Below are 114,083 nucleotides of genomic sequence, written 5' to 3' on the forward strand. Positions count from 1 at the left end.
AGTCGGTGCTGCCGAGCGAGATCCAGGGGGAAGCCGGTTCACTGGTGATTGAGCACGTTTCCGAATGCCAGAACGTCAGCTTTGTGGCGCGCGGCGCGAAACCGCAGGATCTCAGCCAGCCGCAGCATATCAACACCATGCTGTACGAAGCAGAAACCTTTGCCCGCCTGATTGAAAGCAACGAGATTAACCATCCCGGTCTGAACTACTCGTTAAGCATGGCGCGGCTGCTGACGGAAATCCGCCGCCAGACCGGCGTGGTATTCCCGGCCGACGGGCAGGAACCGACGTTAAACTGCTGATCATCCCTCTCGTCTGATGCTGCGGGCATTTTGTGCCGCAGCACGGCTTTACGCCGATCGACAGCGGCTAATTCCGAATTTCCCCTTCCCCTGACAGAACATTTCCTTATACTTCCCTGCGCAAACACACAGAAGCCGCCGCATTCAGTGCCGTGCGGCAGAACTATAGATAACGACAGTGATTTAAAACTATGAGTAAAGAAAACAGGGGTCGCGGGGTCATCCAGCGCCTGATGCAGGGAAGCCTGGTAACACAAATCATGATCGGACTGCTGGCGGGTATCGCCCTGGCCTGGTTCTCTAAAAGCAATGCGCTGGCCGTGGGCCTGCTGGGCGAGCTGTTCGTTAGCGCCCTGAAAGCCGTGGCGCCCGTTCTGGTGCTGGTGCTGGTGATCGCCTCCATCGCCAGCCATCAGCAGGGCCAGAAAACCAATATTCGCCCGATCGTTATGCTGTATCTGCTCAGCACCTTCTGCGCGGCGGTGGTTGCCGTCGTTGCCAGCCACCTGCTGCCGCAGAGCCTGACGCTGCGCGCGGCCAGTACCGAAATCACCCCGCCTTCCGGCATCCTGGAAGTGCTCGACGGCCTGCTGATGAGCATGGTGGCCAACCCGATTGAAGCGCTGATGAAAGCCAACTATATCGGCATTCTGGTGTGGGGTATCGGCCTGGGCCTGGCGTTCCGCCACAGCAGCGCCACCACCCGTACCTTCCTCAGCGATGCGTCGGATGCCGTGACCCGCCTGGTACGCGTGGTGATCCGCTTTGCGCCGATCGGCATCTTTGGCCTGGTCGGTTCAATTCTGGCCTCAACCGGCTTTGAAGCGCTGTGGGACTACGCCCACCTGCTGGGCCTGCTGCTCGGCTGTATGCTGCTGATGGCGCTGGTATTTAACCCGATTCTGGTGTGGTGGCAGATCCGCCGCAACCCGTATCCGCTGGTGTTTACCTGCCTGCGCGAAAGCGGCGTGACCGCCTTCTTTACCCGCAGCTCGGCGGCGAATATTCCGGTGAATATGGCGCTGGCGAAAAAGCTGAATCTGGATGAAGACACCTACTCCGTCTCGATTCCAATCGGGGCGAACATCAGTATGGCGGGAGCCTCCATCACCATTACCGTGCTGACGCTGGCGGCGGTGAATACCTTGGGGATTCAAGTGGATGTCGGCACGGCCATTCTGCTGAGCCTGGTGGCGTCGATCTGTGCCTGTGGCGCATCCGGCGTGGCCGGTGGTTCGCTGCTGCTGATCCCGGTGGCCTGTAACATGTTCGGTATTCCGAATGAGGTGGCCATGCAGGTGGTGGCGGTGGGCTTTATTATTGGCGTACTGCAGGATTCGGCGGAAACCGCACTGAACTCGTCGGCGGATATTCTGTTTACCGCCGCGGCCTGTATGGCGGAAGACCGCCGTGCGGGCGTGGTGAAGTCGCAAACGCAAGAGTAATCCCGACCGGCCTGGTTTCCCTCTCTGTGGGAAACCAGGCCGTAACGCCCGCAACAGGCGGCGTACAAGTTTAATCGGCTATCAATGCTGAACTCACCGCAGACCGTCAATACCTCCTGTCAAAGTCCGCAGCATCCCTCCTTCAGCCTTACAGCGTCACACCACTTTTAAAGATCGCCAACTCGCGGAACTCATTCACTTCGTTGCGCGCCGGTCGCCCGTTCGCAATCTCAACGATGGTATCCACAAAGCTCGCCAGCAGGTCCGGCATCTCGGTGCCGTGAATCAGCTGACCGGCATCGAAGTCGATCCAGTGCGGCTTCTTCTTCGCCAGCTCGCTGTTGGTCGCCAGCTTCACCGTCGGCACAAATCCACCGTACGGCGTGCCGCGACCGGTGCTGAACAGCACCATATGGCAGCCCGCACCGGCCAGCGCGCTGGTGGCGACCGCATCGTTGCCCGGCGCGCTGAGCAGGTTCAGGCCCGGCTCTTTCAGGCGCTCGCCGTATTTCAGCACGTCCACCACCTGGCTCTGCCCGGCTTTCTGCGTACAGCCCAGCGACTTCTCTTCCAGGGTGGTGATACCGCCCGCTTTGTTGCCCGGTGACGGGTTTTCATAGATCGGCTGGTTGTGGGCGATAAAGTACTTCTTGAAGTCGTTCACCATGCTGACGGTTTTCTCGAAGGTCGACTCGTCGCGGCAGCGGCTCATCAGAATACGCTCCGCACCGAACATTTCCGGCACTTCGGTCAGCACGGTGGTTCCGCCGTTGGCGATCATCTGGTCCGAGAAGCGGCCCAGCAGCGGGTTGGCGGTAATACCGGAAAGCCCGTCCGAGCCGCCGCACTCCAGGCCGAACTTCAGTTCGCTGAGTTTGCCCGGCTGGCGTCGATCGTGGCGCATCATTTCGTACAGCGCGTGCAGCTGTTCCAGCCCCGCTTCCACTTCATCATCCTGCTGCTGGCAAATCATGTAGCGCACGCGGCTGTCGTCATACGCGCCCAGCGTCTCGCGGAACTCATCCACCTGGTTGTTTTCACAGCCGAGGCCGATCACCAGCACCGCCCCGGCATTCGGGTGGCGCACCATGTTCTGCAGCATGGTACGGGTGTTCTCATGGTCCTGCCCCAGCTGCGAGCAGCCGAAGGTATGGCTGAACAGATGCACGCCGTCGATGCCTTCCGCCTGATTAGTCTCTTTCAGGAAGCGCTGCAGGATCTGTCGGGCAATACCGTTAACGCAGCCGACCGTCGGCAGGATCCACAGTTCGTTACGGATGCCGACGTCGCCATTATCACGGCGGAAGATCTGCACCTCACGATCCGCTGCCTGCGGCGGCACGGTGGCGAAGTCAGGCAGGTATTCATACTCATCCAGGTCGCTCAGGTTGGTGCGTGCGTTCTGTGAGTGAATAATTTCGCCTGGGGCAACCGGGTGGGTAGCATGGCCGATCGGCAGGCCATATTTCATCACCAGGTCGCCGGTTTCCAGCGGCTGGAGGGCAAATTTATGCCCGCGCCCGACCGGCTGGGCCAGCACCACGGAATGCTGGCCGATAGTGACCTGCTCGCCCTCTTCCAGGTCGCGCAGCGCGACGGCAACATTATCCAGATCGTGAATTTTCAGACTTTGCATCGCGAATACCTTACTTAATCTGCGCCAGCGTGGCGCGCATACCAACGGTAATAATCTGTTCCAGCTGAGCGATCACGCTCGCCGTCAGGCCCGGAAGACGGTTCAGATCCTGCCCCCAGTGGGCATCATCGGCCAGCACCTCGCTGACCAGCTGGCCGAGGGGGATATCGTGTGCCTCCGCCAGCGGCCACAGCGAAGCAAAGCGCTCCAGCCAGCGGGCGTCGTCCTGCAGCGGGTAGCGGGTGCCGCTGCGCTCACCGCGGTAGTACGCCAGCAGTGCCGCAAAGGCAAAGCTCAGTCGCGGTGAGGGCGCACCCTGCTGTTCAATCTGCGTCAGCAGCGCGGGCAGCAGTCGGGTGCGGAACTTGGTCATGCCGTTCAGCGCAATCGCGCTGAGCTGATGGCGGATAAACGGGTTGCGGAAGCGGTTGAGTACCGCATCGGCGAAGGCGTTCAGCTCGTCCGGGGACTGCGCCAGCGTCGGGATAATCTCCTGACGCAGGGTGGCATCGATAAAGGCGGCCACATCGGCGTCATCCATCGCTTCACCGACGGTATCCAGCCCGGCGAGGAACGCCACCGGCACCATCGCGGTGTGCGCGCCGTTGAGGATCGCCACCTTGCGGGCCTTATACGGCGCAATGTCGTCAACCATACGAATGTTCAGGGAAAGCTGGTCAAGGCGCAGCGCCCGGGCCACCCATTCCGGTCCTTCAATTATCAGCTGGTAGTAAACCTCACCGGCCACCAGATAGTCGTCGCGATAGCCCAGCTCCGCGTGCAGGTCGCCGGCATCGTCGGGGTAGCCGGTCACAATGCGGTCCACCAGCGTCGAGCAGAAGGTATTGTTCTGCTCAATCCACTGAGCAAACGCCGCCGGCAGCTGCCAGTCGCGGGCCAGGCGCAGAACCAGTTCACGCAGCGCGGCACCGTTATCGTCGATCAGTTCGCAGGGCAGGATCACCCAGCCTTTATCCGCCGCGCCGTCAAAGTGCTGCCAGCGCTCCAGCAGCAGTCGGGTCAGCTTGGCCGGGAAGCTGGCAGGCGGTGCGCTCTCCAGGGTGTCGGCAGCATCCAGGCTGATGCCCGCTTCGGTGGTATTGGAGAAGACAAACTTCATCTCCGGATTACGCGCCAGCGCCAGGAATTCTTCGTAGTCATCGACCGGATGAATTTCGCGGTTAACCGAGCGGATCAGCCGCGCTTCGCTGACCACCTTCCCCTCGTCGTTAATGCCGCGGATCAGCGTGGTATACAGCCCCTGCTGGCTGTTCAGGCTGCGTTTTGCCGCACTGTTGCGCGGCCTGACCACCACCACACCGGCATCGAGATCGGTGTGCTCGTTCAGCAGGTCTAACTGCCAGTCGATAAAGGCGCGAAGAAAATTGCCCTCACCGAACTGGATCACGCGTTCGGCATCCTGGCGGCCGGGAAAATTATCACGGTTCAGCGTCTGCATCTGGTATCCCCTGGAAAGTTCTGTGTTTCAATACCAACAAAGTTATCATACCAATTATGCCAGGCGCTGAATAAATAGTGCGAAATAGATCACAAAAAACACTATTAACTGCGGGTGATTAGCGACACGGATTGGTCGATGAAAATACAATTCATTGTAAAACAACATATAAATACACGATCGGCTTGCAAACCGTTATTAGCGGCGCGGTCTTAACCTCAGACGCAAAGGTATAACATCTTTATCCCTCCTCCGGTGGAGTAACGGGAAGACTGCCTTGCAAGACCCTGCCGAGCGTCTGTTTTTTTAGCGCGGGGAAAGTGGTATAACAGGTTTCAGAAAAATTATTGCGTATCGGAGCGTGGACCATGCAACAGATCGACTCACGTCGTCTCTATCAGCAGCTGGCAGCAGAGTTGAAACAGCGCCTTGAACAGGGCCAGTATCAGATTGGCGACAAGCTGCCCGCCGAGCGGTTTATTGCGGAAGAGATGAGCGTCAGCCGGACCGTGGTGCGCGAGGCGATTATTATGCTGGAAGTGGAAGGGTACGTTGAAGTACGGAAAGGCTCCGGCATACACGTGGTGTCACAGCAGCAGAAGAAAAGCGTGACGCCCCCCAGCCAGCTGGAGTTTGCCAGCTTTGGCCCCTTCGAGCTGCTGCAGGCCCGCCAGCTGATTGAAAGCAACGTCGCCGAGTTTGCCGCCACCCAGGTTACCCGCCAGGATATCGTGCAGCTGATGTCCATTCAGGAACAGGCGCGCCGGGAAGACCGCTTCCGCGACTCCGAGTGGGACATGAAGTTTCACGTGCAGATTGCCCTTTCCACGCAGAACAGCGCGCTGGCGGCAATTGTTGAAAAAATGTGGTTGCACCGCCTGTATAACCCGTACTGGCTGAAACTGCATGAACATATCGACGAGCGCTCGATTGAAAGCTGGTGTGAAGATCACGATAACATCCTGAAAGCGTTGATTCGTAAGGACCCAGCGGGCAGCAAGCTGGCCATGTGGCAGCATCTTGAGAACACCCGGCAGATGCTGTTTAACGCCACAACGGATGACTTTGAATTTAACGTCGACCGGTACATGTTTGCTGAAAATCCGGTTATCGCCCTGGATAGCCTCGCCAACGACGAAAAGTAGACTTTTCTCAGCCGTTTGAGTCAGCTTTCGTTCACTTATGTCAGCCAGTGTAAAACTCCTTCACGCCGGACCTCTCCAACGGTAAAACATCCCTGGTCCGGCGTTTCTTCCTGTCCAGACCTGCTTAACTTTGTTACAGTTATCTTCTTTTTTTACCCTTTGTAAAAAGCTTTAAGCTTTCGATGCTTTTTCTGGCCACGCTGTTCAGCCGCCCGCAGCATCTGCATCACTAAAACGATGAATTCAGCATGTAGAATTGCGCTAAATCGGGCCAACTATGATGTTCAGGACTAATGATGGATATTTTTAAAGATTTAATCCACGCCTTATGGCAGCAAGATTACGTCACGCTGGCCGACCCGACGCTGGTCTGGGCGCTTTATTTCATCCTGTTTATGATTCTGTTTCTGGAAAACGGCCTGCTGCCGGCAGCGTTTCTGCCCGGTGACAGCCTGCTGATTCTGGTCGGCGTGCTGATAGCGAAAGGCACGATGAATTTTCCGCTCACGCTGTTTATCCTCACAACCGCCGCCAGCCTGGGCTGCTGGGTCAGCTATATCCAGGGTAAGTGGCTCGGCAATACGCCGCTGGTGCAGAAATGGCTCTCGCATCTCCCCGCGCAGTATCACCAGCGGGCCCATCAGCTGTTTCACCGGCACGGGCTTTCGGCGCTGTTGATTGGGCGGTTTATCGCGTTTGTTCGCACGCTGTTACCCACCATCGCCGGGCTTTCCGGCCTGAGCAATGCCCGCTTCCAGTTCTTCAACTGGATGAGCGGCCTGCTGTGGGTGCTGATCCTGACCGTGCTGGGCTTCGCGCTGGGTAAAACCCCGCTGTTTCGCAAATACGAAGACCAGCTGATGTTCTGCCTGATGCTGCTGCCGCTGGTGCTGCTGGTCTTTGGCCTCTGTGGTTCTCTGTACGTGCTGTGGCGCAAAAAGACGTCGCAGGGAGGCCAGTAATCATGCTCTCCCTGTTCAAACTACCGGCCACGATCCTGCGCGTTGTCCCCTGGCTGGGGCTTGTGGCCGCCTCGCTGCTGACGCTGACGCTGGTCGTTACGCTGCTGCCCGCGCTCTTTCGCAGCGAAGCCGCCCTGCAGATCCGTACCCTGCGCCAGGGCAACAGCCTGCCCGACGGTTTTTACGTCTATCAGTCCCTCAGCGCTCAGGGAATTCGCATTAAAAGTATTACCCCGGACCATGATTCACTGGTAATTAGATTCGACTCGCAGGAACAGAGCGACGCGGCGGAAAAAGTGCTGCGCGAGCTGCTGCCCTATGGTTTCGATATCGCCCGCCAGGAGGGCCACGGCGCGGCAAACTGGGTGAATCGTATTACCCTGCGAACGTAACGCCCCCTATCGCCGGCAGGGAGGCAAGGGAAATGCGCGTTCTGTTTTGAGCTTTTCTCGTTTTCTGTCTATGCTTAAAAATCCCTACACCACCCTGTGTTCAGGAAATCGGCAGCCCTGGCCGGCTGTCATTGCAAAGGAAGGTCACCATCCTATGAAATACCGCTTAACACTCGCTCTTGGCCTGCTGACTGCGGCCTCACTGGCTCAGGCAGGGCCGCTTTGCCAGCAAAAAGAGCAGGCTATTCAGAAAGAAATCGATTTCGCCCGCCAGCACAATAATCAACGTCAGATTAATGGCCTGGAACGGGCGCTGACCGAGACGCGCGCTAACTGTTCGGATGAGAGCGTTCGTAAAGCCCATCAGGAAAAGATTCAGCAGCATCAGAAAAAAGTGACCGAGCGGGAACAGGAGCTGCAGAAGGAACGCGACGAGGGTGGCGACCGCAAGAAAATTGCCAAGCGGGAAAAGAAACTGGCTGACGCTCAACGTGAGCTGAAGGAAGTGCAGGCAGCCCCCTACTAAGACGGGCAGTCTGCCATGACATTTAATACAAGTAAGGAGTTTTCCATGTCTAAAGATACCACGTCAGAACATCTGCGCGCTGAGCTGAAAACCCTGGCCGATACGCTGGAAGAAGTCCTGAGTACCTCCAGTGAAAAATCCAAAACCGAACTGGATAAACTGCACAGTAAAGCGCAGAGCGCACTGAAGAATACCCGTGCCCGTCTGGGTGATTCCGGTGAGCGCATTGCACAGACCACCCGCGAGGCGGCGGACCGCGCTGACGTTTACGTCCGTGATAATCCGTGGACCAGCGTAGGGATCGGCGCAGCGGTCGGTGTTGTACTGGGCGTTCTGCTGACTCGTCGTTAATATGGCAGATAACCAGCAAAACCATGGCCCCGGTAAAGGGGTCATTAACATCGGACAACGGATCATCACCACGCTGGTCGGCATTGTCGAAACCCGCGTGCGGCTGGCGGTGGTTGAGCTGGAAGCGGAAAAAGCCAACCTGATTCAGATGATGATCATGGTTGGGCTGACTCTGCTGTTTACCGCATTTGGCCTGATGAGTCTGATGGTCCTGGTCATCTGGGCCGTCGATGCGCAGTACCGGCTGATGGCGATGGCTATCACCACCGGCGTGCTGTTTGCGCTGGCGCTGATTTTTGGCCTGTGGACGCTGGCAAAATCGCGACGTTCCACGCTGCTTAGCGCCACCCGTAAGGAGCTGGCCAGCGATCGTCAGCTGCTGGAGGATGAGTAATGAGCCGCCGCGATCGCGAGAAGCGCACCGCCGATCTGCTGCGGCTGATTCAGCAGCAGCGTCTGGATCTCAGCGCAGGACGTAAAGACTGGCTGGAAGCCACCGACCGCTACGACCGGGGCTGGCTGAGCCTGGTCAATGCCAAACGCTACCTGGCGATTGGCAGCGGCGTGTTTGCCATCTGGTCGGTACGCAATCCCCGCTTCCTCACCCGCTGGGCGAAGCGCGGCATCGGCGCCTGGAGCACGTGGCGCATGGTACGTAACGCCCTGCCAAAACGTTAAATGCTGGCCGCATCGCCCTGTGCGGCCATCCTTTCCAATTTTCTTGAACAACTTCGACAGATTATCTCGCTTACAATCGTTTATCGCCCCGTCTATTATCTCCAGCAACGAACGGCACTGAGCGCTTAGACAGCGTCATGCCTCAGTAAAACAGGGTCCGCCTGATAGCACGGCCCAGAAAATTCTTGTTGGGGATTATTATGAAAAAATTAGAAGATACCGGTTTCTTAGTGGCTCGCATCCTGATGCCAATTCTGTTTATCGTGGCTGGCTGGGGAAAAATCACCGGCTATGCAGGTACGCAGCAGTATATGGAAGCGATGGGCGTGCCGGGCTTCTTCCTGCCGCTGACGATTCTACTGGAGTTCGGCGGCGGTCTGGCGATTCTGTTCGGTTTCCTGACCCGCTTCACCGCGCTGTTCACCGCAGCCTTTACCCTGCTGACGGCGTTTATCTTCCACACTAACTTTGCGGAAGGCCCGAACTCCATTATGTTCATGAAAAACCTGTCAATCTCCGGTGGCTACCTGCTGCTGGGCCTGGTGGGACCTGGCGCGTACAGCATCGACCGTCTGCTGGGTAAAAAGTGGTAAGTCCACTACACTTACAGTGAAGAATCCGGGGCGAGGAGCATATCCTCGCCCTTTCATTTTTAGGGAGGAACGATGGGACAGCTAATTGACGGCGTATGGCACGATAACTGGTATGACACTAAATCTACCGGCGGTCGTTTTAAACGTTCAGAAGCGGTATTCCGTAACTGGGTCACGGCCAACGGCAGCGCCGGTCCACACGGTAAAGGTGGCTTCCGCGCCGAAGCCGACCGCTACCATTTGTATGTGTCCCTCGCCTGCCCGTGGGCACACCGCACGCTGATTATGCGCCAGCTGAAAGGGCTGGAATCGATGATTTCGGTTTCCGTTGTTCATCCGCTGATGCTGGAGAACGGCTGGACCTTTGACGAAGATTTCCCCGATGTGACCGGCGACAGCCTGTATCAGAACGAATATCTGTATCAGCTGTACCTGCATGCGGATCCCACCTACACCGGCCGCGTAACGGTGCCGGTGCTGTGGGATAAACATCAGCACACCATCGTCAGCAACGAATCCGCCGATATTATCCGCATGTTCAACAGCGCGTTTGATGGCGTTGGCGCGCGGGCCGGGGACTATTACCCTGTAGAACTGCGCGATGAAATCGATGAGCTGAACGGCTGGATCTACGATACGGTGAATAACGGCGTGTACAAGTCGGGCTTTGCCACCAGCCAGCCGGCCTATGATGAAGCGGTAACGGCGCTGTTCAGCTCGCTGGACCGCCTGGAGCAGATTCTGGGGCAGCGTCGCTACCTGACAGGGGATCGTCTGACCGAAGCCGATTTACGCCTGTGGACGACGCTGGTACGCTTCGATCCGGTTTACGTCACCCACTTCAAGTGCGACAAACACCGCATCGGCGACTACCTCAACCTGAACGGCTTCCTGCGTGAGATTTATCAGCTGCCGGGCATCGCGGATACGGTGAATCTGCCCCATATTCGCCACCACTACTACCGCAGCCATAAAACCATCAACCCGAGCGGTGTGATTTCGGTAGGCCCGGCATTCAACTGGGACGAGCCGCACGGCCGCGATGAACGCTTCGCCTGATCTCCCCGTTACCCGGATTTCCAGGATAAAGACCGCCGCCTCATTATGAGGCGGTTTTTCTTCGTTCCTGAAAAGTCATTGCGAATGATTATTAAACCTCCTGTCATATAACTTACGGATATTAAATAAAAAAATAGCAAAACCCATCATTCAAGACGCCTCATCCCCCCCGGGTTAATGGAGTAATATAGTGACCGTTCCGTCCTTTAAAGAGGGGAACCCAGGATGATTTCACCCAAGGGAGAGGAAGTATGTTCAGGAGAACAATAGCGGGACTGGCAATACTGGTTGTTTTATCCACGCTGGCGACGATCGCCTGGGTTTATCACTATGACGATCGGCGCGTCAGCCGCGTAAAGGGCGGAGAAATCGAAAAAATTCTCATCGCTCGCGGCTGTGATTATTGTCATACCCCCGGTGCCAGGCTTCCTTTTTATGCCAGCCTTCCCATAGCGAAGCAGTTAACGGAAAGAGATATTCTTACCGGTATGCGCTTTTTCGATCTTCGCCCCGTTCTGCAGGCCATACGGCAGGACAAACCGGTCCCGGAAGCCGATCTCGCGAAGATAGAAGCGGTGGTAGCCAGCGGTGAAATGCCCCCCGCACTTTATAAAATGATGCACTGGTCAGGTCACATCAGTGATGACGACCGTCTGAAGCTGGAAAGCTGGATCGTCGGGCAGCGCACCCAGTTTTATACCCCCCCCGGCACCCCGGCAAGCCTGCGGGGCAGCGCCCTGCTCCCCCTGCCCGACGAACTTCCCGTCGATCCCCGCAAAGCAGCACTCGGCAAACGCCTTTTTCACGATCTCCGCCTGTCTGCGGATAACTCTGAGTCATGTGCAACCTGCCACGATCTGCAAAACGGGGGGATGGATGGCCGGACGACGGCTTGGGGCGTCAGGGGCCAGCGCGGCCCCATCAATGTTCCTACCGTGCTTAATGCGGCCTTTAATCGTACTCAGTTCTGGGACGGTCGGGCGAAGGATCTGGCGGAGCAGGCGGGCGGCCCGGTCCAGAATCCTGTGGAAATGGGCTCTTCCTGGCCACAGGTGATGGCGAAATTGAACGGCGATGATGCGCTGAAGGCCACCTTTAGCGCCCTGTATCCGCAGGGGCTTTCTCCTTATGCGCTTACCGATGCCATCGCCCAGTTTGAAATGCAGCTTATCACCCCACACGGCCCGTTTGACCGTTATCTGAACGGAGACAATGAGGCGTTAACCGCACAGCAAAAACGGGGACTGACTCTGTTTCGACAGAATAAATGCGGCACCTGCCATACGGGGGTCAATCTCGGCGGGCAGTCTTTTGAGCGTATGGGACGATGGGCGGACTATTTTGCCGACCGCGGCGGACTGACCCACGCCGATAATGGCCGCTTCAACGTCACGCACGATGAACAAGACCGCTACCGTTTTAAAACCCCGACGCTGCGAAATGTCAGCCTGACCGGGCCGTGGTTGCACGACGGTAGCGCAACCCGCCTGTCGGATGCGGTGAGGGTGATGCTGAAGTATCAGGTTGGCGTCAGCCTGACAGACGATCAGGTCGATGACCTTGTCGCACTGTTGCAAAGCACATCAGGCCCGCTGGCTCCAACGGCCGCCTCTGAAGGGCAGCCAGAACCGGTTATCCCCGAGAAACGGTGAGCATCGGCACTCTTTATTGATCTGGAACAAATTCCCCCGATTCGCGCTTACGTATCTTTACTGATGTAAACGCGAATGCGGGATTAATCGGAAGCTATCTTCCTGGAGTGAACCATGATCAAGACTGTTTCTTTCTGCCTGGCTGTCATCATGCTGTGCTACGTGGCTTTCGTTGGCCATTACTATTATGAAACATTCTCAACGTTTGACGGCATTGAGCATTCGCAGGACAGCTCGGCTAACCCTGCGCCTTAAGAGATTATCGTGCCTGCGGGCTTATCCCTGACGCTTCGCCAGCAGTTTAGGGATCTCCCGCAGGCACCAGGCCTTCGCCTCTCCCATGCTGTCGCGCCGCCAGGCCATAATAATATCCACTTCCCGCGTATATTCCGGGCTGACCACGCGCAGCCGTCCCTCGGCAATATCCTGTTCAACCATGCTGTAAGGCATAGTGCCAACGCCCAGGCCTGCCAGTAAGGCACGATGCTTATCTTCAATGGTGCTGACCGTCAGGCGCTGCTGTTTATCCAGCAGGGTCACAGTTAATACGGGCCTTTCGCGTGCGGTATCCGCCACCGCGATGCCGCGATATTTTACCCGCGTCGTTTCGGAAAGCGGCTCCGGCTCCTGGTGAATCGGATGGTCCGGGCTGGCAACATAGACGCTCATCAGCGTATAGAGCTTGCGGGTATTGATCTCTGACGAAGCGCGAAAATGCATATCGGGGGCGATAACGATATCCGCACGCCCCTGCTCCAGCCGCTCCCATGCCCCGGCCAGCACTTCGGTCATCAGCGAAACCTGAGTGTTGGCTTTATTGGCCAGCTTCTCCACCAGCGGGAACAGCAGCTCGGTGGACACCAGCGCTTCGGTGGCAATCGTCAGATGGGTTTCCCAGCCGCGCGCCAGCGCTTCGGCATCCGTCGTCAGCTTGTCGGCGGCTTCCAGCAGCACGCGGCCGCGCTCAAGCAACATCCGCCCGACGTTGGTGAATTTGGTGCGGTGGCCGGAGCGGTCAAACAGCACCACGTCCAGCTCCTCTTCCAGTTTCTGCATGGTGTAGCTTAGCGCAGAAGGCACTCTGCCCAGCTCATCCGCTGCGGCGGCAAAACTTCCGCGGCGATCGATGGCATCCATTACACGTAGCGCTTCAAGCGTCAGAGCACGATCTTTAGCCATAGCTTTTCTCTGTCAGGAAATTTGAATATGCCGAGCAGATTAACTGGCTGGCATTCACCAGTCCAGAAACTTACCATAACCGAATAATAAATGGTCGGGCCAGACCCGATTGGCTAAGGAGAATGAGATGATTATTAGTCGTACAGCGCAACAGTGTGGCAAAGCCGATTATGGCTGGCTGCAGGCTCGCTATACCTTCTCCTTTGGCCACTATTTCGATCCTAAATTACTGGGGTACGCTTCCCTTCGCGTACTCAATCAGGAAGTGCTGGCACCAGGGGCTTCCTTTCAACCCAGAACCTATCCGAAAGTGGATGTGCTGAACCTGATATTGCAGGGCGAGGCGGAATATCGTGACAGCGAAGGCAATCACGAAACGGCGCGCGCCGGAGAGGCGCTGCTGCTGGCGACCCAGCCGGGGATCAGCTACAGCGAGCATAACATCAGTAAAGAGAGCAGCCTGACCCGGCTCCAGCTGTGGCTGGATGCCTGCCCGGAACGAGAAAACAACCGCGTGCAGCGGATTGCCGTGCCGGAAGATAAAACCTGTTCACTGCTGGCCTCACCGGACGGCAGCGAAGGCAGCCTGCAGCTCCGCCAGCAGGTGTGGATCCATCAGGTGATATTACGGCCGGGTGAAAGCCACCGGATCCCACTGCACGGGCCGCGCGCCTATCTGCAGTCGATTCACGGTGCGTTTACGGCAGTGACCCATTCACATGAGCGGGAAGCCCTGACCTGCGGCGACGGCGCGTTTCTGCGGGAAGAAGAGAGCGTTCAGCTCACGGCGGAAACCCCGCTGCGCGCGCTGGTGATTGATTTACCGGTCTAAACCACTCTCCGTAAGACACTCCTGTAGCAGCGCGACGGCCAGCCCCCCGCTTTCCTCGCGCTGTGCCATCACAATCGCCCCATCGACCATTAACGTCAGCCTTTGCGCCTCACGCAGGCTCGGAGCGTCGTCAGACAGATAGCTGGCGATAACCTCCGTCATCGCCTGTTTATGCTGGCGTATCACCGGCAGCGACTCGGGAAGGCTATGGGCCATCTCCACCGCCGTGTTGATAAACGCACAGCCGCGAAATTCTTCAGAAGCAAACCACTGCCCCAGCGTGGCGGGCAGTGCCCGGCTCAGCGCACCGTGAATCTGCATCTGCTGCTCCAGTTCCGTACGAAACCAGTTAATCCAGCGCGTATGCCGATAGCCGAGAAAAGCCAGAATCAGATCGTTTTTTGCCGGGAAGTGGCGATAGAACGTCACCTTGGTCACCCCGGCTTCTTTGATGATGCGATCAATCCCGGTTGCCCGTACGCCATGCTGATAAAACAGGTCATGGGCGGTATGAAGAATGCGCTCGCGAGCGCTCAGCGTGTTGTCAGTCATCGTTTCCCTTCCTTTTAAATTATTATCTCAGGAGTAGACAGCTCTGTCTACGTGAGTTATGGTTGTTATCAAGGTAGACAAACCTGTCTACATACCTCTGGAGATCATCATGGAAACACGTCCCCCTCTTCCTCCCTTTACCGAAGAAAGCGCTCGTCAGAAAGTTCGCCTGGCTGAAGATGCCTGGAACAGCTGCGATGCGAAAAGAGTCTCGCTGGTGTATTCCCCGGATACCCACTGGCGTAACCGCGCGGAGTTTGTCGATGGCCGTGCCGACGTGGTGAAATTTTTGCAGCGCAAATGGCAAAAGGAACTGGATTACCGGCTAATTAAAGAGCTGTGGGCATTCAGTGAAAATCGTATTGCCGTACGTTTTGCCTATGAATGGCATGATGATTCCGGTCACTGGTATCGCAGTTACGGGAATGAGAACTGGGAATTTAATGCGCAGGGTTTGATGGTGAATCGCCACGCCTGTATTAACGACTGCCCGATAAAAGAACAGGATCGCCGCTTTTTCTGGGAGGGCGCGCGCAGACCGGACGATCATCCAGAGCTGAGCGAATTTGGATTCTGATCGCCAGGAAGAAAAAACAAAAAGCAAAAAACCCGCCGAAGCGGGTTTTTTTATTGAATGAGTTGAAGCTGACCGTTAAGCCGGGTTCTGTCGTGGACAGTCATTCATCTAGGCCAGCAATCGCTCACTGGCTCAAGCAGCCTACCCGGGTTCAGTACGGGCCGTACCTTATGAACCCCTATTTGGCCTTGCTCCGGGTGGAGTTTACCGTGCCGCGAACTGTTACCAGCCGCGCGGTGCGCTCTTACCGCACCCTTTCACCCTTACCTGATCCCACTTGCGTGGGCCATCGGCGGTTTGCTCTCTGTTGCACTGGTCGTGGGCTTGCGCCCCCCAGGCGTTACCTGGCACCCTGCCCTATGGAGCCCGGACTTTCCTCCCCTCTGTCTGTCTCCCCCGAGGGGGGACGGCAACAAAGCGGCGACTGTCTGGTCAGCTTCGGCGCGCAGTGTATAGCGTTTTCTATGACTTGTCACTCACCCTGCTGCTCAAGGGCGTACTTATACAGGGCATTTTTTTTCACCCCGTGGATTTCTGCTGTCAGCGCCGCGGCTTTTTTCAGCGGCAGCTCGGCCTGCAGCAGCGCCAGCGTGCGCAGCGCTTCCGGCGGCAGTGCATCCTCCTGGGCGTGATAGCCTTCCACGATCAGCACCATCTCGCCCTTGCGGCGGTTCTCATCTTCCAGCACCCACGCCAGCAGTTCGCCAACCGGTGCGCCGTTAATCGACTCCCAGGTCTTGGTGATCTCACGGGCCAGCACCACATAGCGGTCCGGCCCCAGCACCGACACCATATCCTGCAGGCTGTCGATTAAGCGGTGGGTGGATTCGTAAAAAATCAGCGTGCGCGGCTCCTGCTCCAGCTCGCGCAGGGTGTCGCAGCGCCCTTTGCTTTTGGCCGGCAGAAAACCTTCGTAACAGAATCGATCGGACGGCAATCCCGCGGCGCTTAATGCTGTGACGGCGGCACAGGCACCCGGCAGTGGCACCACGCGGATCCCGGCCTCACGGCACAAACGCACCAGGTGATAGCCCGGATCGTTGATCAGCGGCGTGCCGGCATCGGAAACTAAGGCTATGCTTTGTCCCTCACGGAGCTTTGCCAGCAGCGATTCCGCTTTCTGCTGTTCGTTGTGGTCGTGCAATGCGAAGAGCCGCGCATTGATGGCGAAATGTTGTAGCAACAGCCCGGTATGACGTGTATCTTCCGCAGCGATCAGATCGACGCTCGCAAGCACCGTCAGTGCCCGCTGGGTGATATCGCCCAGGTTACCAATCGGTGTTGGAACGATATAGAGCGTGCTGGCAGAAATATCTGCCCGATCGTGTTGTTTCATTGTTTGATCCGAATAGCCGATTTAATATTGAGCATCTTGAAAAAAACATCACTGGATACAGTATGCTTCCTTCGAAAGTAGTTCGTAGCAAAGCCGGGCGCAGCCTGCCGCTTCTGCTGGCCGCCCTGATTTTTGCCGGATGTACCGGCCAGGCACCACAAACGCCACCGGCGAATGTCCAGGGCGCTGCCACCGGCACCTCTGATTATTACCTGCAGCAGATGCAGCAAAGCTCAGATGATAACAAGGTTGGCTGGCAATTACTCGCAATCAGAGCACTGTTGAATGAAGGCAAGCTGCCGCAGGCTAACCAGCAGCTGTCCCAGCTGCCGCAGCAGCTTGATGCTACCCAGAGCCAGGAACAGCTGCTGCTTCAGGCCCAGCTGCACATCATTGAGCAGAATTTTCCCGCAGCGGCAGAGCGGCTGAAGCAGGTCGATGTTGCGTCGCTCTCGAAAGATCAGCAGGCCCGCTACTATCAGCTGCAGATCGCTATCGGCCAGGGCCGTCCAACGCTGGACGTGCTGCGTGCCTATATCGCCCAGGAGCCGCTGCTCGCCAACCCGGCTGAAAAGCAGGCGAATATCGATGCGACGTGGCAGGCGCTGAGCCAGATGACCCAGGACCAGCTCAATAACGTGACCATCAATGCAAACGAGAACGTTCTGCAGGGATGGCTGGATCTGCTGGGCGTGTACAAGGCGAACAGCAACGATCCGGATATGCTCAAGGCCGGTATCAGCGACTGGCAGAACCGCTATCCGTATAACCCGGCGGCAAAAACCCTGCCGACGGCGCTGAGCCAGGTCAAAAACTTCCAGCAAGGTTCGACCGGTAAAATCGCGCTGCTGCTGCCGCTGAGCGGCCAGGCCCAGGTCTTTGCCAGTGCCATTCAGCAGGGCTTTAACGACGCGAAGAACGGTACGCTGATGCAGTCCTCTGCGCCTGCTGCACCGGTTCAGGCTCCGGAGGCCGCAACAACGGCGGACGCAGCGGCTACCGATGCCAATGCGGTCGTCAGCCCGTCAGCCGCACCGACGGACGGTACGGCCCAGCCGGATGCAGCGCAGCCGCAGCCGGTTGCGTCCAGCGGCGTGGAAACGGCGGCCCCGTCGGGCAGCACCCAGGTTCAGGTCTATGACACCAGCACCCAGCCGGTCGATCAGCTGTTGACCCAGGCGCAGAATGACGGCGCAACGCTGGTCGTTGGCCCGCTGCTGAAAAATCAGGTTGAGCAGGTCGTCGCCAGCCCAACCGCGCTTAACGTCCTGGCGCTCAACGAGCCGGAAACGATCCAGAACCGTCCGAATATCTGTTACTTTGCGCTTTCTCCTGAAGACGAAGCGCGCGATGCCGCGCATCATATGTGGGATCAGGGCAAGCGCTCGCCGCTGCTGCTGGTACCGCGCAGTTCCCTGGGCGATCGGGTGAATAAAGCCTTTGCCGCCGAATGGCAGCAGCTGGGTGGCGGTACCGTCCTGCAGCAGCAGTTTGGTTCCACCGCCGAACTCAAGCAGGGGATCAATAGCGGCGCGGGTATTCGCCTGAGCGGCACGCCGGTTAACGTACAGCCGGCTCAGCCTCAGGGCGTAACCATCGCCGGTCTGAACATCCCGGCTCCGGTGAGCGACGCGCCAGCGGCCGACGCCGCGAGTGCCGGCGGCAGCGTGGATTCGGTGTATATCATTGCCACGCAGAGCGAGCTGACGCTGATTAAGCCGATGATCGCCATGCGGGTCAGCAGCCGTGATAACGTCAGCCTGTACGCCAGCTCGCGCAGCAACCAGGCCGGTGCCGGCCCGGACTACCGCCTGGAACTGGACGGCCTGCAGTTTAGCGATGTTCCCCTGCTCTCCGGCACGAACAATGCGCTGATGCAGCAGGCGGCGAAGAAGTTTAACAACGACTACTCACTGGTTCGCCTCTATGCGATGGGCATTGATGCCTGGTCGCTGGCCAACCACTTCAGTGAAATGCGCCAGCTGCCGGGCTTCCAGCTAAAAGGCAATACCGGCAATTTGAGCGCAACACAGGACTGCGTGATTAACAGGAAGTTAGCATGGAGCCAGTATCGTCAGGGGCAAATCGTTCCGGCATCCTGAGTCGACAGCAGCAGGGGGCGCAGCGTGAACGTCAGGCTCGCCGCCTGCTGGAAACAGCCGGTCTGCGCTTTGTCGCCGCAAATGTCCGCTACCGATCGGGGGAACTCGATCTGATTATGCGTGACCGGCAGGTATGGGTTTTTGTTGAGGTGCGCTATCGCCGCTCTGACCGTTTTGGTGGGGCGGTGGCCAGCGTCACCCACAGTAAACGACAAAAACTATTGCGAGCGGCAGCACTTTGGCTGCATAGCCGTGGTCAAAGCTTTGACACCGTCGACTGCCGTTTTGATGTGGTAGCCATTACCGGAGAACAGGTGGAATGGTTGCCCAATGCGTTTAACGCTGAATAACGGCCCTTAACGACAGGTCGAAGACCGCGAAAACTAACCAGGTGAATGACGTGCTGGAAAGAATTAAAGTCTGTTTTACCGAGAGTATTCAAACGCAAATCGCCGCGGCGGAAGCGCTTCCCGATGCGATTTCACGCGCTGCCATGACCATCGTGCAGTCGCTGTTGAATGGTAACAAAATCCTGAGCTGTGGTAACGGAACCTCCAGTGCCAATGCCCAGCATTTTGCTGCCAGTATGATCAACCGTTTTGAGACCGAACGCCCGAGCCTGCCTGCGATTGCCCTCAGCGCCGATAATGTGCTGCTGACGGCAATTGGTAACGATCGTCTGCACGACGAAATTTACGCCAAGCAGGTTCGCGCGCTGGGCCATGCAGGGGATATCCTGCTGGCCATTTCAACCCGCGGCAACAGCCGCGATATTGTAAAAGCAGTAGAAGCCGCGGTAACGCGTGATATGACCATCATCGCGCTTACCGGTTACGATGGCGGAGAGCTCGCCGGTTTACTGGGCCCGCAGGATGTGGAGATCCGTATTCCCTCGCATCGCAGCGCCAGGATTCAGGAGATGCATATGCTGACCGTGAATTGCCTGTGCGATTTGATAGATAACACTTTATTTCCCCACCAGGATGTTTAAAGGAGCTTAAATGAAGGCATTATCTGCAGCGGCAGTGGTACTCACCGCATTAATGTTACAGGGTTGCGTCGCCGCGGTAGTGGGCAGCGCCGCCGTCGCGACCAAAAGCGCCACGGACCCGCGTACCGTTGGCACCCAGGTGGATGATGGCACGCTGGAACTGCGCGTCAGCAATGCACTGTCGAAAGATGAACAGATCAAACAGAGCACCCATATCGTGGCCACGGCTTACCAGGGCAAAGTGCTGCTGACCGGCCAGTCACCGAACGCAGAGCTTGCCACGCGCGCCAAACAGATCGCCGTGGGCGTTGACGGCGCAACCGAGGTCTATAACGAGATCCGCACGGCCAGTAAAGTCAGCTTTGGCACCGCCTCTTCCGACACCTGGATCACCACCAAAGTGCGCTCTCAGCTGCTGGGCAGCGACCAGGTGAAATCGTCTAACGTGAAGGTGACCACCGAGAACGGCGAGGTGTTCCTGCTGGGTCTGGTGACGAACGAAGAAGCCAAGGCGGCGGCGGATATCGCCAGCCGGGTGAGCGGCGTTAAGCACGTCACTACCGCGTTTACCATTCTGAAATAGCGTTCGTTTTAAAGCGTGATTAAAGGCGGGAAGGAACCCGCCTGCAGTTTTCACAGCGCGACTCTGGAACCCACCAGGCTCGTTCATCCCCCCGGAAAGGCAACACTTTCACCGACTATCAGGCCACAACGTTTTGCCCTTCCCGCTTTTCTACAGCCGGCTCAAACAGTCCATCGCCACCGCTTTAAAACTGTCAAAATCCTTGCTGTCCCGCAGCCGGGTCATCGCCCGCTCGCGCATAAAGGTGACGAACAGATCGTAGATCGCCATCGCCTCTTCGTATTCGCTTTTGCTGATGGCCAGCAGGAAAATGACATAGGCGGTTTCATCCCCCCATTTAATCCCCTGCGGAGCCAGCACCGTGTAGACGCAGGTTTTCCTGGCCAGCAGGCCGAGTGAATGCGGCAGCGCAATGCCCTCACCCAGCATGGTGGTGACAATCGCTTCACGCTCCTCAACCGAGGGATAGAATGCCTCGTCGACGATCCCTTCCTGTTCCAGCCGATCGCACAGCTGGCGGAACAGTGCGGTGCGATCGATTTCACCCTCGATAATGCAGAAGTGGCCGGCGTCAAAAAACTTCTCCAGCATATAGGGGCGGGTGCGATCCAGCAGCACCTGCTTGCCCAGCTGTTCCAGCTGGAAATCGGTGGGGAACGGGGACATCACCACCACCGGTTTATCTTTATCGCTCAGCCGCACGGTGGAGATCACGAAGTCCTCTTCCACGCCCGCCAGCTGCTCATATTCACGCAGGGAAATGATGCGGCGCACCTCAATCTGCGGGTATTTACGCATCAGCATCGCCTGGATCATCCGCACCGTCGAGTTGCCGGTATCGCAGACCAGCAGCACCAGCGGGTAGCGCTGATAGCCGACGTTATAGTGGCGCTCCAGCCCAACGCCGATATGCAGCACCAGGAATCCGACTTCGTTTTCGCTGATGGCATAGGGCGTATATTTGCCCCAGCTGGAGACGGCCGCCAGCGTTACGTCATATGCCATCGGGTAATGCTGTTTGATGTTCGCCAGCAGCGGATTCGGGATAGTGATCTGGTAGCGCACCCGGGTAATCATGGTTTTAATGTGCGTCAGCAGATCGGCGCGCAGCTGCGGATCGTTTTGCAGGTTAAATCCGTAGTGGCTGTTGATGTAGTTAAGGATGTAATCCACCAGCGATTCACCATCGTCCGGGCTGATGGCGCTGGGAGCGGCTTCCTCAATGCGCCGGGCGGCAATATGCACCTGAAGCCAGGCCTCTTCCGCCGGGGAAATGCTTTTCCCGGTGATCGGCCGCATCAGGTTGATAATGTGCCGGGCGGCATCGCGCACGTCGTCGGCAACATCTTCGGCAGTAAAGTCAGAAAGCGGATAGCCTTCCGCGATGCGGCGCACCGCCACCGCGCAGTAGAGGCGCAGATAGAGTTCGGCATCGTCGGCCAGACGGATATTGAAGCGGGACAGGCACTCCAGCAGCATCGGCTGCAGGGTGGCCAGCATGCCCCGGTTCAGCGCCTCCAGCTTCAGCAGCGGGCTGTCGGCATCCTCCTGCGCCAGCTGGTAGAGCAGATCGGTCAGGCAGGTACGCATCGCCGCTTCGCTGCCAAACAGCTTCATGCCGTAACGCGGCCGGGTTTCAATCTCCAGGCCGTAGCGGCTAAGCCACTCTCTCACCTCTGCCATATCCCCCTGCAGCGTGGTGCGGCTGACAAACCATTCGTCCGCCAGGTCTTCCAGCTTGAGGGAAAAAGCCGAGGTCAGAAAACGGATTAACAGGTAATGAACCCGTTCCGTTGAGGTCCGCGGGACGCGCAGGCTGGAGGTTGACTGCTGCAGCAGACGGTCGTAGCGCCCGGCATCATCAATCTTCAGCTGATAGCCCTCGCCGCGGCTGAGGACAAAACTGGCACCGTGGTCGGCCAGCAGTTCATTCAGTGCGGTCACATCAGTGCGCACGGTGCGGGTTGAAACGGCCAGTCGGCGCGCCAGTTCATCCTGCGGCAGGATTTCATTTTGCAGAAGGTCAAACAGCTGTGCCAGTCGTTGGTTGGGAAATCTCACGGGGTTCCATTATCATCAGAATGAAGCGTTTTATCGGTTTTTTTATACTCAGCCTACCTTTATTCGCGCCGAAAAAATAGCGTAGCAGCCTCTGCAAATATTCATTTGACAGATATCGCAGTTTATCCAAAAAGTGCGAGATTTTGTTTCGGAAAGAATAGATTTCCCCCGCCGCCGTAAGATCAACAGCGATCGTCTGGCGGCGGGGGATCCGGCTTACGCCATCACTTTGCGGGTGATCGCCATCAGCGTGGCCACATCCGCCGGACGGGTAAGACCGCTTGCTTTATCAATGATCGAGCTGTAGATGTGCGGGATAATTTTCGTCACCCCTGCATCCAGCGCGATACGCAGGATCGTCTCGTAGTTGTTCAGATCGATACCGCCGGTCGGCTCCAGCCAGAAGTCGTTCTCGGCACAGGCTTTGGCCAGCGCACGGAACTCGTTCATATCGACCATTTTATCCATCGGGAAGAATTTGACCGAGCTGCCGCCCATATCTTTCAGCATGGCGATCGCCGTGGCGACCGGCACAATGCCGTCTTCCGCCTTGCAGCTCAGCGGGCCGGTGGAGATTTTCACCATGCCGGGGCGCCCGGTTGGCGACGCCAGGCCGTTGACCACCGTTTCGGTCTGGCCCAGCAGCGCGCGGCTGGTGCCCACGCCGGTAAAGACCTGGTTCACGTGCTGCGGCTGCACCTGTGCGGAGATCGCGCTGACCATCGCCGACTGATTCGGATCGCCGGCGCCCAGTCCGACGGACAGCGCGTTGTCGATCAGCGCCGCGTACTCGCGCATATCTTTCACCGCACTGTCCACGCTGTCGTAGTTTTTTGACAGTACGCCAACCAGCACGTGGCCTTCAGCGGCTTCCCAGATATCACGCGCGTTCTGCTTAGAGCCGGCCAGCACGTTGAGGCAGACCCGATCGCGGTAAAATTTTGGTGTCAGTGACATAGGTATTACTCCCTGGCTAATAAATCCTGAATAGAGGTGAAGATCGTGTGTAGCTGTTCGGCGGATACGCTGCGCACATCCACCTCAACAATGCCTTCGTTGGCCTTATAGCCGCGGAAGTAGATCGCCTGCTCGCCGGTCTTCAGCGCCTGCACCATCTCGCCGGTGCTCATGCCGATGCGCGACTCGTCGAAGTGGATCTCAGCACGGGCGATATCGCGCCCGGCGGCATCCCACACCACGCGCGCCTGAATGCCATCCAGGCCGTTCAGGTTGGTGATAAACGGCGTCATTTTCTCGACCATCTGCGCACCGCTGGCTTTTTCCTGCACCAGATAGTTTTCAATCGCCTGGGTCAGACCAAGAATGCCCTCTTTACCCACCTTCATCGCCCGGCCAATGCCCTGCGACTGGCGCTTAACCCATTCAACCTGCTGCTTTTTACCGATGACCAGCCCGCTGGTTGGGCCTTCAATGGCTTTAGCCCCGCTGTAGATCACCAGATCCGCGCCCAGCGCGGTGTAGGCCAGCAGATCCTCTTCCGCGGCGGCATCCACGATCAGCGGTACGCCGTGCTGGCGCGCGACCGCCACCGCCTGCTCCACGCTGAGGTGGCTTTTCTGCACGCTGTGGTGCGATTTGATGTACAGGATCGCTGCGGTGTTCGGCGTCACCGCCGCCGACAGCTGCTCCGGTGAGCACTCATTGGCATAGCCCGCTTCAACCAGACGACCGCCGCCCAGCGCAACCATGGTTCCGACCGGTGCGCCGAAGTTAACGTTGTGGCCTTTCGGCAGGACGATATCGTGCGGCACGGTCAGCGGCGCGGCGTGCAGATTTTCCAGCAGCCAGTCGTTGTCCTGAACGATCACGCCAGCCACGGACTGCGCAATCCCGGCGGACGCGCAGGACACTACCACCGCCGCTTCGCACTTCAGCAGCCCGGCAATGTACGCGCCGGTTTTATTGACCAGGTCTTTCATTTCAAAGTAGTGGTTCAGGCCGTATTTCACCGTCTCCACGACGTCTGCCGCCGGGGTGGAAACACCCAGAATGGTCATGCGGCCCGAGGCGTTAATCACCTGTTTCAGGCCATATTTCTCATAAACTGAAGTCATTACGTTTTTTCCCTTCATCGGTGAGGAATCCCTGCCCGCCCACCATGGCGGCAAGCGGTACCAGCTGCGTATTACCTGCCAGCGTCTGGCCGTCAGAGTCGGTGAACACACACGGCTGCTGCTGCAGGTCAAAAATAGTCAAATCGGCCTCACAGCCCGCTTCAAGTCGGCCTTTGTCGTGCAGCTTTAGTCCTTCTGCGGCGTGAGCGGTTACGCAGTCGATCACCTGCGGCAGCGTCATGCCCACGTGCAGGAACTTCGACATGACGTGCGCCAGACTGCGTACCGGGCCGTTAATACGGTTACGGCAGTAAATATCGGAACTGATGGTCTGCGGCAGAATGCCCTGGGCAATCGCCACCCGCGCCACTTCAAAGCTGAAGCTGGCGGTGCCGTGCCCGACATCCAGCCGCACGCCGCGCTGGATCGCCCGGCTGACCGACGCCCGCAGCTGGCCTTCCGGCGTCAGGATGCGGTTGGGTTTGCCGTTATAGCAGTGGGTAATGATGTCGCCGGAGGTCAGCAGATCGGCAATTTCATCCAGATTCGGTGGGTTATTGCCGATGTGCACCATCAGCGGTAAATCACCGTTCTCCTTCTGTAACGCTTTTGCCCGCTCCAGCGGCCTGATGCCGTTTTGCTCAACCACGCTGCTGCTGATGCGCGCCTTGAGGCCGACAATAAAGTCCGGGCGGCGCTGCAGTGCGGCTTTCAGCGCCGGACCATCGATTCTGGCCATATCGGCCAGTTCGTTCTGGGTCAGAATGCCGCTGCGGGCGATGTTCAGCAGCGCGTAAACGCGGGTGGTACAGTCGCGCGTCAGCTGCCAGAAATCGTCAACGTCGTCGGCACCGGTGCTGCCCGCATCGATCACCGTGGTCACGCCGGTGTCAACGCCGATGCGGTCGGCCTCATCGTGATAAATCGGTGATTTTGGGTAGCAGTGAACGTGTGAATCAATCCAGCCTGCGCTCAGCCAGAAGCGCCCGGCCAGATCCCACTCCCGCGCTGCCGGGCCGTGGACGTCGCCCACGGCGGCAATTTTCCCCGCCTGCACCGCCACATTGCTCAGCGAACCATCGCAGAGGCGGGCATTGCGGATAATCAGGTCATACATGGTGAACCTCCGGATCGTGGCGACACAGGCCGCCACGTTGAGTGATTACAGGGCGATCGGGAAGATGGCACCCAGTACCATCGCACCGAGAATGGCCCCGCCGGTAATCGGTTTACCCCAAAGGTAAAACAGCAGTGAACCCACCAGCGAACCCAGACCAATCGGAATCGATGCGGTCATGGCCGAGAGGATAATCAACGGACCGAGGAAACGGCCTGAGGTATTACCCGCGCCCATCATCACATCCGCGCCGTAGGTGGAGTCGCTGTTATTAATGGTGAATTTACGTGCCAGAATAATGATGTAGCCCACCGCCAGGCCGAGCACCAGACCGGTAGCCAGCGAAGCGGCAAAGTTAGCCACCGGGAAAACGAATCCCGCGCCCAGCAGAAGCGCAGGAACGCCCAGGCCAATACCGGTCTGGATCGCGCCGCCGATATCAAGGATGCCGACCAGCGAGCCTTCAATGATGCGGGCAAACAGGAAGCTGGCACCGAAGGCCGCAACCGCACCATAGACGCCGGTTTCCATTCCCGAGCGCAGCATCGATACAAAGGCCACTTCGTTAAAGGCACCGAGTCCATAGACGTAATACATGTGTGTACCGGCAAACACCCCGGCAGAAAGCAGGCCGACAAAGATCGGGAATGACCAGTCGTCGTACCAGAAACCGCGTTTTGACTCTTCCATTACCATCGTCCTCTTATTTGCCGCTCAGGGAGTTGTGGATCATTTCCAGCCAGCCCGGTACGCCAAGCTGGAAGGATTCCAGCATCTTCATATCGAAACCACGGAAGAACCCACTCAGCACGAACAGCAGCACAATGGCGACCATCATCACTTTGGTGACGCGGTTCCAGCCCGCCTCTTCCACCCCTTTACCAATCAGGATACCCAGCACCAGGCCCGGAACGGCGTTGCCCATAATCAGCTGCGCGAGGCCGCCGAAAATGGTTGCCCAGAAGCCTGATTTTTTACCGGCATCGATCGCCGCCAGCCAGAAAATCACCGGCATCACGGTATTCACCAGCAGGTTAGCTGCCGGAACCAGCACCTTCACCGCAGTAACCTGCAGCGCGGCGGGAACGGCCGACGCGGTGGAGTTGAGGAAGGCGACGACGATCATGCCGATGATGCCGCAGGCAATCGCCATCTTTTTCGGGTTATGCAGCGTTTCCGCCACGTTGCGGTTCTTTACCATCAGCGCGGCCGCACCCCAGTTCGGGATAATGCGGTGGTCAACGTCCTGGGTGAAGGAACCGGCGGCAACCGATGACGCCCAGGCGTTAAAGAAGAAGCCCAGCCCGAACGAGAAGTGAGAGGCCGGGTCGCCCTCACAGGAGTTCAGTTCGCCAAGCGTACGAAATGCGCCCATTCCCTGAGATGTCGGGGCGTGAAACATGCGGGCGGCACCGGCACCAACGCCGACCCCAACCAGCCCGCCGATAATCAGCGATTTAAATAAAATGATTAAAAACATCAGCTTTTCCTTTAGTTTTATTGCTCAACGTTTTTAGCTTTTCGAGGAGAAATCCACCTGCTCGGTATCAATCACCGAAACATTGACGGTAATCGCCAGATCCACGCTGTACAGCCGCCGCTCGCGTGCCAGAAAGAAGAACAGAAACTTCTCGGTTTTAGCGCTCTGCGTGGCCCGCAGCACCTGAACATCAATCGGTTCGATGCGCAGCAGGATTTTGCTGGTGGATTTCAGTACCGTGTTTTGTACCCGGCTGAGGGCATCAGCAAAGGCTTTGCCCTTGCTGTCGCCTTTGCCGCTGACGTTCACCGTCGTGGTGAATTGCTCTTTCATCAGCCGTGCTTCTTCTGCCAGGCCAGAACCAGACGCTCGCCCAGCTCTTCTTTATCCATAAAGCCGAAGCCCAGCACGTTTGCGCCTTCATTGATGGCGGTGACGCCCTCATCCACGGAACGCATGCCGTATTTCGCTTTATAGCCATATTTGGTCTGCGCGGTAATCGCACCAGCACCGCCGCTGCCGCAGAACGAAATACCGAAGGTGGCATTTTCCGCTTTCATCACGTCGCCCAGCTTCATATCTGCCGCCACGCCCGGAACCACAATGGCTTTACCACCGGCCTTCTCGACCCCTGCCGCAACCTTCTGGCCTTTACCTAAACGATCGCCGATCACTACAATAATTTGAGACATGCTGTGTTCCTTAAATTCAATGAGTTATTACGCGTGCCGTCGGTAGCGCAGTCTGTTTCCCTATCCCAGAATGGCAGGCAAACCCGGCACACTATGCGTTTTCTTTCGCCACTTCAAAATGGACGGAGAGGAGCCAGGCTTCCTCTTTTGGCAGGTTGCCAAACAGATCCACCACCTGCTGTGCCAGCGTCATCGACTCTGGCGAAATATCTTCAAACAGTTCGGCCTCCACCTCCGGCAGCGGTTCGCCGGTCAGCGAGCGCAGCGCCATCGCCTTAACGTGCGAGTTCAGCATCTGCTGCTGAACCGCATTGGGCACGATGGCCCGTTCCGCAAACAGTCCGGCAATCTGCGCCATCACCGTTTCTGCCAGAACCTGAATCTCGTCGCTGCGTTCTGTGGCCGACAACGTTCCATTACTCACATCGATCCCCCTGTGTTACGTTTCGGCTGATACCAGAAACCTTTTTGCTGATGCGAATAAAGTACCGCCGGAAGGCTCGGCTGTGGAGAACGACTTTTTCCGCTTCGAAACGGAAATAAAGCCAACAAGAGCGATCCCGCTCGCAAAAACGTTAAATTGTGCATTTTTGATTTAAGTTTAAATATCAGGACGCAGAATCGGGAACGGGCTGCGTAATCCATGCATCGCAGGAATAAAAGCGGCACTACCGTGAGGGGACTTTAATGATAAAAGAAGAAAATCTTATGGCGGAAAACGGGCCCACTGCGGGGCCCGGTCATTATTAGCGGAATTTCTTATGGCCTTCATCGCGGGTCGCGGCAAATTTCTTCGCCTCTTCCTTTGCTCCGGCTAAATCACCGGCATTCGCCAGCTTGAGGCTGTCGTCTATCTGACCTATCAGCTTATCCAGCTGGGCATGATAGTCTTTAACCTGCGCGCTGTCGGCAGGCTGGCCCTCAAGCTTGTCGGGCGTGTGGGTTTTCGCATCGCTGGCGGCGGTGCGCATATCGGTTAAGGCACGAACCATCTCGGCCTTGTCATCGGTTTTCTGAACCGTTCTTAACGCGCCTTTCAGAACGTCCATATCGCCTTCCAGATCCTGCGCCAGCAGCGGGGATGCAGCGAACAACAGGGCAGAGCTCAACATTGCAATCAATAATTTACGCATATCAGATCCTATTTTTTATAAACGGGTATCGTGCGGTAATAAAAAGGCGACTTTGCAGTCGCCTTCTATATTATGCGTAAATTGTTAAACTATTGTCCTGCAATATTCATTTCTGGTAACAAAACGGATCCGCACTGGATATTGCTGCGGGTTTCAATATCGCTACCGACGCTAACCATATTGCGCCACATATCCTTCAGATTGCCGGCAATCGTAATTTCACTAACCGGATACTGAATCACGCCGTTTTCAACCCAGAAGCCCGACGCACCGCGCGAGTAGTCACCGGTAATGCCGCTTACGCCCTGCCCCATCAGCTCGGTCACCACCAGGCCGGTGCCCAGCTGCTTCAGCATCTGTTCAAAGCTGTGGCCCTGACCGGCGATGCGCCAGTTGTGAATGCCGCCGGCATGGCCGGTGCTTTGCAGCCCCAGCTTGCGGGCGGAGTAGCTGGTCAGCAGCCAGGTTTGCAGCACGCCGTCTTTGATGATGTCACGGGACTGCGTGCGGATACCCTCGCTGTCGAACGGCGTTGAGGCCAGCCCCTTCAGCAGGTGCGGCTGTTCCTGAATGGTTAGCCAGTCCGGCAGGATCTGCTGGCCGAGAGAGTCCAGCAGGAAGGTCGATTTGCGATAGACGCTGCCGCCGCTGATCGCCCCCACCAGGTGACCGAACAGGCCGGTTGCCACTTCCGCAGCGAACAGCACCGGGGCTTTCATGGTGGAGAGCTTGCGCGGAGAAAGGCGCGACAGCGTGCGGCGGGCGCACTCTTCCCCCACCGCCTCGGGTGAGCTCAGATCGGCCATTGCCCGCCCGATGGTGTAGGCGTAATCCCGCTCCATATCACCGTTTTCTTCGGCAATCACACAGCTGGAGAGGGAATGGCGGCTGGAGCAGTAGCCCTGCAGCATGCCGTGGCTGTTGCCAAACACCTTGATACCCACGTGGCTGTTGAAGCTGCCGCCTTCGGTATTGGTAATGCGTTTGTCGGCGCTCAGAGAGGCCTGCTCCGCGCGTGCTGCCAGCTCGATAGCACGATCCGCATCGATCTCGGCGGGATGGAACAGATCCAGGTCCGGGGCATCAAACGCCAGAAGATCGCGATCGGCTACGCCCGCGTAAGGATCCGGCGAGGTGTAGCGGGCGATATCGATCGCCGCCTGGACGGTACGCTTAATCGCTTCGGGGCTGAGGTCAGTCGATGAGGCGCTGCCTTTGCAGTTCTGATGATATACGGTAATGCCCAGCGCGCCGTCGCTGTTAAATTCGACATTTTCCACTTCGCCGTAGCGCGTGCTCACGCTGATGCCGGTAGTTTTGCTTACCGCGACTTCTGCCCCATCAGAACCGGCTTTTGCCAGTTCGAGTGCCGTCGCGACCGCCTGTTCCAGGATTTTTCGCTGTTCTGCAACTTGGGAGAGTAATTTCATCGACCTGCCGTATAATTAACAGTGCGGTTTCCCTGTGGCCTAACTCGTTCATATCCTGAGCATTAAACCACCTGCAAAACCGCGCATGGGTGATAAGGGTTAATTTGAGTCTAACAGACTCAGAGAACAATTTCGCAGTAGCCGAAATTTCCTGATAGCATTAGCCTCTTTTTTTGGAGCCTAACCATGACCAAGCAGCCCGAAGACTGGCTCGATGACGTACCCGATAACGAAGAAGAAGAAGACGAAGAGATTATCTGGGTCAGTAAAAGTGAAATTAAACGCGACGCCGAAGAGCTGAAACGCCTGGGTGCCGAGCTGGTAGAACTGGGGAAAAACTCCCTGGACCGCATCCCGCTGGATGAGGATCTGCGTGCCGCGATCGAGCTGGCGCAGAAGATCAAAAAAGAGGGCCGTCGCCGTCAGTTGCAGCTGATCGGTAAGATGCTGCGCTCCCGGGATGAAGAACCAATCCGCATCGCGCTGGATAAGCTGAAAAACCGCCATAACCAGCAGGTTGCGCTGTTCCACAAGCTGGAAGTGCTGCGCGATCGTCTGGTTGAGCAGGGTGATGATGCCGTACCGGACGTGCTGAATCTGTATCCCGATGCCGACCGTCAGCAGCTGCGCGCGATGATTCGCAACGCGCAGAAAGAGAAAGCGGAGAACAAACCGCCTAAAGCCTATCGTCAAATCTTCCAGTATTTGCGCGAGCTGGCCGAAGCGTAACCGGCATGGACAGGGCTGCAACTCGTGCGCCCTGTCCTGATATGGCCCGCGTAACCGCGCTCCGCTATCCACTCCGCCGCGATATCCAATCCCACTCTGGCTGTGCCTCGCTATTCAACTCAGCGCTGGCGATGTCATGGTCGTGAATCCGGTTCGGGTAAGCGTTTTCAGAAACAACCGCATTACTTTGGCAATGCGGCTGAAACCGTGAACACGTTCGTTACTTCTCCGCTTTCGCCAGACGATCCAGCAGCTTCTGATGAATACCGCCGAAACCGCCGTTGCTCATTACCAGGATGTAGTCCCCCGGCTGGGCTTTTTTGGCGATCATCTCGACCAGCGTATCAACGTCCGCACTCCACTGAGCGGGCTGCACGCAGGCCTCCGCCACTTCCACCACCTGCCACGGAATGTGGTGCGGCTGGAAAAGGAACACTTCGTCGGCGCGGCCGAGCGCCGGAGCCAGATCGTCCTTGCTGATCCCCATTTTCATGGTGTTGGATCGCGGTTCCAGCACGGCGAGAATACGCGCGGTGCCGCCGACTTTACTGCGCAGCGCCGCCAGCGTGGCGAGGATCGCGGTAGGGTGATGGGCAAAGTCGTCATAGACCTTAATGCCGTTGCTTTCACCGCGCAGTTCAAGGCGGCGGCGGGCATTGATGAAGTCATTGAGCGCACGACCGGCATCTTCCGGCTTCACGCCGACGTGGCGCGCGGCGGCAATCGCCATCATGCCGTTATGCATGTTGTGTTCGCCCACCAGCGACCAGTTCACTTCCGCCACGCGTTCACAGTCCAGGTACACTTCCCAGCGGGAGGCATCCGGGGTGAGCTTTTTCACCTGCCAGTGTCCGTTGTCACCGACGATTTCCTGCTCGCTCCAGCAGCCCATTGCCATCACCTGCTTCAGGTTCGCATCGTGCTCCGGCAGGATGATTTTCCCCTGCCCCGGCACAATGCGCACCAGATGATGGAACTGCTTCTGGATAGCGCGCAGATCGTCAAAGATATCCGCGTGGTCGAACTCAAGGTTATTGAGGATCAGCGTGCGCGGGCAGTAGTGAACAAATTTGGAACGCTTGTCAAAAAACGCACAGTCGTACTCGTCCGCTTCAATAACAAAAAATGGGCTTTTTCCTAAATTTGCGGAAACCTCGAAATTGCCCGGCACGCCGCCGATAACAAAGCCCGGTTCATAGCCGCAGGCCTGTAAAATCCACGCTGCCATGCCTGCGGTAGTGGTTTTTCCGTGTGTTCCTGCTACCGCAATGACCCAGCGGTCACGCAGCACAAAATCATGCAGCCACTGTGGCCCGGAAAGGTACGGGATATTACGCTCCAGCACGGCTTCGACACAGGGATTGCCCCGGCTCATTGCGTTGCCGATGATCACCAGATCCGGTGCCGGATCGAGCTGGGATGCATCATAACCCTGAATTAAATCAATGCCCTGCTTTTCGAGCAGCGTGCTCATTGGCGGATAAACGTTAGCATCTGAGCCGGTGACGTCATGCCCCAGCGAACGTGCCAGCATCGCCAGGCCGCCCATGAAGGTGCCACAGATACCGAGGATGTGAATACGCATAAAAGGTCTTTTCCTTAAAAGTTCGTCGCACAGTGTAGCGCCCTCATCGTGCGGAAGAAACGGATTTACCCTATGTTCTTTACCGTTCAATCGGCTAAACTGCGTACGCATACGTTGCAGTTTGTAAAACAGGCTGCTACTCAACCGCAGATTCAGGGATTGTGTTATGAAAACGTTAGGCGAATTTATCGTCGAGAAGCAACACGACTTTCCGCACGCAACGGGTGAACTGACCTCATTGATCTCCGCGATCAAACTGGGCGCAAAAATCATCCACCGCGATATCAACAAAGCAGGCCTGGTTGATATTCTTGGCGCAAGCGGCGCTGAAAATGTGCAGGGCGAGCAACAAATGAAGCTCGACCTGTACGCGAACGAAAAACTGAAAGCCGCGCTGAAGGCCAGGGGTATCGTTGCCGGTATCGCATCAGAAGAAGAAGACGAAATCGTTATCTTTGAGGGTGTGGAAAACGGTAAGTACGTGGTCCTGATGGATCCTCTCGACGGTTCTTCAAATATCGATGTAAACGTTTCCGTTGGAACGATCTTCTCCATTTATCGCCGTATCACCCCTCCGGGTACGCCGGTAACCGAAGAAGACTTCCTGCAGCCGGGTAGCCAGCAGGTCGCAGCAGGCTATGTGGTTTACGGTTCGTCCACCATGCTGGTGTACACCACCGGCTATGGCGTTCACGCCTTTACCTACGATCCGTCACTGGGCGTGTTCTGCCTCAGCGCCGAGAAGATGACCTTCCCGGAGAAGGGTTACACCTACTCCATTAACGAAGGTAACTACATTCGGTTCCCACAGGGCGTGAAGAAGTACCTCAAGTTCTGTCAGGAAGAGGACCTGGAAACTCATCGTCCATACACCTCACGCTACATCGGCTCTCTGGTGGCGGACTTCCACCGCAACCTGCTGAAGGGCGGCATCTACCTCTACCCAAGCACGGCCAGCCACCCGAAAGGTAAACTGCGCCTGCTGTATGAGTGCAACCCGATGGCGTTCCTGGCCGAGCAGGCGGGCGGCAAGGCCAGCGACGGTCAAAACCGTATTCTGGACCTGATCCCCGAAACGCTGCACCAGCGTTCACCGTTCTTCGTCGGCAACGACCATATGGTGGATGATACCGAACGTTTCCTGCGTGAATTCCCGGATAACTAACGGTTAATCAGGGCGGTCAGACGACCGCCCTGTTCTTTCTGTTCAGCCGCTATGCCGGGTGACGTTCAGCACGGATACTCTCGCCCCCATCGCCAGATTAGCTATTCCCGCAAATTGTGCTGCCGCCGGCCTGCTCGGAAGAATCTGCTATCGCTCCGACGTAGTCTTAAACGCTGAAAAAGCGCAGGACTTTAAATTTGACCTGGCTATAATAGCCGGCACTCAACCTAATATGATTTAAGGAACTCAGAATGAGCCTGAACCATGTACCAGCGGGTAAAGACCTGCCAGATGACATCTACGTTGTTATCGAGATCCCGGCTAACGCTTCTCCGATCAAATACGAAGTAGACAAAGAGTCTGGCGCTCTGTTCGTTGACCGCTTTATGGCGACAGCAATGTTCTATCCGTGCAACTACGGTTACATCAACAACACCCTGTCTCTGGATGGCGACCCGGTTGACGTGCTGGTACCTACCCCGTACCCGCTGCAGCCTGGTTCAGTGATCCGCTGCCGTCCGGTTGGCGTACTGAAGATGACCGATGAATCTGGCGAAGATGCCAAGGTTGTTGCGGTACCACACAGCAAGCTGAGCAAAGAGTACGAGCACATCCAGGATGTGAACGACCTGCCAGAGCTGCTGCGCGGCCAGATCACCCACTTCTTCGAGCAGTACAAAGCGCTGGAAAAAGGCAAATGGGTTAAGGTTGACGGCTGGGAAGGCGTTGAAGCCGCTAAAGCTGAAATCGTCTCTTCTTTCGAGCGCGCTGCTAAGAAGTAAGATCGATACCCTATCGATGAAAGCCGAAAGTCACCACGTTCGGCGGCTGTCGGTAAGAGGTCAGAACAATCCGGGGGCGTTCGCGTTCCCGGATTTTTTTTGCTTTCAGCGCCTCGTGTGTCAGTAGTCATCCTGACGGGGCTAAGGCACAGCCTGTACTCTTATTTGCTGGCGGGATAGAACTCAGGGTCAACAATCTGTTCGTCACTCCAGGGGCAGAGCAACGGGAAATGTTTCTCATCAATGCCCGTTTCACGCGCCGCAGAAAGGATCGCATCACCATAAGCATCGGCCATCAGCACGGAAAACTCATTTTTCAAACTGGGATTACGCGCCAGTCGGCGCAGGATTTTTCGGCGTTGTTCCGCAATCGTCAGCTGCCAGCTTCTTCCCTGATGGCTGGGTTGAAACTGCCATTTCAATAAATGCTGAAGTAATACTTCGAGGCGTGATTCCAGTTCACGTCGTTCACTGTTTCCCATGCTCTCAATTTCCTCAAGCAGGTTCCTTGTGTCCAGCTGATGCAGCTTACCCGAACGCAGCAAATCAGCCTGCTCCTGAGTCCAGCCATAAAAATCGCTGTCATAACTCATGGTCATTGTTCCTCCCAACTTTAGCTGTCATTCCAACGCTTAAATAGTAGTCTGTCAGAGAAGGTGTCAGGCGTCAAAAGCTAGCGTACGCACCCGCACCACCAGGGTGAATCCTCCTGCCCGGTGAGCATTAACGAGGTTTCCAGCCGGACCGGGGGGCAGCGGCAGAGTAAAAAAAACACCGCTCACTGAGCGGTGTTTTTGTTTTCAGAAGAGGCCGGTTAGTCTCCGGCATCTCGTTGCAGCCAGTCACCGCTAACGATGCGCTTTCTGCCTGAGACGGAACGCTGATACACGTACAGCCACGCACTGCCGTACGGGGTTTGTAACAGCTCGCGCTTATACTCCCCGCCGGTTTCTCTCAGAGCATCCAGCTCCCCCAGGGTTGAGGCATCTATCCGATAAACTTCACAATAGACCTTACCCTCACCCGGAACAACGCCCGGGTAATGGCCAAGGCTGTAGAGCTCATAGCCGTCGATCTGATGATCGCCCAACCACTGCCCGTTCGTCATCCAGTGACTGTTACCTTGCTTGCGTCGCAGACTGCCGTAGACAATTATTCGCATTGCTAGAACTCAAACTGATAAAGCACATCCAGAGCCTGATCTATGCCAGACACTGCTTCCAAATAGAGTTTGGGCATCAGGCGATAACGCAGGGTTAAGGTCGCCAGTGAATCAAATATGCCAACACCGTATTTTACCTGTAGACCCGGCAGCACATAGCCGCTGACCTGCACCTGCTGGCTGTCGCCAACCCCTGCAGTATCCAGCGCCAGATTGCTGACACCGAAGGTCTCGCCGATTTTACCCACAACTTGACCACTTTGTGCAACCCCCAATCCTACCAGGGCGGAAGTTAATGCATCACTGTCGCTGCCGGAGGTTTGCAGACCCTGCCCGCGAAGCAGGTAGGAAAGCGCTTCCTGCTGCGACATCGCCGGGTCGGAGAAGACCTCCGCCTTCGGCTCATCCGCCAGTCCGGTCACGCGCACGCCTGCCGTCACGTCATCTTCAGTCGCTTCCGGGTTACGGATCGCTTCGATGTTGAGGTAAGGCTGATCCGGCGGGCCGGCAAACTGCAGCTCGCCCTTGCGCACAATCAGATCCTGGCCGTAGGCATGGAAGCGCCCGGACGGAATGTTAATCTGACCGTTCAGCCCCAGGCCGCGTTTATCCTGCACCAGCTTCAGATCGCCGTTCAGCTTCGCCTTAAGACCGAAGGCGCTGAGGCGCACATCGTCCCCGACGTGGATAATCAGATTGCTGTTGATCGGAATTGAGGTGGATTTCGGCGCAATCGGCTGCAGGTTTTTATCCAGCAGCACCTCATCAGAGGAGACGCCCACGGCGCTTTCCGGCACTTCCTGCACCGTAATGCGCGCCCACGGGATATCCACCCGGCCATCAAGATTAAACATTTCCGGCGTGGCTTCGAACACCAGGTCCGGCGAGACGTCCATGCGCACCATCGGCGGCACGGTTACCCGTACCCGATCGCCTTTCGCCGCGACGCGTGCCCGCCAGGCATTCAGCTGGCTCCAGTCGGCATTACCGTTGAGCGCAATCTGGCCCTGCGACGTCTGAATAACGCCTTCCAGCGTTGAGCTCATGCCGTTAAACAGCATGGAAAGGTTGGCGGTGGTGAGATCCACCGGCATAAAGCTGCCTTCCACATCAACATTACGCAGGCCAAGCTGACCAAAGACCTGCGGCTTTTGCAGGTTGCCGCCCAGGCGCAGGTTGCTGTTCAGCACGCCGGAGACTTTTTCACCCTGCATCAGCGCCGGGTTAAGCATCGCCAGCGACAGGTTGGTGATATTGACGTTGCCGGACAGCGTCCTTTTCCCCTGCGGATCGGCGATCTGCACGTTACCGTCCAGCTGGCCGTTGTTGGCAATGCGGATCAGCCAGTCGAGCTGCGCACGGCCATTTTTCAGCCCCGCGTTCAGGTTCAGCGCATCGAAGGCGATCGGCAGCGTATTCCCCTGCACGTCCTGAGCCACTTTGACCCCGTTGCCTTTCAGCGAGATGCGCCCGGTGGGCAGCGCGCCGTCGGCGGTCCAGCTGACGTCCGCATCACCGCTGAACGAACCGTTAAGCTGCGTCTCTTCCGGCATAAACGGTTTAATCATCGCCAGGTCAAAGCGGTTCAGTACCACCCGTGCGCGCCCGGACGGACCGGCCTCCACCGTCTGCGGTACGCACAGCTTGGCGTTCGGGTTCTGCCAGCAGTGCGGCCCGATGCTGATGGTCTGTTTGCTGTTGAGGTAGTCCAGCGCGATGGCGCGGGTTAAGCGCCATTCGCCCACCGGCGTGTCGAAGCGGGTGTTGTTCAGCGTGCCCTGCCAGCGCTGCGTGGCGCGGTCAAAGCTGCCGTTCAGCGCCAGCTGGCCGGAAACCGGTTCGCCCTGCATCGTCAGCTTCAGCTGATGCTGCTTTTCGCTGCCGCTGGCATCCAGGATCAGCTGTGAGATGCTCAACGCATCCTGCTTAACCTGATCGACACGCAGATTCAGCTTGCCCTGAATCTGTTCACCGGAGCTGACATCGCCTTTCAGCAGCACGCGGCCAATACGCAGCTCCTGCCAGCGCAGCCCGGTGGCGGTCAGATCGGCCAGCAGCTGTGGCGTTTTCAGATCGCCACGCGCGCGGATGGTGCCTTTTGCCACGCCGCCGAGGCCCGGCAGGGCGTTATCCAGATGCTGGGCATCGATATCCGCATCCAGATTCAGCTTGTCGCCCAGCGAGCCTTTCAGGTTGACGTTGTTACGCCCCAGAATCAGCTTGATGCCGGGAATATCCCACTGGTTGTAGCTGTTGCCGTACAGCGTACCGTCGGCGCTGATGGCGTTGTTACGCACGTTGCCGCGCAGCTTCAGCTCCGGTACGCGCATCTGCCAACTGCCGCCGTACAGGCTGCCGCGGGTGGTGATTTTCCCGTCCAGCTTCGCCGGCCAGTCCGGATACTGCTTCGCGGTGTTGATGCCGGTCAGGGTCAGCTCGCTGTTCCAGCTGATTGCCTTACTCCAGTCCACCAGCGCTTTCAGGTCGGCGGTGCCCTGCAGCGCGGCCAGCCTGAGTTTTTCGATGGCGAACTGTTCAACGTTGCCTTTGCCGTCCAGGGTCACCGTGGCGGGCGGTACGCCCTGCCCCTGTAGCGCCGCCTTCAGCGACATCACGTAGTCGGTTGCCTTGCCTTTGAAGCTGAAGTTGAAGTTATCCGCCTCATACTGCGTTTCCCCCTCCAGCGGCCAGCGCAGCTGCGGGCTTTGCAGTGTCATATTCAGCGGTAATCCCGCTTCTGCCAGACGCGTGTCGGCATCCAGCTGTGCCCGCACCGGACCGGACAGATTCAGCGCCAGGGTCAGCGTTTCACGCAGATCGCCACCGAGGGTCATTTTGATCTTTTCACCCTTCAGCGGATCGATATTCATCTCGCCGTTAAGGGTGAAGTTCATCGGCCAGTTCCCGCTCAGCGTCGCCTCTCCCTGCGCGTTGAGCTGCCCCTGCACCGCATCCACATCCAGCGTTTGCAGCGCCAGATGATTGTTCTCGGTTTTGGCTTTCACCAGCAGGCGGTTAACGGTGATATCGGTATCGCCGGTCAGGCGCAGCTGTTCACCCAGGATCTGCTGCACATTGACGTCCAGCGGCAGGGTGAACTCGGGAAGATTCGGCAGCAGCGGCTGCTCAAACATCGCTTTCAGCGTCTCGCCCAGCGGCTTTTCTTCCGGCTGTGGATCCTGGATTTTCGGCTGAACCACTTCTTCATTGGCCACTTTCGCCGCTTTCGGCAGGGCAATCAGCAGCCCCTGAATATGAGTCGGCGTCAGCGTCATGCCGCGCCCTTCCCAGTGCATGCCGCTGGTAAAGTCCGCCAGCGACACCGCCGTATCGTCGATTTTGACGTTAACGTTGTGCAACGCCAGACGGCTCAGCGTCAGCGGGTACGGCGTGCTGATTTCACCGGTTGCCGATTCATCTTCAGCCGGCGGCGTGTCCGATGAGGCCAGCTGCTTGCTGTCCACCGCCACATAAACGTCCTTCAGCGAGAGATCGTTCACGCAGAACGCACTCTGCTTCAGGCAGCCTAAACGCAGCGCCAGATGAAACTCTCCGGCGTTAACCGAGACGCCCGGCATCTCGTATTTGACACCCTTCAGGGTCAAATCACGCCAGCCGCCGTTGACCTGCTGGATAGCCAGCCCCGGCACCCAGCGGGCGGCCGAGTTCAGCACCAAGTGCAGGCCGCTGGTGGTTCCCAACAGGAACGCAATGCCGCCCAGCAGCAGCACAATAAAAATAAGGATGCCAATCAGGCCTTTTTTCCACCACTTCATAGTTCAGGCCCCAGTCCAATGTAAAACTGAATATCGCGATCGTCCTGGTCACCGATTGGGCGGGCAATATCAACCTTGATCGGCCCCACCGGTGACTGCCAGCGCACGCCGAAGCCCGCGCCGGTCTTAAAGTTGCTCTGTTTAATATCGTTAACGGCTTCACCCGAATCGATAAACACCGCGCCCCACCATTTGCCCGTCACGTTGTACTGGTACTCCAGCGATCCGGTCGCCAGCTTGGAGGCACCGGTCAGCTTGCCTTCATCATCGCGCGGCGAAATGCCTTTGTACTTGTAGCCGCGAATACTGCGATCGCCACCGGCGAAGAAGCGCAGATCGGGCGGGACTTTTTCAAAGTCGTTGGTTTCAATCCAGCCGAGATTGCCGCGCACGACGAAGCGATGCTTATCTTCCAGGGTGCGGATCCAGACGTTTTGCGCCTGCACCACCGCGAAGTCAACGTCCGACCCCCATGTAGTATCGGATACGTCCAGCGAGTAGCGCTGCGAGTCGCCCCAGGTCGGCATTAAGCCGCCGCGTGAACGGGTGCGGTTAACGCTGACGCCCGGATAGAGCAGCATGGTGGTGTTGGTGACGCTACCCTGAGTAAAGTGGTCGAGGCTCCAGCGCAGGTTAATCGCCCGCTGCCAGCCGCTGGAACTGTCCCAGTAGCGCGAAGCCGCCAGCGTCGTTGAATCGGCTTTGGTATCGTTAAGATCGGTGCGTTTCAGGCCGCCCTGCAGCAGGTAATACTGCTCCAGCGGGCTTTTCAGCAAAGGAACTTTGTAACTGAAATCCAGCTGCTGTTCCGGGGCGGAGATATTCGCACTGGTGGAGAAACTGTGCCCCCGGTCATTCACCCACGGTTTTTTCCAGGTGGCTTTCACCCGCGGGCCGACGTCGGTCGAGTAGCCCACGCCGGTTTCGATGGTGTTTTCCGTGCGCGGAGTAACTACCCCGTGCAGAGGTAATATTTTGTTTTCACGGCTTTTATCAAACTCAGGCGCCACGACGACCGAGTTGAACCAGCCGGTTGCGGACAGGCGGCGGTTCAGCTCGGCCAGGTCACGCGAGGTGTAGTAATCGCCCTGCTTAAACGGCAGCAGGTTTTGCAGGTACTCTTCACGAATTTGCGAACCTTCAAAGGTGACCGGGCCGAAGCGATAGCGCTGGCCGCTGTCGTAGTCGATATCCCAGAAGGCTTCCCGCCGCTCAACCGATACGCCGAGCTGGCTCTTGCGATACTCACCGTCAAAGTAGCCTTTACGCAGCGCAAGGCCGGAGAGAGAGCTTTTAAATTTGTCGTACTTACCGTGATTGAGCACGCTGCCAATCTTTGGTTTTCCGTCACGCACCAGCTGCTGCACGTCGCTGTCGGTGCGCGCGCCGCCGCGCAGAATAATGGTTTCACCAGCGATTTTCACCGGTTCGCCGGGCGTGACCTTCGCCAGCAGCACCGGACGGCCGCCCTTAGCAGGGGCCGGACGCAGCTCGAAGTCGATCTGCGGCTCATAATATCCCAGCGCCTTCAGACCTTCTTTGACCGCGACGCTAACGCGCGAACGGAAGCGCCCGTCGGAGGTCACTTCATCATTAGTAATCGTGGATAAACGTGCCCTGACGTTCTTCTGTAATTCCCCGGATAATCCTGTTACCTGTAAACGCACATTGGCCGCTTCTGCGGCAGGTGCGGCGATCAGCAAACAAGACATGCAATAGACATGAATTCGTGGCACGCGTACTCCCGTTTTTTTGCCAGCCCACCATCCACCGGGCTTAATCTGTAATTATTCAATAGACTTAATGGAGTTTAACGTGCTCTGTGTATCAAACAAGTTTCAACGCTGTATTTACGAAATGATTCCAGTTCAAATGGTTTTTAGCCGTGCCTTTGTTAAAAGGCAGCCCGCAAAGTTGCGCTCGCCACACCGCCGCAATTGTAAGCGCTCGTCGGCACAGCTATAATCGCAGCACAGGTTTTATTCACAACCTGATAACCCTTCTGCCCCGGCGTACTTTGCCGAACTGGCGCAGACATTTTTGGCACGGATAGCCCTGTACGCTCAATACGCAGAATGATGCAGAATCCCGCGCGCTGCCCAGGCCAAAAATGACAAGTGATTAACCCGGCCCTCCTTATCTGCGCAGTGATAAAACTGAATGCCATAAGAGATGAGCCATTGTATGGATAGTGTATGTTAGACAGCTTGCTTGTCATTTTACTGCTGATTGCGATCAGCTCATTCTTCTCTCTTTCAGAAATCTCTCTGGCAGCCGCCCGTAAAATCAAACTGAAAATCATGTCGGATGAAGGCAACATCAACGCCCAGCGCGTGCTGAAAATGCAGGAAACGCCGGGGATGTTCTTTACCGTCGTGCAGATCGGCCTGAATGCCGTGGCGATCCTCGGCGGTATTGTCGGTGATGCGGCGTTCTCTCCGGCCTTCCGTTCCCTGTTTGAACGGATGGTGGAGCCTGAGCTGGCGGAGCGCCTCAGCTTCATCTGTTCCTTCACCCTGGTCACCAGCCTGTTTATTCTGTTTGCTGACCTGTTCCCGAAACGTCTGGGAATGATTGCGCCGGAAAGCGTGGCGCTGAAAATCATCAATCCGATGCGTTTCTGCCTGTTTCTGTTCCGCCCGCTGGTGTGGTTCTTCAACGGCGGGGCCAATATTATCTTCCGCCTGTTTAAGATCCCGCTGGTGCGCAAAGACGACATCACCTCGGACGATATCTACGCGGTGGTGGAAGCCGGCGCGCTGGCCGGCGTGCTGCGTAAGCAGGAGCACGAGCTGATTGAAAACGTGTTTGAGCTGGAATCGCGTACCGTGCCGTCGTCGATGACCTCGCGTGAAAACGTTGTCTGGTTCGATCTGCACGAGGATGAGGCCAGCCTGAAAGGGAAAATCGCTCAGCATCCGCATTCCAAGTTCCTGGTCTGTAATGAAGATATCGACCATATCGTCGGCTATGTTGACTCCAAAGAGCTGCTGCTGCGCGTGCTGGGCAATCAGAGTATGGCCCTGAACAGCGGCCTGCAGATTCGTTCGGCGCTGATTGTGCCGGATACGCTGACGCTCTCTGAAGCGCTGGAAAGCTTTAAGGCCGCCGGTGAAGACTTCGCGGTGATCATGAACGAGTATGCGCTGGTGGTGGGGATTATTACGCTGAATGACGTGATGACCACGCTGATGGGCGACCTGGTCGGTCAGGGCATGGAAGAGCAGATTGTGGCCCGCGACGAGAATTCGTGGCTGGTGGAAGGCGGGACGCCGATTGATGATGTGATGCGCGTGCTGGACATCGATGAGTTCCCACAGTCCGGCAACTACGAGACGATTGGCGGCTTTATGATGTTTATGCTGCGTAAGATCCCCAAGCGTACCGATTTTGTGAAGTTCCACGGCTATAAGTTCGAGGTGGTGGACATAGACAGCTATCGCATCGATCAGCTGCTGGTGACCCGAATTGATGCTCGTCCGGCGGCACCGGTGTTGCCGCGTGCGCCGGAAGCGGGTGCCGAAGAATAACTTTTTGGTGATGGCTGAACGGTGCCAGCGCTGACTGAGGTTACTCAGGGCTTCTGGCTGCTCGTGCCAGCGCTGACTGGTCGGGGACGGCTACGGGCCGGTCCTCGCGCCGCTTCGCGGTGACCTTCACTTCGTTCGTCAGCCGGTCGGACCGGCTCAGACGGTCCATCCCTGGCCCGACCGAGCCTTTCGCCAGCGTCCTGCTGGCGAATCCTGGCCTCTTTTCTACGTTCAGCGCTGCGGATTGCCCGTAGCCGTCCCCGACCAGTCCGCTCTTAACTGTCAGAGATGCCTGTTAGAAGCAACGGTTAGAAAATACCCGCTTCCTCAAGTCTCTCAACATCTTGTTTATACGAAGCGTTACGTACTGAAGCCTGCTCGAAATCCGATTCACTTTGATGTCTCTCAGTTGGCTTCGTTTAAATCGTTAGCCTCGCAGGCCTGGCTTCAGTACGGATGTCGGACATGAAAAAAACAGCATCCTGATGAACAGTTTTATCTCTGATAGCAATGAATTAGTGTGTTGAGTTCCATTATCTCGGAACGTTCAAAACAGAGCCTTGCAAAGCACTCACGACGTTTGAAATTCGACAGAAATTTAGTCTCTACGGCTGAGAAAATCCACAGCGCTGAGGTGCAAGCGGCGGGACCGGAGAGGCCTGCCAGCCCCTGCCAGAAAGCAACGATGATACTGCAAGGGGTTCAGCCCCTGCCAGAAAGCAACGATGATGCTGCAAGGGGTTCAGCCTCTGCGGCTACCGGGTAATCCGCAGCGCTGAGGTGCAGGCTGCGGGACCGGAGAGACCAGCATGGATGCTGGGATCAGGTGCGGCGCGGGCAGGACGCCCGCTCCACGCCGATCCGCAAGGCCCGCAGCCGGAACCGAAGGCACCACGCAAAGCGTGGCGCGAGGACCGCCCGGTAGCCGCAGAGGCTGAACCCCGATCTCCGAAACAACCAGCAACCAGCAACCAGCAACCAGCAACCAGCAACCAGCCAGAATTGCATTTCCAGCCAACAGGCAACAAAAAAGCCGCTCTCAACAAGATAGCGGCTTCTTACCCTCTAACGAACATCACACCCCAGGGTGCCATCTCTTACATCAGTTGAACTCTGACTGGAGGCGCAAAACCTGGCGGTTCACTTCTGACATCACACTAAAATGCTGCTTATCCTTCACGCGTGGGAGCAGGATTTTTCCCTTATCGAACTCAAACGCGCCAACATCCTTAATATACAACCGACCACGAAACAGAGTCTTAACGTACTTGGCGACCTGAAGTGGGTTATAGCGTTGGAATATTTTCATTGTTGATTGTACTCCTGAAAATTTAACGTACGCTCCGTCCGTAACCAAATCAGAGACGAATCCATGAAGCGCAAAGTGATTAGACTATAGAACACTGGTTGCTTTCTATGTCCTTAATTCCCAATTTTTTTACTACGTTTACACATCATTACAGAGCACTATGTCATTTGAACGACAAGTCACAGTATAAACCTTCAATCCACGGGGTTTTGTGCAGTGTGTTGCAAAGATGTTATTTCGATGCGACAGCAGCATCATCCACACTTATTATTACATCTGCGTGAACAACTGGTCCGATCACATAACATTGGAGCCGTCATGATCAAAATTCGACATCTTATTGCGTTGACCTGCCTGCTGCTGCCGCTGGTCGCGGGGGCGCACAACCTGACTCAGAACCAGCGCGTACCGCCGGTCGGCATCGCCGACAAAGGTGAGCTGGTGTACCAACAGGATAAGTTTAGCTATAAAAACTGGAACAGCGCGCAGCTGGTAGGAAAAGTGCGAGTCATCCAGCATATTGCCGGTCGCTCATCGGCAAAAGAGCAGAATGCCGCGCTGATCGAGGCGATTAAAGCGGCGAAACTGCCTCACGATCGCTACCAGACCACCACCATAGTGAATACCGACGACGCGATCCCCGGCACCGGGATGTTCGTGCGCAGCAGCATCGAGAGCAATAAGAAACAGTTCCCGTGGTCGCAGTTTATTATCGACAGCAACGGCAGCGTGCTGAAGGCATGGCAGCTGCAAAGCGGGGGATCGGCCATCGCCGTGCTGGATAAAGAGGGCAAAATCCGCTTTGCTAAGGACGGCGCGCTGACGCAGGATGAAGTTAAGCAGGTGATGACGCTGCTACAGCAGCTTCTCAATTAATGTATTAGCCCGGGAGGAGAGGGAAATGCCCTCCTGCCGGGCTGACAACCGGATGCGTCATACGGCTCTCAATTAAATCGATTAAAAAATCGAGACGCGGAAGCCCGGATTGAGGAAAGATTCGCGCGGCGTGTAGTCCAGCGTTTTCCCCTGCCAGTCGTTGACGTGTGCCCCCGCTGCCAGCGCAACCGCATGGCCTGCGCCGGTGTCCCAGATATTGGTCGGCCCAAAGCGTGGATAAAGCTGCGCCTCGCCCTCTGCCACCAGGCAGAACTTCAGCGACGAGCCGATGGCCGTGGTCTGATGTTCGCCCATCTGTTCAAGATATTCTTTCAGTTCCAGATCGGATTTGGCGTGGGAGCGGCTAATCACCACCAGCGGTGGATGGGCTTCGCGGACCTGAATCTGCTCTTTATGGCCGCCCTGCTCCTTCCACGCTTTACCGTCGGCGGCGGAATACATCACTTTCAGCACCGGGGCATACACCACGCCCAGCACCGGCTTGCCGTCTTCGATCAGGGCGATATTGACGGTAAACTCACCGTTGCGCTTAATAAACTCTTTCGTACCATCCAGCGGATCGACCAGCCAGTAGGTCTTCCAGCCCTGGCGGGTCTGCCAGTCAGCCGGATCTTCTTCTGACAGCACCGGGATCTGCGGGGACAGCGCCTGTAGACCGGCAACAATAATTTTATGCGCGGCAATATCCGCCGCTGTAACCGGAGAATCATCGGATTTGCGGGCGACATCCACCGGCGTCGGCGCATCATACACCTGCATAATGGCATCACCTGCTTCGCGTGCCAGCTGGCAAATTTGTTCTAACACTTTTCACCTCCCGATTGAATTCATGTTGGCCTGCTATTACCGGGCGAACGCTAAAGCACTCTATTGAGAATAGCAGTTCACTCCATCCCCGTTAACATCAGGTTATCCTTTGATTTTTAAAGCATAACGTTTATGGCTGCGCTATGACACTGTTTTGATTATCTTCTGCCAGTACGTGAACTGCGCCTACCGTGTGGGGTTATTCTGACAAAACACGGTTAAATATCTGCCTTTGATCACATTTATTTGCAGCATGACGACAAAATTTCATACTTTTCTGCGATGGTTACACAAATTCAGTCAGAACTCAGAAAGGGAGAAACTATGTTCAAGCCCGGCATTACGCTGGTTGCACTTATGGTGAGCAGCACTTTACAGGCGGCCACGGTCGATTTTCGTATTATGGAAACCACCGATCTGCACAGCAATATGATGGATTTCGATTACTACAAGGATCGGCCCACCGATAAATACGGTCTGGTGCGCACCGCCTCGCTGATTGCCGCAGCCCGCCAGCAGGCAACGAACAGCGTGCTGGTGGATAACGGCGACGTGATCCAGGGCAGTCCGCTGGGCGATTATATGGCGGCGAAAGGGTTGAATGAGGGCGAGGTTCATCCGGTGTATAAAGCGATGAACACCCTGAACTACAGCGTCGGCAACCTGGGCAATCACGAATTCAATTACGGCCTCGACTACCTGAAAAAGGCCATTCACGGCGCGCGTTTCCCCTACGTGAACGCCAATATTATTGACGTTGCCAGCGGCAAGCCGCTGTTTACGCCCTTTCTGATTGAACCGGTCACCGTGCGCGACCGCGAGGGTAAAGAACACATCCTGAAGGTCGGCTATATCGGCTTTGTCCCACCGCAGATCATGGTCTGGGATAAAAAGAACCTCAGCGGCAAGGTCACCGTCGAGGACATTACCGCCACGGCGAAAAAATGGGTGCCGGAGATGCGCGCTCAGGGGGCCGATATCGTGGTAGCCATTCCGCACTCCGGCCTGTCGAGCGAGCCGTATCACGCGCTGGCGGAAAACTCCGTTTACTACCTCAGCCTGGTTCCGGGCATTGATGCCATTATGTTTGGCCACGCGCACGCCGTCTTCCCCAGCGCCGACTTCGCCGCGATTAAGGGCGCTGACATCAACCAGGGGACGCTGAATGGCATTCCGGCAGTGATGCCCGGGATGTGGGGCGATCACCTCGGCGTGGTCGATCTGGTGCTGAATAACGAGAGCGGAAGCTGGAAGGTCAGCAGCGCCAGAGCAGAAGCCCGGCCTGTTTATGACAAGGCGGCGAAACAGTCGCTGGCGGCGGAAGATCCGGCGCTGGTGAAGGTGCTGGCCAACGACCATAGCGCTACGCGCGAGTTTGTCAGCCAGCCGATCGGCAAATCCGCCGACGTGATGGCCAGCTATCTGTCACTGGTGCAGGACGATCCGACCGTACAGATCGTCAATAACGCCCAGCGCGACTATACCAAACGCTTTATTCAGGGCGACCCTGACCTGGCTCACCTGCCGGTGCTGTCCGCCGCTGCGCCGTTTAAGGCCGGTGGCCGTAAAAACGATCCGGCCAGCTATGTCGAAGTGGATAAAGGCCAGCTGACGTTCCGTAACGCCGCCGATCTCTACCTGTACCCGAATACCCTTGTGGTGATGAAAGTCAGCGGTGCTCAGGTGAAAGAGTGGCTGGAGTGCTCCGCCGGGCAGTTTAATCAGATTGATATTCACAGCAGCAGGCCGCAGTCGCTGATTAACTGGGACTTCCGTACCTACAATTTCGATGTGATTGACGGCGTGACTTACCAGATTGATATCACTCAACCCGCACGCTATGACAGCGAGTGCCAGCTGATTGATGCACAAAGCTCGCGCATTCGCGATCTGGCCTATCAGGGGAAACCGATCGATCCTGAAGCCACCTTCCTCGTTGCCACCAATAACTATCGCGCTTACGGCGGGAAGTTTGCGGGCACGGGTGAAAAGCAGGTCGCGTTTGCCTCACCGGATGAGAACCGTTCGGTGCTCGCCGCTTATATCAGCGCGCAGACCAAAGCCGAAGGCGAGGTGAAGCCGCAGGCCGATAATAACTGGCGTCTGGCCCCTATCGTCAGCGATACGCCGCTGGATATTCGTTTTGAAACCGCGCCGGGGGAGAAAGCCGCTGAGTTTATTCGCAGCCACGGGCAGTATCCGCTGAAACAGGTGGCAACGGATGAGACAGGTTTTGCGATTTATCAGCTGAAACTGCAGTAGCGGGGAACAGCAGCAGGCGCGCCCCGCAGGGCGCGCCTGAGGGATTACAGAATTTCCAGCAGTTCGACTTCAAATACCAGCGTGCTGTATGGCGGGATGGATGCGCCAGCACCACGCTCGCCGTAGGCCAGGTTGTGAGGGATAACCAGCTCCCACTTGGAACCAACCGGCATCAGGGTCAGCGCTTCGATCCAGCCTGGGATCACGCCGCTTACCGGGAATTCAGCCGGTTCGCCACGCTGAACGGAGCTGTCAAACACGCTGCCGTCGATCAGTTTACCGGTGTAGTGAACGCGTACGCGGTCCTGACGGGATGGAATAGTGCCTTCACCCTGAGTCAGTACGCTAAACTGCAGACCGGTTTCGGTGCTGCTGACGCCGTCACGCTTCGCATTCTCTTCCAGGAATTTCTGACCTTCTACCGCCAGCGCTTTCTGACGCTCCTGACGCACAACTTCAGCGCGTTCGTGAACTTCACGCAGCGCACGATGAACAACATCAACAGGAACCGCCGGGGCATTCCCTTCCAGCGCATCACGCAGACCCGCCAGTAGCGCCTCTGGTTGCAAACCCTGCAGGCCAGATTCCTGCAGCTGCTGACCAACCTGTAAACCGATACCGTAACTTGCTTGCGCTTCTACACTGTCAAAAGAAGGGGTTGTCATGGATTTTCCTTTCATCATTGATAAAACCGAACGCGAAGCATAACAGCGCAGAGAACGGGCGTAAAATCCCATCTTCCACTGGTGACTTTTGATCGCGAAAGAGAAACAATAATGTCTTCAATTATTCAGAATGCTCAAATGGTTACCGCATCGTGTGTCTTGCCTGTTGCCCGAATAAAAACAGACCACGTTTGTCCTGATTGCGGATTTTTTTCATCCTACCGGTAACCGGTTCAGCTACAGTGTACTCAGAGGTATTAATGGGCCAGATTGCCCGCCGGCGCAGGAAAAGCCAGCCACGTTTCTCTTTCGCATGGAAAAGCTGGATGGCCAGAATCTCACTGATGGCGCGCGGCGTGCGTCGAAAGGAGGAAGCTATGCCAAACGCATCTAAGGTTTCACGCGCCCCCGCGTGGCTCAGCCATATCTGGCATCTGCCGGACGGGATGCGCTGGATGGATCCCCTTCCTGCACCCCATCGCCGCGGTATTATCGCCGCCGTCGTGGTGATCCTGCTGGCCTTCCTGTGGCCAACGCCTTCCCCGCAGCGGGTGCCGGTTACACCGCTGCAAAGCGGTTCTGAAGGCACGGAAGTGCCGCTGCAGGCCACCATCGCCGACGACTTCCCACAGGACAACTCGCAGGGGGATTCTCGCGGGCAGTGGCACAATTACACTATCGCTTCCGGTCAGACGCTGGCCCAGCTTTTTCGTGACAATAATCTGCCGGTGAACGATGTTTTCGCCATGGCGCAGGTTGAGGGCAGCGATAAGCCGCTCAGCACGTTAAACGCCGGGCAGAAAGTGAGAATTCGGCAGAATGCCGCCGGTGTGGTGACGGGGCTGACGCTGGAATCAGCCAGCGGAGAGATCCTGTTTACCCGCCAGGCGGACGGATCCTTTATTCGCGCACGTTAGGACTGAAGCTGTCTGCGCTTAACGTGCATGGATATGCATTAAGTAAAGAAAACAAATATCGGGCAAGTGTTGAAGGTTCCCCACCTTCAACCGCTCCGTATGCAGAAGACCCCGTATTCATTTTTAGTGTTTTTTGCCATATTCCCCATTTCACTTTTATTTTATTCTTTAGCATGCACGCCTTTAAAATGTTCTTATGTGACCAATTAATGTTGTTTTAATGCTATAACTGTCTATATATAGCCATTAATAAACATATTGAGGCCAGCCATGTCTTTCATGCATTTACTCCATTCACCAGCGGATATCGCCCGGAGTATTGGTGAGAACGCGAAAACACTTCGTCTCTCGAAAAACCTCTCCCGCAGGACTCTTGCTGAAAAATCGGGTGTGTCTGAAAGCACCATTAAGAGATTTGAGACGACGGGGATAGTCACACTCGAAGCCCTGATTCTCCTTGCTACCGCTCTCGATGAGCGTGCTGCCATGACCAAACTCTTCAGGCCCGATCATCCGCATTCCATGGATGAACTTAAAAATGCCAAACGCAAGCGGGGAATGCGCTGATGAAAAAAGGGTTTAAGCACACCACAGCACTCACCGTACTTAGCAACAGCACTAAAGTCGGTGAACTCGTTAAGGCAGAAGGTAAAGGGATCTACTTTGCCTATGATCCAGATTGGCTTGCGGCGGGTTACAACCTTTCGCCTTTGACGATGATATGGAACGAGAAACCACAGCTAGTCGCCGATCCCACTCTCTTTGATGGGCTTCATGGCCCGTTCGCTGATTCTCTGCCTGATGGCTGGGGTATGTTGCTGATGGACAGGTTTTTCAGCAGCACTTTCGGTGATGGTACCCACCTCACGGTCACTGCTCTGGATCGTCTGGCCTACATGGGCGACAGGGCCATGGGAGCATTTGAGTATCATCCGAAGTCTGAACAAACAGAGATGCTCGGGCCAGTTGATATCTGTGCACTCTATGAAGGCGCTATCCAGGTCCAGGAAGGCGAGACACAGACCGTGCTCCAAAATCTACGGCTTGCCGGTGGTTCACCAGGCGGTGCTCGTCCTAAAGCGATTGTCGCTCTGTCCGCTGACGGCGGACGGGCAACTTCGGCATTTGGAACACTTCCGGATGGCTACGCACACTGGATCGTCAAGTTCAGAGCGTTGCATGACCCCCCAGAGACAGGTGGCATTGAGTTTGCCTATGCTGAAATGGCAAGGGCTGCCGGAGTGACGATGGCTGAGTCGATGATCTTAAATCTCCAGATGCCAGATCGATAAATCGAGAACTTTTTCGCGACAAAGCGGTTCGACCGGGAAGGTGACCGCAAAATCCATATGATAACCGTGTCTGCTCTTATGTACGCGAACTACCGAGCTTTGTCGTCTATCGACTACCCAAACCTGCTTAAGCTTACCAATGCAATCACCAACAGTTCCGCAGAAGTCGAAAAAATGGCCCGGCTAATGATCTTCAACGCCCTGTGTCATAACCACGACGATCACGCCAAGAATTTTGCCTTCCTCTGCCATGCCCCTGAAAAGCCTGATGGGAAGGAGACCTGGACGTTTGCTCCTGCCTACGATGTGACGTTCGCCAACGCCATGGGTGAGCACACTACTGGCTTCGGCGGCCGCACTCCCGGTAAGCCATCCAGAAAGCGGATTATCGAAATTTGTAAAGACTACAAGTACCTAAAGGCCGAAGAGTATATCGAGCAAACCCTGGCCGCGCTGGCGGACTGGAAAAAAGTCTTTACCCGACTGAAGATTCCACACAAAGCCGGTGAGCCAATCTTTAACGTTCTGGCCAGGTTGCACAAAGACTTTGAGAAATAGCCTGGATTGGGCATGAAGGCTCCCGAATTTCAGGAAGTTTACCGAAAAAAAAACGCCGGCACGAGGCCGGCGTTTTTTAATTGCTAAAAGCGATTAAGCTTCAGCAACTACATTCACGATCAGTTTCGCGAATACTTCGCTGTGAACCTGGAAGTCCACTTCGTGCTCACCGGTGGTGCGCAGAACGCCGTTCGGCAGACGAACTTCGCTCTTAGCCACTTCAACGCCAGCTGCAGTTACAGCGTCAGCGATGTCGCGGGTACCGATGGAACCGAACAGTTTACCTTCGTCGCCTGCTTTAGACGCGATGGTAACGGTGCCCAGTGCGTTGATTTTCTCAGCGCGAGCGTTAGCAGCAGACAGAACGTCAGCCAGTTTGGCTTCCAGTTCTGCACGGCGTGCTTCGAAGAACTCAACGTTTTTCTTGGTAGCAGGAACAGCTTTGCCCTGTGGTACCAGGAAGTTACGAGCGTAGCCCGCTTTAACGTTTACCTGGTCGCCCAGGGTGCCCAGGTTTGCTACTTTATCAAGCAGAATAACTTGCATTACCTTATCCTCTTAAAGTCGTTAATAGACAGTTGCCGTTACTGATGACGATCGGTGTACGGCAGCAGGGACAGGTAACGCGCGCGCTTGATAGCACGAGCCAGCTGACGCTGGTATTTTGCACGAGTACCGGTGATACGGCTTGGTACGATCTTGCCGCTTTCAGTGATGTAGTTTTTCAGCGTTGCGATATCTTTATAATCGATCTCTTGAACGCCTTCCGCGGTGAAACGGCAGAACTTGCGACGACGGAAATAACGTGCCATTTGGCTAGTCTCCAGAATCTATCAATTCAATCTGCTCGGCATGCAGTACGAGTTTGTTCAGGCCATTGCGCCCTTGATGGCTGCAAATAAACCCCTGAACCGTGACCTGCGTGCCGACCGTTATACTTTGAGTAATGGCCTGATGGGCTTTGCCGCTGATAATCACCGGCATACGGCACCAGGCTTGCCGGGTAAAACCGGCTTCCACCTGCTGTGATCGATGCTCAAGCACGAACTGGCAGTGTGGAATTCCTGACGGGCTGACTTTTCGCATCGGCGTCTTGCACACGGTGCCAGACAGCGTCAGACGGTTAGCCGTCATAGAAATTACTCTTCAGAATCCCCAGCATCAGCATCATCTGCGGTTTCGTTAGCGAAGTCTTCGCGGCGATCGCCACGACGTTCGTCTTTCGCTTTAACCATCGGAGATGCTTCAGTTACCGCGTGCTTAACGCGCATAACCATGCTGCGGATAACGGCGTCGTTGAAGCGGAAGTTAGTTTCCAGCTCATCGATCGCTTCCTGCGGAGCTTCAACGTTCAGCAGAACGTAGTGAGCTTTGTGCAGTTTGTTGATCGGGTAAGCCAGCTGACGACGGCCCCAGTCTTCCAGGCGGTGGATCGTACCTTCTGCACCAGTGATGGTGGCAGAGTAGCGCTCGATCATGCCAGGAACCTGTTCGCTCTGGTCAGGGTGAACCATAAATACGATTTCGTAATGACGCATCGAATTTGCTCCTTACGGATTATTCAGCCTCCTGTCGGGGTCAACCGCGGCCCATGGAAGCAAGGAACGTTATAAGCCGTAACCAACGATTAGCAGGCTACAACTTGAGAATGCGGCTGAAAAATTGACGCGTAATCATACTGGCGAGGGGTAGGAAACACAAGGTAAAGATCGATCGCGCAGAGAAAAAAGAGGTGGCCGCCGCCGCGGCGATAAAATCATGTGAAAAGCCGCGGCGGCGGCCAGTGCCAGGGCAGGATCCCGGCTACCCGACGCGGGCATTTTCAGGGGAAATGATCACCCTCCACCGGGGAATGGCGTAAACTCATGCCACCGCCATCAAAGAGAGCTGAAGATGCGTCCGATAATCGTGTTATCCGTTGTCCTGCTGCTGAGCGCCTGCTGCGCGCTGAAAACCACGCCCCAGCCACCGCCGCCGCCAGCGGAGCACGCCCAGGAGATCGTCCGCGCCCAAACCACCCATCTGACCCGGCTCGGTACGGCCAGCGTCACGGTGCGCGGCTCCCCGGACGATGCCGAACGGGCGCTGGCGGAAAAAGCCAACGCCAGCGGGGCCAGCTACTACCTGATCCAGCTGGTGAGCGAAACGGTGGCGCCGGGCATGTGGTACGCCTCGGCTATCTTCTACGGGCCATCAGCCCACGCCGCTGGCGCGCAGTAACAGGCGCTGGCAGACCGCATCGGGGATCGCCGCATCACCCCGTGGGTCGAGATGCTGACGGCACCAGGCATCCGCCAGCGGCGGCTCCAGATGGCGCAGCACCTGCTCTGCGCTCGCCAGCGCAAACAGCCGCTCAACGAGGCTCCGCGCCCGCGCTTCATCCGGCTGGCGCAGCATTAATCTGAGCTGACGCCACTGCTGGTCAACGTGGCGATTAACCCCTTTCACTTCGGCAAACTGCGCCTCCAGTCGGTCGCGGAGCGCAGGATGCTTACGTAACACCCGCAGCACGTCCAGGCACATCACATTGCCGGACCCTTCCCAGATACTGTTAACCGGCATCTCGCGGTACAGTCGGGGCAGCTCGCTGTCCTCGCAGTAGCCAATCCCGCCGAGCACCTCCATGGCTTCCGCGACAAAAGGGATGCCGCGCTGGCAGACGATATACTTCGCGGCCGGGGTCAGCAGGCGGCTGTAACCGCGTTCGGTTTCCTCTTTGGTATCTGACCAGGCGCGCGCAAGGCGCATCAGCAGCGCCGTTTGTCCTTCCAGCATCAGCGCCTGTGAGGCCAGTACCTGCCGCATCAGCGGTTGATCCACCAGTTTTTTTCCCTGCACCTGCCGCTGATGGGCATGATACAGGGCCACCGAAAATGCGCGTCGCATCTGTCCGTGGCTGCCCAGCGCACAGTCGAAGCGGGTGTAACCGCCCATTTTCAGGATTTGCCGCACCCCTTCCCCCTCGTCGCCAATCAGCCAGCCGAGAGCGTCCCGGAACTCCACTTCGCTACTGGCGTTGGAGCGGTTGCCGAGCTTGTCTTTCAGGCGCTCGATCTGCACGCCATTGCGCGTGCCGTCCGGCAGCAATCGCGGCAGGAAAAAGCACGACAGGCCGGCGGAGGTCTGCGCCAGCACCAGATGGGCATCGCTTTGCGGCACCGAGAAAAACCATTTATGCCCGACCAGCCGGTAGCTTTCCCCGGGGCCGCGACGCGCGACGGGTTCAGCACGGGTGGTATTGCTCAGCACGTCGGTTCCGCCCTGCTTTTCGGTCATTCCCATGCCGATCAGCAGCCCGCGCTTATGTTCACCCGGCTGCAGGTGCGCATCGTAGCGATCGGAGAGCAGGCCCGGCAGCCATGCGTGAAACTGCGCGGGCAGATAGCGCTGCAGCAGCGGAATGGCACCGAAGGTCATGGTGACCGGGCACAGCGTTCCGGCCTCGACCTGCGCATGCAGAATAAAGCGGGCGGCGCGCGCTACGAAGGCGTGCTCAGGCGCGTCAGGCTGCCACGGCAGGTTGTGTACCCGGTTAGCGCACAGCCCCTGCATCAGCAGATGCCACGCCGGATGAAAGCGGACATCGTCCAGCCTTTCCCCGGCGGCATCATAGCGCAGCAGCTCCGGCGGATTACGGTTTGCCAGCCTCCCCAGCTCAAGCGATTCCGCGCTGCCCAGCTGCTGACCGACGGAAGCCAGACGTTCAGCGTCCCAGCCAGCGCCATGGCGCAGCACGGCGTCGCGCAGCGGAATATCGGAAAGAAACAGATTGCTGTTATTCAGGGGGGCGGGTTGATTGAAGACAGTATGGGTTTTCCAGTCCATCACGGCATCCTGTTTGAAACGGTCCAGACAACAGGATAAAACGGGTGGAGGAGAATGCTGGGGCGCAGGTCACGCCCCGGACAATTTACTTCACGCTACGCTGGCGTACCGCTTCAAACAGGCAGATACCGGTCGCCACGGAGACGTTCAGTGAGGACACGCTGCCCGCCATCGGAATGCTGATCAGCTCGTCGCAGTGCTCACGCGTCAGGCGGCGCATGCCCTCGCCTTCTGCACCCATCACCAGCGCCATCGGGCCGGTCATTTTGCTCTGGTACAGGTCGTGGTCGGCTTCACCGGCGGTACCGACGATCCATACGTTGGATTCCTGCAGCTGGCGCATGGTGCGTGCCAGGTTGGTTACGCGGATCAGCGGCACGTGCTCGGCGGCACCGCTGGCGACTTTCTTCGCGGTCGCGTTCAGGGCTGCGGAGCGGTCTTTCGGTACGATAACCGCATGCACGCCGGCGGCGTCGGCGCTGCGCAGGCAGGCACCAAGGTTATGCGGATCGGTCACGCCGTCGAGGATCAGGAAGAACGGGCTTTCCAGGCTCTCCAGCAGGTCGGGCAGATCCCCTTCCTGATACTGGCGGCCCGGTTTAATGCGGGCAATAATGCCCTGATGCACCGCACCCTCAGATTTGCTGTCCAGCATCTGCTTGTTCGCCACCTGAATCACCACGCCCTGCGCCTCCAGCGCTTTCACCAGCGTCTGTAAGCGGCGATCGTCGCGCCCTTTCTGGATAAAGACTTCCTGGAAACGCTGCGGGTCGCTGTCCAGCAGCGCCTGCACGGCGTGGATACCAAAAACAATTTCACTCATGGTTCAGTTACTCAAAGGTCATCATTCAGTTGAAAGGGGCAAACGCGTCAGCGCTCGCCCCCCTGCTACAGTGTATTTCCACCGCTCGGTTAGTCGCGGTCGGATTTTTTCCCTGCGCGTTTCGCTTTAGTGGCGGCGGCGATTTTACGGGTTTTATCCGACGGCCTGCGCGGCTTTTTCTCATTTTTTGCCGGCTGAGCGCTTTTCGACTCACCCGCTTTGCGGAAATCGCTGTCCGGCTCGAAGTTTTTGCTGCCCGGGCGCGGTGCGCGACGGCGATTACCGCTGTTTTTAGCCGCGCCGCGTTTTTCACGATCGCGCTCGGTTTTGCCTTCGCCACGCGGTTTACGCTGGCTGGAGATCAGCGCGAAATCGATCTTACGCTCGTCCATATGCACGGCATCGACGCGCACTTCCACCGAGTCGCCCAGGCGGTAGGTGCGGCCGCCGGATTCGCCGATCAGCCGCTGGCCGACGGCATCGAAGCGGTAGTAGTCGTTGTCCAGCGTCGACACGTGCACCAGACCGTCGATAAACAGATCGTCCAGGCGCACGAAGAAGCCAAAGCCGGTCACGCTGGAAATCACACCGCTGAAGGTTTCACCCACCTGATCGTGCATGAAGTCGCACTTCAGCCAGTCGGCAACGTCGCGCGTCGCTTCATCAGCGCGGCGCTCGGTCATCGAACAGTGCTGACCAAACTGCAGCATCTGCTGCAAATCGTAGTGGAAGCCACCGGTTGGCGTGGTATTCCCCTGCAGCGTGTTGTTCTCTTTCGCCAGCAGATACTTAATGGCACGGTGCAGCAGCAGATCCGGGTAACGACGGATCGGCGAGGTAAAGTGCGCATAGGAAGCCAGCGCCAGGCCGAAGTGCCCGCGGTTTTCCGGATCGTAAACCGCCTGCTTCATGGAACGCAGCAGCATAGTTTGCAGCATTTCATGATCGGGACGGCCGGCGATCTGGCTCAGCAGCTCGGCGTAGTCCAGCGGTTGCGGCCTGTTGCCACCCGGCAGCGTCAGACCCAGCTCGTTCAGCACCGAACGGAAGCTCTTGATGCTGTCATCGCTTGGGCGATCGTGATCGCGGAACAGCGCAGGCTCGTTGTTTTTCTCAACGAAGCGCGCCGAGGCGATGTTGGCAAGGATCATGCACTCTTCGATCAGCTTGTGCGCATCGTTGCGGGAAACCTGCTCAATACGATCGATACGGCGTTCGGCGTTGAAGATGAACTTCGCTTCTTCCGTTTCAAACGAGATGCCGCCGCGCTGCTCACGGGATTTTTCCAGCGCCAGATACATGCGGTGCAGCTCTTCGAGGTCTTTGACCAGCGGCTGATACTGCTCGCGCAGTTCCTGATCGCCCTGCAGAATGTTCCACACCTTGTTATAGGTCAGGCGGGCAAACGAGTTCATGACCGCTTCATAGTGCTTGTAGCCGGTCAGTTTACCGGTGGAGGACACGGTCATCTCACACACCATGCAGAGACGATCCACTTCCGGGTTCAGTGAACACAGGCCGTTAGACAGCACTTCCGGCAGCATCGGTACCACCTGCGACGGGAAGTAAACCGAGGTGCCACGGTTGATGGCTTCGGCATCCAGCGGCGTGCCGGGGCGGACGTAGTAGCTGACGTCGGCAATGGCTACCCACAGACGCCAGCCGCCGCCGCGCTTACGCTCACAGAATACGGCATCATCGAAGTCGCGGGCGTCTTCACCGTCGATGGTGACCAGCGGCAGATCGCGCAGATCCACACGGCCTTTTTTCGCCTCTTCCGGGACTTCTTCACTCAGATGCGCGATCTGTTTTTCCAGCTCCGGCGGCCAGACGTGCGGAATGTCGTGGGTGCGCAGCGCCATTTCAACGGCCAGGCTGGTGCCCATATTATCGCCAAGCACCTCGACGATTTTACCAATGGCTTTTGTACGGCGGGTCGGGCGCTGGGTCAGCTCCACCACCACCACAAAGCCCATTTTGGCGCCCATCAGCTCTTCGGCAGGGATCAGAATGTCGAAGCTCAGGCGGCTGTCGTCGGGAACAACGAAGCCGACGCCGGCATCGGTGAAGTAGCGACCGACAATCTGTGCGCTGCGCGGTTCAACCACGCGTACAACGCGCACTTCACGGCGGCCACGGCGATCGGCCCCCATGGCCTGGGCGAGAATGATATCGCCGTGCATGCACATCTTCATCTGCTCGGCAGAGAGGTACAGATCGTCCTTGCTGCCTTCAATGCGCAGGAAGCCGAAGCCATCGCGATGGCCAATAACTTTGCCTTTTAACAGATCGAGGCGTTCCGGCAGCGCGTAGCACTGGCGGCGGGTGAAGACCAGCTGCCCGTCGCGCTCCATCGCGCGCAGGCGGCGGCGCAGCGCTTCGATCTGCTCTTCACCGTTGATGGATAGCTCTACCGCCAGCTCTTCACGGCTGGCAGGCTTTTCGCGTTTGTCCAGGTGAGCGAGAATAAACTCACGGCTGGGAATAGGGTTTTCGTACTTTTCAGCTTCTCTTTCCTGAAAGGGATCTTTTGACATCGAGGTTCCTCCGTTGTCAGCTGCTGAGCGACACAGGGTCGGTCAGCAAAATTTTGTAAAGCGGATGGTTATCTTCCACCAGGTCAGCCAGGGTGTAATTGTCCAGTTCCCGCAGGAAGCTCTGGACTGCATCATGCAGCGCCTTTTTCAGGCGGCAGGCAGAGGTGATATGGCAGAAATCGCTGTGGCAGTTCACCAGCTGAAGCGGTTCCATATCACGGACTACCTGACCAATCACAATCTCATCTGCCGGTCTGCCCAGGCGAATTCCGCCATTTTTACCGCGCATCGCCGCGATATAACCGGCACGGCTAAGTTGATTGATAATTTTGACCATATGATTACGGGACACGCCATACGTGTCGGTCACTTCGGTGATGCTGGTCATCTGGCCCTCTGGCAGAGAGGCAAGATAGATCAGAGCACGTAAACCGTAATCGGTAAAACTGGTTAGCTGCACAGTAACCTCAAGGCAAAACCTCGTGTTGAAGCTGTCATCCGCTTAAGAATGGACTTTGTTAGCAATGATAATAAACCAGCCACCGTAAAGGGGCGATTTTATTTAAGCAGGCGGCATGGGTGAACAGAACTGACGGGAACGGCAGGAATCCAGTGCGGGAAAGGATTTGGCCGGGCAGTGCCCGGCCTGAAGTACAATTATGCGTCAAACGGGTCGCGCAGAATCATAGTTTCACTACGGTCCGGACCGGTTGAAATAATATCAATCGGCACGCCGGTCACTTCTTCAACGCGCTTGATGTAGTCAAGCGCTGCCTGCGGCAGACCATCACGCGTTTTCACGCCGAAGGTCGTTTCGCTCCAGCCTGGCAGGGTTTCGTAGATTGGCTCGATACCTTCCCAGTTTTCTGCTGCCAGCGGAGTGGTGGTCACTTCGCTGCCGTCCGGCATGCGGTAGGCCACACAGATTTTCACTTCTTTCAGGCCATCCAGCACGTCCAGTTTGGTCATGCAGAAGCCAGAAAGGGAGTTGATCTGCACGGCGCGACGCACGGCAACCGCATCCAGCCAGCCGGTACGACGACGACGGCCGGTGGTTGCACCGAACTCGTTGCCTTTCTCGCACAGGAACTCACCGGTTTCGTCGAACAGTTCGGTTGGGAACGGACCAGCACCCACGCGAGTGGAGTAGGCTTTTACGATACCCAGCACGTAGTCGACATAGCGCGGACCAATACCTGAACCCGTTGCTACGCCACCTGCGGTGGTGTTAGACGAGGTTACGTACGGATAGGTACCGTGGTCGATATCCAGCAGCGTACCCTGTGCGCCTTCGAACATGATCAGGTCGCCACGCTTGCGCGCGCCGTCCAGCAGTTCAGACACGTCAACCACCATTCCGGTCAGGATATCGGCAATCGCCAGGGTATCCGCCAGAACTTTATCGTAGTCAACCGCGTCGGCTTTGTAGTAGTTCACCAGCTGGAAGTTATGGTATTCCATCACTTCTTTCAGTTTGGCTGCGAAGGTTTCTTTGTTGAACAGGTCGCCAACGCGCAGGCCGCGACGCGCGACTTTATCTTCGTAAGCCGGGCCAATACCGCGACCGGTGGTACCAATCGCTTTCGCGCCGCGTGCTTTTTCGCGCGCAACGTCCAGAGCAACGTGGTATTCCAGAATCAGCGGGCAGGCTTCAGAAATGAACAGACGTTCGCGTACCGGGAAGCCGCGATCTTCCAGACCTTTCATCTCTTTCATCAGGGCAGCCGGAGACAGCACAACACCGTTACCGATGATGCTGGTGACGTTTTCACGCAGGATGCCAGATGGAATTAAGTGGAGGACGGTTTTTTCACCGTTGATGACTAGCGTATGGCCAGCGTTATGGCCGCCCTGATAGCGCACTACGTATTTAGCACGTTCCGTCAGGAGGTCAACAATCTTACCTTTACCTTCGTCACCCCATTGGGTGCCCAGTACGACGACGTTCTTACCCATTTCTCAAAATCACCGATTGCTTAAAAATGGATTCTACCATCGTCATTTTAGTCTTTCAGCTCTTTTAGCATACGATTGCGCACTTTTTTCTCGACGATCGTTATTACAGGGCGAATATCACAGGCCGCTGCGAATTCAGCCACCGTTCCGCACGCTGACCATGTAGTAGATCACAACACCCGCCACCACCAGCCCACCGCCGACCCGGCGTAATAATGCATCCGGCAGCTGCGCCATGGACAGAATCATCCGTCGCCAGACGCCCGGCCACAGCATCGGACCCAGGCCCTCAAACACTAACACCAGGCCCACCGCCATCCACACAATTGCATTCATCTTCGTCGATCTCGTCACTGTTCTGCCAGCCCAGCCGGACAAATTCCGGCCATAAAAAAAGGCCGGAAATTCCGGCCTTTCGCAGTTATAACAGATTATCAGCGCGTCGTGGTAGACGGATTCTTCATAAAGCGGAAGAAGTCGCTATCCGGGCTGAGCACCATCACATCCTGATTGCTCTTGAAGCTGTTTTCATAGGCACGCAGGCTACGCATAAACGCGTAGAAATCGGGATCCTGACTGAATGCATCAGCAAACAGTTTCGCCGCTTCTGCATCCCCTTCACCGCGGGTGATACGCGCCTGGCGTTCTGCCTGAGCACCGATGAAGGCCACTTCATAGTCAGCCTGTGCGGTGACTTTTGCGGCTTCTTCATCACCCTGCGCACGCTGGCTGCGGGCGACGGATTCACGCTCTGCACGCATACGCGCGAAGATGGCGTCAGACACTTCGGTAGGCAGGTTGATCTGCTTAATGCGCACATCCACCACCTGAATACCCAGCGCAGCCATGCTGTTCGGGTTGATCGACGGTTCTTTGCTCGACGTTTCACGCTCAACGCGCGCCGCGACCGAAGCAATCGCATCATCCGCTGCCGGTGTGGCAACTTCATCATCCTGACCGGCGCTGCCGGTATTCAGCGCATCACGCACGTCGGTCGTCAGACGGCCACGCGAGTCGGTAACGATATCTTTAACGTCCAGGCGACCAATCTCAGAACGCAGACGGTCACTGAACTTACGTTTCAGCAGGACTTCAGCCTGGGAGACATCACCACCGCCGGTAGCGAGGTAGTAGCGGCTGAAATCGCTGATACGCCATTTGATATAGGAATCAACGATCAGATCTTTCTTCTCTTTGGTCACGAAGCGATCGGCCTGGTTATCCATGGTCTGGATACGGGCATCAAGCGGCTTCATTGATTCCAGGAATGGGATCTTAAAGTGCAGGCCTGGCGCATAGACCAGCGGCTTGTTCTCATCATCACGCAGAACTTTACCAAAGCGCATTACAATGCCGCGCTGGCCTTCCTGTACAACAAACAGTGACGCGTACAGCACCACCAGCACAACAATCAATAGTACGATTAATGGCTTACGCATCGATTACTCTCTCCCTTCGCGCTGGGTATCGTTACGCTGGGAGTTCACCCGGCGCTGATCCATGATGTCGTCCGGGCTGAACGACGTACTGCTGCTGGCGCGTTCGCTACCGGTGCTGGCAGGAGGCATACGCATCAAACTGGTGCTGTCTCCGCTGCTTGCCGCCGCGCTGCCTGTCTGGCCACGCATTAGCTGATCCAGTGGCAGAACCATCAGGCTGTTGCCTTTGTCATTCACCAGCACTTTACGGGTATGGCCCAGTACGCGCTCCATGGTTTCGATATACAGACGTTCACGGGTAATCTGCGGAGCGGCTTTATACTCCGGCAGAATACGTGCAAAGCTGTCGACTTCACCCTGCGCTTCCAGCGTGATCCGCGCTTTGTAGGCACGGGCTCTTTCCAGCGTTTCCTGCGCCTTACCGCGCGCTACCGGGATTTCGCCGTTGGCATAGGCTTCCGCCTCACGCACTTTCTGCTCGCGGTTTTCGCGGGCGGCAATCGCATCGTCAAATGCGGCCTTCACTTCTTCCGGCGGACGCGCGGTCTGGAAGTTGACGTCCAGCAGCGTGATCCCCATATCGTAAGGGCGGATGGTTTCTTCCAGCTCACGCTGGGTGTCGCTACGCACCACGGTACGGCCTTCGGTCAGAATGCGGTCCATGGTTGAACGGCCAATCACGCCGCGCAGCGCGCTGTCGGTTGCCTGACGCAGACTGTCATCCGCGCTGGTGACCGAGAACAGGTAACGTTCCGGGTTGGTGATACGGTACTGCACGTTCATTTCAACGCGCACAACGTTTTCATCAGACGTCAGCATGGTGCCGGAGGCGGAAAGCTCACGGACGGCCTCAACGTTGACCGCACGCACCTGATCGATGAAGGTTGGCTTCCAGTTCAGGCCCGGCTCAACCAGATGGCTGAACTTGCCAAAGCGGGTCACTACGCCACGCTCGGCTTCTTTGATGGTATAGAAACCGCTACCCGCCCAGATGATCACCACCGCCGCGGCAGCAATACCGACCAGACGCCCGGAGTTCCCTGAGCGACGCTGATCGTTTCCGTTGCCGCCATCGCCACCTTTTTTGCCACCGCCCAGACCACCAAGCTTATTGCTCAGCTTACGGAAGATATCATCCAAATCAGGAGGACCTTTATCACGTCCTCCCTTATTTCCCCCAGAGTTGCCGCCTTGATTATTGCTGCTTCCCCACGGGTCGCGGTCCTGTCCGTTATTTCCGGGCTGATTCCACGCCATGTTTATGCTCCATTAATTGTGTGTGCGGTGGTACCCCAAGCCGGGATACGCGTGTCAGGCAAAATCAGTCAAACAATGTAATTCACCAGCTCCGGTTCCTGTTTACACAGGCGTCGCCAGTCAACGATCGGCATGCGTATCTCTAAACCTACGCTACCATCATCCTCATTCCACTCTTTTTCTATCGCCTGAAGCTGGTAAAAACGACTGCGCAGCCGCCCCGCTTCCGGCGGCAAACGCAAATCATACTGCGCAATTTCACCGGCCAGGCGCTCGGTCAGCGCCTGAAACAGTAGCGGGATCCCCTCACCGGTTTGTGCGGACAACCAGACGCGGATCGGCAGGTTTTCTTCATCACGATCGATACGCGGAACGAAATCTTCCAGCATATCAATCTTGTTCATCACCAGCAGGCTGGGGATCTCATCGGATTCAATCTCCTCCAGCACCACGTTGACCGCCTCGATGTTTTCTTCAAGACGCACATCGGCGGCATCAATAACGTGCAGCAGCAGGGCCGCCTGACGGGTTTCCTGCAGCGTGGCTTTAAACGCGGCAACCAGGTCATGAGGCAGATGGCGGATAAACCCCACCGTATCGGCCAGTACCACCTCACCCACGTCGGCAACGTTCACCCGGCGCAGTGTCGGGTCGAGCGTGGCAAACAGCTGGTCTGCCGCATAGACATCAGCAGACGTTAAGCGGTTAAACAGGGAAGACTTACCGGCGTTGGTGTAACCCACCAGTGATACGGTCGGCACATCGGCTTTGTTACGCGCCTGCCTGCCCTGTTCGCGCTGCTTCTCAACGCGCTCAAGACGGGAAAGAATGAGCGTAATACGGTTTCTTAATAACCGACGGTCGGTTTCGAGCTGGGTTTCACCCGGGCCACGCAAACCGATACCGCCTTTCTGGCGCTCAAGGTGCGTCCAGCCGCGTACAAGACGGGTCGCAAGATGACGCAGCTGCGCCAGTTCTACCTGCAATTTACCTTCATGGGTTCGGGCACGCTGCGCGAAGATATCCAGAATTAACCCGGTACGGTCAATAACTCGGCATTCGCAGAGCGCCTCAAGATTACGCTCCTGCGCCGGGCTCAGCGAATGGTCAAAAAGCACCACGGAAGCCCCGCTCTCTTTTACCGCTTCGGCAATTTCTACAGCTTTTCCTTCACCGACAAAATATTTGGGATGTGGCGCTTTGCGACTGCCGGTTACGACACGGAGCGCTTCTACGCCAGCGGAAGACACCAGAGTTTCAAACTCCTGCAGATCTTCCATATCTTTGTCTTGCGAAAAATAGATGTGTACCAGTACGGCCTGCTCACCGGCATCATAACGGTCAAACAAACTTAAACCTCTCAGAACCTGGTTGAACCTGCTACCCGATGGCCATACTGCATCAAAATCAGCTTAAACATGGCGCGCCCAGCTCAATATACGGTATTTCTAAACAACATCATCCCGCCCAAAGCGAGATGAGAAAAACAGATTAAAGCGTTGCCAGGACGGGGAACGATTCCCCGCCATGGATGGACAGCGACGCTAGTTATTCGGCGTCATCACTGTCTTGTTGAGGCTGTGAAGATGCCCCCTGGTTGCTTCCACCGTGATGATAGTTACTGCTACCGCCACCCGCATTATTGCTGTGGTGGGAAACCGGACGGGACGGTACAACGGTCGAGATCGCGTGCTTATACACCATCTGGCTAACCGTGTTCTTCAAAAGAATTACAAACTGATCAAACGACTCGATCTGGCCCTGAAGTTTGATGCCATTTACCAAATAAATCGAAACCGGAACACGTTCACGACGCAGTGCGTTCAAGAACGGATCTTGCAATGATTGCCCCTTAGCCATTCTATCTTTTCCTTATATGCTTGTTGTTTGTAACTTATGAACCTTGCGATTCGAAATACGACGTAAAAAATTTGCGCACGATAACGCACCAATTGTACACAATCACCCAGGCTTCGCACTAAGAACGTGTAACACCCTGGCACAGGCTTCGTCGGGCTGCGCACTGTCAAGCCAGTGCACATCTTTCCAACCGCGTAGCCAGGTTATCTGACGTTTAGCTAACTGCCGGGTTGCGCAAATTCCCCGATAAACCATTTCATCGTAATCAATTTCACCGGACAAAAATGACCACATCTGGCGATAACCAACACAACGAATGGAAGGCATATCCGTATGCAAATCACCTCGTGCAAAGAGCGCCCGAGCCTCCGCTTCAAATCCTGACGCCAGCATCTGTTGAAAACGCAACTCTATTCTCTGATGGATCAGTTCACGACTCGCGGGTGCGATAGCAAACTGGTGAACATCATACGGCAGCGCATCTCCAGACGTTTTTGTCAGTTCCGTTAAAGTTTTACCCGAAATAAAAAAAACTTCCAGTGCTCGCGAAAGTCTCTGGGGATCATTCGGATGAATACGACGTCCAGCAACGGGATCAACGTCACATAACTGGCGATGAAGTGCTTCCCAGCCCTTCTCACTCGCCATCTGCTCTATACGCTGGCGCACTTCAGGATCGGCCGCGGGCAACGGGGATAATCCTTCGAGTAACGCCTTGTAATAAAGCATGGTGCCACCAACAAGCAACGGAATATTCCCACGTTGGGTAATTTCCGCCATTTCAGCCAGCGCATCGCGACGAAACTCTGCCGCTGAATAGCTTTCAGCGGGATCGCGGATGTCCAGCAAACGATGAGGCGCCAATGCCAGCTCTTCCGCAGAAGGCTTGGCGGTGCCGATATCCATTCCGCGATAAATAAGTGCGGAATCTACGCTAATCAGCTCTACCGGCAGCGCCTGGCGCAGGGCAATCGCCAGCGCGGTTTTACCGGAGGCCGTTGGCCCCATCAAAAATATTGCCTTAGGCAGGCCAGCCGTGGATTGTTCACTCATACTTCAGGGCGTTCATCGCCGTATTAATATCGATGGTCTGCAATAATCCAGAAGGTGGCGATTTCACTAACTGCGGACAAAGTCGTTCGACCTCTGCCAGCAGGGCAATCGCCTGCGAGTGATTCCAGTGCTGATGTTCAGACACCGACTGACGCGCTAACCACTGCGCAATCTGACTGGCTGAAACATCCTGCTGCCGGGCCAAATAGCCTAACAGTTCTGGAATCAAGTTTTGTAAATTTTGTTGGCGTAATGGTAAAGGCACCGCGCGCAGCATCACATGCTGCCCCTCCGCAAGCAGTTCAATACCCAGCTGATTTATCAACGCCGCCGAGGCGTTCATCGCCTCTCGCTCGGCTTTATCGAGCTTGAGCCGCACCGGGATCAACAACGGCTGCGGTTTGAGCGCGTCATCACCCGGCTCCAGCTGCGCCTGCTTCAACCAGCGCTCTGCGACGGCGAGGGCAATCAGCGACAGGCGTTCTGCACTTTCAACCAGCGCATAATGCTGCTGCACTACCGTCAGCACGCGGCCAAAACTGTGCGCGTGGCCGCTGAGCGGAGGCTCTACTACCGGCTGCACCGGGCTTTTTTCCGGCACTGGCAGAGCGGGCTCGCTGCATCGCGGCGGCGGCGTAGTCATCAGCTGCTGGTAAGCCGCCCCCTCACGTTTTTGATAAACCGGTTCCTGCCGCCGGTGCGGGAACATGGCTGCCGCCAGGCTACCTGGCGTATGTTCTGAGGACGACCCGTTAGAGGCGCGACGGGAATCAACTGGAGAGAATGATGAACCGCCGGATGAACGAGGAACCTCTGTTGCTGTGGGGCCAGGACGAAATTCCCCTGCCGGTCCAGCTCCAGCAGAATCGTCTGCACCCGATGGCGCAGGCGTGGAGAAATGATTTCCGCCTGCCGCCTGGCGGTTCTCAGGCTGCCAGCGCTCCGCGGGAGCGCCCGGTTCCATGTCCGGCAGCGTTTCCATGCCGGTTTCCTGCAGCACGCTGACCACGCCCTGATAAATAAAATCGTGTACCAGCCGCGACTGATGGAAACGTACCTCATGCTTGGCCGGGTGAACGTTGACATCAACCTGATGCGGATCGATTTCAAGATAAAGCACGTAGGCGGGCTGGTGCAGATCGCCCAGTTTATCCTGATAGGCCTGGCGAATCGCGTGATTAATCAGCCGGTCACGCATCATGCGCCCGTTAACATAGCAATATTGCAGCTCACCCAGCACCTTTGAACCGGCGGGATCGGCAACCCAGCCGCGCAGCGCCAGTTCACCATGCTGCCACTCAATAGCCAGCGCGTGGCTGATAAACGCGGTCCCACAAATGGCACCGAGCCGGCGTTCACGTTGGGTATCATCGGTTACGCCGCGGTACTGACGTACCAGCTTGCCGTTATGGCTGAGGCTAATCGCCACATCAAAACGCGCCAGCGCAATCCGCCGCACGACTTCATCAATATGGGTAAACTCGGTCTTTTCGGTACGCATAAATTTGCGGCGGGCGGGCGTGTTATAGAAGAGATCGAGCACTTCCAGCGTTGTGCCAACCGGGTGCGCCGCCGGCTTCACCGTAACAGCCTGATCGCGCCCTTCGGCGTAAGCCTGCCAGGCTTCGCTCTGGTTCTCGGTGCGGGAGGTCAGCATCAGGCGGGAAACCGAGCTGATGCTGGCCAGCGCCTCGCCGCGAAAGCCCAGGCTAATAATCGCTTCAAGATCGTCCAGCGTGGTGATTTTGCTGGTCGCATGGCGGGCAAGGGCCATCGCCAGTTCGTCTTTGACGATGCCGCAGCCGTTATCACGAATGCGAATCAGCTTTGCCCCGCCCTTTTCGATGTCGATCTCAATCCGTGTGGCTCCCGCATCCAGGCTGTTTTCCACCAGCTCTTTCACCACGGAGGCCGGGCGTTCTACCACTTCGCCAGCGGCAATCTGGTTAGCAAGCTGCGGTGGTAGCACCTGAATGGGCATAATCTTCCTCGGTTATGACGTAGGGATGGTCAAAGTCTGACCCAGCATCACGTTCTGCGTTTTCATTTTGTTCGCCTGCTGAATCGCCTGCGGGCTGACGCCATACTTTGCAGCAATCGCCGTCAGTGAGTCACCCCGCACCACTTTATGCCGTTGCGGTTTCGCGGCTTTAGCCGTGCTGGCGATTTGTCTGACGCTCCCCGCCGGCACTTTCAGGCGCTGCCCCACCCAGACGACATCTTTCTTCAGCGTATTCAGGGTACGCAGCGTTGCCATGCTGACGCCATAGTGCGCGGCAATGCCCGAAAGCGTCTCGCCGCGTTTCACGACGTGACGCTGGGTTGCACCGGTATACCGTGTGCCTGCCGGGGCCGGATTCGCTTCTACTTCAACCGCCGCTGCGGACTGCAACGGTCGGTTTTCCTCCTTTGGGACCGATTGTAGCGGGTGCGCCAGGAAGTAGTTGCGCAAGCCTTTATAAATCGACTCGGCAATCTTCTGCTGGTAAGCGCTACTGCCAAGCAGTCGCTCCTCCGAAGGGTTGCTGATAAAGCCGGTTTCCACCAGCAGGGACGGAATATCCGGCGAGCGCAGAACGCCCAGGCTGGCATGTTCCGGACGACGCTTGTGCAGCGCGCCTACGCGCTGCAGCTGAGCAATAACTTTCACAGCAACATCATATCCCACCCGCTGCGAGTGGCCGAACTGCAGATCCAGTACGGCCTGGCTGAGGTAGGGATCCGCCTGGCTGTTGGCTAACAGATCGCCCGCACCGCCCAGCAGCTCAGACTGCTTCTCATGCTGCTCCAGCCAGCCTGCCATCTCACTGTTAGCACGACGATTAGAGAGCACCCAAACCGACGCCCCAGAGGCGCTGCGGTTAGGCGCCGCATCCGCGTGGATCGACACCAGCAGGTTGGCGTTTTGCTTACGCGCCACATCGGAGCGGCCCATGACGGAAATAAAGTAATCCCCATCGCGTGTCATCACGCCTTTGAACATCGGGTCGTCATTCAGCAGCGCTTTCAGCTTGCGTGCGATGGCGATGGTCACGTTTTTCTCTTTCAGACCGCCGCCGCCGATAGCGCCCGGATCCTGGCCGCCGTGTCCGGCATCAATGGCCACGATCACCGTATCGCTGCTGCTGGCCGAGGTGCTGCGCGGGCGGGCGGTTTGCGTGCCGCTGGTGACGGCCGTCACCGGATTGGCATTAAACGGGTTTTTCTCCGGCTGGCTGCTGGCCGGTCGGGAAGCCGTACTGCTGCTGACCGCTGCACGTGATGCCTGGCCGCTGCTGACTGTTGCAGGACGGCTGGCCACTTTCGCCGGGCGGGAGCCGCTAATCGTGAATACCACATCGTAGCTGCTGCCATTGCGCTGGGTGGCCGCGCGGGTTTTACCCGGCTGGGTCAGTTCGAACACCAGACGGATGCTCTGGCTGTCTTTTGCCTCGCTGGAGCGGATGCGTTTAACAATATTTTCGCCGCTGAAGGTCAGCGGCAGCCCGCCAACAATGCCACTCTGGCGGATATCCAGCACCACGCGTTCAGGATTATGCAGCGGGAAGAAAGCGTAAATCGGCTGCCCGGCAAAGCTCAACGTCACTTTCGCTTCGTCGCTGCCGTTGGAGACTTTAATGTCTGAAAGGCTTGCCGCCACGGAGGCAAACGAACAGAAGAACAGGAGGAGCAAAAACCAGGATTTAATCTGCCGCATTATCCCTCACCCTGCTGTGATGCAAACTGCTGCAGCATGGACTCACCGGCGGCGGAACGGGCGCGCAGTTCCGCCTGGCGCGCATGCCCCTGGTAGCTCAGATGCAGCTCCATATCCGGCTCCGGCAGCACGCCGGTTCCCTGCTGTGGCCACTCGACCAGGCAAATGCTGTCATTGGTGAAATAATCGCGGATCCCCATAAACTCCAGCTCCTCCGGATCGGCCAGGCGATAGAGGTCAAAATGATACACGCGACGATCCGCCAGCTCGTAGGGTTCTACCAGCGTGTAGGTTGGACTTTTCACATTCCCCTGATGCCCCAGCGCCTGCAGAAATCCGCGACTGAAGGTCGTTTTTCCCGCGCCCAGATCGCCGTACAGATAAAGAGTTGCCGCGCCGTAACAGACGCGGGCCAGTCGGGCACCCAATGCGAGGGTTGCTGCCTCATCGGGCAACGCGATTACACAGGTCATCATTCTTTTGTATTCGACATCTCAGGATTGACAAACAGATAGAGCTCGGAAAACAGATCGGTGGCCAGCATGCCGCGTGTTCCCATGCGTACGGCCACCGCTTCAGCTGCCGCTCCGTGCACAACGCATCCTGCGCAGGCAGCATCGTAGAGCGAGAGCTTTTGCCCTGCCAGGCTACCGATGATACCTGATAACACATCTCCCATACCGCCGCTGGCCATGCCGGCATTGCCCACGTCAGCAATTGCCAGCCGGTCACCGTCGTCCGCCACCAGCGTGCCGGCACCTTTCAGAACCACCACGCCGCCATAGCGTTTTACAAGGCGGCGGACCGCATGTAAGCGGTCACTCTCAATTTCACTCACCTTCACATTCAGCAGCCTGGCCGCTTCACCAGGATGAGGCGTAATAATCCGATTTTGACGTTTATCGGGACTGATTGCCAGCAGGTTAAGCGCGTCGGCGTCCCAAAGCATCGGTTTATGAGAGTTTTCTACCTTTTTAAGGGCTTTTTTACCCCACGCACCCTGACCCATCCCCGGCCCGATAACAATGACATCGGCCCATTCCAGCCCTTCATCCAGGGCGGCAGAGGTTAACTCCTGCACCATCAGTTCGGGACGGGCCGTTAGCAGCGGCGCGACATTTTCAATGTGAGTAAGCACTCGCACAAGTCCCGAGCCGGTGCGTAATGCCGCCTCGGCGGCCATGCGTATTGCCCCCGCCGTACCGTGATCGCCCCCCACCAGCAGCAGGCGACCGTGATCGCCCTTGTGGGACGTGGGACGCCGTGGCTTAAGCCAGTGGGAGAGATAACCGGCATCATAGCGCGCGATCGGGGACAGCTGCGTCGCAAGCCAGGAATCGAGCCCAAGACTGTGATAGTGAAGCTGCCCGACATGGTCACGCGCCTTGCCGGTCAGCAACCCGGGCTTGAGGGCAATAAACGTCAGGGTTGATTTCGCGTCGATCGCCACGCCGGGCGTTGTACCGTTAGTGGAGACTAACCCTGAGGGCACATCAACGGCAAAAACAGGGGCGGCATGGCGGTTAGCCTTTTCAATCAGACAATCGTAGGGGGCAGCAGGAGCCCGGTTTATCCCGGTCCCCAGCAGGGCATCAACAATCACCTCGGCGTCGTCCGGCCAGTCGACGCTGGGATCGTGAATCACGCCGCCCGCCGCCAGCCAGCCGTCGCGCGCCTGCTGCGCTTCATCCGGTCGCGCACGGCGCCCTTCCACGGCGATAAGCGTCACGGTCAGCCCGGCAGATTTCGCCAGGCGCGCAACGATAAAACCATCGCCCCCGTTATTGCCATGCCCACAGAGAACCAGCCAGCGGCGAGAATCTGGCCACCGGTTCCGCATCTGGTTAAATGCCGCTTCGCCCGCCCGCTGCATCAGTTCGAACAGAGTTATGCCCAGCGCGTCCGCGCCTTCCCGTTCAAGCTGAGCTGTCGCCTCCACAGGCCAGACAGAATAGGGTAAACTAGACTCGTCTTTCTGCTGGTTCAGGTTTTTCATGTCACATCCTCTCGATTTTCATCAACTTGCCCTGGATATTAAACAGTGGGGGCTGGCGCTCGGCTTTCAGCAGGTCGGTATCTGCGATACCGATTTAACGCTGGAGGAGCCGCGGCTGCAGGCCTGGCTGGATAAACAGTATCACGGAGAGATGGACTGGATGGCGCGTCACGGCATGATGCGCGCCCGTCCCCATGAACTGATGCCCGGCACGCTTCGGGTGATCAGCGTGCGCATGAACTATCTGCCAGCCAAAGCGGCCTTTGCCAGTACGCTGAGAAACCCGCGTCTGGGCTATGTTAGTCGCTATGCTCTTGGCCGTGATTACCACAAAGTATTGCGTAACCGTCTAAAAAAGTTAGGCGATATGATCCGTGAACGCTGTGCGGAAGCGCAATTTCGTCCGTTTGTGGACTCCGCGCCGGTGCTGGAGCGTCCTCTGGCGGCGAAGGCTGGCCTCGGCTGGACCGGTAAGCACTCGCTGATCCTCAATCGTGAAGCGGGATCGTGGTTTTTTCTTGGCGAACTGCTGATCGATTTACCGCTTCCCGTTGACCGCCCGGTGGAAGAAAACTGCGGGCGCTGCGTCGCCTGTATCACCACCTGCCCCACCGGGGCCATTGTAGAACCTTACAAGGTGGATGCCCGGCGCTGTATTTCCTACCTGACCATCGAGCTGGAAGGGGCAATTCCGGAGGAATTCCGTCCGCTGATTGGCAATCGCATTTACGGTTGCGATGACTGCCAGCTGATTTGCCCGTGGAACCGCTACGGCCAGCTCACCGATGAAGATGATTTCAGCCCGCGCGCGGTGCTGCACGCGCCACCGCTTATCGAGCTGTTTGCATGGGACGAGGCAAAATTCCTGCGCATTACGGAAGGATCGGCGATTCGCCGCATCGGGCACCTGCGCTGGCTGCGTAATGTGGCCGTCGCACTGGGCAACGCACCGTGGGACGCAGCGCATCTTGAGGCGTTAGAAGCGAGGCTCGGGGAGAATGCGATGCTGGATGAGCATATCCGCTGGGCCGTGGCCTGCCAGCTGGCAAAGCGCGATGAAAATGCGGTTGAGGTGCAAAGCAGCCAGCAAAGACGCCTGGTACGCGCCGTTGAGAAAGGTTTACCGCGCGATGCATAATTGCACAATCGGAACTTTTTAACGCTGCGGGCGAGTTGTCCACATGTTGTGAATAAAAATAAAAAACCGTTGTCATTCAACCTTCACAGAAATGACAAGCGATCCAGATAACAATTTGAAATATTCACAAATAGATAAAAAACAACAAGTTATATAAAAAACGTAAGAATTTGCTTATCAGGCAATTGAGGGGCGGGTAAAATCATCCTGTGGATAACTCTGTTTAAAACCCTTTTTGCTCAGGAATAAAAACGCGAAATCTCCGCAGCAGGCGCTGTGGATAATTATGTGGAAAAAAACGAAATGAAAACCAATTTGGAGCGGGAAACGAGACTCGAACTCGCGACCCCGACCTTGGCAAGGTCGTGCTCTACCAACTGAGCTATTCCCGCTTAGGAGTGGTGCTGCTTTACTGCACAAAATTTCTGTAACTTATTGATTTTACTAACTTTACCCCTCGATTCCCGAGGAGAGGACGGTATTATGGACCTGTTTTTTCGCGCTGGCAAGGCCTGCTTCAAAAAAAATTCACATCGCTCACATAATCAGCAGTACAGCGCACCGGATCCGGGCGGTCACGTGTCAGCGCGGGCCGCCCGGCCCGCATGCCGCCTCGGCTAAGCCGGGTTCAGTTCCTTCCAGCGCTGATAGACCTTAATGGCAGCGCCATTCTTGACCTGTACCATCGGCAGTCGACGCTGTTCCACCGGCTTGGCGTACTCCGCATAGAAGGTATCCAGCTCGAAGTACTTGCGATTATCCTGATACCAGGGCGCATAATCTTCCCGGGTAGTGAGGTAAACAACTTTCTCCGGGCTGCAATAGTATAGCGATCCCAGACACATCGGACAGGGGCTGGCGAGAATATAAATGACGCAGTCGGTTAAATTCTCAGTGCCCAGCTTGCGGCAGGCCTCGCGGATTGCCAGTATTTCCGCATGCGCCGTTGGATCGCTCGTCTGGGCAACCTGATTTGCGCTTTCCGCAATCACTTCACCATGGCGAACGATAACCGTGGCAAACGGGCGCCCGCCTTCTTCGACATTTTTCATCGCCAGGTCGATAGTGCGTTGTACAAAGTCCATACTGTTCTCCCTTACTGATTAAAAAGGCTTGGTCGGTAAATATTTTCCATCCAGCGTGATAACGGCCCGCTCTCCCCCCTCCGGGTCGGCAACCTTCTGAATATCCAGGCGGAAATTGATAGCGCTGATGATGCCATCACCGAATTTCTCGTGAACCAGCGCTTTCAGCGTTGTGCCGTAAACCTGCAGCATTTCATAAAAACGATAGATCGTCGGGTCGGTAGGCACCGCGTTAGTGATGCAGCCGCGCAGAGGGATCGTCTGCAGCAACAGCACGGCGTCGCTATCCAGCGAAAGTTTTTCCCCTACCTTACGGGCTGCATCGGCAGGTAACGGGTGCTGACCCAGCAGCGCGGCGGTAACAAATGCGATGCTCAGGCCGGTTCCGGCGGTGATCTGCTCGAAAGACAAATCTTTCCGGGCTTTAGCTAACAGAATAGTTTCGGTAAGTGCCTGACGAGAAGTCGAATTAACCTGTGACTGAATCATTATATTGTCCTTTGAAATGGATAAATTAAGCCGCGCCCACCCGGGCGTCGCGATGTTCCGCCAGGGGTGTCCATTGCCTGTGGATTTCGTCCCAGCGCTGAATCTCTCCGCTGGCGATGTCATATACCCAACCGTGAAGCGTGACCTTGCCTTCCGCTAACGCCAGGCAGACGGATGGATGCGTTCGGAGATTGGCCAACTGGGCAATCACGTTTTCACGCACCATAGAAGCAATACGCGCCTGCGGGTTTTGGTGCGGGCGTGCGGCGTTAACGACGCGGGCAGAATCGGCATAGCGCAGCCAGCTGGCTACTGCAGGCATGTGGTCGAGGCACTGGCAGGAGGCAATTGCGCTCATGGCCCCGCAGTCTGAATGGCCGCAGACGACAATATCGGCGACGCCGAGTGCGGCGACGGCGTATTCCACCGATGCGGAAACACCCCCGGGTTCTGGCCCGTAGCTGGGAACGATATTTCCCGCATTACGGATCACGAACAGATCTCCCGGTTCACGCTGGGTAACCAGTTCAGGCACCATGCGGCTGTCCGAACAGGAGATAAACAGCGCCCGGGGCTGTTGCTGCGTGGCCAGGTTTTTGAATAATTCTGCCCGGCTGGGGAAAGCTTCATGATGAAACTTCAGGAAACCGTCAACAATCTCTTGCATGTGTAGCCTCTTCGTTGAACGTTGTGTACGCCACGAAGGTTAGGCCTGCAGATGTATAATGTAAAAGTCTGATATATAATCAGCCCTATAAGTTTTAATTATAGGTCCAGCTATGCTTCTTCGACATATCCATTACTTTCTGGCCGTGGCTGAGCACCGCAGTTTTACCCGTGCCGCCGCCGCGCTTTTTGTCTCTCAGCCTGCGTTATCCCAGCAAATCAAGCAGCTGGAAGAAACGCTCGGTGCCCAGCTTTTCGATCGCTCCGGGCGCACGCTGCGTTTGACCGATGCCGGGGACATCTATGCCCGCTATGCTCGCCGCGCTTTATGCGACCTGGCCGAAGGAAAACGGGCCATTCATGACGTTGATAATCTCAGCAGCGGTTCGTTACGTCTGGCCATGACCCCAACATTTACCCGCTATCTTCTGGGACCCCTGATCGCGTCTTTTCACGATCGCCATCCCAACATCACGCTGAGCGTGCGCGAAATGCCACAGGATCTGATCGAACAGGGTCTGGCTAATGATGATATTGATGTCGGCGTGGCCTTTTCCGACGTCGGCATGGCCGAGATTGCAGCGCAGCCACTGCTGGTGGAAACGCTGGCGCTGGTCGTGGCGCAGTCGCACCCGCTGGCCGTGAGGGATACCCTCGCCCTGCAGGCTCTCGACAAAGAGCGTCTGGTGCTACTGACGTCCGAGTTCGCCACGCGCGAGCAGATTGACCACTATTTCAGACAGAATGCGATCTTTCCGCAGGTGATGATGGAGGCAAATTCCCTGAGTGCGGTCATTGAGATCATCCGCCGTACCCGCCTTGCCACGCTGCTCCCGACAAGGATTGCACTTGAACACGACGCGCTGATCGCCATTCCTTTAACGCCAACCCTGCTGCAAAGAACCGCCGTACTGCTGTACAGGAAAGGGGCCTGGCAAACGGCAGCCGCCAGAGCGTTTATCGCACTGGCACAGGAAACGGCAGAGGCGCTCCGCTGAGCGTTCCGGCGGGGCGTTGAAATTACACAGGGCAGAAACGAGCCAGGGCAGGCGGGATAAACGCGGGTTTTGCATAAGCGGCGAACGGTGTCTGCGGCGTTGTGGACATACTGCCAGCATAACGATAAATATCAGATCAGGATTTTTTGGTCGTTCAACAGAGAATTCAGCAGAAAAAATTCACGCTGGTTATTGACTGACAGGGGCAAAAGAGAGGATGACTGGAAGAAAACTTGGAGCGGGAAACGAGACTCGAACTCGCGACCCCGACCTTGGCAAGGTCGTGCTCTACCAACTGAGCTATTCCCGCTTAGGAGTGGTGCTACTATCAAACAGTAGGTAATTGTTTGATTTTTAAATCTTTTACTTCATTCCCGAATCAGGAATGGGCGCTATTATGGACCAGTTATTACAGGCTGACAACCCCCCCACGGTGCTTTTTCGTCTTAAACGTGCCGACTGCTATAAATTCGCTCAAAAAGAGCAATAACCACCCTGTTTTTGCCATTTTTCCTGCTGACGTTGTCTTATATCTGCGCCTTTTTAAAGAGACCGTGCGGATTAAGGATACGGAGCGCGTTGGCAAATACGGGAAAACGATTGGGCGATCGGCAGGTTACGCGTATGTATGGCGTACCGGGCAACGGCCGGTCACACCCTTCGGGCGGAGGGAGCATCGCGCTGAGATTTCGCCGGGCTGAGCAGAAAATATGAGGACGTTAAATTCGCGGGCGCGGAAGAAACCGGCCTGTACAGGCGTGAATTTCAGGCATAAAAAAAGGACCCGTCAGGATCCTTTTTCTACTGTTCTACCGCTTGCACGGTGAAACAAAATTTGGAGCGGGAAACGAGACTCGAACTCGCGACCCCGACCTTGGCAAGGTCGTGCTCTACCAACTGAGCTATTCCCGCTAAGTCGTAGCGATGTAATTTCTTCACCGGTACGGGGTGCGAATTATACGGAGATTTGTTCCCTGCGCAATCCTGTTGTCATAAAATTTTGAGCTTTTCGTTCTGACTGCTGATAAACACGGCAAAAAGGAGAATTTATCAGCAGTTCAGGGGGTGAAACGCGGCAACCGAGGCAAAAAATCTCACGCACTGCCCCCCGTCGTCCTCACAGCTGGATGAAATGCTCGCGGTAATAGGACAGCTCGGCCACGGATTCGCGGATATCATCCATCGCCTGGTGCGATCCCTGCTTTTTAAAGCCCGGCAGGATTTCAGGCTTCCAGCGGCGCGCCAGCTCTTTCAGCGTGCTGACGTCCAGGTAGCGATAGTGGAAGTAGGCTTCCAGCTCCGGCATGTATTTGAACAGGAAGCGGCGATCCTGACCGATGCTGTTACCGCAAATCGGTGAGCTGTTAGCGGGCACCCACTCTTTGAGGAATTCAATGGTGGCCAGTTCGGCCGCGCGATCGTCATGCTGGCTGGCCTTAACCCGCTCAACCAGTCCGCTGTTGGTGTGCGTGCGCACGTTCCAGTCATCCATCAGCGCCAGCTGGGCGTCGGACTGGTGTACGGCAAATACCGGCCCTTCCGCGAGAATATTCAGATTGGCATCGGTAACCAGCGTCGCGATCTCGATAATACGATCCCGCTCCGGGTCCAGGCCAGTCATCTCAAGATCAATCCAAATCAGGTTATTAGCATTCGCGGTCATAGTGCATCTCACTGTGGTCAAAGCGGCATTGTCGTTAATTAGCGTGTATGATAGACGTTTTGCCCCCGTAGGGCGAAACATGCCTGATTCGTGTGAGGAACAGTGAGTAAAAACAAACTATCCAAAGGTCAACAACGTCGCGTGAGTGCTAACCACGATCGACGCCTCAAGCAGCGTGCCGACAAGCCCGAACCGGATGACAGCCTGTTCGGCGAGGCGCGGGATGGCGTAGCGATCAGCCGGTTTGGTATGCACGTTGACGTGGAAGATGCGGATGGTTCGGTACACCGCTGTAATATTCGTCGTACCATTCGTTCGCTCGTGACCGGTGACCGCGTGCTGTGGCGTCCGGGCGTGGAGGGCGGCGCAACGGTGAAAGGTATCGTTGAAGCCGTGCATGAGCGAACGTCGGTGCTGACCCGCCCGGATTTCTACGATGGGGTGAAACCTATCGCCGCGAATATTAATCAGATCGTGATTGTCTCTGCGATTCTGCCCGAGCTGTCGCTGAACATCATTGACCGCTATCTGGTCGCCAGCGAAACGCTGGACGTAGAGCCGCTGCTGGTGCTGAACAAAACCGATCTGCTCGACGACGAAGGCCGCAAATTCGTCGACGAGCAGATGGATATCTATCGCCGGATTGGCTACCGGGTGCTGATGGTCTCCAGCCATGAAAAACAGGGTCTTGTCGAGCTGGAAGAGGCGCTGACCGGGCGCGTCAGCATCTTTGCCGGCCAGTCAGGCGTGGGTAAATCCAGCCTGCTTAACGCCCTGCTCGGCCTGGATCTCAGCAGCAACGAAATCCTCACCAACGACGTTTCCGACGTTTCCGGCCTGGGTCAGCACACCACCACCGCTGCCCGCCTCTATCACTTCCCACACGGCGGCGACGTGATTGACTCCCCCGGCGTACGCGAATTCGGTTTATGGCATCTGGAACCGGAACAAATCACCCTCGGATTTGTCGAATTTCGTAAGTATCTAGGCGGATGCCGGTTCCGTGACTGCAAGCATGATGCCGATCCGGGATGTGCTATCCGTGAAGCGGTTGATAATGGCGAAATCGACGAGTCGCGCTTCGTCAACTATCACCACATTCTGGAAAGCATGTCCGAAGTGCAGGCAAAGACGCGCCGTAACTTCAGCTCTGACAAAGACTAACAATCTGTAATTTATCACGTAAATGGAAGCTGCCCGCCCAAAACAGGCGGCTTCCGGTCAGCTGACCGACGGTGCCCGGTCAGGCAATAGCCTTAACCGCCGGGCGCTGTTACAATCCGCCCCCATTTATTTTTCGCTGTCTGATTTAAGCCAGGAGGCTCACGTGTTGGATCGTATTAAACTCGGCCTGAATAATTTACTGCCTAAAAAGGCCCTGACTGAACTTGCCGGCTGGGGTGCCAGCAAACGCGGCGGATGGCTGACCAAAGCGGTCATCGACGTTTTTGTGTGGTTCTATAAAGTGGATATGAAAGAGGCGCAGAAGCCGGATACCGCCAGCTATCGCACCTTTAACGACTTTTTCGTCCGCCCGCTGCGCGATGACGCGCGCCCGCTGATTGCCGATGCAAACCTGCTGGTACAGCCTGCCGATGGCGCGATCAGCCAGCTGGGGCATATCGACGGCGAGCAAATCTTCCAGGCCAAAGGCCACACCTACTCGCTGGAAGGCCTGCTGGCCGGCAATGAGAAGATGACGGCGATGTTCCGCAACGGCGAATTTGTGACCACTTATCTTGCGCCGCGCGACTATCACCGCGTGCATATGCCGTGCAACGGCATCCTGCGTGAGATGATCTACGTTCCCGGCGATCTGTATTCCGTGAATCCGCTCACCGCACAGAACATCCCGAATCTGTTTGCCCGTAATGAGAGAGTCATCTGCCTGTTCGATACTGAATTTGGCCCCATGGCGCAAATTCTGGTTGGTGCAACCATCGTGGGCAGCATCGAAACCGTCTGGGCGGGCACCGTAACCCCACCGCGTGAAGGCGTAATTAAGCGCTGGAGCTTCCCGGGTGCGGACGCTGAAGGTTCCGTTGTCCTGCTGAAAGGCCAGGAAATGGGCCGCTTCAAACTCGGTTCTACGGTGATTAACCTGTTTGCCGAAGGTAAAGTAAAACTGGCTGAAAGCCTGGCTGCGGAAAGCAAAGTCCGCCTGGGTGAGACGCTGGCCATCGCACTGCAAAAAGACAGTGCGGAAGACGTTCTTCATCATCCATAGCGGATTGCCATGTCACGCCTGATCCTCACTATTTTGTTAGGCTGGAGTCTTCTCCAGCCGCTCTACGCCGCCAGCGCACCGGATGCCGCGCAAATCAAACAGGAACTTGAACAGGCGAAGTCAGACAAAACGACTGCGAATCAGGCGGAAGTTGTCGATGCCCTGCAGTCAACCCTGAACTGGCTGGATGAACAGAAATCCTCGCTGGATAAAACCCAGGAATATCAGCAGGTCATTGATGACTTTCCTAAGCTTTCCCGTGAATTACGCCAGCAGATTGCCAACCTGACCGACAGCAATAAGCAGCTGCGCAGCAATATGAGCGCGGCCGACCTCGATCAGGAAATTCTGCAGGTCAGCAGCCAGCTGCTGGAAGAGGGGCGTCTGTCGCAGCAGGAACAGGATCGCGCCCGTGAAATCAGTGATTCACTCTCCCAGCTTCCGCTACAGCAAACCGATGCCCGGCGCAGCCTGAATGAAGTGGAGCGCCGCCTGCAGGGTCAGCCAACGGCGACCACCCCGCTGGCACAGGCGCAGCTGGCATCGCGCCAGGCAGAATCCGCCGCGCAGAAAGCGCGGGTTGACGAGCTGGAGCTGGCGCAGCTGTCCGCAAATAACCGCCAGGAACTGGCGCGGATGCGGGCGGAGATCCACCAGCTCAAGGCCAGCCAGCTGGACGCCTATCTGCAGGATCTGCGCAACCAGCTTAACGGTCTGCGCCAGCGCGAAGCGGAGATGGCGCTGGCCCGCACCGAGCAGCTGGCGGAAAACAGTGGGGATATGCCGGAAGGCATCGCCGAGCAGTTCCGCGTGAACCGTGAACTCTCCGCCGCGCTGAATCAGCAGGCGCAGCGGATGGATCTCGTCGCGTCACAGCAGCGTACCGCCGCCAACCAGACGATCCAGGTCCGCCAGGCGCTGAGCACGCTGCGTGAGCAGTCGCAGTGGCTGGGCATGTCCAATGTGCTGGGTGAGGCGCTCAGAGCGCAGGTTTCTCGCCTGCCGGATATGCCGAAACCGCAGCAGCTGGATAACGAGATGGCGCAGCTGCGCGTGCAGCGGCTGCACTACGAAGATCTGCTGGAGCGCCAGCAGACGCTGAAACAGCTGCGCCAGGATGACAACAGCAATCTGACCAGCGAGCAGCGCCGCATCCTCGACGCGCAGCTAAAAACCCAACGTGAGTTGCTCACCTCGCTGCTTTCCGGCTGCGATAACCTGATCCTCGAAGTCACCAAACTCAAGGTCGGTAACAGCCAGCTGGTGGATGCGCTGAATGAAGTGAAAGAGGCGACCCACCGCTATCTGTTCTGGATTGCGGACGTCAGCCCGATCAGTATCAGCTACCCGCTCGACCTGGCGCGCGACCTGCAGCGCCTGCTGTCGCTGGATACCCTGGGTCAGCTGGGTGGCGCACTGGTGATGATGGTCACCAGCCGCGAAACGGTTATGCCCATTCTGGGTGCGATCCTGCTGGTGGGTTTCAGTATCAGTTCTCGCCGGCACTTCCGTAACTTTCTCGAACGCGCGTCCAGCAAGGTCGGTAAAGTCACCCTGGACCACTTCAGCCTGACGCTACGCACGGTGTTCTGGTCGATTCTCGTTGCCCTGCCCCTGCCGGTACTCTGGGCCGCGCTGGGCTACGGCTTACAGCACGCCTGGCCGTATCCTATTGCGGTTGCCGTTGGCGATGGCGTCACCGCCAGCGTGCCGCTGCTGTGGGCCTTTATGATCAGCGCTACCTTCGCCCGCCCGCAGGGGTTGTTTATCATCCACTTCCGCTGGCCGCAAACGCGTGTGGCCCGGGCGATGCGCTTCTACACGCTGTGTATTGGCCTGGTTGTGCCGCTGATGATGGTGCTTATCGCCTTTGATAATCTCGAAGACCGCGAATTCTCCGCCACGCTGGGCCGCCTGTGCTTTATTCTGATCTGCGGCGCGCTGAGCCTGGTGACCGTCAGCCTGAAGCGCGCCGGCATTCCGCTGCACCTTGATAAGGAGGGCAACGGCGAGAACTTCATCAATAACATCCTGTGGAATGTGATGATTGCCATTCCGCTGATTGCCGCGCTGGCGTCCTGCATTGGCTATCTGGCGACGGCCCAGGCGCTGCTCGCCAGGCTGGAAACCTCGGTGGCTATCTGGTTCCTGCTGCTGGTGATCTACCACATTATTCGCCGCTGGATGCTGATCCAGCGCCGCCGGATTGCCTTCGATCGTGCCCGTCATCGCCGGGCGGAGATCCTGGCCCAGCGTGCACGCGGCGAAGAGGAAGCCGCGGCGCAGCAGAGCGCCGCTGACAGCGTTGATGTGGAAGAACCGGTTATCGATCTTGATGCCATCAGCGCCCAGTCATTACGACTGGTACGTTCCATTCTGACGCTGATCGCGCTGGTTTCCGTCATCGTGCTCTGGTCGGAAATCCATTCCGCATTCGGCTTCCTCGAGAATATCCGTCTGTGGGACGTCAGCACCACCATTCAGGGCGTGGAAAGCCTGCAGCCGATTACCCTCGGTTCGGTACTGATCGCCATACTGGTGCTGATTATCACCACGCAGCTGGTCCGCAACATGCCTGCCCTGCTGGAGCTGGCGCTGCTACAGCATCTCGATCTCACACCGGGTACCGGCTACGCCATCACCACCGTGACCAAGTATCTGCTGATCCTGATCGGCGGGCTGACCGGGTTCTCGATGATTGGCGTTGACTGGTCGAAGCTACAGTGGCTGGTCGCGGCGCTGGGTGTGGGACTGGGCTTCGGCCTGCAGGAGATTTTCGCTAACTTTATCTCCGGTCTGATTATCCTGTTTGAAAAACCGATTCGTATCGGCGATACCGTCACCATTCGCGATCTGACCGGCAGCATCACCCGAATTAATACCCGCGCGACCACCATTACCGACTGGGATCGCAAAGAGATTATCGTGCCGAACAAGGCGTTTATCACCGAGCAGTTCGTGAACTGGTCGCTCTCCGACTCGGTTACGCGCGTGGTGCTGACTATCCCGGCCGCGGCGGAAGCCAACAGTGAAGAGGTGACCAACGTCCTGCTGCAGGCAGCCCATCGCTGTAGCTACGTGCTGGAAACACCGCAGCCGGAAGCTTTCCTCGTCGACCTGCAGCAGGGGATCCAGCTGTTTGAGCTGCGTATCCACGCCGCAGAGATGGGGCACCGCATGCCGCTGCGTCATGAGCTGCATCAGCTTATTCTGCGCGGCTATCAGGAACACGGGCTGGAGATGCCGTTCCCACCGTTCCAGGTGCGGATGGAAACCCTTGGCCGTAAAACGCCGGCCAGCAACGGGGCTCCGGTGGCAAGAACCTATAAATCGGGTGGCCTGTAAGCTGCTGGCCTGCCGCGCTGTGCGTCGGGGAACCGGCGTCAGCGGGTTGCTGATGCAGCCACGCCTGCAGGCTTTCAGCGCGTTATGCCGAAAAAAAAGGTCCCGTTCGGGACCTCTTGCAGCGAAGGGGCTGAGTAGCTGTCAGCAGCGATCCACCGTAAAGGCAATCACCTCGCTCAGCTGCTCGGCCTTTAACGCCAGCATGATAATACGGTCAACGCCCAGCGCCACGCCGGAACATTCCGGTAAACCGTGCGCCAGCGCATCCAGCAGATTGTTATCGATCGGCTGCTCCGGTAAACCTGCCGCCGCGCGCTTTTTATTATCCTGCATAAAACGCTGCCGCTGCTCGCGGCTGTCGGTCAGTTCGCGGAAGCCGTTCGCCAGCTCAATCCCCTTGAAGTAAACCTCAAAGCGTTCCGCCACGCGGTGATCTTCCGTGCTGATCTCCGCCAGCGAGGCCTGAGTTGCCGGGAAGTGGTAAACAAACGCCGGGCGGTCTTTGCCAATTTCCGGCTCCACGCCAAGCATAAACAGCAGCTGGAGCAGCGTATCGCGATCCTCTTCGCGGTTCGCCAGATCGCCCGCGCCGAGCTTTTCTGCCGCTTCACGCAGCTGAGCCTTGTCGGCAGACAGCGGATCGATCTCCAGATGGCGGATAAACGCCTGCTGATAAGAGAGGGTTTCCGCCGGCGCGCATTCCAGCACCTGCTGCAGCAGATCGTCCACCTCATTCATCAGGCGGTACATGTCGTAATGCGGGCGGTACCACTCCAGCATGGTGAATTCCGGGTTATGGTGGCGCCCCATCTCTTCATTGCGGAAGCTGCGGCACAGCTGATAAATCGGTCCGCTGCCCGCGGCCAGCAGCCGCTTCATATGGTATTCCGGGCTGGTCATCAGATAGAGGTCGATGCCTGCCGATGCGCCTGGCCCCACGAAACGCGTCTGGAAGGGGAACAGGTGGACGTCGGTGACCGTGGCCTGGCTCATCGCCGGGGTTTCCACTTCCAGCACGCCACGATCGGCAAAGAAACGCCGGATTTCAGCCATGATCGCCGCTCGTTTTAACAAATTAGCGATGGATGCACTCGGCTGCCAGCTGGCCGTTTCGCTCATCTTTTCTACTCCAAAGTCAGTCAGGGCAAGAAGTCTACCTGTCCCTGGCGTTCCGCACAATTCTGCACGGAATAAAACCGTTCCTCACCGCCAGAAACCCTTTGTACGCTTTTTCTACGCTACCCACCCAAATACCCGAACACATCAAGTCAGCGCATTTTTAGCCAAAGTATACTGGGCACAGACTGGCGGAAAAACTTCGCCAACCCTATGTAATTACTACATAAAGTTAAGCAGGGAGGAACATGTGCAAATCCTGACTGTCGACATAGTCATTGTGGGCGCGGGGGGGCAGGACTGCGTGCAGCCATTGCCGCCGCGGAAGCGAACCCACGGCTGAAGATAGCGCTGATTTCAAAGGTCTATCCGATGCGCAGCCACACCGTCGCGGCGGAGGGCGGTGCTGCCGCCGTCACCACCTCGCAGGACAGCTTCGAGTCTCACTTTCACGATACGGTTGCCGGTGGAGACTGGCTTTGCGAGCAGCCGGTGGTGGACTACTTCGTGGAGCACTGCCCGCAGGAGATGGCACAGCTGGAGCACTGGGGATGCCCGTGGAGCCGCCAGCCGGACGGTTCCGTCAGCGTGCGTCGCTTTGGCGGCATGAAAAATGAACGAACCTGGTTCGCCGCCGATAAAACCGGCTTCCACATGCTGCACACGCTGTTCCAGACCTCTCTGCAATATCCGCAAATCCAGCGCCTGGATGAATATTTTGTCCTCGATCTGCTGGTGGATGACGGTGTCGCCAGCGGCCTGGTGGCGCTCAGTATGATGGAGGGCACGCTGATTGAGGTACGTGCCCGCTCGGTGATCCTCGCCACCGGCGGCGCGGGGCGCGTTTATCGCTATAACACCAACGGCGGCATCGTCACCGGCGATGGCATGGCGATGGCCTTCCGCCACGGCGTGCCGCTGCGTGATATGGAGTTTGTGCAGTATCACCCGACCGGCCTTCCGGGGTCCGGGATCCTGATGACCGAAGGCTGTCGCGGTGAGGGCGGCATTCTGGTGAATAAAGACGGCTATCGCTATCTGCAGGATTACGGTATGGGGCCGGAAACGCCCGTCGGCCAGCCGAAAAACAAATATATGGAGCTGGGGCCGCGCGACAAAGTTTCTCAGGCGTTCTGGCACGAATGGCGCAAGGGCAACACCATTGCCACCGCGCGTGGTGATGTGGTGCATCTGGATTTACGCCACCTTGGCGCGAAGAAGCTGCATGAACGCCTGCCGTTTATCTGTGAACTCAGCAAAGCCTACGTCGGCGTCGATCCGGTTAATACTCCGATCCCCGTGCGCCCTACCGCCCATTACACCATGGGCGGCATCGAAACCAATACCCATTGTGAAACCCGAATCCAGGGTCTGTTTGCCGTCGGTGAATGTTCTTCCGTTGGTCTGCACGGCGCCAACCGCCTCGGCTCAAACTCACTGGCGGAGCTGGTGGTGTTCGGCCGCCTGGCAGGCGAGCAGGCCGCGCAGCGCTGCGCCCACCCGCATCCGGTCTCCTATAGCGCGATCGGCGCCCAGAGCAGCGATATCGAACGTCGCCTGCACGCGCTGGCCCACCAGACGGGCGGTGAGAATCTGGCGGCACTGCGCGATGAGATGGGCATGGCGATGGAAGAAGGCTGTGGTATTTACCGCACGCCGGACCTGATGCAGAAGACGATCGACAAGCTCGCCGAACTCAAGCAGCGGGTTGAAAACGTGGCGATTACCGACAGTTCGAGCGTCTTCAATACGCAACTGCTGTACACCCTCGAGCTGAAACACGGGCTGGACGTTGCGGAATGTATGGCCCATTCGGCGATACAGCGGAAAGAGTCGCGCGGGGCGCACCAGCGCCTGGATGAAGGTTGTACCGAGCGCAATGATGAAAAATATCTGCAGCACAGCCTGGCCTTCTTTAATCCCCAGGCCGCGCCCTCCATCAGCTGGGCTCCGGTAGCCATTACTCACCTGCCCCCGGCACAGCGCGTGTACGGTGCCGCATCGGAGGATAACAGCCAAAAGGAGCCCGTCAATGAGTGATAACGCCCTGCGTAAAATCGATATTCTGCGTTACAACCCCGAGAGCGATCGGCTGCCGCGCCACGAAATCTTCAGCGTCCCATGGGATGAACAAACCTCGCTGCTGGATGCGCTGGGCTATATCAAGGACAACCTCGCGTTCGATCTGTCTTACCGCTGGTCCTGTAGAATGGCCATCTGCGGCTCCTGCGGAATGATGGTCAACGGCATACCGAAACTCGCCTGCAAAATTTTCCTGCGCGACTATCCCCAGGGCATGAAGATTGAACCGCTGGCCAATTTCCCCATCGAACGCGATCTGATTGTGGACATGACCCACTTTATTGAAAGCCTGGAAGCGATCAAACCGTGGATCATCGGCAATACGGGCAGTGTCGCTCAGGGCGCAGGGCGCCAGACGCCGGCGCAAATGGCGAAATATCATCAGTTCTCCGGCTGCATCAACTGCGGCCTGTGCTATGCCGCCTGCCCGCAGTTTGGGCTGAATCCGGAATTTATCGGCCCTGCCGCTATTACCCTCGCCCATCGCTACAACCTGGACAGTCGGGATCGCGGTAAAGCACAGCGCATGCCGCAGTTAAACGGAGAGAACGGCGTCTGGAGCTGCACCTTCGTCGGCTTCTGTTCCGAAGTCTGCCCAAAACACGTTGATCCGGCGGCCGCCATTCAGCAGGGGAAAATAGAGAGCAGCCGGGACTTTCTTATCGCCACGCTGAAACCTCATTAAGGAAGACCGAAATGATGACAAAACGCAATCCTTACTGCCGCCCGGTGGAGTCCGGCTGGTGGCGCTCTCTGCCCTTCTACCGCTTCTATATGCTGCGCGAAAGTACGGCGATCCCCGCGCTGTGGTTCAGTCTGGAACTGATCTTCGGCCTGTTTGCCCTCAAGCATGGGCCAGAAAGCTGGGCAGGCTATGTCACCTTTTTGCAGCACCCCGTCACGTTATTGCTGAATGTGCTGGCGCTGGCCGCCGCGCTGCTGCACACCAAAACCTGGTTCGATCTGGCGCCCAAGGCGTCGATCATTATCGTTAAAGGGGAAAAGCTGCCGCCGGAACCGCTGATTAAAGGGTTATGGATCATAACGATCGTTCTCAGTCTTGCGGTCCTGGCCGCTGCGCTGTGGGCGTAAGGAGCACAAATGAAAGCAATACCGCAACGTTCTGATGAACCGATCTTCTGGGGGCTGTTTGGTGCGGGTGGCATGTGGACGGCGATGTTCAGCCCGGTGCTGATCCTGCTCGTCGGTCTGCTGTTGCCCGTCGGCTGGGCGCCGGAAGAAGCCTTCAGCTACACGCGAATAATGGGCTTCGCCACCTCTTTTGTCGGCCGTATCTTCCTGCTGCTGGCCATTATTCTGCCCCTGTGGTGCAGCATGCATCGCCTTCATCACGGACTGCACGATCTGAAAGTGCATATTCCCGGCAGCAAATGGCTGTGCTATGGCCTGGCGGCGATATTAAGCGTGGTGACGATAATTGGCGTGGTGACGCTGTAGCGCCGGCGGCTCAAGGGGATTTTACTATCGGGGGTGAGACGCTTTAACCGGTTGTCAGGCCAGTACAGTGTACCGGCCTGACACACTGATTACTGAGTACTTTTTTGAATTGCCTGACCGCCCGCTTCGACATCTTCGCCTACGCCGCGCGTAGTGTTACAGGCAGTCAAAACGGAAGAGAGGACCAGAACGGAAAGAATGGCTAAAATACTTTTCTTCATGGCAATTTCCTTTTAATCATTAATAAAGAACAGCGCTTTAAGCATAGCCGTAATTTATTCAATTGCTCTGAAGGCGATGATAAAAAGGAAAAACGTGCGGACAGGGGCCGGTTAACCGAACCCCTGTTAATTCAGGCTTACTTTACGCGTGAAACGTATTCGCCAGAACGGGTATCAACTTTAATCACTTCGCCAATCTGCACGAACAGAGGCACTTTCACTACCGCGCCGGTGCTCAGTGTCGCTGGCTTACCGCCGGTACCTGCGGTATCACCCTTCAGGCCTGGATCGGTGTCGGTGATTTCCAGCTCAACGAAGTTCGGTGGCAGTACCTGGATTGGTTTGCCATTCCACAGGGTCACGATACACTCTGCGTTGTCCAGCAGCCATTTAGCCGCATCACCCACGGTTTTTTCTTCAACAGGATGCTGTTCGAAGGTTTCAGGGTGCATGAAGTGGTAGAACTCACCGTCGTTGTACAGGTAGTTCAAGTTGGTATCAACCACGTCAGCGCCTTCCGCGGAGTCGGTAGACTTAAAGGTTTTCTCAACGCGGGTGCCGGTCAGCAGGCGACGCATTTTTACGCGTGCGAAAGCCTGGCCTTTGCCTGGTTTAACAAACTCGCTGGCTTCGACGGCATAAGGTTCGCCTTCGAACATGATTTTAAGACCGGGACGGAAATCGTTGCTAGAATAAGTCGCCATAAAGGCCCTCTACAATTTTATTACTGGTACTAAGCCAAAAAAATGGCACACATTGTAACCCTAAATACCCCTGCACGAGAAGAATGGTTGCATCAACTAGCCGATGTAATCACCGATCCCGATGAATTACTGCAACTTTTAGCGTTGCAGAATGACCCTGAACTGGCTTCAGGCCATGGTGCACGCCGACTTTTCGCACTGCGAGTGCCGCGGGCGTTTGCTGCGCGCATGCGCAGGGGCGATCCGCAGGATCCCCTGCTGCTGCAGGTGATCACCTCGCAGCAGGAGTTTGTTGATGCGCCAGGTTACAGTACCGATCCGCTGGATGAGCAGAGCAGCGTGGTGCCGGGTCTGTTACATAAATATCGAAATCGTGCGCTGTTGCTGGTTAAAGGCGGCTGCGCCGTTAACTGCCGCTATTGCTTCCGCCGCCATTTCCCTTATGAAGATAACCAGGGAAATAAGCGCAACTGGCAGCAGGCGCTAGAGTATATCCGAGAGCAGCCAGAACTGGATGAGATTATTTTCTCCGGCGGCGATCCTCTGATGGCAAAAGATCACGAACTGGACTGGCTGATCGGAGAACTGGAACGCATCCCGCATATTAAGCGCCTGCGTATCCACAGCCGCCTGCCCGTTGTGATCCCCCGACGTATTACCGAATCCCTGTGCCAGCGCCTGGCGCAATCGCGCCTGCAGACGCTGCTGGTTTGCCATATTAACCACGCGCAGGAAATTGACGATGATCTCCGTCACGGTATGCGCATGCTGAAGCGTGCCGGGGTAACCCTGCTCAATCAGAGCGTGCTGCTGCGCGGCGTCAATGATAATGCGGCAACGCTGGCGGCGCTGAGCAACGCGCTGTTCGATGCCGGTATTCTGCCCTATTACCTGCATGTGCTGGATAAGGTGCAGGGCGCCGCGCATTTTTACGTGGATGACGATCGGGCCCGCGCTATCGTGCGTGAGCTGCTGGGGATGGTTTCAGGCTATCTGGTGCCGACGCTGGCGCGCGAAATCGGTGGGGAGCCGAGCAAAACACCGCTCGATTTACAACTACGGCAGGAATAAGCCGAGACCGACGAGGCAGGCATTCGCCTCAGGCCTGAGAATAGTGGGTGGATGGCTATCCACCCCGCTCATTTTGCTGCCCTCAAGGGCACTTATAGACCTGGCCGCTCATTTTACTGTCGAGTGGTGCAAAGCTGGACCAGATGTTCTGCGTTGGGCTGGTTGCACCATAAATCACGTTACCGCCCATCTCAGCCGCACGGTTGCGCAGGTCATTTGCCGCACCGCGCAGAGAACTGCCTTCCCCGCCAGAACCTGAGAACCAGTTACTCTGCGAACCGGTCAAATTACCCAACAGCTGGCAGCTACTGGCCGGTTGCTGATCGGTAAAAGTGACGCGCTCGCCCGCAGAACTCAGCGTATTAGAAGTACTACAACCCGCCAACAGCAGCGCCGCGACGGAGAGTCCCAACAAGTTAATCCGCATTATAATCCTCATTTATTATCATCAGAGTCAGGCAGACATAAGGTGAGCCTTGGGCATCCTTTACCTGCGAAAACAGCATCATTCAGGCCACGATGTGCGCACCTACTTATACCCTTTTCGACGGCAAAAAAAAACAGCCATGAGGCACCAGTGCGCAGTGGATACCGGTAAGGGTTGTCAGGCGTGCGTGCATAAAAACGTCACACAAGGGTCACTACCTGCATATCCTTTATTAAAGTATACGAGAGAAATGGATTTTATAAGACCATGAATAGGCGACGCCTGCAGGGAAAGCCTGAAAAACAGCCCCCAAAATACAAAATAAAAATTCAATCAGTAAATATCCAAAAAATTCAACACGCAGCCTGTTTATAAATAAACCATTGTGTCGACAATAAAAGAGTTAACAACACCCGTTTAAAAAACACTTAATAGCAACAAAACCGATAATATTCATAAAAAATCAGAAGAACGCCTCGACTTAAAGCCAGAAAAAAAACCAAACAATTCCATCATTGCGACATTAAAAACCATTAAAGGTGTTTTTATTTTTTATAGATGACCTCCAGACGAAATACGGATACCATTTATCGCGTTATGAAAAAGAGTTCATAACAGTGAAGGATTGAATAAACAGCCTGTGAATTCAGCAGTGCGTTTATTCTTATAAATCTGTCCGGTAAAGGAATATACTAATGAAAAAGACGACAATTCTCGTTTCTCTTGTTGCAGCGATAGCAACCGTCAACGTAGCGACTGCGGCAAACTCAACGGCATCCATGAGTATTACAGGTAAAATTGTTCCCCCAACCTGCAATATCAGCTTCAATGGCGGAACCTCCTCATCACTGACAGTGGGTAAAATCAACCCCGCTCTCCTTTCAGAAGATAACTTCAGTGCATTACCTGCGTTGAACGCCAGTCTGTCGATTAGCTGCCCCACAGCAAGCGGCGTTGGCTTTAAAGCAAGAGATGTCGCAGAGGGCGCGGGCAAGACTGGCATTACGGGTATGGATATGAAAGAGGTGTTTAGCCTCGGCAAAACACCGAGCGGTGCCGCTATTGGCGGCTATACCGTCACAATGGAAAGCGGAACGATTGATAACTCAAAAATCACCAACTTCCTGAGCTCAGTTTCCGGCCAGTCCTGGGACGTCATGAATGCCGGAGCCGCCCTCGATCCCACCAGCAGCACCATGTATAGCTGGGCCAACTCTGGCCAGGTCCCACAGATGGGACGTCAGCACCAAATTAATCTGAAAATTCAGCCTTTCATCAATGCAACGAAGCAGTTGAGCACCGGCGACGCTATCGAACTGAATGGCCAGGCGACCTACGATCTTGTCTATCTGTAATTGCGCCTTTTTTTGAATATCCATTCGGGGAACCCACGGGTTCCCCTCTTTATTATCACCAGAGGCATTATGAACTTCCGAATTTATATTCAGCCTGTCTTTTCTTTGATGCTTTTCTCAACGGCGTTGCCTTCAGCTGCAATTATGAAGCCTGAATCATCAATGTTATTTATTAAAGAAGCGGAAGGTGGCGGAAGTATGAACGTTCAGAACCAGGAGGATCGTGAAGCATTGCTCTACGTTAAAATCCTGAATTTACCTGACGATCCTCAGCCAAAGCTTTTCGCCACTCAACCGGTTACGCGCGTAGGAGCACATAAAACTCAGCGCGTACGCTTCATTCTTGTCAGCGAGCGCCCCCTGCAGCAGGAACACCTGAAGCGGGTGGTATTCGAAGGGATCCATCCTAAAAAAGAGGGCGATGAAAACACCATCGATTTGAACATTCGCCACAATATCCCGGTTATTATTCACCCCAAAGGTCTGCCCATTATTGCCGACCCGTGGAAAGAGCTCGTCTGGTCATTACAGGGGAAAACGCTGACCGTTAACAATCCGGGAAAATACGTCGTCAGGCTGGCACAGGAGATCACGCTATTACCTTCGAATAAAACGGCGCTGCTGGATAAGGCCTACATCCTGCCGGGGCAGTCTTTAAAAGTGCAGGTAAAAACGCCTGAGATCCTGGCCTCGACACAGAAAGTCAGCATTGAAACCCTGTCAAAATATGGTTACGAGACCGGGATGGTAGAAATGGATATCACTCACTAAGCGTGACGAGGAAAGGGATTTTGGCCGCACAAAACGCCCAGGATGGCGTGTTAAAAAAATCTGGAATTCTGACCAGTACGTTACTCCTTGTGATTGTGTTCAATTACGCCAAACCGGCGGAAGCCAGCAGCCAGAAAGAGAGCACTGATGAAAACTGGGACATGGTGGCGCTTAAGCGCCGCGGTATCATCTCTGAAAACATGGATACCCTTGATGAATTAAATGCCATACCAAAAGGTCTGAATCTGGTTGATATCACTCTGAACGGTAACTTTGTTGGGTCGTTTCAGATTCAGGCTAATGACCAGGGCACGGTATGCTTTACTCCCGAGATGTTTGAATCCCTCGGCTTAATCCCACCCGAAGTCATCAGTGCAGCAGATTGCTACGACTGGATTGGTGAGCACCCCGACGCCAGCATCGCCTGGCAGCCTGAGACACAGACGCTGAGTATTGTGGTGCCGCCACAGTGGCTGCAACAAGACGATCTGGCGGCAGAATCCGGCGGTACGGCTGCACACGTTAACTATAACTCTTTCACCAACGTGAATACGTTTAAAGATGGAACTCAGCGCTACAGTTGGTTATCGCTTAACAGCGGCATCAATGTGTCCAACTGGCTACTGCGCAGCCAGCAAAATATTCAGGACGAACATGGGAAAATCACTGCCGCGGTTAACTCAACCTATCTGGAGCATTATTTCGGCAGCCTGAATCGCATCGTACAGGCAGGTGAGATTAATGCGCAAAACACGCTTTTTTCCATCGGCTTACTTAAAGGGGTGCAGCTATTTCCTGACGGCATGCACTCGGATCGGGCTGACGCCAGCGGAGTAGAGATTGACGGCATCGCAAACACGCCTCAGGCACGCGTCGAAGTTCGTCAATACGATCGGCTGATTTATAGCACCTTAGTACCTGCCGGGCCGTTTCATCTGACCAACATCCCCGTGCAAAATGTTAATGCAGAACTTCAGGTCACGGTGGTTGAAACCCAGGGCGAAACCCACCAGTTTGTTGTTCCCGTCACGCAGCTTGCGGCGGCATCACAACCGGCACCGCAGGGATACAGCGTGGCGATGGGGAAACTGAAAAACTATTCTGACAGCGGCAATGTTCCGGCATTACTGACGATGAACCATAACTGGCGCCTGCTAAATCGCTGGTCGTTACGTTCCGGGGTACTGTTTAGCGACAACTATCAGTCCGTGGCCGCTTCGGTAAGCGGTAGCCCTGAATCAATGACGGGTCAGTCATTCCACCTGCAGGCGCTGCTGGTGCAGAATCGCTATCAGCATAATCAAAGCGTCCAGCTGCGTGCTTACAGCAATCACGATCTGGGCAATAATCTGTCATTGTCTTTGGGCGTAAACAAGAATACCGCAGGCTTTTTAACGTTAGTAGAAGCCGCAAGCCACACCAGAAGCCGTAAGCATGACTACTACAGCAGGGATAATCTGGAAGTCAGCGTGGGCCTTGGCTGGACGACAGACTGGCTTGGAACGCTGTCGGTCAATCACACTCGGTCAACAACGTATTCCGATGAAGGGACCTGGCGTTATTACATGATCAACTGGAATCGACGTTTCAGTCATGGGCTACTTCTGACGGCCAGTGCCGCTCACGGCAGCGGGGGCACAAGGAACAATAACAGCGTGAACATTAATTTTAGCTGGCCGCTGGGTGAGAAACGCTTCCGCCATTACTATCGCGCCTACGATCGGCGACGCCTGCCAGGCACCAGCGTCAGCATGCCGTTGAACAGCCAGAGTGAATTGCAGCTTGCCGTAGAAGAAGAACAGAGCGAACGTAACCGGTCTCTGCAGGCTTCACTTTCCAACGATTTACGCTATACCAATGTGAATCTTAATCTGCTGGTGGATAACAAGCACTATCGCAACTACAGCGTCAGCACCAGCGGAAGCGTGGTCGCCCACAAACGGGGCATCACCTTCAGTAACAATCCCGTCCAGAGCACCTACGGCCTGATCAAACTCAGCGATCCGCTTGCAGGTATCCCCGTTAACACTCCGGGGGGAACCGCCTGGACAGACTGGCGCGGAATGGCAGTGATCCCCTCGCTGGCAGCCTGGCACGATAACGCCATTGATATTGATGTCGAACGGCTTCCGAAAAATGCGGATGTCTCAAACGGGCACCGCACCCTTCGCCCCGCATACGGTACGGTCAAAACCGTTAATGTCGCCATGCTGACAGGCACGCGGTTGTTAATGACGATCTCGTTGGCCGACGGCCGGCTGTTGCCAAAAGGCAGTACCGTCTGGGACGATCGGAAAATTGTCGCTGAGGCAGTCGATGATGGCGTGGTGTTTATAGAGAATGCGGCAAACGAGGGGCAGTTACATGTCAAAGTTAATCACTCGACCGAGCAGTGTGACATCCGATACCGGTTGCCGCCCGACGACGACCCGGAGAGCCTGTATCAACAACTCGCGCTCACCTGTGAGTAACCCTGAACCGATCGTACAAAGTAAAACGCCCGGTAAGGCGAACCTTACCGGGCGTGGCTACTTTCCCGCCTGCGGCGGTCAAGTGGGGGAGGAATTACATCATTCCGCCCATACCACCCATGCCGCCCATGCCGCCAGCACCGCCTAAATCAGGCGCGTCGCCTTTTGGCAGGTCGGTCACCATGCATTCGGTGGTGATCATCAGGCCAGCAACAGATGCCGCGTACTGCAGAGCAGAACGGGTCACTTTAGTTGGGTCCAGGATACCGAAGTCGATCATATCGCCGTATTCTTCAGTCTGTGCGTTGTAGCCGTAGTTACCTTCACCCGCTTTCACGGCGTTGGTCACGACAGACGGCTCTTCACCGGCGTTGGCAACGATCTGACGCAGAGGTGATTCCATTGCGCGCAGCGCAACTTTAATACCCACGTTCTGGTCTTCGTTCTGGCCACGCAGTTCCAGCAGCTTAGAAGCCACGCGAACCAGCGCCACACCACCACCGGCAACCACGCCTTCTTCTACCGCAGCACGGGTCGCGTGCAGGGCATCTTCAACGCGTGCTTTCTTCTCTTTCATTTCAACTTCAGTTGCTGCGCCCACTTTCAGTACGGCTACGCCGCCTGCCAGTTTCGCTACGCGCTCCTGCAGTTTTTCACGATCGTAGTCAGAAGTGGCTTCTTCAATCTGCTGACGGATCTGAGCAACACGGCCAGAGATGGCTGCTTCGTCACCGGTACCATCGATGATGGTGCTGGTGTCTTTGTTGATCACAACGCGCTTAGCCTGACCCAGATCTTCCAGGGTGGCTTTTTCCAGTTCCATACCGATCTCTTCAGAGATCACGGTACCACCGGTCAGCACAGCGATGTCCTGCAGCATAGCTTTACGACGGTCGCCGAAGCCAGGTGCTTTAACCGCAGCCACTTTCACGATGCCGCGCATGGTGTTAACCACCAGCGTTGCCAGCGCTTCGCCTTCAACATCTTCCGCCACGATCAGCAGTGGTTTACCGGCTTTCGCTACGGCTTCCAGTACTGGCAGCAGCTCACGGATGTTAGAGATTTTTTTGTCAGCCAGCAGGATGAATGGAGATTCCAGCTCGATGGCGCCAGTTTCTGGCTTGTTGATGAAGTAAGGAGACAGGTAGCCGCGATCGAACTGCATACCTTCAACCACGTCCAGCTCGTCCTGCAGGCCGGTGCCTTCTTCAACGGTGATAACGCCTTCTTTACCGACTTTTTCCATCGCCTGAGCGATCAGTTCGCCCACGGTTTCGTCGGAGTTGGCAGAAATCGTACCAACCTGAGCGATCGCTTTAGAATCAGAGCAAGGAACGGACAGTTTTTTCAGTTCTTCAACGGCTGCAATAACGGCTTTGTCGATGCCGCGCTTCAGGTCCATTGGGTTCATGCCAGCGGCAACTGCGCGCAGGCCTTCAGTGATGATGGACTGAGCCAGTACGGTTGCAGTCGTGGTACCGTCGCCCGCAGCATCGTTAGCTTTAGAAGCCACTTCTTTCACCATCTGAGCGCCCATGTTCTCGAACTTGTCTTCCAGTTCGATCTCACGCGCAACGGACACGCCGTCTTTGGTGATGGTCGGTGCACCAAAAGATTTATCCAGAACCACGTTACGGCCTTTCGGGCCCAGGGTAACTTTTACTGCATCTGCCAGTACGTTCACACCGCGCAGCATTTTTACGCGAGCGTCATTACCGAATTTTACGTCTTTAGCTGCCATTTTATAATTTCCCTTAAATTCGTTACGTTCAGTGAGTTTCGCGTAAATTACGCTTCAACAATCGCCAGGATGTCGTTTTCAGAGATGATCAGCACTTCTTCATTGTCGATCTTCTCGGTTTTCGCGCCGTAGCCTTCGTTGAAAATCACCACGTCACCAACTTTCACGTCCAGCGGCTTCACTTCGCCACTTTCCAGGATACGACCGTTACCTACAGCCAGCACTTCGCCACGGGTCGATTTGCCCGCTGCGGAACCGGTCAGCACGATGCCGCCTGCAGATTTAGATTCAACTTCTTTACGCTTAACAATCACACGGTCGTGCAGTGGACGAATTTTCATTGATAGCTCTCCTTTGAGAAGTCCAATCAGTCTTTTGGGATGAATGCCGGGCTTCGCTCGAAGCTGGCCTCGTGACGGAAGAGATAAGGACGGAACAACCCCCTTTCAAGGGCTAGAAAATATTTTTTTTGCTTGTGCTTCCGTTCGCCCATTTTTTAAACACCGTAAACCATAAAAAACGGCGCGAACATCCGTCCGCGCCGTTGGGTAGGGTTATGCCAGTCGACTAACGTTTATCATCACGGTCGTCATGTTCAATCAGCTGACTTTCTTTACGCTCATACTCGCCGTCGACGGTAAACCCCGCCCCGGTACCGGGACGCGCGCCGCCCCAGACGCGCAGATGCGGCATCAGTTTCAGCGTCAGATGCTTCTGCACCGGCGGCAGTAACAGCAGCAGGCCAATGAAGTCGGTGAAAAAGCCCGGGATCAGCAGCAGGAAGCCCGCCAGAATCAGTGAAACGCTCTTCACCATTTCGGCAGCAGGGCTTTCACCCGCGTTAAGTTTTTGCTGCATCAGCATAAAATTCTTCATCCCCTGGTTTTTCACCAGCGAGATACCAATGCAGGAGGTAAAAATCACCAGCAGCATGGTGAACAAGACCCCAAGCACGTGAGCGACCTGAATAAAGAGCGAAATCTCGATCCAGACCAGCACAAAAACCACTAAGAACGGTAACCAACGCACCGTATTCTCCTCTGTCAGTGGCCGTCCCGCTGATGGCAGGACGGCAGAAAATGGCGATCCTGAGGACCGATATTATAGAAGATGGGAGCGGCATACCCCGTTTTCAACTATAAATGTGGAAATTCGTCCCCCCACATCTTTTGCCGCGGCGATCACATATTATTGAAGATGTTTGAAATGGCACACGCTTTAAGTGATCTGGATTACGTCTTTTAACTGGTAACAGAATATGATCGTGCCTGAGCGGTCACGAACGGATAAAATACGGCTCAGGGCGTTTAACGCCACGATAATCCCCGGTGACCTGATTCCGAGCTGGTTATTGTTGCTGAAATTCGTTGTACACGGACCGTGCGCAGGATCTACTCCGTGCTGACGAAACGATCGGTACCGGTTGCCAGAGAAGGCAGGCGCTTAAATTGTGAAGATTTCCCGGCAGTTCTAACAAGAAGGTTCTCATGGCTAATAACATTCGTATCGAAGAAGATCTGTTAGGTATACGTGAAGTTCCGGCGGATGCTTACTACGGTGTTCATACTCTGCGTGCGATTGAAAACTTCTACATCAGTAACAGTAAAATCAGCGACATTCCCGAATTTGTCCGCGGCATGGTGATGGTGAAAAAAGCCGCCGCGCTGGCCAACAAAGAGCTGCAAACTATCCCACGCAACGTCGCCAATGCGATCGTCAGCGCCTGTGATGAAGTGCTGAACAACGGCAAATGTATGGATCAGTTCCCCATCGACGTGTATCAGGGCGGCGCGGGAACCTCGGTCAACATGAACACCAATGAGGTGCTGGCCAATATCGGCCTTGAGCTGATGGGCCACCAGAAAGGCGAGTATCAGTACCTCAACCCAAACGATCACGTTAATAAATGCCAGTCCACCAACGATGCCTATCCCACCGGTTTCCGCATCGCGGTATACAGCTCGATCCTCAAGCTGCTTGATGCCATTGCCCAGCTTAGCGAAGGCTTCCAGCGTAAAGCCGTCGAATTCCAGACCATCCTGAAAATGGGTCGTACCCAGCTGCAGGACGCCGTGCCGATGACCCTCGGCCAGGAGTTCCATGCCTTTAACGTGCTGCTGAACGAAGAGATTAAAAGCATTCTGCGCACCGCTGAACTGCTGCTGGAAGTGAACCTTGGCGCGACCGCCATCGGTACCCGACTGAATACGCCGGACGGCTACCAGCAGCTGGCGGTGCAGAAACTGGCTGAAGTCAGCGGGCTGCCGTGCGTACCGGCGGAAGACCTGATTGAAGCGACCTCCGACTGCGGTGCCTACGTCATGGTCCACAGCTCGCTGAAGCGCCTGGCGGTGAAGCTGTCGAAAATCTGTAACGACCTGCGCCTGCTCTCTTCCGGACCGCGCGCCGGCCTGAACGAGATTAACCTGCCGGAGCTGCAGGCAGGCTCTTCCATCATGCCGGCCAAGGTCAATCCGGTGGTGCCGGAAGTGGTCAATCAGGTCTGTTTCAAGGTGATTGGTAACGACATTACCGTGACCATGGCCTCCGAGGCGGGTCAGCTACAGCTGAACGTGATGGAGCCGGTGATTGGCCAGGCGCTGTTTGAGTCCGTCCATATTCTGACTAACGCCTGCTACAACCTGCTGGAAAAATGCGTCGACGGCATCACCGCCAACAAAGCGGTATGCGAAGCCTACGTGTTTAATTCCATCGGTATCGTCACCTACCTCAACCCGTATATCGGCCACCACAACGGCGATATCGTCGGTAAGATCTGTGCCGAAACCGGTAAAAGCGTGCGTGAAGTGGTGCTGGAGCGCGGACTGCTGACCGAAAGCGAGCTGGATGACATTTTCTCGACCCAGAACCTGATGTTCCCGGTTTACAAAGCAAAACGCTACACCGATGAAAACTAAAAATAAGCGATTTACCCAATAGCCCTTTTAAGGCACGTCAGTTCAGCGAACGACGTGCCTTTTTACTTTCCACGGTCTACAAATCATTAACAACTTATTATCAGTAATTTAAGGAGCACATAGATGTTGCTACCCGAGCTTGTCGTTGTCCTGCTGGCTATCTACCTGGGTGCCCGTCTGGGGGGGATTGGGATTGGTTTTGCCGGTGGTTTAGGCGTGCTGGTGCTTACCCTGGGGTTCCAGATAAAGCCCGGAGCCATACCCTTTGACGTCATTGAAATCATCATGGGGGTGATTGCCGCCATTGCCGCGATGCAGATCGCCGGCGGGATGGATTACCTGGTCAACCTGGCCGAGCGGCTGCTGCGTAAGCACCCGCGCTATATTACCTTTCTGGCACCGCTGGTCACCTACGGTATGACGCTGCTGGCGGGGACCGGCCATACCGCCTTCTCCACCCTGCCGGTGATTGCCGAAGTGGCTAAAGAGCAGGGCGTGCGCCCTTCCCGCCCGCTGTCGATCGCCGTGGTGGCCTCACAGATTGCCATTACCGCCTCACCGATTTCCGCCGCTGTCGTGTTTCTGGCCGCGCTGCTGGAGCCGAAAGGCGTCAGCTATCTTGGGCTGCTGGCGGTGGCCATCCCCTCAACGATGGCCGCTATTTTTGTCGCAGCGCTGGTGACCAACTTCCTTGGTAAAGAGCTGAAAGACGATCCGGTGTACCAGGCCCGGCTGGCGAAAGGCGAGGTGACGCTGCGCGGCGCCAGCGAATTTAAAGAGAAACCCGGCGCGAAGCTGTCCGTGCTGCTGTTTTTAATCGGCATCGTGGCGGTGGTGTTTTACGCCACGGCCATCAGCGACGCCGTCGGTCTGATCCAGAACCCGGTCCTGCCGCGTAACGAAGCAATCGTCGTATTTATGCTGACCGTCGCCACGCTGATCTGCCTGGTCTGTAAGGTGGATACCGGTGAGATCCTCAGCGCCAGCACCTTCAAGTCCGGTATGAGCGCCTGCGTCTGCGTGATGGGCGTTGCCTGGCTGGGGGATACGTTTGTCAAAGCGCATATCGGCGATATTCAGACCGTTGCCGGCGAGCTGCTGGACAGCTATCCGTGGATGCTGGCTATCGTCCTGTTCTTCGCCTCAACGCTGCTCTATTCCCAGGCCGCCACCACCAAAGCGCTGATGCCTGCCGCACTGTTGCTCGGCGTGTCGCCGGTCACGGCGGTGGCCTCTTTCGCGGCGGTATCGGCGCTGTTTGTGCTGCCGACTTACCCGACGCTGCTTGCCGCCGTTGAGATGGACGATACCGGCTCCACGCGTATTGGCCGCTTCGTCTTCAACCACTCATTCCTGATCCCCGGCACCCTGGCGATTATTCTCTCCGTGGTCTTCGGCTTCCTGATTGGGCATTTAGTGCTGTAGCCCTGGCTGCTGCGGGCCGAACGCCATCGTGCGCGGCCCGCGCACCACCATCGACATCATCCTGAAAAAGCCATCCCCGTATTGCCATGCTATTATCTGCGTTTGCCGTACAAGGAATAGCCGACAGCGCCGCTTTCCGGCCTGTTTCAGCCCCGAATGGAGAGAGCAAACGCCCGTTATGATCCCACGAATTTTGACTTCTTTTTTACTGCTGCTGTGTACCCTGTTCAGCATCAGTTCCAGCGCATCGCTTTTCGGCCAGGGCAGTAACGGCCAGTTTGTGCCGGTTAATCAGGCTTTTGCTTTTGACTTCAGTCAGCAGGAAAACCAGCTCACTTTGAGCTGGCAGATTAAGCCTGGCTACTACCTTTATCGTCAGCAGATCCATATCAACGTGCAGAACGCCACGCTGGCACCGTGGGCGCTGCCCGCCGGCAAGCCGCATGAGGATGAGTTCTACGGCAAAACCGAAATCTATCCGGAAAACCTCACGCTGCCGTTCACCATTCAGCAGGCGGGTAGCGGAGCGCAGCTTACCGTCACCTATCAGGGCTGCGCCGCCGTCGGATTCTGCTATCCGCCGGAAACCCGCAGCGTGCCGCTGAGCGCAGTCTTCGGGCAGGAACCCTCGTCCGTACCGGGCGACTCCGTCACGACGGCACCGGCTGAAGCTTCACCTTCCGCAGCCAGTACCCCACCCGTTGCAGAAGCTTCACCTCTCGCAGCCCGTTCTCCGTCCGCTATTGAAGCGCCACCTGCCGCAGCCGGTAACCCCTCCGCGGTTGAAAAGCCGCCGGCCGCCTCCAGCACGCCGTCTGAGGAGCCCTCCTCGCTGCCGTTCTCCCCGCTTTGGGCGCTGCTGATCGGCATCGGCGTCGCTTTTACCCCCTGCGTGCTGCCGATGTACCCGCTGATTTCCGGGATTATTCTCGGCGGCAGCCGTAAATTCAGCCTGGGCCGCCTGTTTATGCTGGCGATGATCTACGTTCAGGGCATGGCGCTGACCTATACGGTGATGGGCATTATCGTGGCGGCAGCCGGTCTGCGTTTCCAGGCCGCACTGCAGGCCCCTGCCGTACTGATCGGCCTGTCGGTGCTATTTATCGTGCTCGCCCTGTCGATGTTCGGTCTGTTTACCCTTCAGCTGCCTTCCGCGCTGCAAACCCGCCTGACCCTGTGGAGCAATCGCCAGCAGGGCGGCTCGCTGCCCGGCGTGTTCCTGATGGGCGCCCTGGCCGGATTAATCTGTTCCCCCTGCACCACCGCACCGCTGAGCGCCATCCTGCTGTACATCGCCCAGAGCGGCAATATGCTGGCGGGCGCCGGGACGCTCTATCTCTATGCGCTGGGGATGGGCCTGCCGCTGATCGCCATTACGCTGTTTGGCAACCGTCTGCTGCCGAAGAGCGGCCCATGGATGCAAACGGTCAAAGAGGGCTTCGGCTTCGTGATCCTTGCCCTGCCGGTTTTCCTGCTGGAGCGGGTGGTCGGGGACGTCTGGGGGCTACGGTTGTGGAGCCTGCTGGGCGTCGCCTTCTTTGGCTGGGCGTTTATCAGCAGCCTGAAGAGCCAGCGCGGCTGGCTGCGTGTGGTACAGGTGACGCTGCTGGCGGCGATGCTGATTGCCGCCCGCCCGCTGCAGGACTGGGCGTTTGGCACGCCGGCCAGCGCAGTGGCAGATGCACACCTTAACTTCCAGCGCATCAGCAGCGCGGCGCAGCTCGACCAGCAGCTACAGGCCAGCGGTGGCAAAATCACCATGCTCGACCTCTACGCGGACTGGTGCGTGGCATGCAAAGAGTTTGAGAAATACACCTTCAGCGACAGGCAGGTACAGTCGGTGCTGAACAGCATTCAGCTATTGCAGGCGGACGTCACCGCCAACAGCACCACGGACAGCGCCTTACTGCAGCATTTACAGGTGCTGGGGCTGCCGACTATTCTGTTTTTCGATGCCGGCGGTCACGAGATCCCCGGTTCGCGCGTAACCGGGTTTATGAAGCCGGATGATTTTCTTAAACATTTGCAGAAAGTGTCACCATAAACAACACTAAGGTCTTAAAACGCATCCCTGACCCCGTCAGTGCGGAACAGAAAAGGAGAGCCCATTGCAGCGTGAACAAGTACTCGAGCATGCCCTGAATATCCTCGAGAGAGACGGACTCGCGGCCACCACCTCCCTGACGATGCTGGTAGGCGAGCTGGACTGTTCGGAAGAAGAGATCCGGCGCTTCTGGCCCGATCGCGAAGCGTTACTTTATGACGCCCTGCGCTACCACGGCGATCAAATCGATGTCTGGCGACGCAAGCTGCTGCTGGATGACAGCCTCAGCGCCGGGCAAAAACTGCTGGCGCGCTACCAGGTTCTGGAAGACGCGGTAAAAAATCAGCGCTATCCCGGCTGCCTGTTTATCGCCGCCTGCAGTTTTTATCCTCATGCCGACCATCCGATCCATCAGCTTGCTGAACAGCAGAAGAAAGCGTCGTGGCAGTATACCCACGAGCTGCTGGCTACGCTGGAGGCGGATAACGTCGCCCTGGTCGCTCATCAGATGGAGTTAATTCTGGAGGGCTGCCTGTCTCGTCTGCTGGTTAAACGTAAGGTGCAGGAAGTTGAAATCGCCCGCAGGCTGGCGGAGGACGTACTCGCTATTGCCATGTGCCGCAAAAACGGCGCGCTGTCCTGAACACCTTTTGCGCCATCAGAGCAAAAAGCAGGCAGTCAGCGGGGATTCAGGTATTTTTTATGACAAAGCCGTTGACGTCGAACGGCCATTACGGTTTAATGCGCCCCGTTGCCCGAATAGCTCAGTCGGTAGAGCAGGGGATTGAAAATCCCCGTGTCCCTGGTTCGATTCCGGGTTCGGGCACCAAAATTAAAGAACCCGCCTCACGGCGGGTTTTTGCTTTCTGGGACTCCGGTAGATTTCTTTTGTCTTAGCCACATACCGCGACTTTGCTACTTCCATCCAGCCTGAGCATTTCTCTCACACAGTTACCCGCCTTTCGGGCCGCTGTGACGTTGCCTGCCACACCTCAAATTGCCCATACACCCTAAGTTACGGCCTCCCGGGCTACCATCCTGAAAGTGCTTTGACACATTCCCTGCACGTCAAGAAAACGATGAACCCACAGCCAAAAGCGGGCGCTGCTACGGTGGTGTGAATCTGCTGCGCAGCGGTAAGCGTTGTCGGCGCTTTGGACTATTTGCGCGCTTCTTTCAGGTCGAAGCGCACCGGGAGGCTGATGCTGACCTCGGCCATGCCTGCGGCCATCTCCGGCGGCGGCGGCGGCACCGGCGACGCGCGCAGCGGTAATTCGGTGGTTTCCCGATCCAGCGAGCTGACGCCGCTTGAGTGCAGCAGCTTCACCGCCAGCACCCTGCCCTGACGGTCGAGGGTAATGCTAATCTGCGCTACGCCCTGCCGCTGCTGGCGCAGCGCGATCGCCGGGTAGCGCTTGTAGCGGCTGAGATGCGCCAGCAGTTCGCCGCTCCACGCCGAGGCGTTGCGGCTGGGCTGGGCTGCGGCCTGGTTACGCGGGGCGGCAACGGTTTTTCCCGCCATCGGTGGCGGTGCGCTGGTATCCGGCGCGGCCGCCGCGCGGGAGGGCGGGTTCGGCAGCGCCTTTTCCACCGGACGCTTCGGGGGTTTCTGCTTCTCCACCGGAGTTTTGTCAGGCTGTGCGGCGGCGGTCGTACGGTGAATCAGGGCGTCGGGCGCCTCCGTCAGCTGCGGCGCGGTCTGCCGGGTTGGCTCGGCCTGCGCGGCGATCGCCTGCACCTGGCGCACGCCGGTCGGCCTTTTCTCGCTGTCCGGCACCGACTCGGCCTGCTCGGCGACCGCCAGCAGCAGCATCGGCTGTGCGGCGGGCAGCGGCGGCGGGGGCGCCGCACGGTAGCTCAACCACAGCAGCAGCGCGCCGTGCAGCGCCAGGGTAAGCAGGCCGGCCGCGGCCCGGCGGCGCTGCTGCCGCGAGGCGGGAAACGGGCTGGAGGGAAGGACGGAGTAAGCGATCATAAGCAGCGGTACCCGGATTGGCCGTGAAAGGTGCCCGATATGCCGGAGAACAATCGGGGGATTACCCTGAGGTCACCCGAGCGGAGAGAAACGGGCAGAACCGCGCTGAATTATGGGGTTATTTATCTTAAATTCTCTTTATTGTAGTTTTATATTCTTCCATAAATATTAACACCACTTTTTTTGAGCGTATTCTTCTGTTGATGGCCGGCTACGAGATGCTGATGAAGTATTTCGACAGCGAGCTGACCTGAACCGGCAGCGTGCCGGGCAGCGAGGCGATAATCCGATCGGTGTCAGCGAGCGGGAAGGCGCCCGACAGCCGCAGGCCGGCGACCTGCCGATCGCAGCGGATTACGCCGCGCCGGTAGCGCGCCAGCTCGGCGAGAAAGTCATCCAGCCGCATATTGTCGGCGTACAGCATTCCCTGCTGCCAGCCGGGTTCCCCGCTCACCCTGCCCGCTTCGCGGAAACCGCTGAGATTCAACCGGCCGCTGTAGCCCGCGTTGAGGGTGGAGCGCCGGCCATCCAGAGGCGTGACGCTGAGCTGGCCGTGATAGACCGCAAGCTCGCTATAGTCGTCGCGCAGCCGCAGGCTGAAGCGGCCGTTGTGCGCCTGCACGCTGCCCTGCGGCAGCGACAGCTGCAGCGGCATGCCCCTGCGCGGTGAGGCGACCAGTATTTCGCCCTGCAGCAGGCGCAGCTGCGGCAGGCTGACGTTCACCGCGGTCTGCGTGTTCAGCAGCAGATCGGTGCCGTCGCTCAGCATGACCCGCCGCTGCTCGCCGATCGCCGTGCGGTAGTCGGCCTGCCACGATCGCCAGGGCATCGTCCCGGCACCGACCGCGCCGATCAAACCGATGCCGGCCGCGCAGCGCAGCAGCCGACGGCGCTGCGGGTTAGCGACCGTCGACAGGCTGCGGTGCGCCGCCTCGCCGTTCAGCAGCGAGAACTGCGAGGAGAAGCGGCTGATATGCTGCCAGGCCCGCGCGTTTTCCGGGCTGGCCGCCAGCCAGCGCTGCCAGCCGTCCTTATCCTTACCGTCCGCCTCTTCCGACATCAGCTGCGTCAGCCACGCCACCGCCTCGCGTGCGCTCTGCGGGTCAATCTCTTCAGCCATCGCGCCCCCCTCCGCCGTCATCACGCCGACAGCGCAAAGAAGCAGTGCAGATTGGCGCGCTGCAGGTACTGTTTCACCGAGCTGCTTGATACGCGCAGGCGTTCGGCAATATCGCCGTAGCGCATGCCCTGCAGGTGCGCCAGCAGGAACGCTTCGCGCACGTGCGGCGGCAGCCCGTCCAGCGCGCGGTCGAGCTGCTCCAGCATTTCAATCGCCTGCTGGCGCACTTCCGGCGAGGGGATCGCCTCTTCCGGCAGCTCGGCGAGCGCCTGCAGGTAGTGATCTTCAATCTTTTTACGCCGGTAGAAGTTGGCGACCAGGCGACGTGCCACCGTAGCCAGGAACGGGCGCGGCTCGCGGATAGTCAACAGCTGCGGGCTGAGCAGGATGCCGATAAAGGTATCCTGCGCCAGATCTTCCGCATGGGACGGGCAGCTAACCCTGTTGCGCAGCCAGCTGCACAGCCAGCTGTGATGCTCAAGGTAGAGCTGTTCGGCAAAACCGTGGGACGCTGCGGTCTGTTTCCTCGCCATGCAAAACACCCGATAGTAATGATAGTGAAAATAACAATCATTATTATTTAGATAATGTAAATGGCGTGTCAAGTTATTGCTGAATTTTAACGCGCTTTACCCCGGTATGCGGCAGCGCGTGCGGTTCGGGGGCCGCTGTGGCCCCCGCTGGGAGGAAGGTTTAGAAACGCTGGCTGACGCTAAACTTGAAATTGCGGCCGACGCCGGAAACCGATTCGCCGAGGTACGGATAGTAGTTGTGGTTCAGCAGGTTATCGACGGTGACCCGCGCCTCAAGACCGCGCCAGAAGTTTGGCTCCCACGAAGCGAACAGGCCGTACAGCGCGTAGCCGGAGGTTTTCGGCAGCGCCCAGACCGCCGCCTGGGGATCGCCATCCACCGGCGAGCGGTCCTGCTTGCGCACGAAGTCGCCGGTTACGCCGAAGGCCAGATTCGCCTGCGGCACTTTCAGGCCAAGCATCGCATGCGCGGTCGTCGGCGGGATTTCGGCGATCCATGTTTCATTGCCCCACGGGTCGCGCGGTGAGCCGTCGCGCTTACCGCGAATCGATGACAGCGACAGGCTGCCGAACACGCTTTCGCTGTCGTAGAACGACTCAACCTCGAACCCTTCAATGGTGTAGCCCGGCAGGTTGCGGTAGTTGGAGAGCGGCTGGCCGCAGCTGCCCTCTTCGCACAGCACGCCGCGACGGTAGAAGATCTCGTTCTTTCCGCGGTTGCGGAACAGGGTGGTGCGGATCTGCAGGCTGTCCTTGTCCAGCAGCAGGTCGTTGAAGTCCAGCACCGCGCCCAGCCGGATGCCGGTAATGCGCTCCACCTGCAGATTGCGGCTGGTGCCCGGCACGCTGGAAGCGGCGGACTGCACTTCGTACTGCTCGTCGATCACCGGCGCGCGCCAGGTGCGGCTGACGTCGGCAAACAGTGAGACGTTACGCGTCGCCTTCCAGATGGTGCCGAGGTGCGGCGACCAGCCGGTGTAGGTCACACTGCTGTAGTCGTGGCCGGCCAGCGGATCGCTGTCGTTATAACGCGGCGCGAGGTTCGGCCGTCCGGTGTTGGTGACGTGGTCGTAGCGCAGGCCAGGGGTGATAGTCAGGTCGCCGTAGCTCACCGCGTCCTGCAGGTAGACGCTGCGCGTCTCCTGTTTACCCGCCGGCATATAGTAAGGCTGGAAGTAGCCGTAGTTGTAGCTGGCGTTGGTCGCGCCGGACGGGTAGTACATCAACGTATCACGGTCGTGCTTGTGCAGCTGCATACCAACCAGCAGCTTGTGCTCCAGCGGCCCGCTGCTGAACTCGCTCACGTTGCTGACGTCCAGCTGGCGGTCGGTATAGCTCACCCAGCTCTCGTTGCCCAGCGTGCCGAGATAGCTGGACTGCGAGGCGGAATCAGGCCGCCGGTCGTGCTGCTCGGTTTTCGAATAGGCCAGCGCCACGGTCAGATTGACCAGCGGCTGTGACTCCGGGGCGAGGTTCCACTTCGCCGAGTAGTTGCTGTCCTTCTGGTCGCGGTAAACCAGAATGCGACGCCAGGCCTCCTCATAGCCGTAGCGGTCGATGTTCGCCTGGCTCGGTGCGGCGATGTCGTCGCGTTTGGCGGCAAACGGCTGCCAGCCGTCGGATTCGGAACGCATCGCCGAGAGGGTCAGGGTCTGCGAGTCGGTCAGATAGAGGTTAGTTTTCAGCAGGTAGGAGGTCTGATCGTTCTCAGAATAGGCGAAGCGCGTGCCGTCCGGGCGCTTGATGTTACCGCCGTCGCGGCGACTGGCGTACAGCAGGCCGTCGGCAAATCCCTCCTCGCTGCGGCCGTACAGCGCGCCGCTGTAAGTGCCCTGACGATCGTTGGTGTGGTAGCTGTATTTCAGCAGGCCGCCGAGATCTTCACCCGGACGCAGCATATCGCCGGCGTCTTTAGTTTCCATCGTGATGGTGCCGCCGAAGCCACCGTTGGCGTTCTGAATGTTATGCGGACCCTTGTCGACGCTCACGCGCTTCAGCAGCTCCGGCTCAATAAATACCGAACCCTGGCGATACTTTTCGAAGCCCTTTGGCGCGCCGTCCAGCACCACCTTAACGTCTTCCATGTCGCCCATGCCCCAGATATTCAGGCTCTGCCCACCCGGACGGGGCGAACCGGCCATCGACACGCCCGGCAGCTTGTCGAGCAGGCTGGCGACGTTGTCGGCCTGGATGCGGTCGATGTCCTGCTGGTCAAGCGTGGAGCGCCCGGCGGAGGTACTGTCGGACAGCCCGGCGACCACCGACAGCTCTGGAATGGCGAGAACCTGTTCCGCCGCGCTGTCGACCAGCCGGTAGCCGCTGTCAGTCTGTTCAGCGCGCAGGCCGCTGCCGGCCAACAGAATGTCCAGCGCCTGATCAACGCCGTAGCTGCCGCGCACGCCGGCGCTGTTTTTCCCGCGGGTCTGCTCCGGGGTGAAAATCAGGATGACGCCCGCCTGGCCGGCGGCGCTGCGCAGCGCCCCCGCCAGATCCCCGGCCGGAACCGAGAAGGTCTTCGCTGCTGGCTGCTGCAGCGTCGCGGACTGCGCCAGCGCGCCAACGGGCGCGACGGCGGTGGCGGCCAGCAGGCCGGTGATAGCAATAGCAAGGCGACTACGGCCAGAGGCGGCCCCGGCGCGCGTCGGGCGGACTGTATTTTTTATGGTCATTACGCGGTTCCCTGAAGGTATTGAATCGAAAGCTCATCAAAGAGGTCACGCGAGGGGAGAAATCGGGCAGAAAAAAAAAGAAATTGCCGATGAACGCCAGTTTGTCGACCTGGCGTAATCCCGGCTCCGGTACGGCGAGGAAAGGACAATCGTTTCAGAATCATGAAATTAACGTCACAGCTTTAAACCTTATTAGCCGCTATTCTCCCGGGGGGCTGACTTCAGGGGGGGAACACTCGCCGGACCATACGCAGGAGAATTGAGCGGCACAATAAAATACGCTTTCGACCTGCGGCCCGCAGGTGCGATGCGCCTCATCACGGCTATTATCTGTCAGAAATTCTTCATTCAAAAATACGACAAACATCACGCGGCCAGTGGGATTGAAAAATTGAGCCTGAGGTAAAAACCCTACAATTCACCCCTCCCTCTCAGTACAAAATAAAAAATAGAACAGAGCACCCGTGGCTTATTCACCGTAACAAACGCGCTACCAAAAGTGTGTTTATCATTGGTTTAAACAACACAACAATAACCACATAATAAATAAGTGTTATTTTAAATTATATGACATGGGAGAATAAACAACCAAACTGTCAAGTACCTGTTAATTGTCTTCATCTATTATTTAAACATTAACAATAGACGACCCTCACAATCTCTTGCACTAAGTGGTGATTTTTTCCTATAGGATAAAGACCAAAATGGTACTAAAAAAAATAGCATGAGAGGATATGGAATGTCAGTGGGGATCTTAAAAGAATCAAAGTATGAAATACTGGCCATCTTGAGAGAAGAGTGCAGAGTTAAATCTGAAATAGACATTAACCATAAAGGAGAACTGTGGTCCGCGAATATTAAAAAGGTTGATTTCTCATGTTTTTATATTAATCCTGACGATTTGGATTTTCCAGCCATTGCTGATAATACAATGTTTTCCTTTGTGCTGCACAGTCAATTGGGAAAAATTGAATTTAGCGCAATGCTAAACGCTGAGTATGACCCTGAAAACACCACTAATGCCCTTGCTTTTTTTTTACCTGCTGGCATCAAAATTTCACAGCGGCGATTAACTCAACGCGTGCGCGTAAAAAATGATTTCGGTTTTTTTTGCTCCGGCCGCCATAAAAGTGGCGAGAGCTATAAATGCACAATCAACGATCTCTCTGAGGGAGGATGTTCATTTATATCCGAATCATTCAAAAAAAAGTTCATGGATAAAGGAATGGCATTAGACAATGTGGAGATTTCACTTGCAGAATACGGTATTATTGTCGCCAGCCTGAAAGTGGTTAATGTGACCCCGGTTTATCAGAACCGTTCTCACGAGCGGAGTGCTTTTCGTATCTCCTGTAAGTTCAACTATAAAAACCCCGACACAAAAAAATACATAGAGGATATCGTTTTAAAAATAACCGTCGATCAAAAGCTGAAGGCCAGACGATTTTAGTAATCCCTGCTTTACAGATTTAATAACCTGTAGCGTATTCTGATTGTCATTGCCGCCGGCGATGACAACTCAAATAAAAACTGACACCGGAATATAATGAGCAATACGATGCTTAACGACACGTTATCTCGTAACGACATAGCCATTCGCTATGTCTATCAGAAGATGTTTTCTCCCGAGGGGAAACTCGTTGCCGTTGAATGCCTGAGCCGCTTTGACCTGAGCGCCGTCTCGCCAGAGTATTTTTTTCGTAATGTAAACAATTCACTACGTGAAGCTATTTTTATCGAACAGCTGGCGCAGGCAGAGCAGCACCACCGCTGGTTCCTTGAAAATGGTGTTTTTCTCACCATCAACATTGACGATCATACCCTCTCGGTGATTCAGCGTGAGGATATCGCGGACAGAATTGAAAAGTTAAGCCACGTCCATTTTGAGGTGGCTGAATACTCAATGAGTTTACTGAACCAGGCCCTGGCAAACCGGCCGTTTCCCTTAAACATCTCATTATGGCTGGATGACTTTGGTTCTGGTCATGCCGGTATCAGTGCCATCCGCGGTTATCACTTCAATTATGTCAAAATTGATAAACAGTTTTTCTGGCACCTGATGAAAAAGGACCACGGACGCCAGCTGATGGCCACATTAATTACTTTTTTATCGAAAAATAATCATCGGGTGGTAATTGAAGGCGTAGAGAATGAAGAGCATAAGCGCTGGTTAAACGGCATGGAGTGGTTCGCGATGCAGGGATTTTACTGGCAGGAAGTCAGTATCGAACAGCTAATAAAAGAACCGGTGACTCTCTGATATGCCGGAAATATCCGGCATTATTTAGAGGGGTTAATGATAGTCCAGCTCCAGCGTTGCCAGGCTGCTAATCGGGCCGCTGGTGACCTGCTGTGGAGCGGTCGTCACGTAGCCAATATAGTAGGTTAATATCCCACGGCTCACCGATTGGTCCTGCATTTGAACCTGATTTTGCTGTGGATCGGCCGGAACAATTCTATTTTCCGCCGCCAGCGTACCGTCGCCATTGGTCGCCAGAGCCAGATAAATATGACGGGCGCCATCGGGTAAAATATTCTCCAGATAATCGGTATTGGCGTTATTCACCGCACTAATTCCCACGCCGCTTATCCATCGCACGCTGACCACCGGCAGTGGCATTCGCGCATCGTCTCCGACCGGATGGTTAAGCTGGCATTTTGACAGCTCCAGCGTGAAGGCCTGCGGTTTCATAAAGGCGCCCGCCCCGCGCTGATGAACTTCGCTCAGGCTGACCGGCGCCAGCCAGATATTTCCGCTGCCGGCGTTATTGCTGCCATTCAGTGCCACGCTGCATGATGTGTCGCTGACGCTGCCGCGAAAATCGATGCGCCCGTCATCATAGAAGGGTGTCTGACCCGGGGCTGAGAAAACGGTTAAAGCGCTACCCACCAGAATCATCTTAACGATCTTTTCTATCGTTAAATGCAATACGGATTCGCTCATATTCACCTCGTGGATTAATCGTACGTCAGGTTAAAGACCATATGAGATTCCACTTCGCCCGTGCTGGTGGTCGGCAGATACTGGTAGAACCGTGCACGATAGGGCAAGGTGATATAGCGCGTTTCCTGACTTTGCAGGGTACCGATGCTGTATTTTTTATTGAATTCAATTGGCGTTCCCTCCTTCAGCACCTGCACGCCAATGCCCTTCGCGGCTGAATTACCGGTTTTCTCGTTAATCAGCGCCCCTTTGGTCGCGGTGGTATTGGTGGCAAGATTCCCGGAGAAGGTCGTATTGATATTCGCAAACCCGGCGGCGCTTAAACCGCCGCTGCACTGCAGCTGAATATTAAAATCTTTGCCGCCCGCGGTCGTCCCCACCCCGTTTAAATCGGAGCGCTTAATCGTCCCCACGTCCACATTCATATTGGTGCCGCTCAGCACCGTACACGAGGGCGAAACAATGGTGATTGCATTGGCGCTCAGGTAGGTATCCAGAATGGGGTTGTTACCGTTTTCCCAGTCGTAGCTGGTATATTTCCCCGCCGCCAGCGTCCCACTCCCGGTGGTGGTGGCGGTTTTAATAATTTCCAGGGTAAAACGCGACCCCTCAAGGGAATAACTGGTGGTTCTGGCCACCGTTGAGGAAAAGGTATCCGGGTAGACAATATTGACCGTGGCCCCGCCGCGGCTGAAGCGCATGCCAATTCCCGGCACGTTGGTGGAAAACACCTTATTGCCCAGATTGGTGCTGCCCGCCAGCGCCATCTTCGCCACAAAGCGGTTGGTTCCTGACGTACAGCTGTAGCTGGAGCCACCGGGCGCATTCATCGTCCAGTTGCGGGTGGCAATCACCGACCCCACCGGCAGATCGGGCGGCACAACCACCCTGCCCACCACCATATCCAGCTGCACCGTCGGCTGGGAGAGACGAGAACAGGCTGCCCAGGCAGACGTTGTTCCCATCATCATCAGCCCCGTCAAGATAACCAGCTGCTTACTCAGCGACATACTCGTTCCTTATTATTTTCCTGGCTCAGCTCAACCGAGCACTCTCCGCCGTTCCACTTCACCACCGCGCGCCGTGCGTTCGCGTCGCTGATAAACAGCATGCTGCCCTGCCCCACCACGCCAATGGCCTTACCGTCCGGATCGTACACGGAGGCGGCAAACGGCAGCGGCGCCTGGTTTGCCTGCCGAGCCAGCAGCG

General features: G+C 56.6%; 108 protein-coding genes, 4 tRNA genes, 1 other RNA gene and 1 pseudogene (2 of these 114 running past the window's edge). 49 read left to right on the forward strand and 65 right to left on the reverse strand.

Annotated elements, in window-relative coordinates:
• Positions 1 to 302 carry the 3' portion of a Gfo/Idh/MocA family protein gene (locus PGH32_RS15300; protein WP_337894472.1) on the forward strand. Its footprint begins 697 nt before the window's first position, so only the last 302 of its 999 coding nucleotides appear in the window; the start codon falls outside the window, past its left edge; it ends in the stop codon at positions 300 to 302.
• A gap of 191 nt (positions 303 to 493) precedes the next feature.
• Positions 494 to 1,747, forward strand: a complete 1,254-nt coding sequence (gene sstT / locus PGH32_RS15305) for a serine/threonine transporter SstT (protein WP_337894473.1) — start codon at positions 494 to 496, stop codon at positions 1,745 to 1,747.
• Between the two features lie 148 nt (positions 1,748 to 1,895).
• Here sstT and PGH32_RS15310 read toward each other — a convergent pair whose 3' ends face one another.
• Both PGH32_RS15310 and PGH32_RS15315 read right to left on the reverse strand, forming a co-directional pair.
• Complete coding sequence (locus PGH32_RS15310) at positions 1,896 to 3,383, reverse strand: UxaA family hydrolase (RefSeq protein WP_314417758.1); 1,488 nt, start codon at positions 3,381 to 3,383, stop codon at positions 1,896 to 1,898.
• A 10-nt stretch (positions 3,384 to 3,393) separates the two neighbouring features.
• Positions 3,394 to 4,842 (reverse strand): tagaturonate reductase, encoded by a 1,449-nt coding sequence (locus PGH32_RS15315; RefSeq protein ID WP_337894474.1) that lies wholly within the window; start codon positions 4,840 to 4,842, stop codon positions 3,394 to 3,396.
• Between the two features lie 368 nt (positions 4,843 to 5,210).
• On the opposite strand from PGH32_RS15315, the gene exuR reads away from it, so the two are divergent.
• From exuR to PGH32_RS15370, 11 genes are all read left to right on the forward strand, one after another.
• A complete protein-coding gene (gene exuR, locus PGH32_RS15320; RefSeq protein ID WP_314417756.1) occupies positions 5,211 to 5,987 on the forward strand; it encodes a transcriptional regulator ExuR in 777 nt (258 codons plus the stop codon).
• 296 nt (positions 5,988 to 6,283) lie between these two features.
• On the forward strand, positions 6,284 to 6,949 hold the full coding sequence (locus PGH32_RS15325) for a DedA family protein (RefSeq protein WP_200543436.1): 666 nt from the start codon (positions 6,284 to 6,286) through the stop codon (positions 6,947 to 6,949).
• A gap of 2 nt (positions 6,950 to 6,951) precedes the next feature.
• Entirely contained in the window at positions 6,952 to 7,341 is a 390-nt protein-coding gene (gene mzrA, locus PGH32_RS15330) for an EnvZ/OmpR regulon moderator MzrA (protein ID WP_314417753.1), read from the forward strand.
• A gap of 154 nt (positions 7,342 to 7,495) precedes the next feature.
• Entirely contained in the window at positions 7,496 to 7,867 is a 372-nt protein-coding gene (locus PGH32_RS15335; RefSeq protein ID WP_314418091.1) for a DUF1090 domain-containing protein, read from the forward strand.
• 45 nt (positions 7,868 to 7,912) lie between these two features.
• Positions 7,913 to 8,218 (forward strand): DUF883 family protein, encoded by a 306-nt coding sequence (locus PGH32_RS15340; protein ID WP_123331551.1) that lies wholly within the window; start codon positions 7,913 to 7,915, stop codon positions 8,216 to 8,218.
• 1 nt (position 8,219) lies between these two features.
• Positions 8,220 to 8,612: a phage holin family protein gene (locus PGH32_RS15345; RefSeq protein ID WP_200543427.1), complete on the forward strand. Its 393-nt coding sequence runs from the start codon at positions 8,220 to 8,222 to the stop codon at positions 8,610 to 8,612.
• Positions 8,612 to 8,896, forward strand: a complete 285-nt coding sequence (locus PGH32_RS15350) for a YqjK-like family protein (protein ID WP_200543425.1) — start codon at positions 8,612 to 8,614, stop codon at positions 8,894 to 8,896. The genes PGH32_RS15345 and PGH32_RS15350 overlap by 1 nt, the downstream gene beginning before the upstream one ends.
• Positions 8,897 to 9,096: 200 nt before the next feature.
• Positions 9,097 to 9,489, forward strand: coding sequence for a DoxX family protein (locus PGH32_RS15355; protein ID WP_105592318.1), 393 nt, complete (start codon positions 9,097 to 9,099; stop codon positions 9,487 to 9,489).
• 72 nt (positions 9,490 to 9,561) lie between these two features.
• Entirely contained in the window at positions 9,562 to 10,548 is a 987-nt protein-coding gene (locus PGH32_RS15360; protein ID WP_337894476.1) for a glutathione S-transferase family protein, read from the forward strand.
• Positions 10,549 to 10,799: 251 nt separating this feature from the next.
• Positions 10,800 to 12,200, forward strand: coding sequence for a cytochrome c peroxidase (locus PGH32_RS15365; RefSeq protein WP_337894477.1), 1,401 nt, complete (start codon positions 10,800 to 10,802; stop codon positions 12,198 to 12,200).
• Between the two features lie 114 nt (positions 12,201 to 12,314).
• On the forward strand, positions 12,315 to 12,455 hold the full coding sequence (locus PGH32_RS15370; protein WP_314417743.1) for a hypothetical protein: 141 nt from the start codon (positions 12,315 to 12,317) through the stop codon (positions 12,453 to 12,455).
• 21 nt (positions 12,456 to 12,476) lie between these two features.
• Here PGH32_RS15370 and PGH32_RS15375 read toward each other — a convergent pair whose 3' ends face one another.
• A complete protein-coding gene (locus PGH32_RS15375) occupies positions 12,477 to 13,379 on the reverse strand; it encodes a LysR family transcriptional regulator (protein WP_123331559.1) in 903 nt (300 codons plus the stop codon).
• Between the two features lie 127 nt (positions 13,380 to 13,506).
• Here PGH32_RS15375 and PGH32_RS15380 point away from each other — a divergent pair, with 127 nt between their 5' ends.
• Positions 13,507 to 14,211 (forward strand): pirin family protein, encoded by a 705-nt coding sequence (locus PGH32_RS15380; RefSeq protein WP_337894478.1) that lies wholly within the window; start codon positions 13,507 to 13,509, stop codon positions 14,209 to 14,211.
• On the opposite strand, the gene PGH32_RS15385 is transcribed toward PGH32_RS15380, so the two are convergent.
• Positions 14,200 to 14,763: a TetR/AcrR family transcriptional regulator gene (locus PGH32_RS15385; protein ID WP_337894479.1), complete on the reverse strand. Its 564-nt coding sequence runs from the start codon at positions 14,761 to 14,763 to the stop codon at positions 14,200 to 14,202. The two genes, PGH32_RS15380 and PGH32_RS15385, sit on opposite strands and share 12 nt — an antisense overlap.
• A gap of 109 nt (positions 14,764 to 14,872) precedes the next feature.
• Between PGH32_RS15385 and PGH32_RS15390 the strand changes: the two genes are divergently transcribed.
• On the forward strand, positions 14,873 to 15,340 hold the full coding sequence (locus PGH32_RS15390) for a nuclear transport factor 2 family protein (protein ID WP_337894480.1): 468 nt from the start codon (positions 14,873 to 14,875) through the stop codon (positions 15,338 to 15,340).
• 60 nt (positions 15,341 to 15,400) lie between these two features.
• Here the strand turns inward: PGH32_RS15390 and rnpB are convergent.
• An RNA gene (rnpB, locus tag PGH32_RS15395) (RNase P RNA component class A) lies at positions 15,401 to 15,780 on the reverse strand.
• Positions 15,781 to 15,812: 32 nt separating this feature from the next.
• Complete coding sequence (gene rsmI, locus PGH32_RS15400; protein ID WP_337894481.1) at positions 15,813 to 16,676, reverse strand: 16S rRNA (cytidine(1402)-2'-O)-methyltransferase; 864 nt, start codon at positions 16,674 to 16,676, stop codon at positions 15,813 to 15,815.
• Positions 16,677 to 16,738: 62 nt separating this feature from the next.
• On the opposite strand from rsmI, the gene PGH32_RS15405 reads away from it, so the two are divergent.
• Genes PGH32_RS15405 through dolP form a run of 4 tightly spaced genes read left to right on the forward strand, consistent with a single transcriptional unit; the run spans position 16,739 to position 20,352 of the window.
• Positions 16,739 to 18,778, forward strand: coding sequence for a penicillin-binding protein activator (locus PGH32_RS15405; RefSeq protein ID WP_337894482.1), 2,040 nt, complete (start codon positions 16,739 to 16,741; stop codon positions 18,776 to 18,778).
• Positions 18,736 to 19,128 (forward strand): YraN family protein, encoded by a 393-nt coding sequence (locus tag PGH32_RS15410; protein WP_337894483.1) that lies wholly within the window; start codon positions 18,736 to 18,738, stop codon positions 19,126 to 19,128. The genes PGH32_RS15405 and PGH32_RS15410 overlap by 43 nt, the downstream gene beginning before the upstream one ends.
• A gap of 50 nt (positions 19,129 to 19,178) precedes the next feature.
• Positions 19,179 to 19,769: a DnaA initiator-associating protein DiaA gene (gene diaA / locus PGH32_RS15415; RefSeq protein ID WP_105592050.1), complete on the forward strand. Its 591-nt coding sequence runs from the start codon at positions 19,179 to 19,181 to the stop codon at positions 19,767 to 19,769.
• Positions 19,770 to 19,779: 10 nt separating this feature from the next.
• On the forward strand, positions 19,780 to 20,352 hold the full coding sequence (gene dolP, locus PGH32_RS15420; RefSeq protein WP_314417725.1) for a division/outer membrane stress-associated lipid-binding lipoprotein: 573 nt from the start codon (positions 19,780 to 19,782) through the stop codon (positions 20,350 to 20,352).
• Positions 20,353 to 20,502: 150 nt separating this feature from the next.
• Here dolP and PGH32_RS15425 read toward each other — a convergent pair whose 3' ends face one another.
• The 11 genes from PGH32_RS15425 to pmbA all read right to left on the reverse strand — a co-directional run bounded on the left by PGH32_RS15425 (position 20,503) and on the right by pmbA (position 30,340).
• Positions 20,503 to 22,413, reverse strand: a complete 1,911-nt coding sequence (locus PGH32_RS15425) for a BglG family transcription antiterminator (protein ID WP_314417723.1) — start codon at positions 22,411 to 22,413, stop codon at positions 20,503 to 20,505.
• Positions 22,414 to 22,629: 216 nt separating this feature from the next.
• On the reverse strand, positions 22,630 to 23,370 hold the full coding sequence (gene dagF, locus PGH32_RS15430; RefSeq protein ID WP_337894484.1) for a 2-dehydro-3-deoxy-phosphogluconate aldolase: 741 nt from the start codon (positions 23,368 to 23,370) through the stop codon (positions 22,630 to 22,632).
• 5 nt (positions 23,371 to 23,375) lie between these two features.
• Positions 23,376 to 24,488 (reverse strand): DgaE family pyridoxal phosphate-dependent ammonia lyase, encoded by a 1,113-nt coding sequence (locus PGH32_RS15435; RefSeq protein ID WP_337894485.1) that lies wholly within the window; start codon positions 24,486 to 24,488, stop codon positions 23,376 to 23,378.
• Positions 24,472 to 25,605 (reverse strand): amidohydrolase/deacetylase family metallohydrolase, encoded by a 1,134-nt coding sequence (locus PGH32_RS15440; protein ID WP_337894486.1) that lies wholly within the window; start codon positions 25,603 to 25,605, stop codon positions 24,472 to 24,474. The genes PGH32_RS15435 and PGH32_RS15440 overlap by 17 nt, the downstream gene beginning before the upstream one ends.
• Before the next feature lie 45 nt (positions 25,606 to 25,650).
• Positions 25,651 to 26,295, reverse strand: coding sequence for a DUF4310 family protein (locus PGH32_RS15445; protein WP_314417716.1), 645 nt, complete (start codon positions 26,293 to 26,295; stop codon positions 25,651 to 25,653).
• A gap of 13 nt (positions 26,296 to 26,308) precedes the next feature.
• Positions 26,309 to 27,085, reverse strand: coding sequence for a DUF4311 domain-containing protein (locus tag PGH32_RS15450; RefSeq protein ID WP_105592056.1), 777 nt, complete (start codon positions 27,083 to 27,085; stop codon positions 26,309 to 26,311).
• A 33-nt stretch (positions 27,086 to 27,118) separates the two neighbouring features.
• Positions 27,119 to 27,418 (reverse strand): DUF4312 family protein, encoded by a 300-nt coding sequence (locus PGH32_RS15455; RefSeq protein ID WP_314417713.1) that lies wholly within the window; start codon positions 27,416 to 27,418, stop codon positions 27,119 to 27,121.
• On the reverse strand, positions 27,418 to 27,777 hold the full coding sequence (locus PGH32_RS15460) for an SFCGS family glycine-rich protein (protein WP_200543400.1): 360 nt from the start codon (positions 27,775 to 27,777) through the stop codon (positions 27,418 to 27,420). The genes PGH32_RS15455 and PGH32_RS15460 overlap by 1 nt, the downstream gene beginning before the upstream one ends.
• A gap of 91 nt (positions 27,778 to 27,868) precedes the next feature.
• On the reverse strand, positions 27,869 to 28,201 hold the full coding sequence (locus PGH32_RS15465) for a glycine dehydrogenase (protein ID WP_337894487.1): 333 nt from the start codon (positions 28,199 to 28,201) through the stop codon (positions 27,869 to 27,871).
• Positions 28,202 to 28,523: 322 nt separating this feature from the next.
• A complete protein-coding gene (cybC, locus tag PGH32_RS15470; RefSeq protein ID WP_314417709.1) occupies positions 28,524 to 28,910 on the reverse strand; it encodes a cytochrome b562 in 387 nt (128 codons plus the stop codon).
• Between the two features lie 89 nt (positions 28,911 to 28,999).
• Positions 29,000 to 30,340: a metalloprotease PmbA gene (gene pmbA, locus PGH32_RS15475; RefSeq protein WP_314417707.1), complete on the reverse strand. Its 1,341-nt coding sequence runs from the start codon at positions 30,338 to 30,340 to the stop codon at positions 29,000 to 29,002.
• A 186-nt stretch (positions 30,341 to 30,526) separates the two neighbouring features.
• Here pmbA and yjgA point away from each other — a divergent pair, with 186 nt between their 5' ends.
• The gene (yjgA, locus tag PGH32_RS15480; protein ID WP_314417705.1) at positions 30,527 to 31,069 is read left to right on the forward strand and encodes a ribosome biogenesis factor YjgA; all 543 of its coding nucleotides are present in this window, start codon (positions 30,527 to 30,529) and stop codon (positions 31,067 to 31,069) included.
• 220 nt (positions 31,070 to 31,289) lie between these two features.
• On the opposite strand, the gene mpl is transcribed toward yjgA, so the two are convergent.
• Positions 31,290 to 32,654: a UDP-N-acetylmuramate:L-alanyl-gamma-D-glutamyl-meso-diaminopimelate ligase gene (mpl, locus tag PGH32_RS15485; RefSeq protein ID WP_337894488.1), complete on the reverse strand. Its 1,365-nt coding sequence runs from the start codon at positions 32,652 to 32,654 to the stop codon at positions 31,290 to 31,292.
• A 166-nt stretch (positions 32,655 to 32,820) separates the two neighbouring features.
• On the opposite strand from mpl, the gene fbp reads away from it, so the two are divergent.
• Positions 32,821 to 33,819: a class 1 fructose-bisphosphatase gene (gene fbp, locus PGH32_RS15490; RefSeq protein WP_314417700.1), complete on the forward strand. Its 999-nt coding sequence runs from the start codon at positions 32,821 to 32,823 to the stop codon at positions 33,817 to 33,819.
• A gap of 251 nt (positions 33,820 to 34,070) precedes the next feature.
• Complete coding sequence (gene ppa / locus PGH32_RS15495; protein ID WP_105592067.1) at positions 34,071 to 34,601, forward strand: inorganic diphosphatase; 531 nt, start codon at positions 34,071 to 34,073, stop codon at positions 34,599 to 34,601.
• 161 nt (positions 34,602 to 34,762) lie between these two features.
• On the opposite strand, the gene PGH32_RS15500 is transcribed toward ppa, so the two are convergent.
• The 4 genes from PGH32_RS15500 to tamA all read right to left on the reverse strand — a co-directional run bounded on the left by PGH32_RS15500 (position 34,763) and on the right by tamA (position 41,275).
• Entirely contained in the window at positions 34,763 to 35,200 is a 438-nt protein-coding gene (locus tag PGH32_RS15500) for a DUF29 domain-containing protein (RefSeq protein ID WP_337894489.1), read from the reverse strand.
• A gap of 215 nt (positions 35,201 to 35,415) precedes the next feature.
• On the reverse strand, positions 35,416 to 35,763 hold the full coding sequence (locus PGH32_RS15505) for a gamma-glutamylcyclotransferase family protein (RefSeq protein ID WP_314417697.1): 348 nt from the start codon (positions 35,761 to 35,763) through the stop codon (positions 35,416 to 35,418).
• Positions 35,764 to 35,765: 2 nt separating this feature from the next.
• A complete protein-coding gene (gene tamB / locus PGH32_RS15510; RefSeq protein WP_337894490.1) occupies positions 35,766 to 39,539 on the reverse strand; it encodes an autotransporter assembly complex protein TamB in 3,774 nt (1,257 codons plus the stop codon).
• On the reverse strand, positions 39,536 to 41,275 hold the full coding sequence (gene tamA, locus PGH32_RS15515; protein WP_443112789.1) for an autotransporter assembly complex protein TamA: 1,740 nt from the start codon (positions 41,273 to 41,275) through the stop codon (positions 39,536 to 39,538). Before tamA ends, tamB begins: the two co-directional genes overlap by 4 nt.
• Before the next feature lie 459 nt (positions 41,276 to 41,734).
• On the opposite strand from tamA, the gene PGH32_RS15520 reads away from it, so the two are divergent.
• Positions 41,735 to 43,069, forward strand: coding sequence for a hemolysin family protein (locus PGH32_RS15520; protein ID WP_314417691.1), 1,335 nt, complete (start codon positions 41,735 to 41,737; stop codon positions 43,067 to 43,069).
• A 1,102-nt stretch (positions 43,070 to 44,171) separates the two neighbouring features.
• Here PGH32_RS15520 and PGH32_RS15525 read toward each other — a convergent pair.
• Positions 44,172 to 44,378, reverse strand: a complete 207-nt coding sequence (locus PGH32_RS15525) for a DUF1107 domain-containing protein (protein WP_105592072.1) — start codon at positions 44,376 to 44,378, stop codon at positions 44,172 to 44,174.
• Positions 44,379 to 44,696: 318 nt separating this feature from the next.
• Here PGH32_RS15525 and PGH32_RS15530 point away from each other — a divergent pair, with 318 nt between their 5' ends.
• Entirely contained in the window at positions 44,697 to 45,254 is a 558-nt protein-coding gene (locus PGH32_RS15530; protein WP_443112790.1) for a YtfJ family protein, read from the forward strand.
• A gap of 81 nt (positions 45,255 to 45,335) precedes the next feature.
• Here the strand turns inward: PGH32_RS15530 and cysQ are convergent, their stop codons facing one another.
• The gene (gene cysQ, locus PGH32_RS15535; protein ID WP_314417689.1) at positions 45,336 to 46,082 is read right to left on the reverse strand and encodes a 3'(2'),5'-bisphosphate nucleotidase CysQ; all 747 of its coding nucleotides are present in this window, start codon (positions 46,080 to 46,082) and stop codon (positions 45,336 to 45,338) included.
• 324 nt (positions 46,083 to 46,406) lie between these two features.
• Between cysQ and PGH32_RS15540 the strand changes: the two genes are divergently transcribed.
• A complete protein-coding gene (locus PGH32_RS15540) occupies positions 46,407 to 48,344 on the forward strand; it encodes a bifunctional 2',3'-cyclic-nucleotide 2'-phosphodiesterase/3'-nucleotidase (RefSeq protein WP_337894491.1) in 1,938 nt (645 codons plus the stop codon).
• Between the two features lie 44 nt (positions 48,345 to 48,388).
• Here PGH32_RS15540 and fklB read toward each other — a convergent pair whose 3' ends face one another.
• Positions 48,389 to 49,009 (reverse strand): FKBP-type peptidyl-prolyl cis-trans isomerase, encoded by a 621-nt coding sequence (fklB, locus tag PGH32_RS15545; RefSeq protein ID WP_123331623.1) that lies wholly within the window; start codon positions 49,007 to 49,009, stop codon positions 48,389 to 48,391.
• 377 nt (positions 49,010 to 49,386) lie between these two features.
• Here fklB and PGH32_RS15550 point away from each other — a divergent pair, with 377 nt between their 5' ends.
• The 3 genes and pseudogenes from PGH32_RS15550 (at position 49,387) to PGH32_RS15560 (ending at position 51,776) form a co-directional block, all read left to right on the forward strand.
• On the forward strand, positions 49,387 to 49,926 hold the full coding sequence (locus PGH32_RS15550) for an OapA family protein (RefSeq protein ID WP_314417685.1): 540 nt from the start codon (positions 49,387 to 49,389) through the stop codon (positions 49,924 to 49,926).
• Between the two features lie 270 nt (positions 49,927 to 50,196).
• Positions 50,197 to 50,493, forward strand: a complete 297-nt coding sequence (locus tag PGH32_RS15555; protein ID WP_337894493.1) for a helix-turn-helix domain-containing protein — start codon at positions 50,197 to 50,199, stop codon at positions 50,491 to 50,493.
• Positions 50,493 to 51,776: pseudogene (locus tag PGH32_RS15560) on the forward strand (type II toxin-antitoxin system HipA family toxin). Before PGH32_RS15555 ends, PGH32_RS15560 begins: the two are co-directional and overlap by 1 nt.
• 93 nt (positions 51,777 to 51,869) lie before the next feature.
• Here PGH32_RS15560 and rplI read toward each other — a convergent pair.
• From rplI to rpsF, 4 genes are read right to left on the reverse strand one after another with little or no spacing between them, the layout of a single operon-like run.
• Positions 51,870 to 52,322: a 50S ribosomal protein L9 gene (gene rplI, locus PGH32_RS15565; RefSeq protein WP_105592076.1), complete on the reverse strand. Its 453-nt coding sequence runs from the start codon at positions 52,320 to 52,322 to the stop codon at positions 51,870 to 51,872.
• A 38-nt stretch (positions 52,323 to 52,360) separates the two neighbouring features.
• Entirely contained in the window at positions 52,361 to 52,588 is a 228-nt protein-coding gene (gene rpsR / locus PGH32_RS15570; protein WP_000135199.1) for a 30S ribosomal protein S18, read from the reverse strand.
• Positions 52,589 to 52,592: 4 nt separating this feature from the next.
• Positions 52,593 to 52,910, reverse strand: coding sequence for a primosomal replication protein N (priB, locus tag PGH32_RS15575; protein ID WP_123331634.1), 318 nt, complete (start codon positions 52,908 to 52,910; stop codon positions 52,593 to 52,595).
• A 5-nt stretch (positions 52,911 to 52,915) separates the two neighbouring features.
• Positions 52,916 to 53,314: a 30S ribosomal protein S6 gene (gene rpsF / locus PGH32_RS15580; RefSeq protein ID WP_314417666.1), complete on the reverse strand. Its 399-nt coding sequence runs from the start codon at positions 53,312 to 53,314 to the stop codon at positions 52,916 to 52,918.
• 355 nt (positions 53,315 to 53,669) lie between these two features.
• Between rpsF and bsmA the strand changes: the two genes are divergently transcribed.
• The gene (bsmA, locus tag PGH32_RS15585) at positions 53,670 to 53,996 is read left to right on the forward strand and encodes a biofilm peroxide resistance protein BsmA (RefSeq protein ID WP_337894495.1); all 327 of its coding nucleotides are present in this window, start codon (positions 53,670 to 53,672) and stop codon (positions 53,994 to 53,996) included.
• On the opposite strand, the gene PGH32_RS15590 is transcribed toward bsmA, so the two are convergent.
• The 15 genes from PGH32_RS15590 to nnr all read right to left on the reverse strand — a co-directional run bounded on the left by PGH32_RS15590 (position 53,970) and on the right by nnr (position 72,219).
• Positions 53,970 to 55,601, reverse strand: coding sequence for an isovaleryl-CoA dehydrogenase (locus tag PGH32_RS15590; protein WP_337894497.1), 1,632 nt, complete (start codon positions 55,599 to 55,601; stop codon positions 53,970 to 53,972). The genes bsmA and PGH32_RS15590 overlap by 27 nt on opposite strands.
• Positions 55,602 to 55,686: 85 nt before the next feature.
• Complete coding sequence (gene rlmB, locus PGH32_RS15595) at positions 55,687 to 56,424, reverse strand: 23S rRNA (guanosine(2251)-2'-O)-methyltransferase RlmB (protein WP_105592080.1); 738 nt, start codon at positions 56,422 to 56,424, stop codon at positions 55,687 to 55,689.
• 89 nt (positions 56,425 to 56,513) lie between these two features.
• Positions 56,514 to 58,961 (reverse strand): ribonuclease R, encoded by a 2,448-nt coding sequence (gene rnr / locus PGH32_RS15600; RefSeq protein WP_314417659.1) that lies wholly within the window; start codon positions 58,959 to 58,961, stop codon positions 56,514 to 56,516.
• A 16-nt stretch (positions 58,962 to 58,977) separates the two neighbouring features.
• Positions 58,978 to 59,421, reverse strand: a complete 444-nt coding sequence (gene nsrR / locus PGH32_RS15605; RefSeq protein WP_314417657.1) for a nitric oxide-sensing transcriptional repressor NsrR — start codon at positions 59,419 to 59,421, stop codon at positions 58,978 to 58,980.
• Positions 59,422 to 59,618: 197 nt separating this feature from the next.
• Positions 59,619 to 60,917 (reverse strand): adenylosuccinate synthase, encoded by a 1,299-nt coding sequence (locus PGH32_RS15610; RefSeq protein WP_314417655.1) that lies wholly within the window; start codon positions 60,915 to 60,917, stop codon positions 59,619 to 59,621.
• 135 nt (positions 60,918 to 61,052) lie between these two features.
• Positions 61,053 to 61,253 carry a DUF2065 domain-containing protein gene (locus PGH32_RS15615; protein WP_337894499.1) on the reverse strand — a complete coding sequence of 67 codons (201 nt, stop codon included), beginning with the start codon at positions 61,251 to 61,253 and terminating at the stop codon, positions 61,053 to 61,055.
• A gap of 98 nt (positions 61,254 to 61,351) precedes the next feature.
• Positions 61,352 to 62,356, reverse strand: coding sequence for a protease modulator HflC (gene hflC, locus PGH32_RS15620; protein WP_314417650.1), 1,005 nt, complete (start codon positions 62,354 to 62,356; stop codon positions 61,352 to 61,354).
• 3 nt (positions 62,357 to 62,359) lie between these two features.
• Complete coding sequence (gene hflK / locus PGH32_RS15625) at positions 62,360 to 63,613, reverse strand: FtsH protease activity modulator HflK (RefSeq protein ID WP_314417648.1); 1,254 nt, start codon at positions 63,611 to 63,613, stop codon at positions 62,360 to 62,362.
• Positions 63,614 to 63,681: 68 nt separating this feature from the next.
• Positions 63,682 to 64,962: a ribosome rescue GTPase HflX gene (hflX, locus tag PGH32_RS15630; RefSeq protein ID WP_314417646.1), complete on the reverse strand. Its 1,281-nt coding sequence runs from the start codon at positions 64,960 to 64,962 to the stop codon at positions 63,682 to 63,684.
• Between the two features lie 199 nt (positions 64,963 to 65,161).
• On the reverse strand, positions 65,162 to 65,473 hold the full coding sequence (hfq, locus tag PGH32_RS15635) for an RNA chaperone Hfq (RefSeq protein ID WP_337894500.1): 312 nt from the start codon (positions 65,471 to 65,473) through the stop codon (positions 65,162 to 65,164).
• Between the two features lie 102 nt (positions 65,474 to 65,575).
• On the reverse strand, positions 65,576 to 66,526 hold the full coding sequence (miaA, locus tag PGH32_RS15640; RefSeq protein ID WP_314417643.1) for a tRNA (adenosine(37)-N6)-dimethylallyltransferase MiaA: 951 nt from the start codon (positions 66,524 to 66,526) through the stop codon (positions 65,576 to 65,578).
• Positions 66,519 to 68,507, reverse strand: a complete 1,989-nt coding sequence (gene mutL, locus PGH32_RS15645) for a DNA mismatch repair endonuclease MutL (protein ID WP_337894501.1) — start codon at positions 68,505 to 68,507, stop codon at positions 66,519 to 66,521. The genes miaA and mutL overlap by 8 nt, the downstream gene beginning before the upstream one ends.
• A 12-nt stretch (positions 68,508 to 68,519) precedes the next feature.
• Complete coding sequence (gene amiB, locus PGH32_RS15650) at positions 68,520 to 70,223, reverse strand: N-acetylmuramoyl-L-alanine amidase AmiB (protein ID WP_337894502.1); 1,704 nt, start codon at positions 70,221 to 70,223, stop codon at positions 68,520 to 68,522.
• Positions 70,223 to 70,699: a tRNA (adenosine(37)-N6)-threonylcarbamoyltransferase complex ATPase subunit type 1 TsaE gene (gene tsaE, locus PGH32_RS15655; RefSeq protein WP_314417639.1), complete on the reverse strand. Its 477-nt coding sequence runs from the start codon at positions 70,697 to 70,699 to the stop codon at positions 70,223 to 70,225. The genes amiB and tsaE overlap by 1 nt, the downstream gene beginning before the upstream one ends.
• A complete protein-coding gene (gene nnr, locus PGH32_RS15660; protein WP_337894503.1) occupies positions 70,696 to 72,219 on the reverse strand; it encodes a bifunctional ADP-dependent NAD(P)H-hydrate dehydratase/NAD(P)H-hydrate epimerase in 1,524 nt (507 codons plus the stop codon). Before nnr ends, tsaE begins: the two co-directional genes overlap by 4 nt.
• On the opposite strand from nnr, the gene queG reads away from it, so the two are divergent.
• The gene (gene queG / locus PGH32_RS15665) at positions 72,218 to 73,357 is read left to right on the forward strand and encodes a tRNA epoxyqueuosine(34) reductase QueG (RefSeq protein WP_314417636.1); all 1,140 of its coding nucleotides are present in this window, start codon (positions 72,218 to 72,220) and stop codon (positions 73,355 to 73,357) included. The genes nnr and queG overlap by 2 nt on opposite strands.
• Positions 73,358 to 73,673: 316 nt before the next feature.
• Here the strand turns inward: queG and PGH32_RS15670 are convergent.
• From PGH32_RS15670 to PGH32_RS15685, 4 genes are all read right to left on the reverse strand, one after another.
• Positions 73,674 to 73,749, reverse strand: a tRNA-Gly gene (locus PGH32_RS15670).
• 225 nt (positions 73,750 to 73,974) lie between these two features.
• On the reverse strand, positions 73,975 to 74,442 hold the full coding sequence (locus tag PGH32_RS15675) for a nucleoside deaminase (protein ID WP_314417634.1): 468 nt from the start codon (positions 74,440 to 74,442) through the stop codon (positions 73,975 to 73,977).
• Positions 74,443 to 74,460: 18 nt separating this feature from the next.
• On the reverse strand, positions 74,461 to 74,931 hold the full coding sequence (gene cynS / locus PGH32_RS15680) for a cyanase (RefSeq protein ID WP_314417631.1): 471 nt from the start codon (positions 74,929 to 74,931) through the stop codon (positions 74,461 to 74,463).
• A 25-nt stretch (positions 74,932 to 74,956) separates the two neighbouring features.
• The gene (locus PGH32_RS15685) at positions 74,957 to 75,598 is read right to left on the reverse strand and encodes a carbonic anhydrase (protein WP_314417629.1); all 642 of its coding nucleotides are present in this window, start codon (positions 75,596 to 75,598) and stop codon (positions 74,957 to 74,959) included.
• Between the two features lie 112 nt (positions 75,599 to 75,710).
• Between PGH32_RS15685 and cynR the strand changes: the two genes are divergently transcribed.
• Positions 75,711 to 76,595 (forward strand): transcriptional regulator CynR, encoded by an 885-nt coding sequence (gene cynR, locus PGH32_RS15690; RefSeq protein WP_337894504.1) that lies wholly within the window; start codon positions 75,711 to 75,713, stop codon positions 76,593 to 76,595.
• 234 nt (positions 76,596 to 76,829) lie between these two features.
• Here cynR and PGH32_RS15695 read toward each other — a convergent pair.
• The 3 genes from PGH32_RS15695 to orn form a co-directional block, all read right to left on the reverse strand.
• Positions 76,830 to 76,905, reverse strand: a tRNA-Gly gene (locus PGH32_RS15695).
• 526 nt (positions 76,906 to 77,431) lie between these two features.
• A tRNA-Gly gene (locus tag PGH32_RS15700) sits at positions 77,432 to 77,507 on the reverse strand.
• A 205-nt stretch (positions 77,508 to 77,712) separates the two neighbouring features.
• Positions 77,713 to 78,258, reverse strand: coding sequence for an oligoribonuclease (gene orn / locus PGH32_RS15705; protein WP_105592095.1), 546 nt, complete (start codon positions 78,256 to 78,258; stop codon positions 77,713 to 77,715).
• A 102-nt stretch (positions 78,259 to 78,360) separates the two neighbouring features.
• On the opposite strand from orn, the gene rsgA reads away from it, so the two are divergent.
• The 3 genes from rsgA (at position 78,361) to mscM (ending at position 83,830) form a co-directional block, all read left to right on the forward strand.
• A complete protein-coding gene (gene rsgA, locus PGH32_RS15710; protein ID WP_314417624.1) occupies positions 78,361 to 79,422 on the forward strand; it encodes a small ribosomal subunit biogenesis GTPase RsgA in 1,062 nt (353 codons plus the stop codon).
• Between the two features lie 163 nt (positions 79,423 to 79,585).
• Positions 79,586 to 80,485, forward strand: a complete 900-nt coding sequence (gene asd, locus PGH32_RS15715) for an archaetidylserine decarboxylase (RefSeq protein WP_314417622.1) — start codon at positions 79,586 to 79,588, stop codon at positions 80,483 to 80,485.
• Positions 80,486 to 80,494: 9 nt separating this feature from the next.
• Positions 80,495 to 83,830, forward strand: a complete 3,336-nt coding sequence (gene mscM / locus PGH32_RS15720; RefSeq protein ID WP_314417620.1) for a miniconductance mechanosensitive channel MscM — start codon at positions 80,495 to 80,497, stop codon at positions 83,828 to 83,830.
• A 141-nt stretch (positions 83,831 to 83,971) separates the two neighbouring features.
• Here the strand turns inward: mscM and epmA are convergent, their stop codons facing one another.
• Entirely contained in the window at positions 83,972 to 84,949 is a 978-nt protein-coding gene (gene epmA / locus PGH32_RS15725; RefSeq protein ID WP_314417618.1) for an elongation factor P--(R)-beta-lysine ligase, read from the reverse strand.
• Positions 84,950 to 85,246: 297 nt separating this feature from the next.
• Here epmA and frdA point away from each other — a divergent pair, with 297 nt between their 5' ends.
• The 4 genes from frdA to frdD are packed head-to-tail and all read left to right on the forward strand — an operon-like array spanning position 85,247 to position 88,486.
• Positions 85,247 to 86,986 (forward strand): fumarate reductase (quinol) flavoprotein subunit, encoded by a 1,740-nt coding sequence (frdA, locus tag PGH32_RS15730; protein ID WP_443112798.1) that lies wholly within the window; start codon positions 85,247 to 85,249, stop codon positions 86,984 to 86,986.
• Entirely contained in the window at positions 86,979 to 87,713 is a 735-nt protein-coding gene (locus PGH32_RS15735; protein WP_337894505.1) for a succinate dehydrogenase/fumarate reductase iron-sulfur subunit, read from the forward strand. Before frdA ends, PGH32_RS15735 begins: the two co-directional genes overlap by 8 nt.
• Before the next feature lie 11 nt (positions 87,714 to 87,724).
• Positions 87,725 to 88,120, forward strand: coding sequence for a fumarate reductase subunit FrdC (gene frdC, locus PGH32_RS15740; RefSeq protein WP_337894506.1), 396 nt, complete (start codon positions 87,725 to 87,727; stop codon positions 88,118 to 88,120).
• Positions 88,121 to 88,129: 9 nt separating this feature from the next.
• The gene (frdD, locus tag PGH32_RS15745) at positions 88,130 to 88,486 is read left to right on the forward strand and encodes a fumarate reductase subunit FrdD (RefSeq protein WP_314417613.1); all 357 of its coding nucleotides are present in this window, start codon (positions 88,130 to 88,132) and stop codon (positions 88,484 to 88,486) included.
• An 89-nt stretch (positions 88,487 to 88,575) separates the two neighbouring features.
• Here frdD and PGH32_RS15750 read toward each other — a convergent pair whose 3' ends face one another.
• On the reverse strand, positions 88,576 to 88,707 hold the full coding sequence (locus PGH32_RS15750) for an entericidin A/B family lipoprotein (RefSeq protein ID WP_314417612.1): 132 nt from the start codon (positions 88,705 to 88,707) through the stop codon (positions 88,576 to 88,578).
• Positions 88,708 to 88,844: 137 nt separating this feature from the next.
• Positions 88,845 to 89,411 (reverse strand): elongation factor P, encoded by a 567-nt coding sequence (gene efp / locus PGH32_RS15755; protein ID WP_314417611.1) that lies wholly within the window; start codon positions 89,409 to 89,411, stop codon positions 88,845 to 88,847.
• Between the two features lie 42 nt (positions 89,412 to 89,453).
• Here efp and epmB point away from each other — a divergent pair, with 42 nt between their 5' ends.
• Positions 89,454 to 90,482, forward strand: a complete 1,029-nt coding sequence (epmB, locus tag PGH32_RS15760; RefSeq protein WP_314417609.1) for an EF-P beta-lysylation protein EpmB — start codon at positions 89,454 to 89,456, stop codon at positions 90,480 to 90,482.
• 82 nt (positions 90,483 to 90,564) lie between these two features.
• Here epmB and PGH32_RS15765 read toward each other — a convergent pair whose 3' ends face one another.
• The gene (locus PGH32_RS15765) at positions 90,565 to 90,909 is read right to left on the reverse strand and encodes a DUF4156 domain-containing protein (protein ID WP_314417608.1); all 345 of its coding nucleotides are present in this window, start codon (positions 90,907 to 90,909) and stop codon (positions 90,565 to 90,567) included.
• Positions 90,910 to 91,604: 695 nt separating this feature from the next.
• On the opposite strand from PGH32_RS15765, the gene PGH32_RS15770 reads away from it, so the two are divergent.
• The 3 genes from PGH32_RS15770 (at position 91,605) to PGH32_RS15780 (ending at position 95,506) form a co-directional block, all read left to right on the forward strand.
• Positions 91,605 to 92,264: a hypothetical protein gene (locus PGH32_RS15770; RefSeq protein WP_314417606.1), complete on the forward strand. Its 660-nt coding sequence runs from the start codon at positions 91,605 to 91,607 to the stop codon at positions 92,262 to 92,264.
• A 69-nt stretch (positions 92,265 to 92,333) separates the two neighbouring features.
• Positions 92,334 to 93,035, forward strand: a complete 702-nt coding sequence (locus PGH32_RS15775; RefSeq protein WP_337894507.1) for a fimbria/pilus chaperone family protein — start codon at positions 92,334 to 92,336, stop codon at positions 93,033 to 93,035.
• A 47-nt stretch (positions 93,036 to 93,082) separates the two neighbouring features.
• On the forward strand, positions 93,083 to 95,506 hold the full coding sequence (locus PGH32_RS15780; RefSeq protein WP_337894508.1) for a fimbria/pilus outer membrane usher protein: 2,424 nt from the start codon (positions 93,083 to 93,085) through the stop codon (positions 95,504 to 95,506).
• A gap of 94 nt (positions 95,507 to 95,600) precedes the next feature.
• Here PGH32_RS15780 and groL read toward each other — a convergent pair whose 3' ends face one another.
• The 3 genes from groL to PGH32_RS15795 all read right to left on the reverse strand — a co-directional run bounded on the left by groL (position 95,601) and on the right by PGH32_RS15795 (position 98,276).
• Positions 95,601 to 97,247, reverse strand: coding sequence for a chaperonin GroEL (groL, locus tag PGH32_RS15785; RefSeq protein ID WP_314417601.1), 1,647 nt, complete (start codon positions 97,245 to 97,247; stop codon positions 95,601 to 95,603).
• A gap of 47 nt (positions 97,248 to 97,294) precedes the next feature.
• The gene (locus PGH32_RS15790) at positions 97,295 to 97,588 is read right to left on the reverse strand and encodes a co-chaperone GroES (RefSeq protein WP_105592113.1); all 294 of its coding nucleotides are present in this window, start codon (positions 97,586 to 97,588) and stop codon (positions 97,295 to 97,297) included.
• Positions 97,589 to 97,814: 226 nt separating this feature from the next.
• Positions 97,815 to 98,276, reverse strand: a complete 462-nt coding sequence (locus tag PGH32_RS15795) for an FxsA family protein (RefSeq protein ID WP_314417599.1) — start codon at positions 98,274 to 98,276, stop codon at positions 97,815 to 97,817.
• Positions 98,277 to 98,734: 458 nt separating this feature from the next.
• On the opposite strand from PGH32_RS15795, the gene aspA reads away from it, so the two are divergent.
• The 5 genes from aspA to PGH32_RS15820 all read left to right on the forward strand — a co-directional run bounded on the left by aspA (position 98,735) and on the right by PGH32_RS15820 (position 104,463).
• On the forward strand, positions 98,735 to 100,165 hold the full coding sequence (gene aspA / locus PGH32_RS15800; protein WP_105592115.1) for an aspartate ammonia-lyase: 1,431 nt from the start codon (positions 98,735 to 98,737) through the stop codon (positions 100,163 to 100,165).
• A gap of 123 nt (positions 100,166 to 100,288) precedes the next feature.
• Positions 100,289 to 101,590, forward strand: a complete 1,302-nt coding sequence (locus PGH32_RS15805) for an anaerobic C4-dicarboxylate transporter (protein WP_314417593.1) — start codon at positions 100,289 to 100,291, stop codon at positions 101,588 to 101,590.
• Positions 101,591 to 101,768: 178 nt separating this feature from the next.
• Positions 101,769 to 103,634: a protein-disulfide reductase DsbD gene (locus PGH32_RS15810; RefSeq protein WP_443112791.1), complete on the forward strand. Its 1,866-nt coding sequence runs from the start codon at positions 101,769 to 101,771 to the stop codon at positions 103,632 to 103,634.
• A 64-nt stretch (positions 103,635 to 103,698) separates the two neighbouring features.
• Positions 103,699 to 104,277: a division control transcriptional repressor DicD gene (gene dicD / locus PGH32_RS15815; RefSeq protein WP_314417589.1), complete on the forward strand. Its 579-nt coding sequence runs from the start codon at positions 103,699 to 103,701 to the stop codon at positions 104,275 to 104,277.
• Positions 104,278 to 104,387: 110 nt separating this feature from the next.
• Positions 104,388 to 104,463, forward strand: a tRNA-Phe gene (locus PGH32_RS15820).
• 330 nt (positions 104,464 to 104,793) lie between these two features.
• On the opposite strand, the gene PGH32_RS15825 is transcribed toward PGH32_RS15820, so the two are convergent.
• The 4 genes from PGH32_RS15825 to PGH32_RS15840 all read right to left on the reverse strand — a co-directional run bounded on the left by PGH32_RS15825 (position 104,794) and on the right by PGH32_RS15840 (position 109,930).
• Positions 104,794 to 105,609: a TonB family protein gene (locus tag PGH32_RS15825; RefSeq protein ID WP_314417586.1), complete on the reverse strand. Its 816-nt coding sequence runs from the start codon at positions 105,607 to 105,609 to the stop codon at positions 104,794 to 104,796.
• Positions 105,610 to 105,820: 211 nt separating this feature from the next.
• Positions 105,821 to 106,729: a DUF4880 domain-containing protein gene (locus PGH32_RS15830; protein ID WP_337894510.1), complete on the reverse strand. Its 909-nt coding sequence runs from the start codon at positions 106,727 to 106,729 to the stop codon at positions 105,821 to 105,823.
• Positions 106,730 to 106,749: 20 nt separating this feature from the next.
• Positions 106,750 to 107,262, reverse strand: a complete 513-nt coding sequence (locus PGH32_RS15835; protein ID WP_314417582.1) for a sigma-70 family RNA polymerase sigma factor — start codon at positions 107,260 to 107,262, stop codon at positions 106,750 to 106,752.
• A gap of 160 nt (positions 107,263 to 107,422) precedes the next feature.
• Positions 107,423 to 109,930, reverse strand: coding sequence for a TonB-dependent receptor (locus tag PGH32_RS15840; RefSeq protein WP_337894511.1), 2,508 nt, complete (start codon positions 109,928 to 109,930; stop codon positions 107,423 to 107,425).
• A 739-nt stretch (positions 109,931 to 110,669) separates the two neighbouring features.
• Here PGH32_RS15840 and PGH32_RS15845 point away from each other — a divergent pair.
• Together PGH32_RS15845 and PGH32_RS15850 are read left to right on the forward strand one after the other, a co-directional pair.
• Complete coding sequence (locus PGH32_RS15845) at positions 110,670 to 111,380, forward strand: flagellar brake protein (RefSeq protein WP_314417577.1); 711 nt, start codon at positions 110,670 to 110,672, stop codon at positions 111,378 to 111,380.
• Between the two features lie 96 nt (positions 111,381 to 111,476).
• Positions 111,477 to 112,190 carry an EAL domain-containing protein gene (locus PGH32_RS15850; protein WP_337894512.1) on the forward strand — a complete coding sequence of 238 codons (714 nt, stop codon included), beginning with the start codon at positions 111,477 to 111,479 and terminating at the stop codon, positions 112,188 to 112,190.
• A 33-nt stretch (positions 112,191 to 112,223) separates the two neighbouring features.
• On the opposite strand, the gene PGH32_RS15855 is transcribed toward PGH32_RS15850, so the two are convergent.
• The 3 genes in view from PGH32_RS15855 to PGH32_RS15865 are tightly spaced (at most 14 nt apart) and all read right to left on the reverse strand, a layout consistent with a single transcriptional unit that may run on beyond the window.
• Entirely contained in the window at positions 112,224 to 112,874 is a 651-nt protein-coding gene (locus PGH32_RS15855; protein ID WP_443112792.1) for a fimbrial protein, read from the reverse strand.
• 14 nt (positions 112,875 to 112,888) lie between these two features.
• Positions 112,889 to 113,884 (reverse strand): fimbrial protein, encoded by a 996-nt coding sequence (locus PGH32_RS15860; RefSeq protein ID WP_337894513.1) that lies wholly within the window; start codon positions 113,882 to 113,884, stop codon positions 112,889 to 112,891.
• On the reverse strand, positions 113,875 to 114,083 hold the end of the coding sequence (locus PGH32_RS15865; protein ID WP_337894641.1) for a fimbria/pilus outer membrane usher protein. Its footprint extends 2,278 nt past the window's final position; the window shows 209 of its 2,487 coding nt (coding positions 2,279-2,487); the start codon falls outside the window, past its right edge — the gene reads right to left on this strand; the stop codon is at positions 113,875 to 113,877. Before PGH32_RS15865 ends, PGH32_RS15860 begins: the two co-directional genes overlap by 10 nt.

This window comes from Erwinia sp. SLM-02 (genome assembly GCF_037450285.1).
GTDB lineage: Bacteria > Pseudomonadota > Gammaproteobacteria > Enterobacterales > Enterobacteriaceae > Erwinia.

Bases quoted from the DNA above. Each gene is read 5' to 3' on its own strand.
- PGH32_RS15770 (WP_314417606.1), top strand. From the start codon at position 91,605: ATGAAAAAGACGACAATTCTCGTTTCTCTTGTTGCAGCGATAGCAACC.
- PGH32_RS15805 (WP_314417593.1), top strand. From the start codon at position 100,289: ATGTTGCTACCCGAGCTTGTCGTTGTCCTGCTGGCTATCTACCTGGGT.
- PGH32_RS15500 (WP_337894489.1), bottom strand. From the start codon at position 35,200: ATGACCATGAGTTATGACAGCGATTTTTATGGCTGGACTCAGGAGCAG.
- mpl (WP_337894488.1), bottom strand. From the start codon at position 32,654: ATGCGTATTCACATCCTCGGTATCTGTGGCACCTTCATGGGCGGCCTG.
- rpsR (WP_000135199.1), bottom strand. From the start codon at position 52,588: ATGGCACGTTATTTCCGTCGTCGCAAGTTCTGCCGTTTCACCGCGGAA.
- queG (WP_314417636.1), top strand. From the start codon at position 72,218: ATGTCACATCCTCTCGATTTTCATCAACTTGCCCTGGATATTAAACAG.
- pmbA (WP_314417707.1), bottom strand. From the start codon at position 30,340: ATGAAATTACTCTCCCAAGTTGCAGAACAGCGAAAAATCCTGGAACAG.
- PGH32_RS15835 (WP_314417582.1), bottom strand. From the start codon at position 107,262: ATGGCGAGGAAACAGACCGCAGCGTCCCACGGTTTTGCCGAACAGCTC.
- cynS (WP_314417631.1), bottom strand. From the start codon at position 74,931: ATGATTCAGTCACAGGTTAATTCGACTTCTCGTCAGGCACTTACCGAA.
- sstT (WP_337894473.1), top strand. From the start codon at position 494: ATGAGTAAAGAAAACAGGGGTCGCGGGGTCATCCAGCGCCTGATGCAG.
- PGH32_RS15540 (WP_337894491.1), top strand. From the start codon at position 46,407: ATGTTCAAGCCCGGCATTACGCTGGTTGCACTTATGGTGAGCAGCACT.
- PGH32_RS15375 (WP_123331559.1), bottom strand. From the start codon at position 13,379: ATGGCTAAAGATCGTGCTCTGACGCTTGAAGCGCTACGTGTAATGGAT.
- PGH32_RS15390 (WP_337894480.1), top strand. From the start codon at position 14,873: ATGGAAACACGTCCCCCTCTTCCTCCCTTTACCGAAGAAAGCGCTCGT.
- rpsF (WP_314417666.1), bottom strand. From the start codon at position 53,314: ATGCGTCATTACGAAATCGTATTTATGGTTCACCCTGACCAGAGCGAA.
- efp (WP_314417611.1), bottom strand. From the start codon at position 89,411: ATGGCGACTTATTCTAGCAACGATTTCCGTCCCGGTCTTAAAATCATG.
- nnr (WP_337894503.1), bottom strand. From the start codon at position 72,219: ATGAAAAACCTGAACCAGCAGAAAGACGAGTCTAGTTTACCCTATTCT.
- PGH32_RS15440 (WP_337894486.1), bottom strand. From the start codon at position 25,605: ATGTATGACCTGATTATCCGCAATGCCCGCCTCTGCGATGGTTCGCTG.
- PGH32_RS15385 (WP_337894479.1), bottom strand. From the start codon at position 14,763: ATGACTGACAACACGCTGAGCGCTCGCGAGCGCATTCTTCATACCGCC.
- PGH32_RS15355 (WP_105592318.1), top strand. From the start codon at position 9,097: ATGAAAAAATTAGAAGATACCGGTTTCTTAGTGGCTCGCATCCTGATG.
- fklB (WP_123331623.1), bottom strand. From the start codon at position 49,009: ATGACAACCCCTTCTTTTGACAGTGTAGAAGCGCAAGCAAGTTACGGT.
- PGH32_RS15750 (WP_314417612.1), bottom strand. From the start codon at position 88,707: ATGAAGAAAAGTATTTTAGCCATTCTTTCCGTTCTGGTCCTCTCTTCC.
- PGH32_RS15370 (WP_314417743.1), top strand. From the start codon at position 12,315: ATGATCAAGACTGTTTCTTTCTGCCTGGCTGTCATCATGCTGTGCTAC.
- amiB (WP_337894502.1), bottom strand. From the start codon at position 70,223: ATGCGGCAGATTAAATCCTGGTTTTTGCTCCTCCTGTTCTTCTGTTCG.
- tsaE (WP_314417639.1), bottom strand. From the start codon at position 70,699: ATGATGACCTGTGTAATCGCGTTGCCCGATGAGGCAGCAACCCTCGCA.
- rplI (WP_105592076.1), bottom strand. From the start codon at position 52,322: ATGCAAGTTATTCTGCTTGATAAAGTAGCAAACCTGGGCACCCTGGGC.
- PGH32_RS15520 (WP_314417691.1), top strand. From the start codon at position 41,735: ATGTTAGACAGCTTGCTTGTCATTTTACTGCTGATTGCGATCAGCTCA.
- rsmI (WP_337894481.1), bottom strand. From the start codon at position 16,676: ATGAAACAACACGATCGGGCAGATATTTCTGCCAGCACGCTCTATATC.
- fbp (WP_314417700.1), top strand. From the start codon at position 32,821: ATGAAAACGTTAGGCGAATTTATCGTCGAGAAGCAACACGACTTTCCG.
- PGH32_RS15445 (WP_314417716.1), bottom strand. From the start codon at position 26,295: ATGGAAGAGTCAAAACGCGGTTTCTGGTACGACGACTGGTCATTCCCG.
- PGH32_RS15340 (WP_123331551.1), top strand. From the start codon at position 7,913: ATGTCTAAAGATACCACGTCAGAACATCTGCGCGCTGAGCTGAAAACC.
- miaA (WP_314417643.1), bottom strand. From the start codon at position 66,526: ATGAGTGAACAATCCACGGCTGGCCTGCCTAAGGCAATATTTTTGATG.
- rnr (WP_314417659.1), bottom strand. From the start codon at position 58,961: ATGTCAAAAGATCCCTTTCAGGAAAGAGAAGCTGAAAAGTACGAAAAC.
- mzrA (WP_314417753.1), top strand. From the start codon at position 6,952: ATGCTCTCCCTGTTCAAACTACCGGCCACGATCCTGCGCGTTGTCCCC.
- PGH32_RS15380 (WP_337894478.1), top strand. From the start codon at position 13,507: ATGATTATTAGTCGTACAGCGCAACAGTGTGGCAAAGCCGATTATGGC.
- dolP (WP_314417725.1), top strand. From the start codon at position 19,780: ATGAAGGCATTATCTGCAGCGGCAGTGGTACTCACCGCATTAATGTTA.
- mscM (WP_314417620.1), top strand. From the start codon at position 80,495: ATGTCACGCCTGATCCTCACTATTTTGTTAGGCTGGAGTCTTCTCCAG.
- epmB (WP_314417609.1), top strand. From the start codon at position 89,454: ATGGCACACATTGTAACCCTAAATACCCCTGCACGAGAAGAATGGTTG.
- bsmA (WP_337894495.1), top strand. From the start codon at position 53,670: ATGCGTCCGATAATCGTGTTATCCGTTGTCCTGCTGCTGAGCGCCTGC.
- PGH32_RS15550 (WP_314417685.1), top strand. From the start codon at position 49,387: ATGCCAAACGCATCTAAGGTTTCACGCGCCCCCGCGTGGCTCAGCCAT.
- cynR (WP_337894504.1), top strand. From the start codon at position 75,711: ATGCTTCTTCGACATATCCATTACTTTCTGGCCGTGGCTGAGCACCGC.
- hfq (WP_337894500.1), bottom strand. From the start codon at position 65,473: ATGGCTAAGGGGCAATCATTGCAAGATCCGTTCTTGAACGCACTGCGT.
- PGH32_RS15460 (WP_200543400.1), bottom strand. From the start codon at position 27,777: ATGTCTCAAATTATTGTAGTGATCGGCGATCGTTTAGGTAAAGGCCAG.
- priB (WP_123331634.1), bottom strand. From the start codon at position 52,910: ATGACGGCTAACCGTCTGACGCTGTCTGGCACCGTGTGCAAGACGCCG.
- mutL (WP_337894501.1), bottom strand. From the start codon at position 68,507: ATGCCCATTCAGGTGCTACCACCGCAGCTTGCTAACCAGATTGCCGCT.
- exuR (WP_314417756.1), top strand. From the start codon at position 5,211: ATGCAACAGATCGACTCACGTCGTCTCTATCAGCAGCTGGCAGCAGAG.
- ppa (WP_105592067.1), top strand. From the start codon at position 34,071: ATGAGCCTGAACCATGTACCAGCGGGTAAAGACCTGCCAGATGACATC.
- PGH32_RS15365 (WP_337894477.1), top strand. From the start codon at position 10,800: ATGTTCAGGAGAACAATAGCGGGACTGGCAATACTGGTTGTTTTATCC.
- PGH32_RS15455 (WP_314417713.1), bottom strand. From the start codon at position 27,418: ATGAAAGAGCAATTCACCACGACGGTGAACGTCAGCGGCAAAGGCGAC.
- PGH32_RS15840 (WP_337894511.1), bottom strand. From the start codon at position 109,930: ATGACCATAAAAAATACAGTCCGCCCGACGCGCGCCGGGGCCGCCTCT.
- PGH32_RS15775 (WP_337894507.1), top strand. From the start codon at position 92,334: ATGAACTTCCGAATTTATATTCAGCCTGTCTTTTCTTTGATGCTTTTC.
- dagF (WP_337894484.1), bottom strand. From the start codon at position 23,370: ATGTCACTGACACCAAAATTTTACCGCGATCGGGTCTGCCTCAACGTG.
- rlmB (WP_105592080.1), bottom strand. From the start codon at position 56,424: ATGAGTGAAATTGTTTTTGGTATCCACGCCGTGCAGGCGCTGCTGGAC.
- PGH32_RS15825 (WP_314417586.1), bottom strand. From the start codon at position 105,609: ATGATCGCTTACTCCGTCCTTCCCTCCAGCCCGTTTCCCGCCTCGCGG.
- PGH32_RS15435 (WP_337894485.1), bottom strand. From the start codon at position 24,488: ATGACTTCAGTTTATGAGAAATATGGCCTGAAACAGGTGATTAACGCC.
- PGH32_RS15590 (WP_337894497.1), bottom strand. From the start codon at position 55,601: ATGGACTGGAAAACCCATACTGTCTTCAATCAACCCGCCCCCCTGAAT.
- PGH32_RS15810 (WP_443112791.1), top strand. From the start codon at position 101,769: ATGATCCCACGAATTTTGACTTCTTTTTTACTGCTGCTGTGTACCCTG.
- PGH32_RS15505 (WP_314417697.1), bottom strand. From the start codon at position 35,763: ATGCGAATAATTGTCTACGGCAGTCTGCGACGCAAGCAAGGTAACAGT.
- PGH32_RS15675 (WP_314417634.1), bottom strand. From the start codon at position 74,442: ATGGACTTTGTACAACGCACTATCGACCTGGCGATGAAAAATGTCGAA.
- PGH32_RS15335 (WP_314418091.1), top strand. From the start codon at position 7,496: ATGAAATACCGCTTAACACTCGCTCTTGGCCTGCTGACTGCGGCCTCA.
- PGH32_RS15685 (WP_314417629.1), bottom strand. From the start codon at position 75,598: ATGCAAGAGATTGTTGACGGTTTCCTGAAGTTTCATCATGAAGCTTTC.
- PGH32_RS15310 (WP_314417758.1), bottom strand. From the start codon at position 3,383: ATGCAAAGTCTGAAAATTCACGATCTGGATAATGTTGCCGTCGCGCTG.
- cybC (WP_314417709.1), bottom strand. From the start codon at position 28,910: ATGCGTAAATTATTGATTGCAATGTTGAGCTCTGCCCTGTTGTTCGCT.
- PGH32_RS15765 (WP_314417608.1), bottom strand. From the start codon at position 90,909: ATGCGGATTAACTTGTTGGGACTCTCCGTCGCGGCGCTGCTGTTGGCG.
- PGH32_RS15410 (WP_337894483.1), top strand. From the start codon at position 18,736: ATGGAGCCAGTATCGTCAGGGGCAAATCGTTCCGGCATCCTGAGTCGA.
- PGH32_RS15315 (WP_337894474.1), bottom strand. From the start codon at position 4,842: ATGCAGACGCTGAACCGTGATAATTTTCCCGGCCGCCAGGATGCCGAA.
- hflC (WP_314417650.1), bottom strand. From the start codon at position 62,356: ATGCGTAAGCCATTAATCGTACTATTGATTGTTGTGCTGGTGGTGCTG.
- PGH32_RS15855 (WP_443112792.1), bottom strand. From the start codon at position 112,874: ATGAGCGAATCCGTATTGCATTTAACGATAGAAAAGATCGTTAAGATG.
- PGH32_RS15325 (WP_200543436.1), top strand. From the start codon at position 6,284: ATGGATATTTTTAAAGATTTAATCCACGCCTTATGGCAGCAAGATTAC.
- PGH32_RS15450 (WP_105592056.1), bottom strand. From the start codon at position 27,085: ATGTTTTTAATCATTTTATTTAAATCGCTGATTATCGGCGGGCTGGTT.
- PGH32_RS15850 (WP_337894512.1), top strand. From the start codon at position 111,477: ATGAGCAATACGATGCTTAACGACACGTTATCTCGTAACGACATAGCC.
- aspA (WP_105592115.1), top strand. From the start codon at position 98,735: ATGGCTAATAACATTCGTATCGAAGAAGATCTGTTAGGTATACGTGAA.
- PGH32_RS15525 (WP_105592072.1), bottom strand. From the start codon at position 44,378: ATGAAAATATTCCAACGCTATAACCCACTTCAGGTCGCCAAGTACGTT.
- orn (WP_105592095.1), bottom strand. From the start codon at position 78,258: ATGACCGCGAATGCTAATAACCTGATTTGGATTGATCTTGAGATGACT.
- PGH32_RS15735 (WP_337894505.1), top strand. From the start codon at position 86,979: ATGAGTGATAACGCCCTGCGTAAAATCGATATTCTGCGTTACAACCCC.
- frdC (WP_337894506.1), top strand. From the start codon at position 87,725: ATGATGACAAAACGCAATCCTTACTGCCGCCCGGTGGAGTCCGGCTGG.
- PGH32_RS15615 (WP_337894499.1), bottom strand. From the start codon at position 61,253: ATGAATGCAATTGTGTGGATGGCGGTGGGCCTGGTGTTAGTGTTTGAG.
- PGH32_RS15360 (WP_337894476.1), top strand. From the start codon at position 9,562: ATGGGACAGCTAATTGACGGCGTATGGCACGATAACTGGTATGACACT.
- PGH32_RS15790 (WP_105592113.1), bottom strand. From the start codon at position 97,588: ATGAAAATTCGTCCACTGCACGACCGTGTGATTGTTAAGCGTAAAGAA.
- PGH32_RS15350 (WP_200543425.1), top strand. From the start codon at position 8,612: ATGAGCCGCCGCGATCGCGAGAAGCGCACCGCCGATCTGCTGCGGCTG.
- frdD (WP_314417613.1), top strand. From the start codon at position 88,130: ATGAAAGCAATACCGCAACGTTCTGATGAACCGATCTTCTGGGGGCTG.
- epmA (WP_314417618.1), bottom strand. From the start codon at position 84,949: ATGAGCGAAACGGCCAGCTGGCAGCCGAGTGCATCCATCGCTAATTTG.
- PGH32_RS15860 (WP_337894513.1), bottom strand. From the start codon at position 113,884: ATGTCGCTGAGTAAGCAGCTGGTTATCTTGACGGGGCTGATGATGATG.
- PGH32_RS15845 (WP_314417577.1), top strand. From the start codon at position 110,670: ATGTCAGTGGGGATCTTAAAAGAATCAAAGTATGAAATACTGGCCATC.
- PGH32_RS15555 (WP_337894493.1), top strand. From the start codon at position 50,197: ATGTCTTTCATGCATTTACTCCATTCACCAGCGGATATCGCCCGGAGT.
- yjgA (WP_314417705.1), top strand. From the start codon at position 30,527: ATGACCAAGCAGCCCGAAGACTGGCTCGATGACGTACCCGATAACGAA.
- PGH32_RS15610 (WP_314417655.1), bottom strand. From the start codon at position 60,917: ATGGGTAAGAACGTCGTCGTACTGGGCACCCAATGGGGTGACGAAGGT.
- tamB (WP_337894490.1), bottom strand. From the start codon at position 39,539: ATGAAGTGGTGGAAAAAAGGCCTGATTGGCATCCTTATTTTTATTGTG.
- PGH32_RS15405 (WP_337894482.1), top strand. From the start codon at position 16,739: ATGCTTCCTTCGAAAGTAGTTCGTAGCAAAGCCGGGCGCAGCCTGCCG.
- groL (WP_314417601.1), bottom strand. From the start codon at position 97,247: ATGGCAGCTAAAGACGTAAAATTCGGTAATGACGCTCGCGTAAAAATG.
- PGH32_RS15830 (WP_337894510.1), bottom strand. From the start codon at position 106,729: ATGGCTGAAGAGATTGACCCGCAGAGCGCACGCGAGGCGGTGGCGTGG.
- PGH32_RS15345 (WP_200543427.1), top strand. From the start codon at position 8,220: ATGGCAGATAACCAGCAAAACCATGGCCCCGGTAAAGGGGTCATTAAC.
- PGH32_RS15530 (WP_443112790.1), top strand. From the start codon at position 44,697: ATGATCAAAATTCGACATCTTATTGCGTTGACCTGCCTGCTGCTGCCG.
- hflK (WP_314417648.1), bottom strand. From the start codon at position 63,613: ATGGCGTGGAATCAGCCCGGAAATAACGGACAGGACCGCGACCCGTGG.